Origin of the sequence: Flavihumibacter fluminis (assembly GCF_021491375.1) — a bacterium.
Classification (GTDB): Bacteria; Bacteroidota; Bacteroidia; order Chitinophagales; family Chitinophagaceae; genus Flavihumibacter; species Flavihumibacter fluminis.
Map to the genome: position 1 here is coordinate 634,386 of NZ_JAKEVY010000003.1, position 115,343 is coordinate 749,728.

Genomic DNA, 115,343 nt, shown 5'->3' on the forward strand with positions numbered 1-115,343 from the left:
CATTCTTTTCCATCTCACGTTTCACGTCTGACGTTTCACGTTTCACGTCTGACATCTGACGTCTCACGTCCTTACAGACTAATACCCAGAGACAAACTCCAAACCCTGTTTTTCAGTTTGTCATCCGCGCCGTTATCGCTGCCTGAATTTATTTTAGTGAGTCCATGTCCATAATTGATGGAGAGTAAGACATTTTTAAAAGCGAATCCGGCTGTGCCATTTACGCCAAAGTCAAAACGCTTCATGTAGCCTACTCCGGCACCTTCTTCGGTTCCTGTTGTAGTGGGATCATCATTGCTGAATTCAATTTTTTCCTCAGATTTGAATCCTACTCCAAAAACTTTTCCTTCTACTTTATTCTTCCCTCCGATGCCCATAGCTGCATAAGGACCAGCACCTACAAAGAATTTGGATTCCTTGTCAGCCAAAGGAAGGTTCACCACCAGGTTCATTGGGATTTCAATATACTGGGGGTTGGCCGTTGCTTTGAAATAGCTTGCATCGGTACTTTTTCCATTCTCTACTTTAGTACCCTTGCCAGTATAAAGAATGCCTGGCTGAAGGGAAAGCAATCCCGCTCCAATGGGAAGATCTACCATTAAACCGGCATGGAAACTGGAAAGCGCCCGTGCATCATCTACTGCGCCATCACCTGTTACAGTTACATTGGCGAGGTTGTAACCGCCTTTCAGATAGAGTTTATTGTCCTGTGCTTTCACTGCGGTTGTGATGGCTCCTACTGCCATCACCAAAATCATTTTCTTCATGATAGTGTTTGATTTATGGGTGTCAAAGTTAACGATTAGGCATAAACGCAGAAACCATGCCATTACCTGTTAAGACTATTCAAAACCGATTTGTTGATTTTTACCGGATAGGTCTTTTTCAGTTCCTGAATCCAGTTTTCTTCCAGTTGTAATTGATAATCGTTAAGTACATACCCCCTGGCATTTTCAAAGTCGCGGGGCAGATTGGCTGGTAATTTTTCTATGCAATAAACAAACCCGAACTGTTCCGAATCTTCAATTTGCTGCGGATTGGAAAGCCCACCGACTGCCAGTTTCACAGCATCCAGGTGAAAGGGTAGCTGATCGTACTCATAACGACCAGTGTCTGCGAGCACAGTATTTTTAAAGCGGGGTAGAATGGTATTCCATTGCTGTGGCTGCGATTTAATCTGATCATACAGGGTGGTTGCGGTGGCCTGATCGGAACAGGTAAATAGCACTCCCCGGAAGCTTTCCTTCCATTTGTAACGGGCTGAATGTTGTGTAAAATAAGTCTGCAACCCTTTTTCATCTGATGCGGCTTTATCCCAGATTTGCTGTTGCATCGCTTCAAATATCAGGGTGCCTTCACGAAACTCTTTTAATTGTGCGGCAAAGTCAGGGCGATACATCTCCAGGTTACGCAGGTATTCCTGCATGACCTGTTGCCTTATAAAATTCTCTCTTTGCATTTCCTCTGATGGCAGTTTTTGACCGGAAGAACCTAAGCCCGACTGGTCTTGCCGGTATAACTGAAACTCACCTTCGGTCAGTATCCGCTTGCCGATAGATGCAATAGGACTGGATGCATTTCGCGTGCCCTTTACCGGTAGCATCTTTAAGCCCGTCAACTTTCTTGCTTTCAGGTAAGCAGCTTCATTCGCTTTCTGATAGCGATCCGATGCAAGCACCCTGTTTCTGATATCTTCCTTGAATTCTTCATTTGTGCTTTCAGGGAGTGCTTCCCGGGATAAGAGTTTTATGATATGAAAGCCCTGGCTGCTTCGATAGGGGGCACTGATCGCACCGGGTTTATCCAGCTTCGACACAACCGCTTCGAATGCCGGGTCATAGGTTCCCGCCTGGAATGGTAACAGCTCTCCACCATTCTGATAACTTGCATTATCATTACTGAACTGATAGGCCATTTGCGCAAAATCAGCACCGGCTTTTAGTAGCTGGTAGAGCGAATCCGCTTTTTTTCGAATAACCTCTTCTGCGTTTTCCGGGATTTCCAAAAATATCTGCGCAATACTGGTTTTTCCGGTGGAAGGCCTGCTGTTCTGTACGTAAAACAGGTGAAAGGCGGAAGCAGAACGATAAACCGGACTTACCTGATTTAATGAAGTAGTATAGGCAAGGTTTTCCAGCTCATAAGGGAGTGTAAACACACTAATCCAGCCAATCAATCCTTTATTTTGTTGCACGGAAGGATCTTCACTGAATTGAAGCGCCACTTTTTCGAATGGTTCCCCCCTGGTTAAAGCTGCTTTCGCTGCATTGATTTTAGCTGCCGCAGCAGTTGAATCATTGCCGGCCGCAACATAGATATGTGAGATTAACCTTTCAGTGGCTGATCGTTTTAAAGCCTCATCAATCAATTCCTGTAAGGTGCTGTCGTCGGTCACGTACTGTCCGGCAACCTGGTTACGAAATCGTTCCCACTCCATCTGTATGGATGGTAGCGTATCCAATTGAGCCTGGTAGGCCCATTGAACTTTCAACCGGTACCGGATATAGAGTTCCAGGTATTCTTCCAATTCCAGGCGGCTCGCTTTTTTTTCTGGATTATTTTTCCTGAAAGCTTCCAGGAACTCCTGTTTGGAAACCTCGTTACCTCCAAAACTGAACAGCGTTTGTGCGTGCATGATAGCAGGCATCAGCAACAAAACAGTTGTTAGCAGCAAAAAACATTTTTTCCAACTCATTTGGATGCTTGCTTTTGTTGTTTCATCGAGATGACCTCATCCATCTGCTGGTAGGTGAGCTTTTTGGCAATAATTCGTTTCTGATCATCCAGCAGGTATAAAACCGGGGTCTGATATACATCGTACAACTGGCGGTAATTGGGCTTGCCTGCATCCTGTTCTTCTTTTCGCTGCTCAGGTGTCTGGTACACATGGATCCAGTCGTTCAGTTTGTGCTCTTTTATGAACTTAGTCCAGTTTTCTTTGCCCCCTTCTGTCATTACTCCATAGATTTTGATACCCTGGCTTTTCCATTTGGCCTGGTATATGGAATCGAGTTTGGGTACCAGCTCCTTGCAATGACCACAGGTAGGATCCCAGAAACAGATTACCGTATAACTTGCTTTTATTTCATATAGTGGTCTGAGTTTACCAGTGCTATCCACCAGTGGAAGGTCCCAGGCCGGGTTGCCGATCAGGTTGGCCATTAGTGAATAGGCCCGGTCGGTCATGTGCTTGCGGTATTTCTCCGTAAACCAGTCCACCTCCGGTTTTTCATTGATGTATTTTTCAAACAGATGGACATATACCGCATCCTGGCCCATGAATTCCGGTTGAATATACTTCTGAACAAAATGGGTCAGCAGAAACCGATACATGTCTTTACTGCTCCGGGCATACAGCAGCATATAATCAATTTCCTTTTTGATGGAATCCGGCTCAGGAGATACCAGGTTACGGAAATAGCGCTCCAGTCGGCCTTCAAAAAATGGTGTTCGAACCAGGCGCTCATCGCTGAAGCTTATATTGTCCCAGTAATGATCTTTAAAATACTGGTAGGCCCATGCCGTATCGTAAACTCCTTTCGGGTGCTGGGCTGCCGGGGGGATAACCGGTTCCTGGAGCGCCGCAAACAAAGCGCTTAAAAAACTCTCGGGCGACTTATTGATATAATTTGACCGATACTGTTGAATTGCCGTATTCAATTGTCCGATCTGTTGTTGTAACGCAAGAGAGTCCTTCTTGTTAGGAGCCGCAGCCAGCTGTTTTTGCAGAGCGAAGATTTCCTTTCCCCGGGTTTGGATAAAACCGGTATAAGCCAGGAACTCATTGTTGTCACTGCTTCCGGTAAATTTTATATCGTGCAATCGGGCAGTATCTGCCTGTACGGAAAACTTTTGTTCTTTGTCCACCAGCAGTTCAAAAAGAAATTCTTTTTTGGGAGATACCATGATGTATATACCACCAGGCAGCGGTTTGTTCCCTTTAAATACAGCGGTACCATTGGCCTGCACCTGGGCAGAATCCGCCAGGGCCTTGGTTTTACCATAATGATAGGCAAGGTAGAGGTATTGGTTCTGGTAGGCATTCAGGCTTACCCTGATTTCATAACCGGTAGAATTGCCTGATTGAGCAAGAACTTGTCCGCAAATTCCCAGACAGATGCACAGGATCCAGTTTTTCATTGGTTTCATTAACTGCTAATTTCACGAATTGGCCACAATAATATTGTGTTTACTTTTGCCGCATGCGTAAAAAGAACCTGCGACTGGAAAAATTAACAGTTGAAGACTATGCAGCCGGAGGTAAATCATTGAGCCGGGTGGAGGGAAAAGTGGTTTTTATTGAGGGGGCGGTGCCCGGTGACGTGGTGGATGTACGCCTGAGTAAAAACAAGAAAGACTGGGCTGAAGGTCGTGCTGAACATTTTCACAGCTTCTCTGCCGACCGGGTAGAGCCATTCTGTGAGCATTTTGGGATTTGTGGTGGATGTAAGTGGCAAATGTTGCCATATGAAAAGCAACTGCTATATAAGCAACAGGAAGTGGAACAGCAGTTACGGAGAATTGGAAAGGTAGTGATACCTGAAATTTCACCGATTCTGGGCTGTGATCAAACCCGGTATTACCGGAATAAACTGGAGTTTACTGCCAGCAACCGGCGCTATTTAAGTGCGGAGGAAATTCGCACCCGGGAAGAGATCCTGCCGGAAAATGCCCTGGGTTTTCATGTTCCAAGGCTTTTTGATAAGGTGATTGATATCAAAACCTGCCACCTGATGGCGGAACCCACGAATGCCATTAAGAATTGCATTCGCGACTATGCTGCTGCGCACCAGCTTGATTATTACGATATCCGGGAACATAAAGGGTTTCTGCGTACCCTCCTGATAAGAGTGCTTACGACCGGGGAAGTAATGGTAAATTTAGTATTCGGCCGGGAGGACAAAAAAAAGCGCGAAGCCCTGCTGAACCACCTGTTACAGCAGGTTCCGGGAATTACTACCCTGTTGTATACTATTAATACCAAATTCAACGATAGCTTACACGACCAGGAGCCAATTGTGTACGAAGGCAAGGGGTATGCGATGGAGCAACTGGAGGATTTTCAGTTTAAAATTAGTCCGAGGTCTTTTTTCCAGACCAATACCCGGCAGGGGGAACGCCTCTACCAGGTAACCCGGGATTTCGCCGAACTATCCGGGAAAGAAACTGTTTATGACCTGTATTGCGGTACCGGCAGTATCGGCATTTTTGTGAGCCGGAATGCCGCCAAAGTGATTGGTGTTGAGGTAATTGAGGATGCCATCGCGGATGCAAAAGAAAATGCCGCTCTCAATCAAATCCGCCATGCTGCCTTTTTTGCCGGTGATGTGGTGGATATTTGCAACGATGCTTTTTTTCAGGCACACGGTCAACCGGATGTGATCATCACGGATCCTCCCAGGGCAGGCATGCATGAAAAACTGGTACAGAAAATCCTGGAAATGGGAGCTCCAACAGTAGTATATGTGAGCTGTAATCCCGCCACCCAGGCACGTGATCTGAGTTTGCTAGATGAAGGATATATCGTAACAAAAGTGCAACCGGTGGATATGTTTCCGCATACCCATCACATTGAAAACGTAGTTCAGTTAAAAAGGAGAAACTAGTATGAGGCAATTATCACCCATCGTCAAGAATATCATCATAGCAAATGTACTGGTCTTTTTTGCCCAGTTTTTGTTTCAGGATAAGGGATTTCTGATTGAGCGTTACGGGGCCCTCTTCCCGTTAGGCTCGCCCTTTTTCAGGATCTGGCAGCTGGTAACCTATATGTTTCTGCATGGCGGATTGATGCATATCTTTTTCAACATGTTTTCACTGTTTATTTTCGGGCCGATCCTGGAAAATTTGTGGGGAGCGAAACGATTTTTTAATTTTTATATCATCTGTGGAATTGCTGCCGGCGTAGCGCAACTTTTTATTGATCCGAATTTTGATTTGGCTGTTGGTGCATCGGGTGCGATCATGGGAATTATGGCTGCATTCGCTTACCTGTTTCCCAATACAGAACTGATGCTTATGTTTATACCGGTTCCGATCAAGGCAAAATACCTGATTCCCGGGTTTATGGCATTGGACCTGTTTGGCGCATTTGCGCGGGTGGATGGTGATAATGTTGCACATTGGGCCCACCTGGGCGGGGCGCTGGCTGGTTTCATACTGGTGTTGATCTGGAACAAAACAAATCGTAATACGTTTTATTAAGAGGGGGTAACCTATGAATTTGCAGGAACAAAGAAGCGGCAGAAGAATTCTGCTGGGAGCAGATGGAAATGCACTGGTGAACCTGGTGGTGGTAAACGCAGTACTTTTTGTGCTGCTCAAATTTATTTATGTCATCTACCAGTTGAGCGGGATGAATATGAATTCTTTTGAACCAACCGTACTGGATTGGTTCAGGATGCCTGCTGCTGTTGAAAAACTGGCCACACGTCCCTGGACCCTGCTGACCTTCATGTTTACACATACGGATGTTTTCCATATACTGGCTAATATGCTCTGGTTATGGATGTTTGGCTACATTCTTCAGGATATGACCGGCAACCGGAAACTGGTTCCGGTATATCTGCTGGGTGGCTGGGTTGGAGGAATTGTTTTTGTAATCTCCCATTACCTTGTTCCACATCCCGCAGGACAAATGGCAGGAATCACATTAATGGGGGCCAATGCATCCATTCTCGCCGTTGCGGTTGCCACTACTTCAGTAGCTCCGGATTACCGGATCTTTCCCATGATTAACGGAGGTATTCCGCTTTGGATAATCACTGCAGTTTATATCATTGTAAACTTTGCAGGCATGCCCGTTTCCCGGCCAGAGATTTACCTGGCACAGATTGCAGGTGGGGCAACAGGTTTTATGTTTATCTACCAGATGCGGCGGGGCCGGGACTGGAGTTCCTGGATCAACCAGTTTTTCGATTGGTTTGAAAATCTCTTTAATCCGGAAAAACCTTCCCGCAAAACAAAAAAGAAAAAGGATAATTTCTTCTATAAAGTAAGCGGTCAGGCACCCTTTAAAAAATATCCTCATATCACACAACAAAGGATAGACCAGATACTGGATAAGATCAACCAGGAGGGCTATCATATGTTAACCGACGAAGAAAAAGATATTCTGAAAAGGGCGGCAAACGAAGAGGAATTGTAATTTCGGAAATGCCACTCCCATTGCGCAGAATTTCGAAAAAGCTGTTGGTAGCGCTGACTTTTGTAATATGCCTGCTTTATGGACTGGCCTGTGTCTCCTCATTTCTGCCTCCTTCGAAATACTGGTATATCGCACTGCTTGGGGTTGGCTATGCCTTCCTGCTGATCGTTTTACTTGGTATCCTGATTTTCTGGATTGTTGTTCGGAGCAAATGGTTTATCCTGCCCTTCCTTGTGCTGGTGGTTAGCTGGAAATCCATCAATGCTTTTTTTGCGTTTCACCTGATGGCGCCTTCAGTTATAACGAAACAGGAGGGCACCGTCCGGATTATGCAATGGAATGTGGAACGATTTGGTCAGATGAGACCCGGCACCAAACGCAACCGCACCCTTCGCAAACAGATTTTTGCCTATATCCGTATCCAGGATCCGGATATCCTCTGTATGCAGGAGTTTTTTGAGTCAAATGATCCTGAACGCTTCGCTGAAAACATCCCTTTTTTTCGCGATAGCCTGGGTTTCCGGTATTTCTATTACGCGATGGATCATCGCCGGCCGGATACTGCCTATGAACATGGAGTTGCGATCTTTTCCAAATTTCCCATTAAAAAGACCTTCCGGGGAAAGTTTGATGGGCCTAAAGAAAAGAAAGCGAATGAAAGTTATATCTATGCAGATTTGAATATACATGGCCAGATGGTCCGTGTAATGACCACTCACCTGCAATCCCTTCTCTTTACAGGCACAGAATTTCAAAGCCTGGAAGACATCAAAAAAGGTGATGACAGTACCCTCGTTAAATCAGTAGGTATATTCAGGAAATTCAGGCAGGCGTACGGTTTTAGACAGGATCAGGCAAATAAAGTGCGGAAGGAACTGGATAAGAGCCCCTATCCGGCTATTATTACGGGCGACTTTAACGACCTTCCACATTCCTATGTATACAATCGGGTAAAGGGAGATTATCAGGATGCATTTACTAAAAAAGGGTTTGGGGTAGGACGAACCTATTCTTCTATTTCTCCAACCCTCCGCATAGATTATACCCTGCTTGATCCGGCATTTGAAATTGTCCAGTGCCGCAATCCGCATCCCCAGCTTTCGGATCATTTTCCGCTGATTACGGATTTTCGTCTCCCGGATTCCACCCGGTTATCAAAGTGAAATAATTCCCAATATATAATCTTTTACCCCCTAAGAGCGTTATCCCTTTATTTTTGCAAGCAATCCATAAGATCATGGCTGAATTGAAAGTTTACAACTCCTACACAAGACAGAAAGAAGTATTTGAACCCATTGTACCGGGTTATGTCGGGATGTATGTCTGCGGTCCAACCGTAAGCGGTGAAAGTCATCTGGGCCATGCACGACCCTATATCACATTTGATGTATTGAACCGTTACCTGGTTCACCTGGGCTATAAAGTACGCTATGTAAGGAATATTACAGATGCCGGCCATTTTGAAGAAGAAGGCCGGGAAGCCGAGGATAAGATCTCTACCAAGGCCCAGATCGAGAAACTGGAACCGATGGAACTGGTGACCAAGTACACCAATCTCTTCCACTGGGCGATGAAACAGTTCAATACCCTGGATCCATCCATAGAACCAACTGCAACCGGGCATATCGTTGAGCAGATTGAAATGATTAAAAAGATTATGGCGGAAGGTTATGCCTATGAGCGGAATGGCTCCGTTTATTTTGATGTAAAAAAATATGCCGAGCATTATCCCTATGGCAAGCTAAGCGGGCGGGTAATGGAAGATCTCCTGGAAACCACCCGTGAACTGGAAGGCCAGGATGAAAAACAAAACAAACAGGATTTCGCTCTTTGGAAGGCTGCTCCGCCTGAGCATATCATGCGTTGGGCCAGTCCCTGGGGGGAAGGATTCCCTGGCTGGCATATCGAGTGCTCTGCCATGGCTACCAAATACCTGGGCAAAGAGTTTGATATCCATGGAGGTGGTATGGATTTGCAATTCCCGCATCATGAGAGTGAAATCGCTCAAAGTACGATCTGCAACAAACACGTTCCAGCCCGTTACTGGATGCACAATAACATGATCACCATTAATGGCCGGAAAATGGGGAAGAGCTATAACAACGTGATCAAACTAACCGAGCTTTTCAGCGGTACACATCCCCTGCTGGAACAGGCTTATCACCCGATGACGGTTCGTTTCTTTATCCTGCAGACCCATTACAGAAGTACACTTGATTTCGGAAATGAAGCCCTGCAGGCAGCTCAGAAAGGAATGCGCCGCTTATGGGATGCCTACCAGGTATTAAGTGGCTTTACTGCCGGAGGCTCTTCAGCAGCAGATGCGGAACTGGATGCAAAAGCCAATAAACTGGTGGATGAATTTGATGAATTCATGAACGATGATATCAACACTGCCAAGGTGCTGGCCAATATGTTTGAACTGGTACCTGTGATCAATGGCATGAAAGATAAACATATCCCGGCTGATGCACTCTCTAAAGCCACTGTCGAAAAAATGCAAAAGGCTTTTAAAGTGTACCTGGAAGATATTTTCGGATTGCAGGATGAACAGGCTGCAGCCGGACAGGATGGCAAACTGGATGGTGTGTTACAATTGCTGATCGATATCCGGAGAGAGGCCAAATCGAAAAAAGATTTCGCTACTTCTGATAAAATCCGAAACCAGTTACAGGAATTAGGTATATTACTGAAGGATGAGAAGGACGGTGGAGTAAGCATCAGTTATGCCTAATTAACCCGATATGTATAAATTTATCACACTGGTTTTTATAAGTGTTTTAATGAGCACTACCATACAGGCACAAACGAAACAACAGCATCACAGGCAACTTCGCCATGTGGTGCTGTTCTCTTTTAAGCCGGGCAGCAGCGCGGCCGATATTAAAAAAGTGGAAGACGCTTTTCGGGCCCTGCCTTCAAAAATACCGCAGATCAAAGGTTTTGAATGGGGTACGAATAATAGTCCCGAAGGCCTGGATCAGGGATTTACGCATTGTTTTTTCCTGACATTTAACTCTGAAAAAGACCGCGAAATCTACTTACCCCATCCCGATCATAAAGCATTTGGCGCAGTATTGAAACCTCACCTGGAGAAGGTGTTGGTAATTGATTACTGGGCTGAAAAATAGGAGCAGTCAGCACAGCTCAGGACGGTCAATCGCCGGTTTCCCTGTTACTTAGGCAAATTAATCAGCCAACGATTGTATATGATTGCCAGAATTTCAGGGAGTATCATACTACTCCTGCTTTGTACCTCCATTTTTTCACAGGTTGCGATTACGAATCTCAAGACAGAAAGCCTTACCAATCCGCTGGGTCTGGATCATCCGCAACCCCGCTTTAGCTGGCAATTAACCGGTACACAACGGGGAATCCGTCAAGCTGCCTATGAACTGGAAGTTCGGCAGGGTGCAATCAATGGTAAACAGGTTTGGCAATCGGCAAAACAATCTTCTGATAGTTCGGTACTGGTTTCCTATAAAGGAGCACCATTGAGTTCCGGTGAAACCTATTTCTGGAGAGTCAGGGTCTGGGATCAGCAAAATAAAGCATCCAAATGGAGCGATTGGGCCTACTGGCATACCGGCGCTTTTGATCCAGGCTTCTGGAAAGCTAAATGGATCGGTGTTGCGAAGGAAGAAGAGGGCAAGCCAAGCCCTGTTCTTCGGCGTTCCTTTAGTACAGCAAAGAAAAAAATCAGGTCCGCTCATTTATACATTACCTCCCTGGGTATGTATGAAGCACAACTAAATGGTAAACGCATTGGGGATGCTTATTTATCTCCCGGCTGGACCAGCTACGATAAACGCCTGCAGTACCAGGTATACGAAGTGAGTGGATTACTGCAACCCGGCGAAAATGTAACTGGTGTTAGTTTGGGTAGCGGCTGGTACAGAAGTTATATCGGTTTTGCCGGACAAAATAATTTCTATGGCAAAGAACTCGCCCTGCTCTACCAGTTGAAAATTACCTACAGTGATGGCAGTACTGACTGGATATTGTCCGATGAAAAATGGAAAAGCTCCTCTGCGGAAGTTCGTTCCTCGGAAATCTATCACGGTGAAACCATTGATAATAACAGAATGCTGAAAGGTTGGGCTGCTCCTGGTTTTGATGATCGCAACTGGGCGCCGGTAAAATTAATGCCCGCCTATACCAAAGCACTGGTTGCTACCCAGAATGAGCCGATCAGAAAAAGAGAAGTATTACAGCCGGTGAAATTTATCACCACTCCCAAAGGTGAGAAAGTGCTGGACTTTGGTCAGAACATGGTGGGCTGGGTGCGTGTGAAAGTTCGCGGTAACAAAGGTGACACTATCTCCATTTATCACGCTGAAGTGTTGGATAAAAAAGGAAATTTCTATACCGAGAATCTGCGTTCCGCCAAACAGTTAAATCAGTTTGTATTATCGGGTAATGGTTTGGAGGAATTTGAACCCAAGTTTACGTTTCAGGGCTTTCGTTATATAAAGATTGAAGGCTTGTCGAAGGATCCTGATCCGGCAGATTATACTGCCTATGTATTATACTCCGATATGCAAAAAACCGGGGAATTTGAAACTTCGAATCCGTTAATCAATCAGTTGCAGAAAAATATTCAATGGGGTCAGCGGGGGAATTTTCTGGATGTGCCTACTGATTGCCCGCAGCGGGATGAGCGACTTGGCTGGACGGGCGATGCACAGGCATTTTATCGCACTGCTACTTTCAACTTTGATGTACGTGCCTTCTTCTCCAAATGGCTGAAAGATCTTTCACTGGATCAGCTTTCCAATGGCGCGGTTCCCTTTGTGGTTCCCAATGTGCTGGGTGAAGGGGCTGTTGGCTCTGCAGGATGGGCAGATGCGGCAACCATCATTCCCTGGCAGCAATGGGTAGTGTATGGCGATCTGCGTACACTGGCTGAACAGTACGCAAGCATGCAGGCCTGGATTAAATTCATGAGCAGTAAGAGCAATAAAAATTTGTGGAATACAGGTTTCCATTTTGGCGACTGGCTGTTTTATCGTCCTGATGATGATACCGACGGCCGTGCAGCTATTACGGATAAATACCTGATTGCACAATGTTTCTACGCATACAGTACCCAGCTTACCATGCAGGCTGCTGAAGTGTTGGGAAAAACGGAGGATGCTGCCAACTACCGGTTACTATTAAACGAAATTAAAAGGGCTTTTCAACAGGAATATCTAACTCCCAACGGAAGGTTGGTTTCTTCCTCCCAAACTGCTTATGTGCTGGCTCTTCAGTTTGATATGTTACCCGAATCCATGCGGCAGCAAGCGGCCAACCGACTGGCAGAAAACGTGAAATCCTATAACAATCACCTTACTACCGGTTTTCTCGGCGCACCTTATCTGTGTAAAGTCTTGTCCCGTTTCGGGCATGAAGACCTTGCTTTCACCTTATTACTGCAGGAAACTTATCCTTCCTGGTTATACCCGGTAAAGATGGGTGCAACCACTATCTGGGAGCGTTGGGACGGCCAAAAGCCCGATAGCAGTTTTCAGAATGCGGGTATGAATTCCTTTAATCATTATGCCTATGGCGCAATTGGAGAATGGATGTATGAACACATAACCGGAATTCAGGCTGATCCCGCTCATCCGGGCTTTAAGCAGTTTTTTGTTCGGCCTCATACAGGTGGAAAGCTGACTTATGCCAAAGCGAGCTTGCATACTGCTTATGGCGAAATGGTTGCAGGATGGAAACTGGAAGATGACCGGTTGATTATGGAGATCGTTGTACCGCCCAATACGATTGCTACAGTTTTTTGTCCGGCTACTTCTGCAGCAGATATTTCGGAATCCGGAAAGCCTTTATTGGGCCGGACAGATCTTGAACCATTGGGAGCTGTTGAGGGCACTATCCCGGTGCGGATCGGATCCGGCAGGTATCGGTTCGAATGCAGAAATTGAATTCCAACTGACCATCAAACTTGAAGTATATTTAGGAGACAAAATCCCCGACAACTATGCAACGATTGATTGTTTTGCTGTTGATAATTGGATGTACTAACAGTATAGGTTATGCGCAGCAGGTAATTAAGTTATACAATGGTAAAGCACCCGGTTCTGAAAATTGGAACTGGACAGAGAAATACCTGGAGAATAGTTCCTGGCAGACTCCGGTGGTTTATAATGTTACCGAACCCAGTATCACGGTTTATCCGGCACCCGCGGGAAATAACACCAATACGGCGGTGATTATAGCTCCTGGTGGGGGCTTTCACGCACTCTCGATTAACAGTGAAGGTATTGATGTTGCCAAATGGTTAAATACAAAAGGAGTTACTGCCTTTGTATTGAAGTATAGATTGGTTAAAAGTCTTACGGATGAACCAACCATTGAAATGGGGAAAGCTATTTCAGGGAACGGCGCCGAGAAATACGATTATGCAACTGTGCTGCCAATGACCATGGAAGACGGACTAAAAGCAGTGGAATATGTTCGAGCGCATGCCGATGAGTTCAACATTGCAAAAAACCGGATTGGTTTTATGGGCTTCTCTGCAGGAGGTAATGTAACAATGTCGGTTGCGTATAATGCAGAAGAAAAAAACCGCCCGGACTTTATTGTTCCGGTTTATGCGTATACAGGAAGATTACCAGGTAAAACAACTGTACCATCTGTTCCAATGCCGGCATTTGTAATTGCAGCTTCGAATGACAATTTGGGACTGGCTCCGCATAGCGTGGATATCTACAACAAATGGCTTGCAGCAAAACAACCGGTGGAATTGCACATGTATGAAACTGGCGGACATGGATTCGGCATGCGCAAACAGAACCTGCATACCGATACATGGATGGAAAGGGTGGCCGACTGGATGGGAGAACATGGCTGGCTATGGCCTGTAAATCCAACCGGATGGAAAGCGAATACCGATTATAAGGGATGGAAAAAAGGTAGTATGGAACAGGAGCTTTTAAATAAAAATGATTGGGCTAATTTCCGCAGGTTTGCGAAAGACAATGAAGCAATCGGTGCACCTAAAGCTGGTGAGCAAAGGGTGGTGTTCATGGGAAATTCCATTACGGAAGGATGGAAAAACAGTCGCCCCGGTTTCTTTTCAGGTCGTCCTTACATCAACCGTGGTATAAGCGGACAAACCACTCCCCAGATGCTGCTGCGTTTCAAACCGGATGTTGTCAACCTAAAACCAAAAGTAGTAGTGATCCTGGCAGGGATAAATGATATTGCGGGTAATACCGGGCCTATGACAATTGAGCAGACCTTTGATAATATTGTTTCCATGGCAGAGATAGCGAAAGCAAATAATATCAAAGTGGTTCTTTGTTCAGTGCTGCCGGCCTATGATTTCCCCTGGAGCCCGGGCAAGGAGCCTGCGGGAAAAGTAGTTGCATTGAATGCACTGTTGAAAGAATATGCCAAAAAGCAGGGACTGGTATACGTAGATTATTTTGGTGCGATGGCGGATGAACGCAAGGGATTGCCGGCGAATTTGGCAAACGACGGCATTCATCCTACGGAAGCAGGATACAAAATCATGGAACCCCTGGTTGAAAAGGGTATTGCCGAAGCAATGAAGAAAAAATAATCAGAGCGATGGACGCAGAGTGAGTTTAAAGGGTACTTCAACTTCACTCAGTTGATTGTCGATAATCATTCTGGCAGTTGCTTCGCCCATTGCTTTGAAATCAGTAGAGATAGTAGTAATGCCGTTCAGAATAAAACGTTTAAGTGGTGTTTCATTGTAGGAGATGATACCTACATCCTGTCCGGGTTGCCATTGCATTTGCTGAATTTTATCCAATAATACCACGAGGTCTTCTTCCATCAGGTTGATATAAACCTCTCCTTTTGAAATGGTCTCCTCTTTGATGTTGGCGACCACTTTATACTGGAAGGCATATTCCCTGCAGAAATGAAGAAAGCCTTTTAGTATTTCATCTGGGAAATACGTGTAGGAAGGAAAAATAATTTTAATGGTATCATAACGCTGGAGAGCAGGCAGTGCTTCCCCGAGGGCGGAAAAAATATCGCGTTCAAAATTTTCATACACTGCGCCGAAAGGACGGTTAATACCCTGGATCTTTTTGTCGAGAAGGATAAGTTGAGCATTTTCTATCGCATTGATTTCCTGGTAAGCCAATTCGCCGCCTTCCAGGAAATGAGGTATGATCACACAATGCGTATAATCTGTTTTGAGATTGCGCAGGAGTTGTTTGAACAGACCGTAATCATTGTTGTAGATATAAAAATCAATTGCTGCTTTTTCACCCAGCATGGATACCATAGAATCGTAGATGATTTTTTTATGTGCGCTGAGTTTGTTGAATAAGAGGAAAACCTGGATGGTTTGGGAAATATCCGTTTTGATTATGAAGTAACCTTTTCCGGGTACGGAGCCGATAACGCCCATTTGCTTCAGATGCCGGTAGGCTTTTTCAGCGGTATCGCGGGAAATATCCAGCTCATAGCTTAATTCATTAATGGAAGGTAGGGGATAGTCGGTTGTAATGCCTCCTGATTCTACCGCTTTAAGCAGGGAACTAATAAGTTGCTGGTATTTGGGTGTTACAGAACGATCATCAATCTGGATATATCTGTAAATATTATCAGATGTCATAGTATAGCAAACAAGTTAAAAAAATAGATTTATTCAATTAGAAAGTATAAATAAATACTGTAGCAATTCGGTAGCTTTAACAAATTTAATTCAATAGCATGCAACGATTCTTCGCCGGAATCCTGGTTTTGGTAGTATCAGGTCTGATTTTTCTTCCCTCTTGTAATTCCCGTCCCGGTAAACCGAAAATTCTTGTTTTTAGTAAAACAGCCGGATTTTATCACAATTCCATTCCTGATGGAATGGCTGCCATTCAAAAATTGGGTGCAGAAAATGGTTTTGATGTGGATACCACAAGAGACGCAACTTATTTTAATGAAGACAGTCTGCGTAATTATTCTGCTGTAGTTTTTTTAAGCACTACAGGTGATGTATTAAACCATTACCAGGAAGCAGCCTTCGAGCGTTATATTCAGGCAGGAGGTGGTTATGCGGGTGTGCATGCTGCTGCAGATACTGAATATGATTGGGGTTGGTACGGCAGAATGGTTGGTGGATATTTTCTGGATCATCCCGGAATTACTGATACATTTCCCAATGTACAGGAAGGTGTATTAAAGGTAGTTGACAATACGCATGCAGCAACCAAACACCTGCCTGCCGACTGGAAACGTACCGATGAGTTCTATAGCTATAAAAAAATGAACAATGCTGTATCTGTGCTCATGAAAATTGATGAGAAGAGTTATAATGGTGGAAAAAACGGTGATGATCACCCGATGTCCTGGTATCATGAATACGATGGCGGTCGCGCTTTTTATACAGCTTTGGGTCATACCAAAGAATCATTTACAGAAGAGGCTTTTTTAAAACATTTGCTTGGTGGTATACAATATGCCATTGGAAAAAATAAAAAGCTCGATTATTCAAAAGCAAAAACAGCGATGGTGCCGGATGAAGATCGTTTCACCAAAACCATGCTGGTAAACGGCACTTTCTTCGAGCCTACCGAACTAACGGTGTTGCCTAACCTGGATATCCTGATTGCGCAAAGAAGGGGCGAGATTCTTTATTATAAGTCCGGCGATTCAACTGTTAAACAGGCACTCTTTCTGAATGCTTACTGGAAAACGGAAACACCGGGAGTAAACGCAGAGGAAGGAGTACTTGGATTACAGGCGGATCCTAATTTTGAAAAGAATAAGCAGGTGTTTATTTTTTACAGTCCGGCCGAAGCTTCCGTAAACCGGTTATCCCGCTTCACATTTGAAAAAGACACGCTGGTTAATGAAAAAGTAGTGCTGGAATTTCATTCCGATCGTAATATATGCTGCCATACAGGTGGTTCCATTGCGTTTGACAAAGACGGATTACTTTATGTTTCAACCGGTGATAATGCTACTCCTTTTGATGAACCCAAACAACCTTATGTAAGTCATGGTTATGCACCGCTGGATGACCGTCCCGGACATCAGCAATATGATGCACGTCGCACTTCCGGTAATGCAAATGATCTCCGGGGCAAAATTCTGCGTATCCGGGTAAAAGAGGATGGCAGTTATGAAATTCCGGATGGTAATCTCTATCCGAAAGGAACGCCCGGAACAAGACCTGAAATTTATGTGCAGGGTAACCGTAATCCCTATCGTATTTCAGTAGATCAGAAAACAGGTTATCTATACTGGGGTGAAGTGGGGCCGGATGCTGGGGTGGACAGTTTTGATACCCGTGGTCCAAGAGGATATGATGAAGTAAACCAGGCCAGGAAAGCCGGTCATTTCGGATGGCCTTTCTTTATTGCCGATAACAAACCCTATTATGAGTATGATTATGGTACGGGAACTACCGGTGCAAAGTTTGATGTAAATAAGCCGTTAAACAACTCCCGCAATAATACAGGTGTTAAAGAACTGCCGGTTCCTCAGTCGGCTTTTATCTGGTATCCCTATGGTCCATCTGCGGAGTTCCCGCAGGTGATGACAGGCGGAAGAAATGCAATGGCGGGTCCTGTATATTACACCGATCGTTTTCCTGCTGAAACCCGGTTGCCCGATTATTATAATGGTAAACTCATTATCTACGACTGGATCAGGGGTTGGGTAAAAGCGGTGACCATGTTGCCCAATGGCGATTTTGATAAGATGGAACCTTTTCTCTCCAATATCCGGTTCAACAGCATGATCGATATGGAAGTAGGTCCGGATGGCAAACTCTATTTCATTGAATATGGAAGTGGCTGGTTCAGCAAGAACCCGGATGCAGGTCTTGGCAGGATCGACTACAATGGTGGCAATCGCGCCCCCAAAGTGGGAACTGTTACACTTGATAAAACCTCTGGTAAACTTCCACTTACGGTAACGGCAAATGTGGAGGCAAAAGATCCAGAGAAAGATAAAATGAGTTATAAGTGGGATTTGGGCAATGGCGTAATCAAGGAAACAACAGAGCCTGCTATAACGCATACATATGAAAAAGCAGGCGACTATGAAATAACAGTAGAAGTGAGCGATCCTTCAAAAGCAAGCAGCAAATCTGCCGGTGCGGCCCTCTATGCGGGCAACATTGCACCTGAGGTAACAGTGATGCTTAAGGGAAATCAGCGCTTTTATTTTCCTGGTATTCCTGTGCAGTATGAAGTGCAGGTGAAAGATGCGGACGATCCGAATGCAGGTAAAGATCTAACAGACTTATACATATCTGCAGATTACGTGGAAGGTTTTGATAAGGCTGGCGCTAATCTTGGTCACCAGGTTGTTTCAGATGTAATCATTGGTAAGAGCCTGATTCAGTCGCTGGATTGTAAATCCTGTCACAAGGAAAATGAAAAGTCGATTGGTCCGGCTTATTTTGAAGTAGCTAAAAAATATGCTGGCCAGGCGGATGCCGCCAGTTACCTGATCAACAAGATGATCAAAGGTGGCGCAGGCGTATGGGGAGAGGTAGCAATGCCTGCGCATCCGGATCTGAAGCCCGGAGATGCGGCTAAAATTGTAAACTGGATTCAATCCCTGAATGCCGGAAACAAACAGAAATCCCTTCCGGTTTCCGGAAGCCTGCAGCCAACATTAGGAAAGCCGGTGAAGCCAAACGGAGCTTTGGTAATCTCTGCCACCTATTCAGATAAAGGCGGACCTGGTTTGCGTTCGCTTTCTTCCTCTGCACAGGCAGCACTCCGGCATCCAATCCTGAATTTTGCAGAAGCTGCTGATATGAAAGATTATTCGGTTATGAATTATAATGGAATGACATTAATGATAGTTCCGAATGGTGCTGGCCATTTTGCAATTCCTGATATTGATCTGACCGGAGTCAAAGGTATACAGCTTACAGCAGGCTGGCAGGAAGCACCGAAGCAGGCGATTGGTTTTGAAGTAAGGCTGGATGCACCGGATGGTAAATTACTGGGAACCATACAGCTTGGAACCACAGGTCATCCGGCTGTAAAACCAGGAAGTTTTGGCGGCACTATGCTTTCAGCAGCAATTGAACCAGTAACTGATGGAAAAATTCATAAACTTTACCTAGTGAGCAAGCCTTCCGGAGAAGGCAGCTTTACAACCCTGGCTTTACAAGGATTGACATTAACAGGTAATTAATTATTTGATCCGATACGATATGAAACGAGTTGGCTTTTTTATTTTATCCGCATTCCTATTAGTTGCTTCAATTGTTCAGGCTCAACAGTCTTTTACATTGAGCGGACGTATAACTGATATCAATAACCGAACTATTGCCAGGGCAACTGTTCGGTTATTGAATAGTGATGAAATACAAAGTACTGATGCCTCCGGCCAGTTTGAGTTCCGGCAATTAGCGCCAGGAAACTACCTGTTGGAAGTTACCGCTATTGGATATGCTATCGCAACCAAAGAAGTACAGATAAAACAAGCAGTTACAGACCTGACTATTCAGTTAACAGAATCGGTTGAGCAACTGGATGAAGTGATTGTGAGTGCTGAGAAAAAGGAACAGCGACTGACTACTATTCCGTATAGCATCAGCTCTTTATCTGCGAAAGAAATCAATCAGTACCGGTTATGGAATACGAGGGAGCTCACGGGTATTATACCCAATTATTTTGCGGGGCATTCCGGTGATGAAAGAAATGTAGTGGGCATACGTGGAATCACCACAACATCCTATGATCCTGCTGTAGCAGTGTACGTGGATGGCGTCAATCAGTTCAGCCTGGATACTTATATCCCCCAGCTCAATGACGTGGAGCGAATTGAAGTGTTGCGTGGGCCGCAGGGAACTTTGTACGGTCGAAATGCCATGGGCGGTGTGATCAATATTATTACCAAACAGCCTTCGAACAAAACAAGGGCTTTTGTAGAACTGACCAATGGCAATTATGATCAGTTCAGGTATACGGCAGGTGTTCAGACACCGGTTGTCAAAGATCGTTTGTATTTTGGAGCAACAGCTTTGATCCAGGGTAGGGATGGGTATTATACCAACGAGTTCAACAACAATAGTTTTGATGAACAGCAAACTATCAGCGGAAATTATTTTCTCAAATACCGCGTGAATCAGCATTGGTCTGTTACTGCGAATTTTAAACATCAGAATAACCGCAACTGGGGAGCTTTCCCCCTCGTAAACGGGGTGGAAACGGCATTGGAAGAACCTTATAAACTAAGCCAGAATGCGGTGGGTAAAATGATTGATAATACCCAGAATGCGAGCCTGGCTGTGCAACATCGTTCTGATAAACTGTTATTCAGTTCACAAACTGCCTTTCAGAAAAACTATCGGTACTATAATTCTCCGCTGGATGGTGATTTTTCTCCCCTGGATGCGGTTTCCATTATCAATGATTATGGCAAAGCATATAACAAGGTTAGCGTGTGGACCCAGGAGTTCAGGTTAACTAATACACCTGCTGCATCCCGATTGAACTGGACTGCTGGAGCCTACCTGTTTTCCCAGCAGGCGCCGGTAAAACAGGCTACTTATTTTGGAGAAGATGCCGGGCTGATCGGGGTGCCCATGACCAATTTCTCTTCCATAACTACATCCAAAGCAAGCAACCGCGGATTGGCATTTTTTGGGCAGCTGGAATATGCGATATCAGAAAAGTGGAATGTGCTGGCAGGATTGCGTTATGATTATGAATCCAAGAAGCTGAATGTACTGGGAGAGTTCCAGCCGGAAGGTGCTGATCCAATGGTGACCCGTCCGGACACATCTGCGAAGGCCGGCTTCTCTGCGGTTTCTCCCAAAGTGGGTATTAGTTATGAAGTGAATGAACAGGGAAGGCTTTTTGCCAACTTCACCCGTGGGTTCAGAACCGGTGGCTTAACCAGTCTGGGATCGGATCCCTCCCAGCCTCCCTTGTTTTCCTACAAACCTGAATACAGCTCGAACCTGGAATTGGGTTTCCGGCAGGAATTATGGAATCGCAAACTGCGCTTAGGTATTACAGTATTCTATACCGAATTAACGGATGCCCAGGTTCCAACCCTGGTGCTTCCTGATGCAATTACCATCACCCGGAATACCGGCAAACTGGTAAGTCGCGGTTTGGAATTCGAACTTTCTTCCAAGCCACTTAAAGGACTGCAAGTTGATTACAATTTCGGAACCACCCGTGCGAAATACAGCTCGCTCAAGGTTTCCAGCAATGGCGATGAAGTGGACCTGAGTGGCAGACGCCAGATCTTTACGCCGGCTGTTACTTCTATGCTGGCTGTTCAGTATGAGCGGATCGTATTTCCAAAAGCACATATGGGTATTCGGGTACGGGGAGAATGGACCTATCTCGGTGAACAATATTTTAATTTATCGAACAGCATCCGGCAATCGCCTTACCAGTTGCTGAATGCCCGGGCAGGGATTTATACACGTCGTTCGGAATTTTATTTCTGGAGCAGGAATATCACCGACCAGCAATATATTTCCTATGCCTATGATTTTGGTGCGGTTCATATTGCACCCCCTGCTACTTATGGGCTGACCTACCGGTATTCCATCAACTAATTGCCGGTCGGGTAACCGACGGGTAACTGCAGGACAGTTGAACAACAACTGTCCTGTATTTTTAAGGTATGCAAGCCATATTAGGAGTACTTTTTCACTTTATAGGAGGATTTGCCTCCGGCAGTTTTTATATACCATACAAAAAAGTTAAGGGTTGGTCCTGGGAAACCTACTGGCTGATCGGAGGATTGTTTTCCTGGCTGATCGTGCCGCCTTTGGCTGCCTGGATCACTATCCCGGGTTTTGCGACAATTATAGCAGAAACAAAGTTCTCCACGCTGGCACTCACCTATTTTTTTGGTCTGCTCTGGGGAATTGGCGGACTCACATACGGACTGGGTGTTCGCTATCTTGGCGTGTCTTTGGGTAGCAGCATAATCCTGGGTTTATGTATGGTATTCGGCGCCCTGATCCCCGCAATTTATTACCAGTTTAACCCGGGTGAAGGCAAGGATACTATCGGCATGCTCACTGGCACCTATTGGGGAGTTACTATTTTAGCAGGATTAGCTATTTGTATTCTCGGCATCATCTGGTGTGGCAAAGCCGGTACACAAAAGGAAAAATTTCTTCAATCCGGAACAACCGATACTACAGCAAACCAGGAATATAAATTTGGAATCGGATTACTGGTTTCGATCATCAGTGGCATCCTGAGTGCCTGCTTCAATTTCGGATTGGAAGCAGGAAAGCCCATGGCAAACACGGCGAATGAAATTTGGAAAGCAGCAAATACTGGTCAGGGTGAATTTCTTTTCCAGAATAATGTTACCTACGTTGTGGTCTTATGGGGTGGACTCACCACCAACCTGATTTGGTGCCTGATTTTAAATTATCGCAATAAGACCTTTGGCGATTATAGCAGCAAAACCGTTCCGCTTGCAAAAAATCTGCTATTCTGTGCACTGGCAGGCACAACCTGGTTCCTGCAGTTTTTCTTCTACGGAATGGGCGAAAGCAAATTGGGGAATGGTCCAAGTTCCTGGATTCTTCATATGGCTTTTATTATACTGGTGGCTAATGCATGGGGATTAATTCTCAATGAGTGGAAAGGCACTCCTGTTAAGGCACGCAGAAATGTTATCATCGGAATTCTGTTGATCATATTGTCTGTATTGGTAGTTGGTTATGGCAATTCCATTCGAAACTGATCATTTATTTGAAACTTATATATGACAACTGCGACGGATCAATTTAAATATGTCAATTATTTATGGGATGCAGATAAAGCAGCTTCCCTGGAGGGTGATGAAGTTGCGCTGCTCTTATACCGCTCCAATTTATTGGGTGCTGATTTACGGTTAACCAATTATGGTGGCGGTAATACATCCTGCAAACTTTTACAACCCGATCCTCTTACCGGCGAGCCGACCGAAGTGATGTGGGTGAAAGGGTCCGGTGGTGATATAGGTACATTGAAAAAATCCGGATTGGCAGCATTGTATCTGAACCGCCTGCATCAATTGGAAACTGTCTACAAAGGTATTGATATGGAAGACCAGATGGTGGAATTGTTTAATCATTGCATATATGATCTGAACAGCAAAGCACCTTCTATTGACACACCCCTTCATGCATTTCTGCCCTTTAAACACATTGATCACCTGCACCCGGATGCAGCCATCGCGATTGCGGCTGCTAAAAATGGCAGGAAGATAACAGAGGAATTATTCAATGGAAAAATCGGATGGGTGGATTGGCAACGACCTGGCTTTGATCTTGGATTGAAATTACGGCAATGCTTAAGCGAAAATCCCGGAATAAGAGGAATTATGCTGGGCTCACATGGTTTATTTACCTGGGGAGATACAGCTTATGAATGTTATATCAATACCCTTGAAGTGGTGGAACAGTGTGCTCAGTATATTGAACAAAAAGTGACGGCTAAAGTCCATCCATTCGGAGGCGAAAAAATCAAAGCTGCTTCAAAGGTCGATCGATATAAACAAGCGGCTGCATTGGCACCTGTACTTCGTGGATTTTGTAGCAGCCAGGTTTCCATGGTAGGGCATTTTACAGATGATGATCGTGTGCTACAGTTTATAAATTCGGTTAACCTTGACCGGTTGGCACCGATGGGTACCAGTTGTCCGGACCATTTTCTGAGAACAAAGATCAGTCCGCTCGTACTGGAAATTGCGCCGGATGCAGACTTGAGCAATACGGATTTGATTCGACAACGGTTAGCTCCTGCTTTTGAAGAATACCGTAACATGTATGCTGATTATTATACAGCATGTAAGCATCCTGATAGTCCGGCTATGCGAGACCCCAACCCTGTAGTGATTTTATATCCGGGAATCGGGATGTTCACTTTTGCTAAGGACAAACAGACAGCCCGGGTAGCAGCGGAATTTTATATCAATGCAATTAATGTGATGCGTGGCGCGGAAGCAATCAGTGAATACACTGCGTTACCAAGACAGGAAGCATTTAATATCGAATACTGGTTACTGGAAGAAGCCAAACTGCAGCGCATGCCGAAGCCTAAAGTACTGACAGGGAAAATTGCGCTGGTTACCGGAAGTGCGGGTGGTATCGGGAAAGCCATTGCAAAAAAATTCGCTGAAGAGGGAGCCTGTGTAGTGCTGAATGACCTGAATGAAGAACGATTGAAAAATGCTGAAACTGAATTTATTCACCAATTTGGAAAAGATCAGGTAAGATCGGTGCTTCTTGATGTAACGGATGGTACATCCATTCAATCCGCGTATGAAAATGTCGTTCTCCAATTTGGTGGAGTTGATATCATCGTCAACAATGCAGGGATCAGTATTTCCAAATCTATAGCTGAACATAGTTTGGAAGAATGGGATCGTTTGTATGATATCCTGGTAAAGGGGCAATTCATGGTATCAAAAGAAGGAATTACCATTCTTCGTAAACAGGGAATAGGAGGAGATATTGTGAACATTGTTTCAAAAAATGCAGTAGTGGCTGGCCCGAATAATCCGGGTTATGGATCCGCGAAAGCAGCACAGGCACATTTGACAAGATTAATGGCGGCTGAATTAGGTGCGGATAAAATAAGAGTGAATGCTGTTAACCCCGATGCCGTTATCGCCGACAGCAATATCTGGTCAGGTGGATGGGCAGAAGGAAGAGCTAAAGCTTATGGTATTTCTGTAGAGGATTTGCCAGCCTACTATGCAAAAAGAACCTTGCTGAATGAAATCATTATTCCCGAAGATATTGCCAATGCCTGTTTTGCATTTGTGGGTGGATTATTGAAAAAATCAACCGGTAATGCGCTTAATGTGGATGGTGGAGTAGGGATGGCGTTCCTTCGCTAGGGATTGTTTGAAAAGCGATAACTTACAAAAAACGATTGACTATGCTTTTGGAAGGCTCTATAATTGAAAAACATAATGAACAGCGACTTCGCCGACATAACCTTAAACTAGCTTCACTGCAGGATGAATTCCCAGAAACAGAGCAAATCATCCGGCAGATCGAAGCCTTTCAGGTGGCGATCCCCAGTTGGGCTTTAGGAACAGGTGGTACAAGATTTGGTCGTTTTTCAGGAGGTGGCGAACCCCGTTCACTGGAAGAAAAAATGGAAGATGTTGGATTGCTGCACCAACTCAATCGGGCCAGTGGAGCAATATCATTGCATATTCCCTGGGATGTTCCGCAAGATCCTGCTGCTATCAGAAAATTGGCTAAGGAATATGGGTTAACATTTGATGCGGTTAATTCGAATACCTTTCAGGATCAACCGCATCAGGCACTCAGTTATAAGTTCGGGTCATTACAACACGTAGATAAGGCTGTACGTAAACAGGCAATTGACCATAACATTGCAGTGATTAAACATGGTGTTGAACTTGGTTCCAAAGCTATTACGGTCTGGCTATCGGATGGATCCTGTTTTCCCGGTCAATTAAATTTCAGAGGAGCATTTGAACGCACATTGGAAAGTTTGCAGGAAATCTATCAGGCACTTCCCGCGGATTGGAAGGTCTTTATCGAATACAAAGCGTTCGAGCCAAATTTTTACAGCATGACAGTAGGGGATTGGGGACAATCCTTACTCTATGCATCAAAGCTGGGCCCCAAAGCCTATACCCTTGTGGATCTTGGCCATCATCTGCCCAACGCGAATATTGAACAGATAGTAGCCTTGCTTTTGATGGAAGGTAAACTGGCAGGGTTTCATTTCAACGATAGCAAATACGGTGATGATGATCTGACTGTAGGCAGTATCAATCCTTACCAGCTGTTTTTAATATTCAATGAACTGGTAGAGGGTATGAATGCAAGAAATATGAATCATGCCAAAGACCTGGGTTGGATGATTGACGCCTCACACAATGTGAAAGATCCGCTGGAAGATCTGATGCAATCTGTTGAAGCTATTCTGATTGCCTATGCGCAAGCCTTATTGATTGACACGGCTGCGCTAAAACAGGCGCAGGCTGCCAATGATGTGGTTCGTTGCCAGGAACTATTACAGGCTGCTTATCGTACAGATCTTCGACCACTCGTTGCGGAAGCACGATTTAGGAAGGGTGGTGCTTTGGAACCCCTTGAACTATTCCGGTCAGAAGCGTTACGAAACACATTGATTAAAAAAAGAGGAGAAAAAACGGTAGCAACCGGACTATAACCAGCGTGCATGATTCCTATAGCTGTAACTGCTATTTTTGATATTGGCAAAACCAATAAGAAACTGTTGTTGTTTGATGAACAACAGCGGGTAGTTGATCAGTATGCTGAACGCATTGAGGAATTAACCGATGAAGATGGTTTTCCCTGTGATGATATATTGGCGATTCGTCGCTTTATATTTTCTGCTCTCGATAGAATTATAGAAAACCCTGGCTGGAACCTTCAGGCAGTAAATTTCTCTGCCTATGGAGCAAGCCTGGTTTACCTGGATGAAAATGGTCAACCAATAACACCATTCTATAATTATTTAAAACCTTATCCTGACGAACTCTCAAAAGCATTGTTCGAGAAATATGGAGGACAGGAATCCTGGTCGCGGGAAACAGCGTCTCCATACCTCGGAAGTCTGAATTCCGGCTTACAGCTTTACCGGTTGAAAGTGGAACAACCGGAATTGTTCAAACGGCTGAATTTCGCCCTTCATTTACCGCAGTATTGCTCTTATTTGTTAACCGGACTTCACAGTTCGGATTCAACCAGCATTGGTTGTCATACGGGTTTATGGGATTATGAAAAAAATGACTATCATGAATGGGTCCAACAGGAAGGCTTAACCGAAAAATTGGCTCCACTGTTTCCTTCGGATTATAAAGAACGCGTTCGATACAAGGGGCAGGCTTTCTGGTGTGGGATTGGCATGCACGATAGTTCCGCCGCTCTTGTTCCCTATCTTCAGCAGGCGGATAAAAAATTTGCATTGCTTTCTACGGGCACCTGGTGTATTACATTGAATCCATTTAATGAAGATCCGCTTACCAGTCAGGAGTTGGAATTGGATTGTCTTTGTTTTCTGAGTTGCGAAGGCAAACCGGTTAAAGCAAGCCGGCTCTTTGGAGGGCATGAACATGAAATCCAGGTAAAACGTATAGCCGATCATTTTCAACTATCAGTTGAGCAGGTGTTATCGGTTACAGTTGATGAAAACTTTACTCCGATACCATCCTCCTTTACACCTGCACCCGGTTCCCTGATTGAAAAGCTCGCCTTCCGTGATCGTTCCTTACAGGAATTTGCTTCAGCTTCGGAAGCCTATCACCAACTAATGTTTGATCTGATTACCTTACAGGCAGTATCGATTCGTTTAGTTGTTACTGAAGATATTGGTATTCTCTTTTTGGAAGGTGGTTTTGCGAGAAATGAACTCTTCATTCACTTTCTTAAACTTGCATTTCCCAAACTGACTATACAGTTTGGTGAGAACGCACAGGGTGCTGCTCTTGGAGCACTGTTGGTGCTGAAAGATTCAGTTGCTTCTTCTCTTTAGCACCGTTTCAAACAGGTTAAATATTCGTTTGTATTCATCCGTCCAGCTGGAGGGTTCAACAAATCCATGATCCTCCATTGGGTACATGGCTACCTGCCAGTTTTCTTTTCCTAATTCGATAAGTCGTTGATTGAGTCGCACTACATCCTGAAAATGCACATTGACATCCACCATGCCATGGCAAATCAACAGATGATCCTGTAAGCCGGCTGCGAAATAGATGGGTGAACTTCTTCTGTAGGCAATGCTGTCTTCAGCAGGCGTGTTTAGAATATTGGAAGTATATCCATGGTTGTAATGTGCCCAGTCGGTAACAGGACGAAGCGCTGCTCCTGCTGCAAATGTTCCAGGAGAGGTAAACAAGCCCATCAGCGTGATGAAACCGCCATAGGATCCACCATAAATCCCAATCCGTTTGGCATCCACTCCATGTTCTTTTGCCAGCCATTTTGCTCCGTCGATATGATCAGTCAGATCCTTACCTCCCATGTGACGATAGATGGCAGTCCGCCAATCGCGGCCATATCCTGCACTTCCCCTGTAATCCATATCCAGCACATAGTATCCCTGGTCGGCCAGCATGTTATGAAACATATATTCTCTGAAATAACTGCTCCACCATTTGTGCGCATTCTGCAAATAGCCAGCTCCATGAACAAAAATTACGGCCGGCTTGGAAGGATCAGGATTTGCCGGGCGATAGAATCTGGCAGGAACCATCGCTCCATCTGCAGCCGGAACCTGTACCAGCTCCGGATCGCGCCAGGTATAAGAGGAAAACAATTCGGATTGGGCCTTATTGGTGATCTGTTGCGCTTTCGCTTTAGGATTATTATCCTGCAAATAGAGTTCCCAGGGTTTATTGGAATAGGAATATAAAATAGCCAGATGTTTTTCATCTGGAGATAGCACTACCTGGTTGGCTCCTGTAAGCTGTGTGATGCGTTCCGGTTTTCTACCGGTAACGGATAACCGATAAAAATGTTTTTCACCGGGATGAACTTCGTTTGTGGTAATGAAGAAATACTTTCCGTCTTTCGACACCTGTACGGATTGTACTTCATAACTACCTTGTGTAAGCGCTGTTTTATTGCCGGTTTGAATAGTATACTTGTAAAGATGTGAATACCCGGTTACTTCAGACTGGAACCAATATTCATGTTCATTAAGCCATCCGGCGGAAGCACTAAAACTCCCGATACCGGGGCCGCCAATCCAGGCTTCATCCCGTTGCCGGTCTGCGAGTTTCAATTTTCCTTCTGAGGGAATCAATTGCATGATCCATCTGTCCTTGTTATCCAGTGAATAGATTTCAACCATAGCATTGCTGCCGGAAGGTGACCAGCTCAGCCGGCCAACAGAAAGCAGGCGTTTGGTTTTTTTCGCAGCTGACAACCTGGTCGGATAATCTTTCAGATAGTCAGGAAGATCTTCAATACCCGGAATTGAATCCAGCGAAACAGCATGTAGACTGTCTTTTTCGCGATCATACACAAATAATTCACTGGTTCCCGAAGGGCTGCCTACTTTGGTTCTGGCCGGAATATCTTCCGTAAAACCTGTTTCAGTAACATAGTTGGGGACGATGGTTCGCTTGCCATTCTGATCCGGTTTGAAAAGTGTATAACTGATATAGCGACCATCTGAACTGATCTGTAGATTTCGCATCATTTTATCGCCGGTAAACAGTTGCCGAACCTGTTTTGGCTTTGGTAAAGATTTGGTAAAGGCTTCGGTGGCTTCTTTTTTTTCTTTACGTTCCCGGATAACTTCCATCCATTCCAACTGATCTTTTTTTAACCATTCCTCCTGTGAACCCGAACGCTGTTTGCTTTCTGCAGGGGCGGTTTTCTGAACGCTGATCAATTGTTGCAGCTGACCGGTTTCAGGATCCCAGGCATATAGGTCCTGCTGCTGTTGAAATACGATCCTCTTCTCATTGAAAGAAAAAACCGGATTCATTTCTGAGGCAACTGTTTGTGTTATCTGCCTGGTTTTTCCTGTTTTGGTATCCATTAGAAAAATATCACCGTCTTTTTGATAGAGGGCCTGACTGCGAGACAGGTTAAAAACCAGGTTACGATGGTAGAGAATTTCGTTCTTCCTTGAGCTAGCCAGTTTTTGTGGAGTACGATTTTCCTTTGTGATAAAATAAGTCGAATCGGCTGCTGCATTTTCCGGATTCCAATCGAAATACAGGATCGAACCATCAGCACTCCATTGCAGGTTGGATGGCGAACTTCCGATCCATTTGGGATCTGCCATAATTTTATCAATGGTCAGTTTTCCTGGTTGGTTTTGTGCATATAAACCAGTGGATAGGAAAAGCAAAACAGCAATAGCGATTTTTTTCATGCCCTTCGACTTTAACTGCTAAGATAGGGGATGAATACCTGTTATAACTTACCTTAGTAGAAATCAGTTTCTCCATGGAATTTTTTGTGGCAGAGAACTCCATTGTAAGGAAGATCTGGGGTAAGAGCGATACTATATTGTTCATATTTGCAGGCGCTGCGGCTGAGTTTGCACTCAATAAAGCGGTGGACTGGTTATACTATACGGGGAAACTTCCTGCAGATCCGATTGGCCGGCTGTTTTCCACTGTTGAGTATGCCCGAAGGATTGTATTTACACCAACTCAGCAAGCGCATAAAGCAATAGATACCATGGCTGCTATCCATGCAGGATTGGAGAAAAAAAGAGGCAGCCAGATCCCTGATTGGTCCTATCGTGATGTATTGTTCATGCTGATTTATTATTCAATCGCTGCTTACGAATTGCTGGAGCGGAAACTGACAGCGGACGAAAAGCAGGAGGTGTATGATGTTTTTTACCGTATGGGCTCACGCATGGGTTTAAAAACTCTTCCTGCAACTTATCAGGAATGGTTACCGGTGCGGGAAGCTCATTTAGAGCAGGATTTGGAGAAATCGCTTTATACCGAAGATCTTTTCAAGCAATATCGAAAGCACCTGGGCAATATGCGGTTCCGCGTATTAATTGAAGCCCAGAAACTGGTAGTGCCACATCAGGTAAAGGAATTATTACAGTTCAGTGATTTTTCATTGCTGACCCCTGTTGTTCCATTGTACAAAGTCAGCCGGCTTATGAAAATGGACTGGATGCTCAAAAAAATATTACTACCCGGCGCATACCAGGAGCAGATCCAGGGACTGGATATAGTTCCACCTGTCAGATAATTTACCTTTAGCATCGGATAAAAATTAAATAAAATCTGAAACAATATCTTCAGATTTTCGCTAAAATGTTTTCCATGTACACGGTTGGCTTATTTGTTCCCTGTTATATAGACCAGTTTTACCCACAGGTGGCCATTTCAAGCCTGCAACTGTTGGTGAAACTGGGCTGTAAAGTGGTGGTTCCCTTAAACCAAACCTGTTGCGGTCAGCCAATGGCCAACAGTGGTTTTGCCAGCCTGTCAAAAGGTTGTGATGCCAATTTCATTCAGAATTTTGGTGAACTGGATTATATTGTTTGTCCCTCCGGTAGCTGTACCCTTCATATAAAAGAACATCTCCACAGTGAACAGTTTCCTGAAAAAGCGACTCAAATTCAACAGCGCATCTATGAACTGACTGAATTCCTGACGGATGTTTTAAACCTGACCACCTTCAAAGGATCCTTTCGACATCGTGTCGGTTTACACAATTCCTGTCATGGTCAGCGTGGCCTTCACCTCTCTTCCATGTCTGAATTGGTAGCACCGGTTTTTTCAAAGCCGGCTGATTTGCTGAAGCGAATCAGCGGACTTGAATTAGTAGTACCGGAACGATCGGATGAGTGTTGTGGTTTTGGTGGTACGTTCTGTGTATTTGAAGAAGCGGTTAGTGTAAAAATGGGGAAGGACCGAATCACGGAACATGAACAAAACCAGGTGGAAATTCTGACCGGAGGTGATATGAGCTGTTTGATGCACCTGGAAGGTATTTTAAAACGCAAAAAAAGTCCGGTTAGAGTAATGCATATTGCTGAAATTTTAAACGCCGGATATGAGTAGCCGTCACGCGCAATTAGCCGAACAATTCAATGCTGATGAAGCACGCACCAACTGGCACGATCAAACGCTTTGGTGGGTTCGTCAGAAACGCGACCGTGCTGCCAATACCCTGCCTGAATGGGAACAGCTTCGGCAATGGGCATCCGATATAAAGGATCATACCTTGTCGAATCTGCATGCCTACCTGCTTGAGTTTGAAAAAAATGCACTGGCAAACGGAGTGTTTGTTCATTGGGCAAAAGATGCTCAAGAACACAACCGGATTATTTACGATATCCTGCAAAAGGCCGGTGTAGACCGCATCGTCAAGAGCAAGAGCATGCTCACGGAAGAATGTCACCTCAACCCTTACCTGCAGGATAAAGGCATAGATGTGGTAGATACCGATCTGGGTGAACGAATCGTACAGTTCAGGGAAGAAGCGCCCAGCCATATTGTTTTACCGGCTATTCATCTTAAGAAGGAAGATGTCAGTAATACATTTCATGAACACCTGGGAACAGAAAAAGGGAATAATGATCCGCAATACCTGACACATGCAGCCCGCCTGCATCTCAGGGAGAAATTTATCCAGTCGGATATTGCCATCACCGGCGTCAATTTCGCCATTGCCGAAACAGGCGGTATTGTAGTTTGTACTAATGAAGGCAATGCAGATATGGGGGCACATGCAGCCCGGATTCATATCGCCTGTATGGGATTTGAAAAAATCATTCCCAAAGCTGAACACCTGGGTGTGTTTACCCGATTGCTTGCAAGAAGTGCCACCGGGCAACCTATCACCACTTATACCAGTCATTTTCACCGGCCGGCACCAGGTAAGGAAATGCATATTGTGCTCGTTGATAATGGCAGATCAAGACAGTTAGGAAGGGAAGATTTTCGTAATTCGTTAAAATGTATCCGTTGTGCGGCCTGCTTTAATACCTGCCCGGTTTACAGACGAAGCGGGGGGCATAGTTATCATACCGCAGTTGCCGGACCGATCGGTTCCATCCTGAATCCCAACCTGGATATGAAAGCAAATGTAGATTTGCCATTTGCCTCCACGCTTTGCGGCTCCTGTTCGAATGTTTGTCCGGTTAAAATCAATATTCACGAACAACTCTGGAAGTGGCGACAGGTTATCAGCGCAGAAGGACTTACAGCACCCTCCAAAAAAATTGGTATGAAACTGATGGCCTGGGTACTGGCCCGACCAGGTGTTTATCGTTTTGCAGGAAAGACTGCCAGATGGGTGACTGCAAACCTTCCCTTCCTGGTAAAAAATAAAACCTGGAACCCCTGGTTCAAACAGAGAGAAATGCCGGAAGCGCCCAAACAGAGTTTCCAGGAATGGTATAAAAAACAACAACGTTCATGAGTAGCCGAAATCAAATACTGGAAGCCATTAAAAATGCACAACCGGCAATTAAACCATTGCCAGTATTGGATTATACGGCGGTAACACCAATCAAAGAGTTGATATCCTCTTTTGAACAATTTGTAAATGCTGTTGGTGGCAGGGTTCGGTTCGTTGATCAGTCTGCAGAGCTTACCCTGGAAATTGAAAATGCAAGACAGGAAGGCCGGTTAATTCTAAACAGGCTGAATGGATTTTCCAGCATGGATGAGATTTCACCAGACCTTAACGAGTTGGAGAAGCTCGATCGGGTTTATGTCCGGGGAAGCCTGGGAGTTGCAGAGAATGGTGCGATATGGGTGGAGGAAACGTCCATGGGTAACCGAATATTACCATTCATAGCACAGGAGCTTGTAATAGTATTACGCGAAGAGGAGCTGGTTCCCACCATGCATGACGCTTATCAACGTATCCGGATCAACCAGGAAGGTTTTGGTGTTTTTATTGCGGGGCCTTCTAAAACAGCAGATATCGAACAATCGCTGGTAATTGGCGCACATGGTCCCGTTGCACTTACTGTTTTGATCCTGAAATCCGGGTTGGCGGTGCCTGCTTAAATATTTTCTCGAGCATTTCGTACAACTTTGGATGCTTGGATTTCAATAATGCCGGGCGTTCGAAAAAGTATTCAGCGGCAACAGCGAAAAACTCTGTCTGGCTGGTTGCACCATAAGGATTGATATCTGACTCATCTTCCTTAATCTCCTGGATTTTCCGGTGAATCAGCTTCAGCCAGGGCAGGCTATATTGTTTGGAGAGCAGTGCCTCAGGAACTCCGTCAACAGCGCCATCCGCCTTGTCCAGCAGATGTACAAATTCATGAATGGCTGTGTTGTGTTTATCTGTTTTGTTGGAGAAACCTTCTCTTAAAGCCTGTTTACTGAGGATCATTTTATGATTCATAACGCCGGATCCGACCATGCCCAGTATATTCCGGTCGCGTGATTTGGTATCAAATTCCTGGTCAAAACTATCATTGTAAATCAGCACATCGGTAAGGTTGCTATAATGCCATTCCGGAAATCCGAAAATTGGAATAACAGCACTGGCTGCTACTAAAATACGGTCAGCATCCGTTATTTCGGTTCCTACGGGAGTAATACGCGTCTCACGCAGGAAATCTTCCACTTCAGTTATAAATCGTGGTCTATCGTTCTCAGGCAGAGAGCGATAATAGGCCACTTCCTGCTCCAGGATCCCGGGTATATTAGCTGGCAGGGGTGCAGCCGCCTGTTTTTTGCGATCTGACTGTTTCCACCAGATCACCGCAAGAATCAGCGCTCCAAAAAATACAAGTCCAAACATATGCAAATGTAACTACCGCTCGGGTAACCGACGGGTAGGGGAAGCAGAAAAGCAGTTCACGCCTGAAAATATACAATTCACTCCCCTGTTAAAATCTTAACAATTGTGCTAACTGTAATATCTCAAACTCTTTGTTATGCTAAACAAAACTATCTTACAATTTGCCCGTACATGGGCGCTGCCATTGCTTGCAGTTTTATTTCTTGCCAGTTGTCAGAAAATGGGTCCTGTTCCTCCACCATGGAAAAATCAGGCGAAGAAAAAAACAATCTGGGAAGTTGCTTCATCAGACGGACGTTTCAGTCTGCTTAAAGCGGCAGTAGCCCGTACCGGCCTGGTTCCTGCACTGAATGATAAAAAAGCGAACCTCACCGTATTTGCGCCTACAGATGATGCATTTAGAGCGGCTGGTTTCAGAACTGTATCTGACATCGCAAAAGCTCCCGTTGATGTGCTGAAAGCTATCTTATTGTATCATGTTGTTGGGGATGAAGTATTTGCTGCTGAAATTCCGCAGGCTAGCAATACCCCGGTTCCCAGTCTGAATGGTCAGCCTTTATATGTTACCCGCACAAGCGCCGGTAATGTATTTATAAATGGTGTTAAAGTGATCATCGCCGATATTGATTGCTCCAATGGAGTAATTCATGTAGTGGATCGCGTATTGATTCCTGCTCCGGGTAATATTGTTGCGCTGGCATCAGGAAATTCAAATCTCAGCTTCCTGGTTGCTGCAGTAATTCGCGCCGGTGCTACCGGTACGGATGTTGCTGCTATTCTCAGCAGTGATGGCCCGTTTACCGTATTCGCCCCCACCAACCAGGCATTTGCCGCAGCCGGATTAACTTCAGTTGAGGTTATTAACAATGCTGATCCGGCCTTCCTCTTAAATGTACTGGCCTATCATGTGATTGCAGGTGCCCGTGTATTCAGTTCTGATTTGGTTGATGGCGCTGATGTTCCCACTTTCCAGGGTAGCACGTTGGAAATCAGTCTGGGATCCGGTGCAAGAGTAAAGGGCAATGCAAATGCTACAGCGTCCAATATCACCATCACAGACCTGCTCGCTACTAATGGAGTGGTACATGTGATTGACCAGGTATTGCTCCCATAAAATAGCATTCCCAATAAATAATTTACAGTTCACTCCATTCATTCAACAACTCACTCCATTCTGTTCATCTTTTGCCTTTCGATTCTGTTACAAAAGGAAAATCTAGCATCATGAAAAAATTTATGACATCCCGCTTACTTCTGATCGCGGTGGCCTTATTCAGTGTATTTACATTCTCAGCTTGTTCTGATGATGATGATGACAATCAGCCAGCAGATCCAACTATTACAGATGTGGTTGCTACCAACCCTAACTTCTCACTGCTCCTGGCTGCGGTTTCCAAAGCAGGTTTAGCAGATGAGTTGGCTGCTCCCGGCAATCTGACCGTATTTGCACCTGATAATGAAGCTTTCGCGGCTGCCGGTATCAACCAGGCCTTTATCAACAGCGCAACTCCACAGGCATTGGCTGATATCCTGCTGTACCATGTAGTAGGTGCGAGAGTGGGTTCCGCAAACGTGCCTGCAAGTGACAGCGTGCGTACACTGGGACAAAAATTAATCTTTGCCTCCAGAAATGCAAATGGAGTGTTTGTGAATGGAGTGTCTGTAAAAAATGCGGATGTAGCTGCCAGCAATGGGGTAATTCATGTAATCAGCAATGTACTGATTCCACCAACCCAAACAATTGCAGGTATAGCAACAGGATCTTCTGATTTCTCCATACTGGTTTCTGCTGTTGTTAAAGCAGGATTGGTAGATGCAATCAGCAACCCTGGTAAGTATACCGTATTTGCACCTACAAACGCTGCCTTCCAGGCTGCCGGTGTAACTCAGGCAACTATTGATGCCCTATCTGTTGCTGAAGTAACTGCTATTGTCGGACAGCACGTAATTGGTACAAACGTTTACGCAAGTGATTTGATCAATAATGGAACTGCTCCTACGTTAAATCCAGCTGCAACACTTACCATTGGTACAAATCCTCCCAGCGTAAAAGTAACCGGCAGCAGTAGTACTGCGAGCAATGTAGTTACCACTACCCCTGGAGCCACATTTAATATCACTGCCACCAACGGTGTGGTTCATGTGATCGATCGCGTTATCCTGTAGAAAGATTGTAGTAGTTTTGATACTGCGGGGATGGCTAGATAGTTCCGGCTTTAACGCCGGAACTATCTTCTTACTTAACCTCTACCCATGTTTGCCCATAAATACAGACTCTGGTTCGCCCTGTTTCTTGGATGCTATTCTTACCTGAATACGCTCTATGCAGAGGTTTATACCTATTACCAGATTCAGGCTCCCTGGTACCTTAGCCTGCTCACCATTTTACTGGTAACGCTGGGAGTTTGGGAACTGAACCGTTTACTGGATAACAGGATTCAAAAACACTGGGCTGACAAAACACAACTCACCCGTATCGGAATTTCCTTCCTTGCCGGAACCATCGCCTCGGTTTTGATTGCGCTGGTTATCATTGTCATTACTGCAAGGGGCCTTGCAGGACTCAGAGGTTCTGCTGTTTCTCTTCCCATGAAGCTGACTACCATGTATGCTACCAGGATCAACCTGTTCTTGCATATTATTAATGCGTTGTTTGTTTTCATCGGCAACCTGCGGCAAAAAGAAGTGGAAGCGGAAGCGCTCAAGCGAAGCACAGCGCAGGCACAGCTTCAGATTATCCGTAACCAGATCAATCCGCATTTTCTTTTCAATAACCTGAATGTACTATCCGGACTGCTCGTTAAAGACAACCCGGAGGCTAACGAGTTTGTTGAGTCTTTCGCTGCAGTTTATCGCTATTTATTAAGCAATCAGGATAAGGAATTGGTATCGCTTCGATCTGAACTCGAATTTATTCAGCCTTATATCTTCCTGTTAACCAAACGATTTCCTGAAAGTTTATCCATCTCCCTATATGTTCAGGAAGGCGAAAAAGACAAGCGTATCGTACCTGGCGCTTTACAATTGTTGATCGAGAATGCCATCAAGCATAATATATTGTCTAAACAATTCCCACTGGTTATTGACATTTCAGTGAACGGAAATAACAGTTTGGTTGTTAGTAATAACCTGCAAATCAAAAGTCCAGTTGAACCGTCTACGCAAATAGGGCTTAATAATATCCGTCAGCGATATGAATTAAGTACTGGCCAGACGATCACTATTAAAAAGGACGACCGGATTTTCAGTGTTTATTTACCATTAATAACCTAATCTCGTTTATGCGAACGCTTATTGTTGAAGATGAGCCATTGGCTGCGGAACGTCTGACAGTACTCCTCCAACAATTGCGCCCGTCTGCAGTTGTAGCGGCTGTCACAGATAGTATTTCAGAAACCATTCAATGGTTGAATGAAAACCCATCACCTGACCTGATCCTCATGGATATTCAGCTCTCAGATGGACCCTCCTTCGAAATTTTCAGAACAATCAAATCAGAATGCCCCATCATTCTGACAACCGCATTTGATTCTTATGCGATGGATGCTTTCAAATTGATGAGTATTGATTATTTACTCAAACCTGTTACCAAATCTGCACTTAAACAGGCCCTCGATAAACTGGATTTGCTGTCAGGAAAAAATACAATCCTTCCCAAGACCTATAAATCACGCTTCCTGGCCCGGATTGGCAGTCGCAGTTTCTTTATAGATACCACTGATATCGCTTATTTCTCTGCCGACAATAAAATTGTATATTTAAACGCGCATGATGGTACTCGTTACATTGTAGACTATACACTGGAAAGTCTGGAACTGGTGCTGGATCCACGACAGTTTTTCAGGCTAAACAGAAGTATCATTGTACAGGCATCCGCTATTCAACACATTAAACCATATATCAACAGCCGACTCAAACTCAATGTGAAAGCTGGTTCCAACCTGGATGAACTGATCGTCAGCAGAGAACGGGTACCGGCATTCCGCGAATGGGCTGAGAGTTAACTTATTACTTATGAGAATTTCATTGCTCATTCTGTTTGTCTTGTTTTTTGTTGGTGCAGTGGCCCAGGGTAAAAAGGAAACTGTAGTATACCTGAAAAACGGATCTGTTATCCGTGGCCAGCTTGTTGGTTCTTCAGATCAGCAGACCCGCATCCTTACGCAGGATGGTTCTATATGGTCTTTCAATAAAGCTGAACTCGACTCTGTCCGAGCTGAAAAGCGCTTTCGGAATTTTGCCTATAAAACAAAAGGCTTTGCACATTTCAGTGAACTGGGTCCGCTGGTAGCCGGGAAAACAACAGTTGACGGAGTAACCACTGCCGCCTTTTCCTTTCAGACCGTTAACGGGTATAAATTCAACCAGTTTGCCATGCTGGGTTTTGGTACCGGTGTGGATCTGTATGCTACGCAAACCATTGTTCCGCTTTTTGCCAGTTTCCGGGGAGATATCGCTACCAATGGTACCGTGCTTCCGTTCTATTTTATCGATGCAGGATATGCTGCCAACATTACCCAGGATTCACAGGCCGGTGAAGATTTTAAAGGAGGGTTATTATATGCTGCGGGAATCGGTGTAAAAATCCCGTTCAATCGTTCTGCCGGCTTTCTGCTGAGCATTGGGTATCGTTACCAGGCAACCCAATCTATCCGCAACCAGGATCAGATCGATACGAAGTACCGCCGCCTTGCCATCCGCGCAGGCTTTTTCCTTTAAGTTGTCATGGGTTTAGTGGCTCGAACCATTTCTCTTTTGCCAGGCGGACCAGGAATTTTTTCAATGCTGAATCCCGCTGCCTGCATCGCTCTTCTTACTATGCCTTTACTGCAGTAGGTGACCAGTATGCCACCCGGGTTCATGTTAGCAAACAGTTTTTTGAATACGGATTCGGTCCATAATGCCGGTTGCGCCGTTGGTGCGAATGCATCAAAATAAACAATGTCATAACTGCCGGTGGGATGAAAAGCTTCGAGTGTACCTTCCCGCTTACACAAGTGAAACCCCGGAGTAACTTTCACCCACTCATTCCATGCTGCCAGATGTATGGCTTTAAAATAGTCAACGGCACCATCCTGTTTCAATAATGCTGCATAATTCAGCTGCATGGCCAATTCCACTGATACTGGATAAGCTTCCAGGCTTTCATACCAGATTTCCCGGCCTTCAGCTTCCAATAACGTGAGTAAGGCATTCAGTCCGGTTCCAAAACCCATTTCAAGAACCGACAGCGAATCATTGGTCGTCTTTAGTTTAAATCTCAATCCCGCTTCAATGAATACATGCATTGATTCCTGCACAGCGCCGTGTTTGGAATGATAGGTTACCTGCATTTCAGGTATCGAAATAGTATGACTGCCATCCGCAGTTGCCTCCAGGATTCTTTCCATGCTGCGAAGTTAATTACTACTTTCGGGTATGTCTTATTTTGATCACCTTTCACTGGATAAGAAGATGGCTTCCATCCTTGACGGAGAACCCTTCGTGCTTAAAAAACAACAGCGGCTGGATTTCTATCTGTGCAGTTCTATTATGAGTCAACAGTTATCTGTAAAGGTGGCTGCCGTAATCAAGCAGCGATTCTTATCACTGTATGAGGGTAATCTGCCTCATCCGCAACAGATCCTGGAGACGCCTTTTGAAACATTACGGGGAATCGGTTTGTCCAATGCCAAAGTAAACTATGTACAAAATGTGGCGCGTTTTGCCCTTGAAGAGGGGATGGATTACAAAAAACTCAACAAGCTTTCCAATGAAGAAGTAATCGCCTATCTCACACAGATCAAAGGTGTTGGCAGATGGACGGTAGAAATGTTACTCATGTTCGCCATGGCAAGAGAAGATGTGTTTGCTATTGATGACCTGGGTATTCAAATGGCGATGAAAAGACTCTATCGCCTCGATGATGCTGATCGAAAATTATTCAGGGAAAAAATGTTGAAGATCTCAAAGAAATGGGCTCCCTATCGGACCTATGCCTGCGTACATTTATGGAGATGGAAAGATAATGGGCCGGCTGTTTAATGCATCCTGGTTACCGTTACATAACTAATCTCATTCCGGATCACCTTGAATTTTTTTAACAGGATACGCTGAGGTTTTACCCATTCAAAAACCAGTTCGTCCGCACAGGAGGAAGGAATTTTATATACTTTATCAAAGCTGGAGCCAACCATCTTGTCTTCATGTACCAACTCGCCTTCCTGATCACGCACAAATAATGTGGTCTTTTCTTTTTTTGAAGTATTCAGTCGGGCTTTGAAAAACAGGTAACCGTCTTCCGCTTTTAGAAATTCGATTGAAGCTGCACTAGTAGCTGTTTGCCCGTTTACTGAAAGCAAACAAGCGAAAAAAAATCCCATTAGAAAAAGGATTCTTGCCCCTATGGTAGTACAATTTTTCATGCCTGAAAACTACCTTCTTAAAGTTACCAAAAAATTAATTCCCTGTTATCAAATCAAACTCTTTTAACAACGCGATTAGTCGGGGTTGGTTCACTAATCTGCGATCCATCTGGTTACGGACACTATCAGATATAAACCAGTTCATGGCATAGGGGCCTTTGGAAAGCGTATCACCCGGTACATCCGGATCATTGTACAAATGAATGGGGATGTATTCAAAAGACCTGAAAACTCCTTTTGTACCCTGTTGCTGCAGGTCCTGAATGTAGGTGATAAAGCGGCGATCATTCACGGTTGTCTGCATATCAAATGCACCGGTGATGGTGAGCAGCGGCGAGAGCAGATCGTTGACAAATGGACCGATCGGTTTTAATGGAACAGTCCCCTGTGGACTGTTGGTTATCTGAATTACCCGAATGTTCAGTTTTGCTGATCGTTTGCGGATTTCATCATCCGGACTGGCAGCTGCCAGTTTAAGAAGCGTCCGGATCATTTCCTGCACAGCACCGGCTCCTGAATTATCAAAATACCCTCCGTCTACGAAATAATGCGCCCTGGTAGTGTCTGTACCGTTGGGAGAGGAGGGAGTTTTGATCTGGTTGATGCGCCCTGCGGGACTGATATACGGAAACCTGGCTCCCAATATCGTGGCTGTGCTTAGACGGATGGTTTGATCTTTTGGCAAAAGTGCCGCAACATCTACCCTGCGGTTGAAAACATTCGGGGCGATATGAATGTTGGACACTACTCCGGGGCTTCCATCTTTAACCCGGGTGGTATTGATGAAAAGTACAGGCAGGGAATGCGGTACTCCGGTTTTGGTAAGGCACTGATCAAACCAGGTACTGTCGAAGCCCACCCGATAATAGGATGCATCAATACCTCTTTCAATGGCCTGCTCCAATGCTTCCGCACGATCTTCATTAGGCACAATCTTGTTAAGCAGCGGTATGTAGTTGAAGAAATCCGGTCCCAGCATCCTTGCCAGTGTGAAACTTAAAAAATCCTGGCGCAGGAACTCACGGCCCGATGCTTCAAATCCCTTTACCGGTTCTTTATTTTGCTGGTGTAGTAAGGTGGTGTAAAAATTGGCAATACCCAACCCTCCTCCGGAAGTACCTGATAAACAAAAAAGATGACGTGAAAAACGGCCACGGGGATCCTGTAATGAAGCATCTTCCAGTTTGCCTAAAACAGAAGCTACCCAATAGGCTGATCTGGATGCGCCGCCATTTGCCAATACCAGGTACATATCATACGAAGCTGCTGTATCAATTTCCGGTCTTGATTTTACCCAGTGATAAAAATATTCGGATAACTGCTGCCGCTTTTCATAGATCGCCGGATCCAGTTGCCGCTCCGATAAACTCCCTGTTCTTACAATATGGTGATCCGGTGTTGGAAGAAAAGCTGCAAACAGGAAAATGAAAAAATGAAAATTGACCTGGAATTTACAGGAGAGGGCGGATAGCATATTACCAAAGCCCTGGAGAACTGCGAAGGCAAGCAGGATAACTGCAAAAGGGCCTATTTGTACACTGGCTGCAAGAGAGTTAATCGCAAGGAGGTAAAAGCATAAACCGATTGCTGCCACCAGGTTAAAAACGGCGAAATAATTTTTCTCTTCGTTCGGCAGGTGTAAAAATTTCATTGACCGTTCCACCAGCCTTTCAAAAGCTTTGGCGGGATGAATGCCCGTTATCCGCCCTGCCTTCGATCCTTCTCTTATCATGTGTTGGCGACGTACATTGATGTACAGCATATAGAGAAAAAACAGGAGCAGTAGCAGCAGCAGAATATAGGGTATTCGACTGAACAGATCATACTTTACATATAAAACCGGCAGCAGTAATACCAGCCCGAATAAACCCCAGGCAATATTCCTTAACAAGGCGGATTTACCCGGCAATTGCACCAGCCGGATCAGCGTGCGATCAGCCAGCCAGGCAAGTAAGGTGGCTCCAATCAACACGAGGAAAGGCTGTTCCTGAGCCCAGCTATCGGGAAAAAGAAGCAGGCTCAGTACAATCATAACTACTAACAAACATCCATAACCGATAATTCGGGGAAACCGTTGCAGAAACCTCAATTCCATATCGTATAAGGATGCATAGGCCTGATCACTTAACACCGGATCTATAATCCGTACGGCCTCCCGGTGTTGCCAGCCTTTGATGTAAGCAACCATCCGGGATGAATACCAACTGACATAAACCCAGAAAAAAATCGCCACCAGGAAGATCATCTTGGCAGCCAGTACATGACCAAATGCGCCTGCAGTTTCAGTGAAAGAAATCAGGATATCCTGTCCCTGGCTAAGTTGAGAAAATGCCACCATGGCCAGGATGATGAATACCAGCGATGGGAAAAATAGCCAGCAACTCCGGAGCAGGTTCGACAGGAATCGTAAAAAGGGATATTTTCTGAGTCGGATCGATAAGAAAATACTTCCTGTACGCATATGAAAAGGTTTAGTCCACCGGTCGGTTGAGGATCTGCCAGAGCAGGTCTTTTAATTCCTTCAGTCCCTGTTGGGTTACAGAAGATATGAAAAGATGCGGATATTCGACAGGCAGCTCTTTACTGATGGCTGCTTTTAACTCATCATCCAGCATATCGCTTTTGCTTATTGCAATTACAATATCCTTTTCCAGTAATTCCGGGTTGTATTCTTCCAGTTCGTTGAGTAAGATCTCAAATTCCTTACGGTGATCCTTGCTGTCGGCAGGTATCAGGAACAGGAGTGCGGAGTTGCGTTCAATATGACGCAGGAACCGGTGCCCCAGTCCGCGTCCCTCGGCCGCCCCTTCAATAATTCCGGGCAGGTCAGCAATACAGAATGATTTTCCGTCCCGGTATTCCACCATTCCCAGTTGAGGGCTCAGTGTGGTAAAGGCATAATCCGCGATCTTGGGTTTGGCAGCGGTGATCACACTCAGCAGAGTGGATTTACCGGCATTCGGAAAACCTACCAGTCCCACATCTGCCAGCACTTTTAATTCCAGTATTTTATAACCCTCCGCTCCGGGTTCTCCGGGTTGGGCATGCTCAGGCGCCTGATTGGTGGGAGTGGCAAATCGGGCATTTCCAAGCCCGCCACGGCCTCCTTTCATCAGAATGACTTCCTGCCCGTCTTCCAGGATTTCGGCTTCTTTTTCGCCAGTTTCCTCGTCAAAGGCAATGGTTCCAAGAGGCACGTCAATGTAAATATCCTTTCCGCTACGTCCGGTGGAGTTATTGCCGCTTCCGCTCTCCCCGTTTTCGGCAAGGATGTTTTTGTGATAGCGCAGGTGCAGAAGAGTCCAGAGGTTTTTGTTACCACGCAGGATGATATGTGCACCCCGGCCGCCGTCGCCACCATCGGGACCGGCTTTCGGGTTGAACTTGGTTCGCATGAAATGTTTACTTCCGGCTCCGCCATGACCACTTCGGCAAAAAACGCGGATCTGATCAACAAAATTTGATTTCTCTGACACGATTATACGCTGTTAATGGGCGAAGGTAGTTCATTTGGACAACTGCCATGTTTCATACAGGATCTCCTGGCTGGGACGGTCGGCCGGAAGCTCCGTTAATGGTTCGCAAACCTGGCTATATTGCTGCATTTCTTTGGGCAGTGCCTGGTATAAGGCGGTGCCTTTGGTTTTCCAGGAAAGCATTTCGTCACTTACTTCCTTAATGATTTTTCCGGGGTTGCCCACTACCAGGCTTCGGGGAGGAATAATGGTTCCTTCTTTAATAAAACTTAATGCACCAACGATGGATTCATCACCCAATTCAACGCGATCCATGATCACCGAATTCATTCCTACCAGGCAATTGCGGCCGATCTGGGCGCCATGTACAATGGCACCGTGACCGATATGCGCACCCTGCTTAAGTAATACTGTATAACCTGGAAACATGTGAATGGTGCAGTTTTCCTGCACATTACAGCCGTCTTCCAGAATGATGCCACCCCAGTCGCCACGTAAAGCTGCACCCGGACCAATATAACAATCTTTCCCAATGATCACATTTCCGGTTATGCATGCCTGTGGGTGTACATAGGAACTAGGATGTACTACCGGAATAAATCCCTTGAATGAAATAAACATAATATGTCAAATATGCGTTTTCCCAGTTCGGAAACAAGTTCCTTTGAAAAGGGCTACCTGTTCATTACGCTGGTTGAATATGCCTATGGAATAAACTCCAGTACTCCGGCCATTGTGGATTTCCGTTGCCTCGGCAGTCAACGTATCACCGATCTGAACGGCCCTGGTAAATGAAATATTGGTATCAAGGGCGACCGATAAATTGTTGCGATTGTTGCAGGCAAATGCAAAGGCACTGTCCGCCAGAGAGAATGCAATACCTCCATGTGCAATGCCAAACCCGTTTACCATTTCCTTCCGGATGGTCATCCTGATGCGGCTGTACCCTTCCCTGATTTCCAGCAATTCGATACCCAGCCACTGGCTGAACGCATCCTGCTGCAGCATGTGGTCAACCACTTTTTCGTAGGATGATTTTTCCATCTTATTTTCCTTTAAATACAGGGGCTCGTTTCTCCAGAAAGGCCTGGACGCCTTCTTTGAAATCTTCGGTATTGGCTGCGCGTTGCTGCAGTTTGTCTTCATTTGCTAACTGTTCAATCAGTGCATGTGTGAACGACCATTGCAATGCTTTTTTGGTATAGGCCAGTCCAACTGTTGGCATGGTTGCAAGTTTCGCTGCAATGCTAAAAGCCTGCTCCATAAACTGGTCATCTTCATAAAATTGATAGATCATACCCAATCGTTCTGCTTCTTCCGCACTTACTTTTTCCCCTAATAACATCAGGGCACTGGCTTTCTGATGACCGATTAATCGCGGCAGGTAGAAAGTTCCTCCACTATCTGGAATCAATCCGATTTTAGAAAATGCCTGGATAAAACTGGCTGATTTCGCGGCTACCACAATATCGCAACCCAGCGCAATATTGGCTCCTGCTCCAGCTGCCACACCGTTTACTGCAGCTACAACAGGTTTTTTCAGATCGCGTATACCCATTACAATTGGATTGTAATGCTCCGATAAAATTCTTGCCATGCCAGGTCCTTCCGGATCTACCACTTCTGCCAGGTCCTGGCCCGCAGAGAATGCTTTGCCTGCGCCGGTGAGAAATACGGAACGGATTTCAGGAGCTTCACATTCTTTTAATACTGCCTGTAATTGGAGAGCCATTTCCCGGTTAAATGAATTCAGTTTATCCGGACGGTTTAAGGTAATTTTTCCTACCCCCTCTTCAATGCTAAAAAGTATGGATTCAGCCATAGATTGAGTTTCTGCCACAAACCTAAACAATTAGCGTGGCACAGTTAATGACATTTGAAATAATCAAAAGGCTCTTTGCAGTCCTCACACTGGTACAATGCCTTACAGGCAGTGCTGCCAAACTCACTGATCCTCCGGGTATGAAAGGATCGGCAATGCGGACATTGAACTGCTTCTTCCTGTTGAAAATAATCCGGTGTGCATACCTGCTGTTTGGGATTTGGCGGTGCGATACCATAGGCCAGTAACTTTTCTTTTCCTGCTTCGGTCATCCATTCGGTTGTCCATGCCGGTGAGAGTACTGTTCTGATGGTTACCGGTAAATAACCATGGCCTGCAAGTACCATTCTGATCTGCATCGCTATCACATCCATTGCCGGGCATCCGGAATAAGTGGGAGTGATGGAAATTTCCGCGCCGTTTTCAGTTTGCTTTACGTCGCGGATAATACCCAGATCTACTACCGATAAAACCGGTACTTCCGGATCCTTCACTTCTTCCAGCAATTTCCATATGGTCGATTCGGTTGACATATCTATTCATTACCCGTCTGTTAATGACGGTGGATTGTTTACCATTGCGCGCCGGGGTGACTGCGCTGCAGGTATTGCATTTCGGCCAGCAGGTACCCCAGGTGTTCCGTATGGATTCCCTGTTTGCCTCCTTTCTGGTACCAATTTGGTGCGGGAATCATTAATCCGGCCTGCTCAAATGCGGCACGCGTTTTTTCCAGCCAGGGCTCTCGATAATACTCCGGATTTTTTAGCAGTCCCGATGCTGCTGCCTCCAACTGAAAATCAGCTGGTATAAACAATTCTCCCACATAAGGCCAGAGCTGATCGATGGCTGTTTCCATGCGGTGATGACTTTCCTCCGTACCGTCACCAAGCCGAATCACCCACTCACCACTCCAGCGAACATGATAGTTCACTTCTTTCAATGATTTCTCTGCAATAGCAGCCAGCCTTTTATCAGCTGAATATTGGAGATCCGTATACAATAATTGCTGGTACAGGCTCATAAAAAATTGCCGGGTAATTGTTACTGCCCAATCCCCTTTATTCAATTCCACCAAAAGATGATTGCGAAATTCCATCGCATCCCGCAAGTAGGCAAGATCATCTTCGTCAATTGATCCGATTACCTGGAGAAAAGCCGGTGAACTTATAATATTCGTATATGCATCCTTGTTAGCATTATACAGTTCCGCTGCGTATTGATAAAAATTTCTTGCCTGTCCGATCTGGTCCAGCGCAATATTTGATATGGCGATATCCTGCTCCAGGTTCGGCCCATGTCCTGTCCATTCGCTGTTGCGGTGTCCTAGAATTAAGGCGTCATCGGCCAGGTGAAGAGTAAGATGAAACATTTGAATTAGGAAGTATGAAATGTGAAGTATGAATTAGGAAGTGAAATGTGAGACGTGAGATGTCAGAAGTGAGATTTTGGATTGGTGTCACGTCTCACATCTCACATCTGACGTCTCACATCTGTCGTCTCACATTGCTTTTAGTTCATCCGGTAAATCATAAAATGTCGGGTGCCGGTACACTTTATCATTGGCAGGGTCATAGAAGCTGGCAGCTTCATCCGGATTGGAGGCATGGATGTATTTGCTCTCCACCACCCAGATGCTAATCCCTTCCTGGCGACGCGTATATACATCCCTTGCGTTTTCAATCGCCATCTGGGCATCTGCTGCATGCAAACTCCCCACATGTTTGTGATCTAACCCCATCTTGCTGCGGATGAATACTTCCCACAATGGCCAGTCGGCCTGGTTTTGAGTTGCCCCTTCCGCTTTTACCGGTTCGCGATCACCATAATCGCCATATCGTTGTATCTGGATAACTATTTTCATGCTACTGCTGCGCTTTGTTTTTGAGCTCGTTTAGTTGCGAATGCGGTTGCTGCTTCCCGCACCCAGGCACCTTCTTCATGTGCTTTTACTCTGGCGGCAATCCGCTCCTTGTTACAAGGGCCGTTTCCACTGATCACCTGCCAGAATTCCTCCCAGTTGATTTTTCCAAAATCATAATGTCCTCTTTCGGCATTCCATTTCAACTCCGGATCCGGTAATTCCATGCCCAGGATTTTCACCTGATCAGCACAGATATCAACAAATTTTTGCCGCAGTTCATCGTTGGTAAAACGTTTGATCTTCCATTTCATGCTCTGCGCAGTATGAGGTGATGCGTCATCAGCAGGACCGAACATCATGATACTGGGCCACCACCAGCGGTTGATCGCGTCCTGGCACATAGCTTTTTGCGCTTCGGAACCTCTGCTCAGGGTCAGCAAAATCTCAAACCCCTGACGCTGGTGAAAACTTTCCTCCTTGCAAATCCGTACCATCGCACGGGCGTAAGGTCCATAGGAAGTGCGACAAAGTGGAACCTGGTTCATAATTGCAGCTCCATCTACCAGCCAGCCAATAGTGCCGATATCAGCCCATGTGAGCGTGGGATAATTGAAGATGCTGGAATATTTTGCTTTTCCGGTGTGTAGCTGGTCGATCATTTCAGCGCGACTGATACCCAGGGTTTCTGCAGCGCTGTAGAGATAGAGTCCATGACCCGCTTCGTCCTGCACTTTTGCAATCAATGTCGCCTTCCTGCGCAGTGATGGGGCTCGGGTTATCCAGTTGCCTTCCGGTAACATGCCTACAATTTCGCTGTGTGCATGCTGGGAAATCTGACGGATCAGAGTTTGACGATATTTATCCGGCATCCAGTCTTTTGGCTCAATGCGGATATCCTGATCAACACGGTCCTGGAACTGCTGCTCCAGGTTAATAGTTGCCTGCTTTTCCATAGCGTAAAAATAGCATTTTAGGCGTAAAAACTAACAACTGTTAGGGGATTGCTTATTTCTGGTCAAAATCGATCAACAGCTCTGTGCTTCTTGGGTGGCTTTGGCAGGTAAGGATAAAACCTGCTTCTAACTCATCGGGTTCCAGGGCATAATTGGTATCCATGGTTACTTCACCCGTCACCAGTTTGGCTCTGCAGGTACAACAAACCCCGCCCTTGCAGGCATAGGGCAAGTCGGCACCTGCCTGGAGGGCTGCATCCAGGATAGCCGGACCCTCGAAAGGAACCTGTAATTCAAGTGACCGGCCATCGGCTTTAATGGTCACTTTTGCGAGTTGTCCAGGTTCGGTGGAAGCAGTTGTTTGCCTGGTCTTGGTTGCGGAATCCTGACCGGGCGTGGTAAATAACTCAAAATGGATGCGATCAGCTGGCACTTTTTTTTCCTGCAGATAATCGCGCACTGAAAAGATCAGTTGTTCTGGTCCGCACAGAAAATAGTGATCCACCTGCTTCCATTCCAGTAGTTTATCTCCCAGTGCTTCACATTTGGCAGCATCGATGCGTCCATGCAATAGTGGGGCATCGGTTTTTTCCCGGCTCAGAATATAAATCAGCCGAAAGCGATCCATGTATTTATTTTTCAATGCTTCGAGTTGTTCCCGGAAGATGATGGATGCCCTGTTACGGTTTCCATACACCAGCGTGAACCGGCTCTTCGGTTCTGAAGCAAGAACAGTTTTAATGATCGAAATAATGGGCGTAATACCACTGCCTGCTGCAAATGCCATGTATTCTTTGGAAGCTGCTCTGTCAATAGGCGTATAGAATTTGCCGGTGGGTGGTAAGACGTCCAAACGATCGCCCTTTTTAAGTTGCGTATTGGCGTAATTGGAAAAACGTCCGTCTGCAATTGCTTTCACTGCTATACGCATTTCATCCTCCAGCGGTGAACTGCATACGGAGTAGGAACGTCTTACTTCTTCACCATTGATGGTGGCCCGCAGGGTGATATTCTGCCCTTCACGAAAACGATACTGCTCTTTAAGATCTTCGGGAATTTCGAATGCAATGGATACACATTCATTCGTTTCAGGTCGGATATCGCTGATGGTCAGCTTGTGGAAATGCATGGTCATGCTTTCAGTCCTTCAATCATGATCAACACCATATTTTCTTCGAGTTGTTTGGCAGAGATTTTTTCCCTGCTTCGATGCCAGCTTTCAATACCGTTTACGGCATGCAGCATGATCAATACAACAGTGGGAGCGTCAACTTGTTTGATCTCGCCGGTCTGGATTCCCTTCTCGATAATTCCTGCCAGGCGTTTGCGATATGTGCGGCGCTGGTTGTGAAAATTGGAAAGATAGGGGTCGGAGAGGTGTTTCCAGTCGCGATCTGCCACCAGTACCAGCTCGTAGTGTTCCAGCATCTGGCGGATATGAAAGCGCAATATTGCTTCCACTTTTCGGATCGCCGGCAGTTCACTGGATTCAATGGTATCCAGGTGCTGATTAAAGGTGTTGGCCACCTTGAAACAGATTTCCTGGAGTAATTCTTCCTTCGATTGAATATGATTGTAAAGGCTGGCTGCTTCTACACCTACAGCTTCCGCCAAATCGCGCATGGAAGCGGCTTTAAAGCCTTTTTCGCGGAACAACCGGGTAGCGGCTTCTACGATCACTTCCTTTTTAGTGCCGTTGTTTTTGCTCTTGATCTTCGCCATATGACCCCAAATATACATACGAACAAACGTTAGTGCATCCGGCTTCAAAATTTTCGGGTACTTTTGCGCGCGTTCACTTCATCCGCCATCCGCTCTGGGAGGAATGGAATCCCCGCTGGCGGAATGGTGGAGTAAAGCAAAAACACACAAATATGTCTTTAATCGTTGTAGGTACGATGGCTTTTGATGCCATTGAAACGCCCTTTGGAAAAAGCGGACAGATCATCGGAGGTTCCGCCACTTATGTTGCCTATGCTGCTTCCAATTTTGTGAAGCCCGTAAACCAGATCTCCGTAATCGGGTATGATTTTCCAGAAGAGGAACTGGAAGAATTGAAAGGGAGAGGGGTTCAGATGGATGGCGTGCAGGTGAAACAAGAGGAAAAATCCTTTTTCTGGGCCGGTAAGTACCACCTCGATATGAATACCCGCGATACCCTGGATACCCAACTCAATGTACTGGCCAGCTTTGAACCGAAAGTGCCGGATGCCTACCAGGGATCGGAATTCCTCATGCTCGGTAACCTGATGCCAAGTCTTCAACTGAGCGTTATCCGTCAATTGAAAAACCGTCCGAAATTGATCGTGATGGACACCATGAACTTCTGGATGGATACGGCCATGGCTGACCTGGAAATTGTGCTAAAAGAAGTGGATGTACTGATGGTGAATGATAGCGAGGCGCGCCAGTTAAGCGGTCAGTTCTCCCTGGTAAAAGCAGCCAAGGAAATCATGAAAATGGGACCGAAATTCCTGGTGATCAAAAAGGGCGAACATGGTGCCCTGCTCTTCCACGAGAATGAAGTTTTCTTTGCACCGGCATTGCCCCTCGAAGAAGTCTTCGACCCAACAGGCGCAGGTGATACATTCGCAGGCGGATTTGTAGGTCATCTTGCAGCCACCCAGGATATTTCCTTCAACAATATGAAAACGGCCATTATCAAAGGTTCCGCGCTGGCATCTTTTTGTGTTGAGAAATTTGGCACAACCCGGATGAAGGAAATCAATGCGGCTCAAATTGATGAACGCATTCAGCAATTTGTGGACCTGGTGAACTTCGAGATCAAACTCGCAGAATAAAGCTTGGCTCGGTTTAATATTTTTTACCCAACGTTACCGCCAGCCGGTAACGTTTTGTTTTTCCGGAAAGATGCCAGGCATCCACCACGATTATGTACAAACCATTAGCTACAAGATGATGTTTATCATTCCTTCCATCCCATTTAAAACTTCCTTTCATCGCACAAATGCCATTGTTAATAAACATTCGATGCGGATTTCCCAAGTGGTCAAAAATCCGGATGCTTACCTGGTATCCTGGTTGTGCAAACTCGTATTGTATTTCACAGTAATCCTGGTGGCCGTCACCATCTGGACTCACCACCTGTTCAGTTAAAAATACCCGGTCCGGATCATCAGGAATACCTGCTTGCGAATTTTCATAACCTGGCGTACCATAACCGGCATGCGCAGCCGCGGATGTCCAGTTCAAGGCTGACAGACTGGAAACTGCCGGATCCCTGCGCTCCAATGAAACATTCTCCGTGTTCCGAAGCATCTCATGGTGCCAGGCTGCATCGTATTGGACCTCATCTATCACTTGCTGCATCGCATCCAGGAGTACGACTGTTCCTTTGTCATTCGGAAAGGAAGGCAGGGAGGCCAATTCCACCAAACAGTTGGGATGTTTCACCAGGTATTGTCGCTGTATCCAGTTTGCATCCGTAGTTACAACCAGGAAATCTCCCGGATAGAGGAAACGAGGACCCGGAACCAAGGCCCTGAGGCCTGACAAATTTCCATTGCTGTTTCTACTGGCAATCTGCCATCCTTCGAGTTGAACCGGCGCCTTACCAAAATGAAAGAGTTCAATAAAATCACTACCTCCGTTTATTGGGTCTGCTAAAATCTCATTTATAACGATGGCTTTCTCCGTAGTATCCGCTAAACCAACTTTTAACTTTCTGAACCCTGCTCCCTGCTCAGGATCTTCATCACACCCTGGAATAGCGGCTACTTGCAGTGTATAAATTTTTCCTGGCTCAAGGGCGTTTCGCAAATGTAGCAGCATCTCCTGTTGGAAAGGTGCCAGCAGTTCCACTTTTTCCACTTCCGGTCCGGCCTCCAGCTTATACAACGCAGCCTGTTCGGCAACCAACTGGTGAATTCTATCGGTGAAGGCTATTCGAATCGTGTACTCATCCGGGCACCAGGCATGAATTGGATCCACAACGGGTAATGTAACAATTGAAGGTGAATGACTATTGGTTTTGCCCGGGCTTCCTCCCGATGTATCCAAACTGGCGCGCCAGTTGTTTATCTGTCTGCAGGTCTTTTCTTTGTTCACCATTTCGAGGGACCAGCCCCCATCTGCTTTCTCGTCTTTCAAAAGAGAAGGAAGATAGGCGGCTGCAAACACCAGTTCATCTTTTTCATTCAACAAGAACAGGGTATCGCCAGCATTGGAAATCGCAGGAAATGGGCTTAGACCGATGGTGCGCCCATAGGAAGTAAAGAGGTTAATCGCTCTGGCCGGACAAAGAATCAATATTTCACCGGGAGCCATGCGAACACTGTCTCCTAACCTTCCAATTGTTCTGCCATTGGAAAGTTTCCATCCACTCAAACTGATCTCAAGAGTACTAACATTGGTTAGTTCTACAAACTCTTCTGCAGGCAACCCAACGCTGGGTAAAGGATCCCCCATGATCTCTGTAATAACAACCGGAAATCCTTGTCCATAAAGGGTTTCAAAAGAAAATACAAGCACCGCAAACTGCATCCATTTCCACATGATCTAAAACTACTCAGTCTGCCAACTATTGTCAAGTCCAAATAATTATTTGGGTGAAAAAACCCTTCGCATTAATTTCGTGCACCATGATTACAATGAAACATACTACGAAGACCAAGAAACAGCTCCCACAAGTGGAAGGTGTGTGATCTCGTATATGTTCACTAAATAACACAGGCCTTCCCAAGTAGGGAAGGCTTTTTTTATAACCAAAATGCAAGCAAAAACGCAATGAAAGTCGCAGTTGTAGGGGCCACCGGACTGGTTGGAACCAAAATGTTACAAGTATTGGCTGAACGGAATTTTCCCGTTACCGAATTGATTCCAGTAGCTTCTGAAAAATCAGTGGGTAAGGAAGTGGAGTACCAGGGTAAAAAATACAAAGTGGTTAGCATGACAGATGCCATCGCAGCCAAACCCGCGGTGGCGCTCTTTTCTGCCGGCGGAAGCACCTCCCTTGAGTGGGCTCCCAAATTTGCAGCTGCGGGTATTACTGTTATCGATAACTCTTCTGCATGGCGCATGGACCCTGCCAAACCCCTGGTAGTGCCTGAACTGAATGCCGATATTCTTACTGCCACTGATAAAATCATTGCCAATCCGAATTGCTCAACCATTCAAATGGTAGTTGCATTGAATCCGCTGCATAAAAAATACGGTATCAAACGGTTGGTGGTATCCACTTACCAGAGTGTAACCGGTACCGGTGTAAAAGCGGTTGACCAATTGATGAATGAGCGTAAAGGTATTCAGGGTGAAATGGCCTATAAATATCCGATTGATCTTAATGTGATTCCACAAATCGATGTATTCCTTGACAATGGTTACACCAAGGAAGAAATGAAAATGGTGAATGAAACCAAAAAGATCATGCGGGATGAAACGATCCGTGTTACTGCCACTACGGTTCGGATTCCGGTAATGGGTGGGCACTCTGAAAGTGTGAATGTGGAATTTGCGCAGGACTTCGATCTGAACGAAATACGTTCTTTGCTTTCTTCTGCACCTGGTGTTGTACTGGTAGATGATCCTGCCAACGCACAATATCCGATGCCAAAGGATGCACACGAAAAGGACGAAGTTTTTGTTGGTCGTTTGCGTAGGGATGAATCTCAACCCAATACACTGAATATGTGGATCGTCAGCGATAACCTGCGCAAAGGTGCCGCCACCAATGCGGTTCAGATTGCTGAATATCTTCAGCAAAAAGGATTATTGTCCTGATAATATAAACAGCCGAACCTTTCTGCGCGGGTTCGGCTGTTCTTTACTTTTATTACTCCAAACTTCTCTTGATAAATGCCAGGAGTGGTTGGAGCGTTTCAAAGGACTTAAGTATTTTTTTACTGATGCCAGGGTCGGTTAATTCCTTATCTGTAAGCGGCATCATGGCTACATAACTTTTGTACACCAGGTAATCGGCTGCCGGAGAGTCTTTATCAAATCCCTGCGGCACACGGGAAAGTTTCATTCCCTCGCCATCCGATAATCCGCCAAAAGTTGAAACAAAGGCCTTCGATTTCAAAATTTTTTCAAACTCTTCCGCATTGTAATCAATTTCCTGCCGCACTTTTTTTAGTTCGGGTGGCATCGGCATGTAAATACCTCCACCAGCAAAACTATTACCCGGTTCTATGTGTATATAGTATCCCCCTGCAAGCGCTTTCTTTCCTCCCTCATTGATGCTGGCTCCGAAATTCGTTTTGTAAGGTGATTTGTCTTTACTGAAGCGCACATCCCTGTTAATACGGAACATACATTTTTTCGCCTCCAGTTCCGCGATGCCCGGATCTTTTTTCGCATGTGCATCAATGATAGATTGTACAAATTGCTCTACATCTTTTCGGGCTGCTTCATAAGCCGAACGGTTCTCGTCGAACCAGGATTTGTCGTTGTTTTTTTTCAATCCCTTCAGAAAGGATAAGGTGCGTTGTTGTATCATAGAATTATTTTAATGCGCCATACAAACTTCCCCCTTTATCGAATAGGCGTTCTACTTTTTTCTCTACCTCCGGATCGGTTACTACCGCAGGAGCATGATGCGGTTTAATACGGGCATCAATGATCAGTGGTCCGCGACACCCCCAGTGTTTATTTTCCGTAAATGCATCAATGCCATATATGTCATGTGAGGGATTGCTGCGGGTGAAACTTACCCAGAGCCAGTTCCGCAGATTGGCAGCCGTGAATGCTGCATCATCACACCAGATCATCAGCGGCAGTCCGTTTAATTCATCAATTGATGACCGTAAGTAAACATCCATTTCCTGGATGGTTTCTCTTGCGGCCCCCGCTCCCGAATAGGCAGAGGTTTGAAAAGCCACTACACCCGGCATTACCCATCGGGCATCTTTTACAAAAGGCAACCTGCCCATCACCTCCGGCACTGATTGGCAAAGTGTACGCACCGGCTCACCATAGGCTGCAAACACTACTTTACTGCCGGTATTCAGGCCGGTGCCAGAATAGTCAAGGGTATCAATGGTGGTATTGGTATGGAAATGAACATCGCGGTCGAGATGAATCCGCTCCAGCAGATATTCAAAAAAAGCCTGCTCATGATGGGTGCTCACCCGGTTCTGGTCGTCGGCTGTAATAAACAGAAACTTGGCCAAACTTAATTGCCCTGTGCCCAGCACATGATTGGCAATGGTGAGCAGTTCGGCCGGTTGTTTGGTTGGCAGGTAAGGAGTATATCGCTCGCTTCCAACGGCCAGCAATAAAGGGTGTACACCAGCTGCATCCACGGCATGCACTTCTTTTAATCCTGGGATCTCCTGAGGAATGGCGTCTCCGGTGATTTCATGAATCAATTGTCCAAAGCTGGTATCTTCCTGGGGAGGGCGACCTACCACAGTAAATGGCCAGATCGCATTTTGACGTGCGTACACTGCTTTTACCCGCATCAGCGGGAAATCATGTCGCAGGCTATAATATCCGAGGTGATCTCCAAAAGGTCCTTCCGGTTTATTCTCTTCCGGATACACTTCTCCGGTTATCACAAAGTCTGCATCGGTGCTGATACAAAACCCATCCCGATACGTATACCTGAAACGTCTACTGCCCAGCAAACCTGCAAATGTCATTTCACTCATGCCTTCCGGCAAGGGCATAACGGCCGAAACTGTGTGGGAGGGAGGTCCACCTGCAAATACAGATACTTTAAGCGGTTGACCCTTCCTGTTAGCCTTGGTCTGGTGTACGCCAATTCCCCTGTGCAATTGATAATGCAGCCCGATTTCTTTATCCTGCACGTACTCATTTCCGGATAACTGGATACGGTACATACCCAGGTTAGCTTTCATAATACCTGGTTGATCGATGTCTTCTGTATATACCTGTGGGAGTGTAACAAAAGCACCACCGTCCATTGGCCAGTGGTGTATCTGCGGTATTTCGCTTATGCGTATCTGTTGGTATAAAACCGGCTTGTTAAGTGGATTTTTTAATGGCAATGCTTTTAATGCCGCCCATCCTGCACCCGCATACTGAAAGGGATGCTTGAGCGCTTTCATGGGATCGTTTTTAAGCCGGATGAGTTGCTGTACCTGGTTCAGACTTTCCCTGAAAAGAAAGCGGCTTCGGTCCAGTGTTCCAAATATATTGGAAGCAGCCCGAAACCTGCTGCCCTTTACACGTTCAAAAAGAAGTGCCGGTCCGCCGGCTTCATATACCCGAAGGTGAATAGCCGCCATTTCCAGGTAAGGATCCACTTCCTCCCGAATCCGAACCAGTTGCCCGGTTCGCTCCAAATCCAATAGTGCTGCTTCCAGTGAAGAGTATGCCATGCGATTGATTGAATGTGCAAAGGTAAAACAGAATCGCAGGCATCTTGTTTACTTCACCTTGGACCAGTTTTCGCCACTTTTAATGCGATAGAGTGTCATTTCACTGACCCCATACTTTTCAGCCAGCTGGCGGATGGTCAGTTTACGGTTTTTGCTTTCCAGTGTTTTCTTGATGGAACGAACCTGGGTAGCATTCAGTTTTAATCCGTTGGAACGGTTGGCCTGGACTTTTTTATAAGCCACTTTAGCCGGACTGCTTTGCTGGTGTTCAATCATTTCTTCCAGGGTTGCCCATTTCAGATTCTTAACAGAATTATCAGTTTTGTTATGATTCAGGTGAATCACATACCGATGCTTCGGAGAAGGTTTCTTGAGGAAGAGGCGTGCAATTTCACGATGTACGTACAAGGTGCCATTATTTCCCGGACGGTGCAGGTTCAATGTTTTGTAACCGGTGGTCAGGGAACCATTCAACAGTTTACCATCTTCCAGCACATTTTCAGAATAGCTGGCAATGCGACCGTTAGAAGACAAGGCATACTGTTTGCGAAGGTGTTTCCATCCCGGAAACTGAAGTGGCTTCCATACTTCGCCAGATATTGATTTGATCATCGTACCCTTTTTTTTAAAGTTACGAAAAGATATGACCCAAATTCATTATGCGTTTATTCTTCCTCCATCATTTTTAAAAAATCTTCTTCCGAGAGGATCCTGATCTGGGGAATCTTCTTTGCTTTCTCCAGTTTTGAACCTGCATCTTCCCCAACAACGAGGTAATTCAGCTTACTGCTTACCCCGCTGAGCAGCTTTCCCCCACGGGCTTCCACCATCTCTTCGGCTTCTGATCGCTTTAATCGGTTAAGGGTACCCGTGAACAGGAAGGTTTGTCCGGATAATGATCCTCCTTCCACCGGACCCTTTTTCTCTGTTTGCATGGAAAGTCCGAGGCTTTCCAACTCCCGGATCAACTCCACATTCGAGGGGTTCTTAAAAAACTGGTAAATACTGTTGGCTACTTTCACCCCCACATCCTCCAGCGATTGCAGGTCTTCCAGGCTCATACGGCTCAGGTCATTCAGGTGCGTGATCGATTGTGCCAGGGTCTTTGCTGTAGTTTCACCCACATACCGGATCCCAAGGGCAAATATCAACCGGTGCAGGGGCTGTGATTTGGACTTCTCAATATTTGTTTGCAGGTTGGTGATGGATTTCTCCCCAAAACCTTCCAGCTTTCTCATTTCATTAAAGGGAAGGCGGTAAATTCCCGGGATATCTTTGAGCCAGCCCAGCTCATAAAACTTGCGCACATTCGCCTCTCCGAAACTCCGGATATCCATGGCATCCTTGGAAACAAAGTGTATGATGCGTTCTACTACCTGGGCCGGACAATCAATATTAATACAGCGCCAAACGGCCTCCCCTTCTTCACGGAAAAGGGGCGATTCACAACGCGGACAATTCCGCGGAAACAGAATCGGTTGTTCTTCCCCGTTACGCAGTTCTGCCATTGATTTTACAATGTATGGAATCACATCACCGGCACGCTCTACCAAAACGGTGTCACCGATCATCAGGTCCTTCTCCCTGATCACATCTTCATTAAACAGGGAAATCGATCCAACCGTAACACCTCCGATTGGAACCGGATCTATTTTAGCAACCGGTGTAATGGCTCCGGTTCTGCCTACCTGGAATTCAACTCCCCGTAATTTACTGGTGGCCTGCCGTGCTTTAAACTTATAGGCAATGGCCCATCGGGGGTGGTGGGTAGTCATGCCTAACCGGTCCTGCAATTCCGCACTGTTTACCTTGATTACCATACCATCAATTTCATAAGGCAAATCATCTCTGCCCGCCTCAAAATCCTGGCAATATTGTATCACGTCCTGAATTCCGTTGAAAACGCGTTTTTCTTTAGCCGGACTACGGAATCCCAGCTCCCAGAGCAAATCCAGCGCCCCACTATGGCTAAGCAAGGCTTCTGGTGGAAGATTGTTCTGATCTACATGATAACTTACATGGTATAAAAAAGCTTCCAGGTTTCGACGCCTTACTTCTTCCGGATCTTTAATGCGCAGGGAACCGGAAGCTGCATTCCGTGGATTGGCCAACGGAGGTAAATTCTGTTCCGCCAGTTTATCATTGAAAGCCTTGAAATGCTTTTTTGTAAGCAAGACCTCACCTCGTATTTCTATTTGAGTAATACCGTAATCCGAAAATTTTGCTGATAAGGGCACTGACCGTATCTGGCGAATATTGGTGGTGATATCATCTCCCTGTACACCATCACCCCTGGTAGCCCCGCGTACCAGGATATCATTTTCGTAAATCAATGAAATACTTGCTCCATCAAATTTGGGCTCTACGCAGTATTCAATGATATCCCTGCGCGCACCTTCCCGCACCCGGCGGTCCCAGTCGACCAGGTCATCCGCATTGTAAGAGTTATCCAATGACAACATGGGCACCAGGTGGGATACAGTTGGAAACGCACTGTTTAAACCACTTGCCACCCGTTGTGTAGGCGAATCAGGCCGAATCAGCTCCGGATGCGCTTTTTCAATTGCTTCGAGTGCCTTATACAATTGATCGTATTCGTAATCTGCTATCAGCGGTGTGTCCAGTACATAATACCGGTATTCATGAAAACGCAAGACATCTCTTAACACCTCCACTTTCGACTCCGCTATGGCGGGCAATTGTTTCAATAAGGTATTGGTCCTGTTTTGAAGATCAATGGTTTGTTGTTCCGTATACATGGGGGTAAAGTTTCAACAAAATTTGGTTAGAAAGTTTTAATGTGTATTTTTAACACATTATTGCTTTGCCATGAGAAAGACTGCTTATCTCTTTTTATTGCTGTTCCTGGTTTGCCGTGTTCAGGGCCAGATTTCGGTGAATCCTTTTTTTCCAACTGACGACAAAGGGGTAATCATTACCTATGATGCCTCTAAAGGCAACAGGGGGTTACTGAACCATACCGGCGATGTTTATATTCATACCGGAGTTATCACGGATAAAAGCACCAGTAATACCGACTGGAAATATGTAACCACCACCTGGAATACCAATGATGCTGCTGCCCGCATGATAAAAGGTTCGGGATCTACGTATCAATTCACCATTCCGAATATCCGGACTTATTACAACGTTCCAGCAGGCGAAACCATTCTGAAGATTGCGATGGTTTTCCGGTCGTATAATCCAACCGGAAACGCCCTGGAGGGAAAAGCATCTGATCTGGCTGTTGACCAGGGAAATATATACTGGGATGTATACCCGACCGGTAAAGCAGCCATCCGGTATACCAAACCTGAATTTGAGGCCAGGTACAAACCTTTCCTCGCACCGCTGAATCTGAGCATTGGTTCAACGATTGAAATTGAAGCGCGCAGTAACCAATACCAGAAACTTGTTTTGCAGCGAAACGGCAATACACTTGCAACCGTTAATAACGATACCATTATCCGGCACACGGCAACGATTCCTGCTGCCGGTGAGCATGTATTTATTGTAAGTAATCCCGATAATGCTACAGTTGCAGGCGATACCTTTCGGGTCTATGTTGCCCCTCCCACAACGGAGGCGCCACTTCCTGCAGGTGTAAAAGAGGGCATCAACTATGAAGCCGGAGGAACTGCTGCTACACTGGTTTTATTCGCGCCTGGAAAAAACCGGGTGAATCTGATTGGTGACTTTAACAACTGGCAGGAATCCCTTCCTTACCAGATGAATAAAACACCGGATGGAAATTATTTCTGGTTACGGATTACCGGGCTCACCCCCGGCACGGAATACGGCTATCAATACCTGGTAGATGGTACGCTTAAAATTGGTGATCCATATTGTGAAAAAATATTGGATCCCTGGAATGACTCCTTTATTGCTGCCAGTACCTATCCTGGCCTCAAAGCCTATCCAACGGGTAAAACTACCGGTATTGTGAGTGTTTTGCAATCCAATGCGCCCGCTTATAACTGGGAAGTGACCAATTTCCAACGGCCAGCCAAAGAGAAACTCGTGATCTATGAAGTGTTGCTGCGTGATTTTGTGGAAAAACACGACTGGAACACCCTGAAAGATTCGATTAACTATTTCAAATCGTTGGGCGTAAATGCCATTCACCTGATGCCGTTCAATGAATTTGAAGGGAATATCAGCTGGGGCTATAATCCATCTTATTATTTCGCACCGGATAAATATTATGGTCCTAAAAACACACTGAAAGCGTTTATAGATGCCTGTCATAAAAACGGGATAGCCGTAATCATGGACATGGTTTTAAATCACTCTTTTGGTCAGTCGCCCATGGTACAACTGTATTTTGATGGAGCGAATAACCGTCCGGCTGCCAATAATCCCTGGTTCAATCCCGTTGCTAAACATGCATTCAATGTTGGATATGATATGAACCATGAAGCCTCTGCCACCAAACGTTTCTTCAGCAATGTTTGTGCATTCTGGTTGCAGGAGTACAAACTGGACGGATTCCGATTTGACCTATCGAAGGGGTTTACGCAAACCAAAACCTGTGACGATAATGGCGGCAACTGTGATGTAAACGGATGGAGCGCCTACGATGCCAGTCGCGTTGCCATCTGGAAAGCCTATTACGATACGCTGCAACAAAAAGCTCCCGGATCCTATGTTATTCTTGAACACCTGGGTGTCAATAACGAGGAAAATGAATTGTCAAATTATGGTATGATGCTATGGGGAAATATGAATTACAACTTCACAGAAGCCGCGAAAGGTCAGATACCTAATTCCAATTTCAGTGGCGCTTTGCATACGGTTCGTAACTGGCAGAAACCCCACCTGATCAGTTATATGGAAAGCCACGATGAAGAACGCTCCATGGTAAAATGTAAAACGGAGGGTGTTAGCGTAAGCGGTTACAATATCCGTGACGAAGCCATCGCCCTCAAACGAAATGAACTGGCGGCAAGTTTCTTATTGGCTATGCCCGGACCAAAACTGATCTGGCAGTTTGGGGAACTGGGATATGATTTGTCGATTAATTATTGTCCGGATGGAACCGTAAACAACAATTGCCGTACAGATCCCAAACCAATTCGCTGGAATTATTACCAGAATGCAAACCGGGTTCAGTTGCGAAATGTGTACAAAGCCATGCTGGACCTGCGGAACAATCCGTATTTTGAAAAGCTGTTTATTGCCGGAGATGTGCAGCAAGACCTGGCAAATGCCACCAAATGGCTTCGTGTAACCAGCGATAGTTCCAAAATTGTGGTAGTGGGAAATTTCGGAACCAGCCAGGCTCCGGTGCAGATTTCCTTCCCGCAGGCGGGGATTTGGTATGAATTATTCACAGGTGAACCTTTTGCGGCTACCGGTGGTTCACAAAGCATAAATTTGCCGGCGGGTGGCTACAAAGTGTACCTTAACAGGAATCTCAATGGAACCACGCCCACACCCGTTCGGGATATTGAAACAACGGATATATTCCGCTTGCGGATGAGTCCGAACCCGGTTCAGTCGAGCTCCATTATCCGTTATGAATTGCCGGAAGCAGGAAGGGTTGAGTTTACCCTGATGGATTTGAATGGAAGAACGATTGGAACACTGCCGGTTGGCAACAGAGCGATGGGTTCCCACCAGGCCAGACTGGATCCGGCATGGATGGGAAGTTTGAGAAAAGGCGTGTACCTGTTACAGCTAACGGTAAACGACAAGCGAAAAATTATAAAACTGCTGGTGCAGTAACAACAACAACATGAAACAGATTTCGAGATTCAGTCACTTTGGTGAATTGAGCGACAAAGATTATTTCCGGATAGCCCTTTCTGTGGATTGCGTAATTTTTGGCTTCGAGGACGATGAATTAAAAGTACTGGTGATTAAATGTAATATCAAGGAATACAAAGGCATGTGGTCCTTGCTTGGAGACCTGGTAAGACCGGATGAAGACCTGGACTCCGCGTCCTATAGAATTTTGAAGGATAGAACCGGTTTGGATGATGTATACCTGGAGCAGGTTCAAACTTTTGGAAAGGTGAACCGGCACCCTGCCGGAAGGGTAATTACCACCGCTTATTTTTCGCTTGTGAACATCAAGGATCACCAGTTGAAACTTTCCGATAACGAACTGCACTGGCATCCGGTAAAGGAAATTGCCGAGATGGCCTTCGATCATAAGAATATCCTGGATACCTGTTTGGAGCGCCTGCGGGAAAAAATCCAGGATCACCCGGTAGTGTTCAATCTGCTTCCAAAGAAATTCTCCCTGAGGGAGCTTCAGAGTGTGTATGAAGCGGTACTCAATTGCGAACTGGATCGCCGTAATTTCCGAAAGAAATTTTTCATGATGGACTGGCTCATTGATCTCAATGAACTGGAGGAAGATGTACCGCACCGCCCGGGTAAACTCTACAAGTTTAATGCAGCCAAGTTTGCCAAAAAGACTAAAAAAGTTTCCTGATCGGCTGTAAAAAAATTTCTGTTTAACCTGATAAGCTGATTCTCACAGTCTTAATGGCGCTTGTTGAAAGCTCCTGTCCACAGGCCATTCTGGCCAAAAAAAAATCTTACACAAAAGTTAACAACAAGAAAAAATAATTATATGTTTGTGTACTTTGTACACATTTTAATATGTAAAAAGTACACAAAGTAAGATTAACGATTTCTTCATTATAAAAAACGCAACACGTACGATTATGTCATTGAAACGTCTGCTTACGATTGCCTTGCCGTTGTTGTTCCTAACACTTCTGCAGCAGGGCGTTTATGCACAAACAAAAACTATTTCCGGTAAGGTAACAGACAGTAAGGATGGCTCACCCATTGTTGGTGCCACGGTGCTGGTGAAAGGAACCAGTTCCGGTGTACAAACGGGTGCTGATGGATCCTTTACCATTACTGTTCCGGCATCCGCCAAAACGCTGGTTATTTCTTCGGTAGGCTTTGCCAGCCAGGAAATTTCCACTTCCGCAGCAAGTTTCGCAATTGCGCTTGGGCCTGATAACGCTGCCCTTGGGGAAGTGGTGGTAGTAGCTTACGGAACCCGGAAAAAATCCGATCTCACGGGTGCTGTTACCTCGGTTACTGCGAAGGAATTTCAAAAGGGTGTAATTAACTCTCCGGAGCAATTGCTCACCGGTAAAGTTGCCGGTTTGCAAATCACAACCGGAGGTGGTGCTGCTGGTGGTGGAAGCCGGATCCGGATTCGTGGAGGTGCCTCCCTTAACTCCAGTAATGATCCCCTGATTGTAATCGATGGAGTTCCTGTTGATGGTGGTGGTGTGGCAGGTTCTGCCAACATCCTGAATACGATCAACCCCAATGATATTGAATCGATGAACGTGTTGAAAGATGCAGCGGCTACGGCGCTGTATGGTTCACGTGCGTCAAACGGGGTATTGATTGTTACCACGAAGAAAGGCACAAGCGGTAAACCAAAATTCAATTTTAATTCTACGCTTTCGTTGGGACAGTTGACTGATAAAGTTGATGTGCTGTCTGCCGGTGAAATAAGAAGCCTCATTCGTGAAGAAGGAAATGAATCCTTTTTGCGTTTGCTTGGATCAGCCAATACCGACTGGCAGGATCAGATTTTCCAGGATGCCGTTGGATTCGATAACAACTTTAATGTAAGCGGTTCGCTTGGAAAAAAATTACCATACCGGTTGTCTGTAGGATACCTGAACCAGGAAGGAACGCTCAAAACCAACGAATTTGATCGTTTCTCTACTTCACTGAATCTGAATCCTAAATTTTTTGATGACCATTTAACACTAAACGTTGCGGTTAAAACAGCTACTACCGCGAATCGTTTTGCAGACGAAGGTGCCATCGGTGCAGCTGTTACTTTTGACCCGACTCAACCCGTATTCAGTGGTAAACAGGAATGGGGTGGCTATTATGAGTGGCTTCAAAGTGATGGACTGCCCATTAACCTGGCAACCCGTAACCCGGTTGGTTTATTAAACCTTCGTGACAACCGTTCCAATGTTTTCCGTTTTATCGGTAACGTACAGGCAGATTATAAACTGCATTTCTTCCCTGATCTGCATGTGTTGGTTAACCTGGGTGTTGAATACAATGAAGGAGAAGGACGTGATATTTTTGACCGCCGTTCTGCCACTAATTTCCGCACCAATGGACGTGTTTCTCAATATCGCCAGATGAAACGTAACCAACTGGCAGATGTTTCACTTTTTTACACAAAAGACCTTCCTTCCATCAATAGTAAACTGGATGTATTGGTAGGACATAGTTACCAGGATTTCCTGATTAAGAATTACAATTTTGCTGCCTTTGGACAGGATGGCAGACAGATTCCTGGAACAACTCCTAACTTTCCTTTTGATGAGCCGCGTTACAGGCTGGAGTCTTATCTGGGACGTTTGAACTACACCCTGGCCAATAAATATTTACTGACTGCTTCCATCCGTCGGGATGCGAGCTCCAAGTTCTCTCCTGATACCCGCGTAGGTTATTTCCCCGCGGTAGCTGTGGCCTGGAAAATCAACGAAGAGTTTTTCCGCAACAGTAATACCCTGAACGACTTGAAACTTCGTATGAGCTGGGGTGTTACCGGTCAGCAGGATATTGGTGATTTCTATTCCTACCTGCCCCGTTATACGGCCAGTAACCAGACTGCACAATACCAGTTTGGAAACAGTTTCTTTTCTTTCCTGCGTCCTGCCGGATATGATCCGAATATCAAATGGGAAACAACTGAAACCTATAACCTTGGTTTGGATTTCGGTTTCCTGAACAATCGTATCTCCGGTAGTGTGGATGTATACCAGAAAAAAACCAGGGACCTACTGAGTACTGTTCCGGTTGCTCCCGGTTCCAATTTTGTAAACCTGATTACCACCAACGTAGGTAACATTGATAATAAGGGTGTTGAATTTGTATTGAATACGGTGCCGGTTCGGACAAACAATCTGACCTGGGATTTTGGCTTCAATGTAACTTACCAGGACATCAAAATCACGAATCTGTTGAAACAGGAAGATCCTGCGTTTACCGGAATTGATGTGTTGGGTATTCAGGGTGGTACCGGAAATACCATCGCGAAACATGTAGTAGGATACAGACCCTATACATATTTCGTCTACAAGCAGGTGTATGATCCGGAAACCAATAAACCCATTGAAGGTTTGTACGAAGATCTGAACCGCGATGGTGTTATTAACCAATCGGATCGCTACCTGACTCAGCAGGGCGCACCAAACTTCCTGTTTGGTATTAATACACAGATTAACTACAAGCGTTTCATGTTTGGATTAGCAGGACATGGAACAACTGGTAACTACATTTACAATAACGTAAATTCTGAAAGAGCTGCATTCCGTAATGTTCAGAATCCGATCAATTTTGTTCAGAATACTACCCGTAGCTATTTCAATACCGGTTTCTTTAATAACCAGTATTTATCAGATCACTACATCGAGAATGCATCTTTCTTCCGTCTGGATAATATCAACCTCGGCTATACGGTTGGTAAGGTATTGCAGGGTAAGGCGAATATGCGCCTGGGTGTAAGTATTCAGAATGTGTTTGTTATAACCAAGTATTCAGGTCTTGATCCGGAATTGGCAAATGATGGTGTGGACAATACCATCTATCCCCGTCCCCGAATTTATTCACTGGGTATGAACCTTGATTTTTAATCAACAATTGTTTGCAGTATGAAAAAGATGATCTTATCAAAATTTACGATAGTGGCGTTGGGAGCAACATTGTTGGGCTCCTGTGCCAAAAAACTCGACCTCTTTCCAACAAATGATTTAACTCCTCAAACAACCTACGCAACTCCGGAAGGCTATAAAGCGGTACTGGCAAAAATTTACGGTGGCATGTCAACCACAGGTAATGCTGGTCCGGCTGGTGCCTCCGATATCCAGGGCCTTGATGAAGGTTCACAGGCGTCCTTTATCCGTGGATTTTTTAACTGCCAGGAACTGCCTACAGATGAAGCGGTGGTTGCCTGGAACGACCAGACGATTCAGGATTTTCATGCGCTTCGCTGGACAGCCGGTGATCCGTTTTTACTGGGTATGTATGCACGCCCTGTATATAATATCACCATCTCCAATGAATACTTACGTGAAGCCACAGACGAAAAAATTGCATCTCGTGGCATTACAGGTGCCGCGGCTACAGAAATTGCAAATACACGTTCAGAGGTTCGATTCCTGCGTGCCTTCAATTACTGGGTAATGCTGGATCTGTTTGGAAAATCAACCTTCGTAACTGAGGCAGATCAGATTGGTACGGCGCTTCCAAGAGAGATATCCCGGGAGGAATTATTTGCCTACATCGAAACCGAACTGAAAGCAATTGAAACAGAACTTCAGCCGGCAAGATCCATTGAATATGGGCGGGTAGACCAGGGTGCAGCCTGGGCATTGCTGGCTCGTTTGTACCTGAATGCAGAAGTATACACAGGAACTGGCCGTTATTCAGATGCGCTTACCTATGCAAAGAAAGTGATCGATGCAGGGTATGAATTACATCCGGATTATCGGGAGGTTTTCATGGCAGATAACGACAAGGCTGCCAATGAATTTATGTATGTAATCAATTGCGATGGACTGAGAACACAGAGTTACGGTAATACCACCTTCTTTATTCATGCTGCAGCAGGCGATAATTTTGCCGACTATGGAACCAATGGTGGCTGGTATGGATATCGTGCGACTTCTGCGTTGACTAACAAATTTGCCGATTTATCAGGTAATACCGACCAGCGTGCCATGTTCTCTAACCTGAGCAATGCTACCATCAATGCACTGAGCGATTTCAGCCAGGGAGTATGGGTTCGCAAGTACGTGAATATTCGTTCCGATGGCGGACAGGTAAGTGATGTTAACCGTGAGTTTTCAGATGTAGATTTCCCTGTTTTCCGTTTATCTGAAATGATCCTGATTTATGCTGAAGCACATTTACGCGGCGGCGGTGGCGACCTTGCAACAGCGCTGGCACAGTTAAACCGTATCCGTTTCCGTGCCTATGGACAGAGCTATGGTCCGAATGATGTGGGAAGAATCCTGAGTTCAGATCTGAACCTTCAATTTATTCTCGATGAAAGAGCGCGTGAATTATTCTGGGAGGGGCATCGTCGTACTGACCTGGTTCGCTACAATCAACTGACTACAGGAACTTATCTCTGGCCCTGGAAAGGTGGTGTTGCATCCGGAACTGCAGTGGATGATAAATTCAATCTTTTCCCGATTCCGGCAACCAATCGTACGGCAAATCCGAACCTTAGTCAGAATACTGGTTATTAATTCAAAAAAATTATCTGAGATATGAAACGCTTGTCAATTTTTTTACTTCTGGGTGTTTTGCTGACCAGCCTTTGGTCCTGCGAAAAAGAAGAGAATCGCGTTTATTTCGAAGGCGGTACTCCCCCTGCTTTAACTGTAAACAATGCTTCACCTGGTTTACGATTTGAAGACAGTGATAAAGAAGCTATTCGCTTTAACTGGACTAATCCTGATTTTAAATTCAATACCGGAATAAGTTCACAGGATGTCAACTACATCCTTGAAATGGATACCGCAGGTGCTAACTTCAGCCGGCCTACCAAAGCTTCGGTTAGTGTTAACCGTGAGTTGAGCCGCAGTTTCACTGTTTCCCAGTTCAATGATGTTCTACAGAATACCATGCTGCTGGCGGCCGGTAAAGAACACAATCTTGAAGTAAGGGTTCGTGCATCTATCGGAAATACGGCTACCGCTGTATTTTCCAATTCAATTTCCATAAAGGCAACTCCCTATGCGCTGCCCCCCAAAATAGCTCCACCAACTACAGGAGCCCTTTATATTGTGGGAAGTGCAACACCTGGCGGATGGAACAACCCGGTGCCTGTACCCAGTCAGCAGTTCACCAGGGTTAGTGAAACGCTGTATGAGATTACGCTTGATATGGTTGGTGGTGGAGCCTATCTGTTGATTCCAACAAATGGACAGTGGGCAAAATACAATGTGAATGATGATACCATTCCTGGTATCGCAGAGGGCGGCGATTTCTTCCGTGAAGGAAGCAAGGATATTCCTGGGCCAGCTGCTGCGGGTACTTACAAAATCACGGTTGATTTTCAGCGTGGCAAATTCACCGTAGTAAAACAGTAATTAACCAGAACTAAAAGTATTTTGCGATGAAGCATCTATTTAAAATTTTATTTAATTCCCTGCTGGCAGCGATAGTGCTGACAGCTTGTGAAAAAGCGGAAGACCTTCCGTTTTACGAAAATGGCACAGCTCCGGCAGTTACTGCATCTGCGAGTACGATTGCGCCGATTCCTGCTGATTCATTGGCAGCGGGACTGATACTCAACTGGACTAACCCGGCTTATGCGGCTGACTCCGCAACTTATAAATACATAGTAGAGATCGACCGGGCTGGAAATAACTTTGCTCAAGCTGCTCAACGTGTAATTACAGGTTCATTGAGTACAACTTACCTGAACAAGGAGTTGAACAATATCCTGATCGATAAGGGCCTGGAATTTGGTACTGCCTATGATATGGAAGTGCGGGTGATCTCATCTTATTCCAATAACAATGAGCGGCTTATTTCAAATGTGCTGCCCATTAAAATGACTCCATATAAAATTCCTCCGCGAGTGGAGCTTCCCTCTTCAGGTAAACTTTTTCTGGTAGGTAGTGCAACCGGTAGTGGGTGGAATAACCCTGTGCAGACTCCGGAGCAGGAGTTTACACGCCTGGATGAAACTACGTTTGCAGGTGTCTTTAATTTGAAGGGGGGTAATGAGTACCTCGTGCTGCCGGTGAATGGGCTTTGGGATCAGAAATATTCAGTGGCAAATAAAAATCTCCCAGGCCTGGCAGAGGGTGGGGATTTTGGTTTTGGTCTGAATGATAACATTCCAGGTCCTGCTGCTGATGGTATGTACAAAATTGTACTGGATTTCCAGGCAGGTAAGTTTATAGTAACACCCTATACGGAAAATAACCTGCCATCAGCGCTCTTCATGGTAGGTGACGCTACCCCAGGAGGATGGAATAATCCTGTTCCTACTCCTTCACAGCAATTTACCCGCCTTAATTCTTCGGAGTTCGAATTAACCCTAGAGTTAACGGGTGGCAAACAATATCTTTTCCTGCCAGTGAATGGTGATTGGAGTACAAAATATTCTGTTCAGGACAATACCCTTACAGGATTGGCTGAAGGTGGTAGTTTCGGTTACAACCTGCCCCAGAATTTCCCTGGTCCCGCAACTGACGGTACGTACAAAATCAATGTAAACTTTGCTACCAGCAAATTCTCAGTAGTCAAACAATAAATGTCCGAAGTATCAGGTACCTGTTTAGGCAGGTATCTGATACTTTAAAATAAAATCAATTACTTCCTCCAAACTAAGATTCGTACGCCCGATTGCATCATTGATTTCATCCCGGTTTACCTGGGCTGCGAAAGAGGGGGTCTTTAATTTCTTCAATACGGATTTCACATCCATTCCTTCATAACGGGTAGGCCGAATCAGTGCTGCGGCATGTATAAAACCCGACAATTCGTCAAATACATAAATCATTTTTTCCATCGTGCTTTCCGGTTCCACTCCAAAATGCCGGGGACCGTGGCAGGCGATTGTGCGGATTACAGTTGGATCAATCTGTCGCGTTTCAAGTTCTTGGATAATTCGCCGGCAATGTTCTTCCGGGTATTTCTCCCAGTCGGCATCATGTAGTACACCGGCCAGCCACCATTTATGAGCTTCTGATTCCGGTAGGTTTTCGCGTTCCAGGGCCCAGGTTTTCAGCAATGCACCTACCTGCCGCATATGCAGGCGGAGCCGCTCATTAGGTACCCAATCTTCCAATAATTGCAATGCTTCAGCTTCTGTTAAAACCCTCCCGCTGTTGGCAGGATCCCCAAATTGGGTCCTTCCGAGCTGTAAATTTGCCATCTATGAAAATTTATTGTAAAAATATTTATTGATTATCAATTGATTACAAAAGGTGCTACAAAAATTTCATCCCAAATAATTGGTGAAATGCAGTGCATCGGCCTACCTTTGCGCTCCGAATTATTTCATCATTCCCGTTACCGGGATGGCGGTAACGGACTAAATTAAGTTTAAATGAGCAAATTACATTTCACCACCAAGCATGCGAACGAGGCTACCGTACAGCGTAACTGGTACGTTGTAGATGGTACCAATCAAACCGTAGGACGCATGTGTGCCAAAATCGCGGCCGTACTTCGTGGTAAGAACAAAGCGTATTTCACTCCCCATGTAGATTGCGGAGATTTCATCATTGTTATCAATGCTGATAAAATTCAGTTTACCGGACAGAAGCTGGATCAGAAAGTGTATGAGAACTTCAGTGGCTATCCTGGTGGACGTAAGGAAGAGGTTGCGAAAGACTTGTTGAAGCGTCGTCCGGAAGTGATCATCGAGCGTGCTGTAAAAGGTATGTTGCCGAAAAATCGCCTGGGTCGCAAAATGTACAAGAAGCTTTTTGTTTATGCCGGAGACACGCATCCGCATGCAGCTCAGCAACCCAAAGAACTGAAATTCTAATCACCAATCATTATCTCAAATTCCAAATAGATGGAAAAGCAAAAAAATGGATTAGGCCGTCGTAAGGAAGCCGTGACCCGTGTATTCCTCAGTAAAGGCGAAGGCAAAATCACAGTAAACGACAAAGACTATAAAGTATATTTTCCACTGGTTTACCTGCAAAACCAGGTAGAAGCTCCGTTGAAGGCGATTGAAGCCCTTGACAAGTTTGATGTGATCATCAACGCTACCGGCGGTGGTGTGAAAGGTCAGGCGGAAGCTGCAAAGCTGGGTATTGCCCGTGCACTGCTGGAAGTGAATGCAGAATATCGTCCAACCCTGAAGGCTGCTGGTTTTCTGACCCGTGATCCCCGTGGTGTTGAACGTAAAAAACCAGGTCGTAAAAAAGCACGTAGAAGCTACCAGTTCAGCAAACGTTAATCTGTCTGCTTCAACCTTCAAACAAATTTTAATAAGACTACGATGGAAAATAATACATCCTTACAACAGCAACTTCTCGATGCAGGTGTTCACTTCGGTCACCTGAAGAAGAAGTGGAATCCTAAAATGTTGCCTTACATCTTCGCAGAGAAGAAAGGTATCCATATCATCGACCTGAACAAGACTACTGAAAGTTTGCAGGAAGCAGCAGCTGCTCTGAAGCAGATTGCCCGCAGCGGTAAGAAGATCATGTTCGTAGGTACGAAGAAACAAGCGAAAGAAATCGTTACTCAATGTGCTCAGCGCGTGAATATGCCTTATGTTACTGAGCGTTGGCTGGGTGGTATGCTCACCAACTTCAATACCGTTCGTAAGAGCGTAAAGAAGATGCAGAGCATCGAAAAAATGCTGGGTGACGGTACGCTTGATAACATCACCAAGAAAGAACGTCTGACCCTGACCCGCGATAAAGAGAAGATGGAAAAAGTGCTGGGTGGTATCGCTCAACTGGGTCGTGTACCTGCTGCTTTGTTCATCATCGATATCGGTCATGAGCACATCGCATTGGCTGAAGCAAAGCGTCTCGGTGTTAATACCTTCGGTATGGTAGATACCAACTGCGATCCGAACAAGGTTGACTTCCCGATTCCTGCGAACGATGATGCTACAAAGTCAATTGCTATTATCGTTGAATACATCACAGCAGCTATTGCTGAAGGTCTTGCTGAAAGACAAGAAGCAAAAGATTCTGATGTAGAAGAAAGCAGCGATGAGAACGAAAGACGTGCAGCTCGCCTGGAAGCAGAAGCGCAGGCTGAAGCCGCCCGTGGTGGCCGCACTCGTGGAACCAACGCTCCAAAGCGTCGTGTTCCCAATAGTCCGAAGCGCACCGGAGCGAGATAAGTAATTTCTAGTAAATGGTGAACAGTGAATGATTACCGGGCCTCTCGGCCTGAATACCATTCACTTTTCACTATCTATATCATTTACAATATAAAACCTCTATACAATGTCTACTGTAACAATTACAGCTGCGGATATCAATAAACTGCGCCAGGCAACCGGTGCAGGTATGATGGATTGTCGTAAGGCACTGACCGAAAACAATGGTGATTTTGAAGCAGCGATCGACTGGTTACGTAAGAAAGGTGCGAAAGTAGCTGCCTTGCGTAGCGATCGTGAAGCAAAAGAAGGTGTAGTATTGGCAAAAACTACTGCCGATAACAAAACCGGTATCGCTGTTTGCGTTAGTTGCGAAACTGACTTCGTTAGTAAGAATGCTGATTTCGTTGCCTTTGCTCAAAGCATCATGGATGCAGCGATCGAGAACAACGTTAAATCTGTAGAAGAACTGAATGAGGTAGCAATCAATGGTCAGAAAATTGCTGATCTCGTGAACGACAAACTGGCTTCTATTGGCGAAAAAATCGGTATCTCCAAGTTTGAGCGTGTGGATGCTCCATATGTTGCCTCCTATATCCATGGTGCTAACCGTATGGGTGTACTGGTAGGTTTGAATAAGGAAGCTGCTGAGGCTGGTAAGGATGTTGCCATGCAGATCGCGGCCATGAACCCAGTAGCCGTGGATGCTGATGCGGTTCCTGCTGATATCGTTGCCCGTGAGAAGGCAATCATTACTGAGCAGGTTGCTGCTGATCCCAAAATGGCTGGTAAGCCGGCAGAAATGATCGAAAAGATCGCTGCAGGTAAACTGGGAGCTTTCTTCAAGGAAAATACCCTCACTGCACAGGCCTTCGTTAAAGATGGTGGTATGAGTGTAGGTGATTATCTGAAAAAAGCAGGTGATGTAGTGGTGTCCGAATTCAAGCGCGTTGCGTTAGGTTAATCCAACTTCGGTTTATAAATACTAAGGGGCTGTATGGTTAATTCCATTCAGCCCCTTTTAATTTGTAGCAACTTCCGGCCATGAAATTCTGGCAATTCGCTGATAAACCAGCCATACCGCTACACCACTCAATACCACAGAAATCAGGACTACTATCGGAAATCCATAAACGAAGTAGTGCGCTACTCCGAAAGCTCCATTGAAAACAAGCATTAGTAAGCCACGTAAAAAATTCCCTGTTCCATCTGCTTTATTTGCGGGCAGAGAGGCTGGTAATTTTTTATAATTAATTAGTAATAGTAGTCCTGATATCAGCAAAATATTGGAGAACCCCAATAACAGATTGGGTACCACTACCCAGCCCTTCCAGGCAAATCCAAGTCCGCTGACCACTATTGCAAGCGGCAGAAAGAATTGCGCCAGTAAGGCTTTCAACATGCCAAGCAGGATCGGTCCGGGTGCTGAAACCGGCGCGCTGTAAAAGATCCAGGAGGCTTTGTACTCATCAGCCTGACTTATCTGTTGAATGGCACTGATAAAAATGAAACAACTCAGGTAAATAAGTCCGAGTAAACCTGCAGCACTCCCCTTCAAACCAGTTTCACCTGATTCTCCCAACTGAAAGACATTCCGGTAAATACTGATCACAAACCAAACCAGAATATATCCTATTGCGGGGTACACACGCATCCGGAATCCGCGATTTCGCAAAGCCCATTTCCAGGTAAATAAAAAGCCCGCACGCTCTACCGTTCCAGCTGTTAGAATTCCTGCGAGGCGTTTCACATAGCCAGTTTCGCTAGCCAATGATCCCGTGTTTTTTTTCTGCGATACCAAACTTTCTGAACTGCCTCCCAGCATCGCCAGTTTTTGGTTAAACCTTGGAGCCAGATAGCGTACTACAATCCAAACGCTCAGCAAACTTGCTATCGAACTAACCAGCAGCCACCACCAGGCATGCACAACCGAAGCTGCAAACCAGTAGGGTGGCAGGAACCGCACATAACTGTAATCCGATACCGTAAATTGCTGCAGGTTCTCCATTGCAGTGGCCCTGGGCATTACCTGGTAGGCTCCATATATCAGGATCATAAACCCGATCTGGAACCAGGCAATGATGGATTTAAATCGCTCTGGCGTGGTAACACGAATAATCAACAGATATAAAGCATTGATAAAAAAGATAGCCATCAGGCTGGCCAGTGCCGCTGAAATCAAAAACCTGATAACCACTGCTAAATTGTATTCAATTGCCAGGTAAACAATCGCAGGAAGCAGCATCGGCACAATCACCCTGAATAGATGTACCATGATGTGCAGGATCCGGGCCAGTAAGAAGGTTCGGTCATTTACCGGTTTGGGCAGCAATATCTGGGTGTCCCGCGGGTCAATCAATACCGAGGTGAAGTCACTGATAAGGGTTGCCGATAAAAGGAACAGGAAGAAGGAAAAGTAAATGGTAAAATAAGTGATATCATCCGCCCCCATGGCAAAAGCGATCAGGTTCAGCAGCCCCATAAACAGTGCAATCAGCATGGTGCCATAGGTGGCCCTGCTCACCCCTTCTTTCTTCCGGTTGACCTGTGTTTGCTGAAAGGTATTGGGCCGGCGATCATCCATAATCAGCTTGTAACGCAGGATCAGCGCCAGTTGTGACCGGTTGGCTCCCATCTGTTCATACAACTTTGCCGGCAACATCGCCAGCCAGAAAAATAAGGCACTGATCTTATTCATGCGCACCTCCCTCTTTACGAAAAGCACCTATCAGTTCAGAAGCAGTATCACTTAGGTTATCCGTTGCCGTTAGCTGGGAGAAAATCCGTTCCAGGCTGCCTGCTCCCATTTGTTCCTGCAGCGATTCAAAACTGCCATCCGCCAGTATGCTGCCCTGGTTGATGAGCACTATCCGGTCGCTCACTTTTTCCACCACATCCATCATATGGCTACAGTAGAAGATGGTTTTTCCTTCTTTTGCAAGCCGGCTGATCAGTTCTTTCACAATAATTACGCTGTTGGCATCCAATCCACTCAGTGGCTCATCTAATATGATAATCGATGGATCGTGTAGTATACCTGCAATGAGCAATACTTTCTGCCGCATGCCCTTGCTGAAAGTGTCCATCCGCTGCTGCATATTTGCTCCCAGTCCGAATGCCAGTAACATTTTCTCCATCCGCGGCCGGCTTATTGCAGGATCCAACTGGTACAGTCCTGCCATCAATTCCAGGAATTCCAATGGTGTCAATACTTCATATAACTCCGCGAGTTCGGGAACATATCCGATCATTTTTTTCACCGCCACAGGATCCTGCTGAATATTCACTCCATTTACCAGCACTTCGCCTTCAAAATCGGAAATGAGTCCGCATAAAATTTTAACCGTAGTACTTTTTCCCGCACCATTCGGGCCGATATAACCGATCACCTGTCCGGGGTAAATAGCTAAATCAATATTGTTCAATACCTGTTTGGCACCATACGACTTGCTCAACCCGCTGATCCTGATCACGGGGTTCACTGATTCATTACCTGTTTCCGTCATTTCGGAAAGATAAAAATTCCTTTCTTTGCACCACACTGTAAAAAGAGCGCACATGCAACCCAAGTACAAAAGAATCCTGTTGAAACTATCGGGCGAAGCCCTGATGGGGGAGGCCGGCACCAATGGTTACGAGCCCCTGAATTCAGCCATCATCGCCCAGTATGCCAAAGAAATCAAAGCGGTTGCAGCAGCCGGAGTAGAAGTAGCCCTGGTAATTGGAGGTGGTAATATCTATCGTGGTATGAATGAAGCGGAAACCGGCATTGAACGCGCCCATGGCGACTATATGGGCATGTTGGCTACCGTTATCAATGGGATGGCCCTGCAAGCCGGACTTGAAAAGGAAGGCCTTTTCACCCGTCTTCAAAGTGCTATTAAAATGGAACAGATCGCGGAACCCTATATCCGCAGACGCGCTATCCGCCACCTTGAAAAGCACCGGATCGTGATTTTTGGTGCCGGAACCGGTAACCCTTATTTCACCACCGACACGGCCGGCTCCCTAAGAGCCATTGAAATAAAGGCGGATGTGATCCTGAAAGGCACCCGCGTGGATGGCATTTATACAGCTGATCCTGAAAAAGACCCTACCGCTACCAAGTTTGACAGCATCACTTTTAAAGAGTGTATTAGTAAAAATCTTAAAGTGATGGACATGACGGCTTTTACTCTATGTATGGAGAACAACCTGCCAATCATCGTGTTCGATATGAACAAACCGGGGAACCTGATGCGGGTGGTAATGGGCGAGGGGGTAGGCACCCTGGTTAAGGGTTAATGCGTAGTTTTACTCGAAAGCCGCGTCCGGCTTGCATAATTCAAGGAAGCGTGCTATTTTGCATACTGAAAAACCACCTCTTGCAGGGTGGTTTTTTAATCCCTCGTCTAAAGATCCTCTGGAAGCCCACGAATTAGGATGTACTCCGAAAAACTCCGACCATTATGAGGACGTTATTGAATTTATTGGTAACCGACATTTCCGTGGGAATAGCTGAAATCATCATTTTCCAGCTGGGCGCTATTGCGCTTGGATTTGCTATTCATTTATTTATTACCTCACGCAGAAATACCAAACTTCAGATCGGTGAAACTGGCCCCGGGTCTGCCTTACAGGAGGCGGATGAATGGAAGCTGAAATATTTCAACGATACGGAAGAGCTGGAAAAGAGAATTCAAAAACAGCAACAGGATCTTGCCAGGTATCAGCATGAATTAAATAAGGTGAAGGAAAACGAGGAATTTCTTTCCATGGAAATCGAATCCCTTCGGGCTGAACGGGAAGAGTTGCTGGAAACACAGGCTACGCTTTCAAAGGCTGCTGCTCCAAAAGAAGAAAATCAGTTGGATTACCTTGGCCAGCTGCGCGAAACACAACAGCACGTGCAGCAGTACAATCAGCATATCACACAGTTACTCGGACAAATAGATCAGCTCAAGGCGATGGAACTCAAACACCAGGAGCTGACCCTGCAGAATGAAACACTCAACCGCCAGGTGAGTGAAATGCGCGTGAGTCTTGTAGAGAAAGAACAGGAGATTCGCGGACTGCGTCAGCAGAATCGCTTGGGTGAGGAAATGCAACAGCGACTGGAGAAAGTGTACGCAGATTATAACAGCCTGCTGGAAAAAATGCATAAACTGGAATCACATGTTTCTCATTCGCAGAAGGAGGGAACCAGTTATGCCGAGTTGCAGGATTCCTATTTTAAAGTGACCAAAGAACTGGATGAATTCAAATTGAAATACCTGCACCTGCTCGAAGAAAACCAGCGCCTCACACGCTCTGTTGCTGATCTGGAAGACAAACTGCGGGAAACCAATTTCCAGCGCCAGCAATTGCAGAAAAAAGCAACTTATCTCGAAGAGCTGAACCAGGATCTGCAGCAGGTTGCCGAGCAACACAACAAATTACACAGCCAGATGCGTCGAATCGCTGAAATCGAACAGCTGCTGGCCAAAGCCACGCAATTATCCGGATCCACTGACAGGGAAGATCCGGCTATCTGATAAACAGCTAAAATCAACATGGAATTTGGCAGCAGGTTGAATAACTTTGCTGCCAAATTTTTGTATGTCCCACCACTCCATTGCTTCCATCCGGAAAGATTACAAGCAACATCGTTTAACTGAAGCGGATGTTGCGAAAGATCCTATCACGCAATTCACCAACTGGTGGCAGGAAGCGCTGAAAAGTGAAATTGATGAAGTGAATGCAATGACCCTGGCTACAGCTTCAGCAGATGGGTTTCCTTCCGCGCGGATTGTATTGCTGAAGGGGTACGATAGCAATGGATTTGTTTTCTATACCAACTATCACAGTTTCAAAGGACAACAATTGGAAGAGAACCCCAGGGCCTGCATTGTATTTTTCTGGAAGGAATTGGAACGCCAGGTACGCATCACCGGTCTTATTCACAAAGTAAGCAGTGAAGAGAGTGATGAATACTTTCACAGCAGACCGGAAGGCAGCCGCATCGGGGCCTGGACATCACCTCAGAGCCAGGTGATCGAAAACCGGGAACAACTGGAAAAAAAGGAGAAAGAATTAAAAAAAGCCTTTGAAGGAAAGGAAATTCCAAGACCGCTGCATTGGGGTGGCTATTGCGTGAAGCCACTAATCGTGGAATTCTGGCAGGGCAGACCAAGTCGGTTGCACGACCGGATCCAATATACAATGGAAGATAATGGTGGATGGAAGATAGAACGCCTGGCACCATAACCATCCAACCATTCAACCTCTTTACGCTTTCTTCTCAGCAGCGGCTGCTTTTTTAGCCTGAGCTGGACGAGCCGGACGGCTTTTGCCAAAAGAACCTTTGAAGATTTTACCTTTCTTGGTTTTTTTATCTCCTCTACCCATAATAAAAAATTTAGACGGCGAAGGTACATAAAAAACAGAAAGGGAACAGGTAAAACCTATTCCCTTTCCCCGGAAAGCGGCATCTGCAGGAGATGCCTCCGATTATAATTTAGAAGACAGTTCTTTACCAGCCTTGAAGCGGGCAACTTTTTTAGCCTTAATCTTGATAACTGCCCCGGTCTGAGGGTTACGGCCATTACGTGCGGCTCTTTTGCTAACAGAGAAGGTACCGAAACCTACCAGAGTAACTTTACCACCACCTTTCAGCGTTTTGGTAACTGCCTCGATGAAAGAATCCAGGGCAGCATTCGCCTGTGTCTTGGTAATTTCTGCATCTTCAGCAAGTTTCGCAATTAATTCAGCTTTGTTCATAGTGTGAAATTTTAGAATTTTAAGCAGAACAAATATATACGGTTTTTACATCCAGCAAATCTTTTTTCAAATTTATTTATCCTCTTTTAGATCGCTGGAACCCGCATCTATGCTGCATTGTAGCGAAAGTCTAGGATTTGTTGGGGAAAACCTGCTGCATGACCGAACGAAATGCAATGAACTGATCACCCCAACGATCGAAACTTTTTTTTCTCAATGCTTCAGCATGATTACTGATATACCGATTATACATGGCTTTAGATGGCGACATATACTGTGCCGCATAAGTTGGACCATCTGTTTCATCCACTTCCACGAGTCGCAATAAACGACTGCTTTCAAAACAGCCGGTGGCCACAACTTCAGGCATATGTTCTGCTGTCATCCACCTGAGCCATTCTTCATGTATGCCCCAGGTTAGCTGGATGGTTACATTGTAGATAAACATAGTTAATAGTTGATTTTAAGATATACAGGACAGTGATCACTGTGTTTTACATCCGGATAGATTTCGGCATCGAGTAATTGTTTCTTCAACTCTTTGGTCACGTTAATGTAATCAATGCGCCAGCCTTTATTATTCAGGCGTACACTGGGGAAACGCTGACTCCACCAGCTATAACGATCTGGTTCGGGATGAAATTCGCGGAAACTGTCCACCCATCCGGCTTCAAAGAATTTATCCATCCAGGCACGTTCCTCGGGTAGAAATCCGGATGATTTTTTATTGCCTTTGGGATCATGTATGTCAATCTCTTTGTGTGCAATATTCCAGTCGCCACATACAATCAGCTTCGGCCTTTCTTTTCGTAACTGTTCTGTATAACCGAAAAACTCTTCCAGCCATTGATATTTATACAATTGTCTTTCATCACCGGATGTGCCGGAAGGGAAGTAGGCATTAATCAGGGTAACATCTCCGTAATCTGCACGGATCACACGACCTTCTGCGTCACTTTGCATGAAACCATTTCCCATTTGAACCAGGTCTGGTTTGATTTTGGAAAAGATCGCTACGCCACTGTACCCTTTCTTTTCGGCAGAGTACCAGTAATCATGATAGCCAAGCTCTGTGATAGCTGCATGATTTACATTATCCTTATGAGCTTTTGTTTCCTGGACACAGATAATATCAGCGGGATCTGTTTTCAGCCAGTCGACAAATCCCTTGTTCATGGCTGCTCTCAACCCGTTGACATTGTAAGATATAATTCGCATAACCCGTTTCATTTATTATATTGGTTTCAGATTGTTCAAATTTATTGAAATGGCGCCTCAACAACCGATAATTCCTCCAAAAGAACTTTTTTACCTCGATGGACCCAAGCCCCGTAGTTATGAATTGGGCTTCGCTTTTAAAGTTTTCAGGCAATTTATCAAAGGGTTCCGGACCCTGCACTTTGTAGGCCCCTGCATCACCGTATTTGGGTCTGCGCGTTTTCAGGAAGATCATCCCTATTATGAACTTGCAAGAGAATGCGGGCGAAGAATCGCGGGACTGGGTTTTACTACCATGACAGGCGGTGGACCAGGTATTATGGAAGCTGCCAACAGGGGAGCATTTGAAGTGGGTGGCTATTCAGTGGGTTGTAATATCCAGCTTCCTTTTGAACAAAAGGCGAATCCGTATCTGAATAAATCGATCACGTTCGAACATTTTTTTGTACGGAAAGTGTTGCTGGTGAAATACTCCTATGCCTTCATCATTATGCCGGGTGGCGTAGGAACCATGGACGAATTTTTTGAAACACTGACCCTGGTTCAAACCAAAACAATCATTCAGTTTCCAATCGTGCTGGTAGGCAAAGCATTTTATCAGCCATTGATGGATTACCTGGAGTTCATGAAAGAACAAAAGACCATTGGGGAACATGATCTTGATCTGGTGTTATTAACTGACGATATCGGTGAAGCAATGGATCATATCAACAAATACATTGGTACTAATTACCAAAAGAAACCCCGCAGGAGCTTGTGGTGGTTATTCGAAAAAAAATAACCGGATGGAAGTAGTAGATGCTGAATATGAATGCAGTTCCTGTGGTGCTGCTTTGCAACCAGAGGAAGTAATCTGTCACCAGTGCGGACAACCCACCATTCCTGTCGAAGAGTGGGATGGTGCCTATGAACGTTACCGTTTGATGGTGGTTATTTTTTTCAGTATCAATCTTTTTGTGTGCCTTTTGTTTAATTTCTGGCCGCCGGCAGGAGAAACCATAACTGGTTTGGTGCTGATTGATGGTTTTTTGTTGAGCTGCGGACTTTTTTTCGCTTACCTGTTATGGCCGGAAATTAAACCGCTTTTGAAGTGGAATCATTTTGCGTGGTGGCGACTCATACTTCTGGTAGTTATGGCAGTTGGGGCAGCATTGGTGGTTAACTATGGTGTGAAATGGATTAATGAAAAAATATTTGAACGCGAACTCTATTACTATTCTTCTTTCCGTCATCTGCCGTACCCTAAAACAACCATGTTCCTGCTGATTGCATTGGTTCCGGCATTTTCTGAAGAACTGGCGTATCGTGGAATTATCCAGGCAGGCTTATTAAAAATAATGCACGGCAGACAGGCAGTAGTGCTTACTGCGCTTCTGTTTGCCATCATTCATATGAGCCTGATCTCCTTTGTCTGGTTACTTCCTTTTGCCTTATTCCTCGGCTGGTTAAGACAACGAATGAATACACTCTGGTATGGTGTTGTTATTCACTTTTGTTTCAATGCAACTACCTGCCTGATGGAATTGTTGGAACTCGGCTTACTGTGAAGAAACGAATTTCAGTCCGATGATGGAAGCGATTAAGGTTGCCAGGAAAAACAATCTCCAGAACTCAGCCGGCTCCCGGAAATAAAAGATGCCAACCAACACAGTTCCCACAGCACCTATCCCAGTCCAAACGGCATAAGCTGTACCGATCGGCAGTGTTTGGGTAGCTTTATACAGGAGGAACATGCTGATGGATAGGCATACAAAGAAACCTATCATCCAGTAAGTGGAGGTGAGGCCGGTTGTTTCCTTTGCCTTCCCAAGGCAGGTTGCAAATCCCACTTCAAAAAATCCGGCAATGATCAGTAAGATCCAGTTCATGGTTGGCGAAGTTTTTCATGATTAATCTTCCAGGATCGGCCGCAGCCAACGGGTGATTTCTTCTACCGAAAGCCCCTTTCTTCTGGCATAATCTTCTAGCTGATCCTCCTTGATTTTTCCGACACCAAAATACTGACTTTGCGGATGAGCGAAATACCAGCCGCATACAGAAGCAGCAGGATACATTGCCAGTGATTCCGTAAGTGTAATTCCGGTAGTCTGCTCTCCGCCCAATAAATGGAATAGCTTGTATTTCTCCGTATGATCCGGACAAGCAGGATAACCTGGAGCCGGACGAATACCTACATATTTCTCTTTGATCAATTCTTCGTTGGTGAGTTGTTCATCTTTTGCATAACCCCACCAGTCGGTCCGCACTTTGGCATGCAGCCATTCCGCAAGTGCTTCTGCCAGTCGGTCTGCCAGTGCCTGGAGCATGATTTTATTATAATCATCGTGCTGTTCAATGAAGTGCTGCAGATGCGGTTCAATACCTTCAATCGTTACAGAGAAGGCTCCGATATAATCTTCTTTACCGGCAGTTTCAGGGGCAATAAAATCAGCCAGGGAGAAATTCGGTTGTCCGGGTGCTTTTTTAATCTGCTGCCGCAAACACTCCAGGTTATAATAACTTTCATCCGTGTGAAGGCGGATGCTGTTACCAGTTGAAACAGCCGGCCAGAAACCAGCCACTGCTCTTGCATTCAACCATTTTTCATCCACTATTTTCTTCAGCAGGGCCTGCGCATCATTGTAAAGTTTAGTGGCTTCCTTACCAATCACTTCATCTTCCAGCAGTTGCGGGAAGCGGCCACCCAGTTCCCAGGCAATGAAAAAGGGCGCCCAGTCTATGTATGGTACAAGTTCGTTTAAGGGTACCTGTTGTAATACTCTTGTTCCGGTGAATTGAGGTTTCACAGGTTCGTAAGACGACCAGTCAATGGCTGTTTTATTAGCCGAAGCTTTTTCGAAATCCAGGTAGGTTTTGATGGTTTTTTTCTTCTCAAAATCAATTCTGAGCTGTTGGTATTCTGCAACGGTGTCGTTCAATAGTTTATCCCGCTGTTCATTGCTTAACAGAGAACTTGCCACTGTAACACTTCTTGAAGCATCCAGTACATGAATTACCCCATTGTCGTATTGCGGTGCGATTTTAACGGCAGTATGCATGCGGCTGGTAGTAGCGCCACCAATCAACAAGGGTTGCTTCATGCCTCTGCGTTTCATTTCATGCGCTACGTGCACCATTTCATCCAATGATGGTGTGATCAATCCGCTTAATCCGATAATATCAACATTTTCCTTCACTGCTGTGTCCAGGATTTTATCTGCGGGCACCATTACACCCAGGTCAATGATATCATAACCATTACATCCCAGCACTACACCCACAATATTTTTACCGATATCGTGTACATCACCTTTTACAGTGGCGAGTAATACTTTCGCAACGGACCCCTGCTGGGCAGCCGGATTGTTTTTCTTTTCTTCTTCAATAAAGGGAGTGAGCCAGGCCACACTTTTTTTCATCACGCGGGCGCTTTTTACTACCTGGGGGAGGAACATTTTACCGGCGCCAAAGAGGTCTCCCACTACATTCATGCCATCCATCAGGGGGCCTTCAATTACATCCAGTGGCCTGGGGTATTTCTGTCTTGCTTCTTCTGTATCAATTTCAATATAATCGGTAATGCCATTGATGAGAGAGTGGGTAAGCCTTGTTTCCACGGGTTCTTTTCTCCAGGCTTCGTCCTTCACGGTTACCTTCCCCTTGGCTTTTACTGACTCAGCAAAAGCGATCAGTTTTTCTGTAGCCTCGTTATTATCGTTATTCCGATTCAGGATAACGTCTTCGCACAACCGACGTAGCTCTGGTTCGATCTCATCATATACCACCAGCTGACCTGCGTTCACAATTCCCATGTCCATGCCTGCTTTGATAGCATGAAACAAAAACACACTGTGCATGGCTTCACGCACATGGTCATTCCCGCGGAAAGAGAAAGAGAGGTTACTCACTCCTCCACTCACTTTGGTGAGGGGCATTTTCTGTTTGATGATGCGGGTTGCTTCAATAAAATCAACTGCATAGTTATTGTGCTCTTCCAACCCGGTAGCAACCGCGAAAATATTAGGATCAAAAATGATATCCTGCGGATCAAATCCCACTTCCTTCACCAATATATCATAGGCGCGGGAGCAAATATCCACCCGTCGTTGCAACGTATCTGCCTGTCCCTGTTCATCAAAAGCCATCACCACTACCGCGGCTCCGAATAGTTTACAGATAATAGCTTCCCGTTTGAATTTTTCAACTCCTTCTTTCATAGAGATGGAGTTCACGATGCATTTACCCTGCACGCATTTTAAGCCCGCTTCTATGATCTCGAATTTGGAAGAGTCAATCATGATGGGGATGCGGGCGATATCTGGTTCGCTTTGCAGGAGGTTCAGGAATTTCGTCATGGCCTGCACACCATCCAGCAATGCATCATCCATGTTTACATCCAGAATCTGTGCACCGTTTTCCACTTGCTGGCGGGCAACAGAGAGTGCTTCTTCGTATTGATTCTCGCGAATTAGACGCGCAAATTTTTTAGATCCGGTTACGTTGGTGCGCTCTCCAATATTTACAAAATTTGTTTCCGGACGAACAACCAGTGGTTCTAAACCGGCGAGGCGCAGAAAGGGATAAATCGTACTCATGCTTCAGTTTCAGTTGCGATGACAGGTAAGGAACGAGGTTTGAATTTTTTTACATGCTCCGCGATATGGCGGATGTGATCGGGTGTAGTACCACAGCATCCACCCACGATGTTGACAAAACCTTCACGGGCCCAATCTTCCAGGAAATGCGCAGTTTGTTCAGGTTGCTCATCGTATTCACCCATGGCGTTGGGCAAACCTGCATTCGGATAGGCGGAAGTATAACAGGCCGCGATCTGGCTCAACTCTTCAATATGACTGCGCATATCAGCTGCACCCAGCGCACAGTTCAAGCCAACACTCAGCGGATGTGCATGCATAACCGAAATATAAAAAGCTTCCAGTGTTTGTCCGGATAAAGTGCGACCAGAAGCATCTGTAATCGTACCACTGATCATGATGGGTAATTCGGGTTGTCCCGGATGATCCTGGAAATATTTTTTCACTGCGAAGATGGCAGCTTTGGCATTGAGGGTATCAAAGATGGTTTCAATCAGTAAGATGTCAACACCACCTTTTACCAGTCCGTCGATTTGTTCGTAATACGCTTCCACTGCTTCATCCCATAGGAGCCCGCGGTAACCAGGATTGTTAACATCCGGGGAGAGGCTGAGTGTTTTATTCAGAGGGCCAATCGCGCCAGCAACAAAACGAGGTTTGGAAGGATCCTTCGCAGTATAATCATCTGCCGCTTTCCGCGCAATGCGGGCTGCTGCTACATTGATCTCATGTGCCAGTGCCTGCATGTTATAATCTGCGAGGCTCACCTGTTGTGAGTTGAAGGTATTGGTTTCAATAATATCGGCACCGGCGTCCAGGTATTCGCGGTGGATGCCTTCGATGATTGTGGGCTGTGTGAGGCAGAGCAGGTCGTTATTGCCCTTCAGATCGGAGGGCCAGTCCTTGAAACGTTCACCTCGGTAATCTGCTTCGGTTAGGCGATGCCGTTGGATCATGGTACCCATGGCGCCATCAATGATCAGGATGCGTTGCTCCAGTGCTTTTCGAATATCTTTCATAATCTCTTAATCAACAGTTGTTATAACCAACAGTTGGCATGCACTATAAACGCGGGGGAAACAGAAAGAGGGAGTTTCGGGAGGCGTTTATTAGTTCAGTTAAGCGCTGTTGGCGTTGCCAGGTCGAACAATAAACAAATCCCCCTGGCGGAGCAAAGATAGGGAAAACGGGGAGAATGGAAGATGGAGGAAAGGAAGATGGCTGTTCCCTCCTCCATCTTCCTTTTCTCCTTTCCTCCTATACTTTTAGATTCTCCACTGGCATCCTGTGCTGCAGGCTGCGGGCGAGGGTCATTTCATCGGCGTATTCAAGTTCACCACCAAATGCGATGCCGCGGGCTATGGTGGTTACCTTCACCGTGGAGGGTTGTATTTTCTTTTGAATGTAGTAGATAGTAGTATCGCCCTGGATGGTTGGGTTTAATGCGAAAATTAGTTCCTGTATCCCATCTTCCTGTACGCGTTTAACAAGTGGCTCAATGTAGAGCTGATCAGGACCCACCCCATCCAGCGGAGAGATGATGCCTCCAAGTACATGATAGGTTCCGTTGTATTGCTGGGTGCTTTCAATTGCAATCACATCGCGGATGGATTCCACTACACATATGAGTTCCTGCTTACGCATCGGGTTGGAGCAGATGGAACAAAGCAGGCTGTCGGAGATATTGTAGCAACGCTGGCAGATATGGGTATCCTTTCGCATACGTAACAGCGCAGCACCAAACGCCTCCACTTTCTCCGGTTCCTGTTTCAGCAGGTGCAATACCAATCGAAGGGCGGTTTTCTTTCCGATTCCGGGTAATTTGCTGAACTCGTTCACCGCTTGTTCCAATAAGGCAGAGGGTAATTGCATCCTGCAAAATTAAGCATCTACAGGGTGATATCGATCTCGTTATCCCAGTTGCCTTTGATGGTTATTTTCTTACCAACGGCCTTCACTTTTTCGGGCTGTCTTTTTTCACCGAAGAAACTGCCATAATCCCATTTGCCATTCTGGTTTTCATCAAAGAGAATGCGGATTTCAAATTCAGCCGGACGGAATCGCGCAATGCGTAATTCCTTACCAGGGATGGGATAGCTGAAAGCGACTTTATCATTCTGCACCAGTTGTAATACCGGGTGTAAACTGGTATCAATATTCGGGAAGCGGAACCGGATGCTGCCATAATCACTGTCCTTCATTGTGCGGAATGAAATGGTATCGGTTTTTAAGATCGATTTGCCCAGGCTGTCTTCTGCCATCCCTTCCTGTGCTATCAGTTTGAAACCCTGGTCGATTGGCCAGTTGTAAAACAGAGAGTAAAGTTTACCAGTGCTATCCACTTCCAGGCGGTAGGCCAGGGGCTTGAATTGTTCATCCGTAAGGATCAGTTTGGAACTGTCGAAGCTTTTTAGGGAATCCGGGAAATTCAACACCAGGGTTTTAAGTACATCGAAGGTGCTGTTTTCCAGGTTGAGACCAAATCTCAACCGGCGATCCTGCTCTTCTTCTTTTTCTTTTCTTTTGTTGGCGGGTGCAGCAGGTTTCTTAGGTTTCTGTGGTGGTGCGGGTTCCGCGTACGCATAGAGCTGGATGGGTTCCCGCTTCTGTTCATTCAATACCAGGGTTTGTCCATAAAAGGCAAACAACTGTGTGGGATCACTGTACTGGGGCACGCCTTCATTCTTCAATGCAAACAGATTATAAGATCCAGGTGCCAGGTTGTGGAAATGGAAATTACCGGAGCTGTCAACTTTGGTATAATACCTCGGACGTTCTTTTACCACCGCGGAATCATCCAGGTTACGATGCAGCAACACAATCATGGTAGAATCGTGCTTGCCGGTTTGCGCCAGGATTACATTCCCTGTAAGCTCCAGGGAATCAATAAAATTTCCGGTTGAGAAGGTATAGGTGAAATTGGTCAGCGGATTGTTTTCATTGACATCGCGGATCGCTTTTCCAAAATTGAGGGTATAAGTAGTATTGGGCTCCAGGGTATCACGCAGGCGAACGCTTACTGTGCGCAGGCGAGACTCCACTGTAGGGTTGATTTTGGGAGTCGGACTCACCAGCAGGTTTTGCTGGATCTGGTCGAGGTTCACATATTCATTGAAGGTGAACACGATCCTGTTCCCTTTGAAATTCAGGGTGGAATCCTTGGGCTGTAGCAAAACGGGAATCGGGGGAATAGTGTCTTTGGGGCCGCCCAGCGGTGGAATAATATTCGCGCAGCTTTCTGCCAGGGTAATCAGGAAAAGCAGGGCCAGGAACAGCATGAGGCTGCCGGTGGCCTTTTGTGGAATCTTTTTAGGTGATCGGGTGAAATTCGCTTCCATTGAAGGTGCAAACTTAACCGATTTGCGCGCATCCTGAACCATTTTCCTGTAATGGGGTTGTTAAAGCAGCAATTTCAAATCATGGCTGTATACTCTTTAAAAACCGTTCAGGTACTTCCCGTCACCCTGGAGAAGGCCTGGGACTTTTTTTCAAGTCCGGCTAACCTGGCTACCATCACGCCCCCACACATGGGCTTCAATATTATTTCCAAACATCATGGAGCTAAGATGTACCCCGGACAAATAATTGAATACACAGTGAAACCCTTGCTGGGGATTCCCCTGTATTGGATGACGGAAATCACGCATGTGGAGGAGGGGAAGTATTTTGTAGATGAGCAGCGATTTGGTCCCTATAGCCTCTGGCATCACCAGCACCATTTCCGCGAGGTACCGGGTGGGGTGGAGATGACGGATATCGTGCATTACAAAATACCCCTGTGGATTCTGGGAGATATCGCGAATGCGCTCTTTGTGCGCAAGCAGCTGAAAGGCATATTTGATTACCGGTATAAAAAGGTGGAAGAGTTGTTTCGCTAAGGAATTTTAGCCAGGCATCCTTGCGATATACTTCTCAATCTGCTTGATCTGATCCGCGATCTGCGGAGTGGTAGGTTTCAGCGCTTTTGCCTTGCGGAAGAAATCCTTGGCAGCGCGGAACTCTCTTTTGGTCATCATGATGGAGCACAACTGCAGGTAGGCTGCGGCTTCGTTTTCCTTATCTGGCAGGCCTTTGCGCAGGGCGGACCGGATATAACTTTCACCGGTTTTCATGTCGTTTTTCTGTAATGCGATCATGCCCATTTGCAGGAGGGAAGCGCCCTCGGCTTCTTTCATCGGCATACCGAGATCGAGGCCTTTTTTCATCATTTTTTCAGCCCCGTCATAATCCTGTTTCATCATCGCGATATTACCCTTGAGGGTATAATACACGGAGCGGATGGGCTTATAAAGCAGGTTAGGGTATTTGATCTGGTTGAGGATACGCTCGGCACCATCCATATCACCTGTTTCCATATATTCCTGAATCAGGCGCATGGGACCGAAGAAGAAATGCCCGAAAATCAGCACAGCGCCCACCAGGTAGGCGATAAAGGCAGGCCAGAAACCTGCGTAAATATTGGTAACGATAGCGATAGCCAGGAAAAGAAAACCCAGCAACAATCTATAGCGAATAACAAAATTGTAAAACTTCATAGTTCAGAAATGGACCGCAAAGTTAAGGAAATCAAGTTGGACGTCCGGTCGGGTTTTCCCGCCCGGTAAGTTAGCAGGTTAAAAATCATCATTGATTTCAATCCAATACCCATCCGGATCTTTCAGATAGATCTGCCGGATGCCATCCACTCTTTTTGTAACCGTAAAGGCTTTACCTGGCCAGTCTTCATAGTGGATGCCTTTGGCTTTGAGTTTTTCAAGCAGTTCATCCATTTTGCCGGTGGAGAAGCAGAGATGGGTGTTTTTCTCCGCCTCGGGAGGGTTAGCGCGGCCCGAGATCAGGTGCAGGTGGGCGTTTTCGCTAACACTGAACCAGGTGTGTCGGCCATCATGAAAAGGTTCGGGAATGGTATCAAGGCCAATCACATCCCTGTAAAAATTGGTGCTGGTTTCGAGATTGGTAACATAGAGGGCGATGTGATTGATGCGAATCTGCATAGCGGAGTTGGTTTTGGAAGGCTTACGGTTTTTTTGTGCCTGCGTTTTGTTGGTCAGGCTCAAACATAGAAATCCTATCGCCAGAGCGATCAGCATCCTGCTGATGCAGGCAGTTGGAGGGTTGGTTGTTGATGGTTTCATATGCCGGTTTTCAACCCGAAAGCTAGCCAATAAATCAGTTGTTCAACCGGTCAAAACCATTATTTTTGCCAGCCCGGAATAAAAAAGTTCCGCTGGTCCCGTAGTTCAATGGATAGAATAGGAGTTTCCTAAACTCTAGATACAGGTTCGATTCCTGTCGGGACTACCATTGGAAGTTAGAAGTGAGAAGTATGAATTAGCCCTTTTTGGAGGGTGTTTTTATTTAATAGGTTTGATTTTGAGTTATTTTTTTACGGACTCGTTTACGCTTTTGATTTACAAATGTCTTGAAGGGAAGGAATCAGGGAGTGTTTGTGGAGCTTTTGAGGAGCAATGTGGAACCTTTGACACCATGTGTTAGCTTTGTACAATGGCTTTTAATGACGAATACATAAATGTTTTCTACTCCTTATTTAGGGGCCGGGAAAATGTATTTGCTATTCGTTGGGAAAAAGATGGTAAAAGCGGTTACATACCCGCCTATGATCTGAATTGGGATGAGTTTAGAATACATAAAGCCAAAGGAGGTACTTTAAAAGACTTTCAAAACAAAAGGTATAGTCCACTTACTAAAGAAAGAATTTTAAACCATTTTGAGGGGAAAGAAGTTGTTGGCATCTATCCGCTATTAGCTGATAATACATCTTGGTTCATAGCCGCCGACTTTGACGAATCACTTTCAAGTAAAAAAACCTGGATAGAAGAATGCAGGATTTTTCTGAAAAAATGTGAGGACAATAATATCCCTTCTTATTTAGAAAGATCAAGAAGCGGTAAAGGAGGCCATGTCTGGATTTTCTTTGATAAGCCTTATCCTGCTCATAAAAGCAGGAAACTTATTCTGCATCTTCTTGAGCAATCCGGAATTATTTCTCCGTTTGATAAGAACTCCAATTACGACCGCCTGTTCCCCAATCAGGACTATCACTCCGGAAAGGGACTGGGTAATTTAATTGCTGTGCCTTTTCAGAAGGCAGCACTTGAAAAAGATAACTCCTGCTTTATTGATCCTGAAAATCTACAGCCATTTCCTAATCAATGGGAATATATGAAAGCTATTGAACGTGTATCCACCAGTCATCTGGATGAAATATATGCCCGGATAAATAACATTTCTGTCCCACTACAGAATTTAAAAACTGATTCAACTTCAACTGATGGAACACTTCAGATTAGCCTTGCAAACAGTATTGAGTTAAACAGAAATGAGATCGGAACGGGACTGATAAATTTTTTAAGAGAGAGCTTGAACTTTGTTAACTCAGAATACATTATCAAAAAGAAGCTTGGTAAAAACACTTATGGAACAGAGTCTTATTTCAAGGCTCTTACAGAAAAAGAAGATAAGTTAATTATACCACGAGGATTTGTCGGAAAATTATTGAGGTATTGCAAAGAACAAAAAATTCAATACCAATTACAGGACAATCGAAAAAAACTGACATCAATTCAGTTCAATTTCCGGCCATCATTGTATGAACATCAGGAACAGGCTGTTGCCGCTGTTGAAAAGAAGGAGATGGGTATTATTGTAGCGCCTCCAGGTTCGGGTAAAACAGTCATTGGTTTGGCAATAGCAGCTCAAAAGAAGCAACCAGTTCTCATCATAGTACATCGCCAACAACTTTTTGACCAATGGATTGAGCGAATACAATCCTTCATGGGGATTGCGGCAGCACATATAGGCAAAATTGCACAAGGCAAACAAAAGATCGGAACTCACATAACCGTTGCCATGATTCAATCTTTAGCGGTTGTTAAACCAGACAACCCACTGTTTTCTTCTTTCGGCACTATTATAGTTGATGAATGCCATCATGTGCCTGCCAAGACATTCCGAGAGGTAATCAGTCAACTATCTTCTTATTATTTATTCGGGCTTACGGCTACTCCCATCAGAAAAGGAAATGATGAAAGATTAATCTTTGTTCATATTGGAGACATCATACACGAAATAAAAATTAATTCACAGCAGAGCCGGAAATTATCAGTTATTATTCGGGAAACTGATTTAATGATTCCTTTTGATTATAAAACTGACCAAACAGAAACACTGTATAAGGCGCTAATTCACGGCACCAGCCGAAACCAACTTATTTCAGAAGATATACAGGCAGAAGTAGCAGGCGGAAATAAAGTATTGGTTCTCACTGAAAGAAAAGAACATATTGAGGCGTTGCAGCAATTTTTGAAAAGTAAATGTGAGGTACTAACTGTTTCCGGCGACGATTCTGCTGCTATGCAGAAAATAAAGATGAAGCAAGTTGCAGACAGTCAGTTTCAGGTATTGATTACCACCGGACAATTTTTAGGGGAGGGTACTGATATTACAAATATTGATAGCCTTGTTTTGGCTTTCCCATTTTCTTTTGAAGGCAAGCTTATTCAATATATCGGCAGGGTACAGCGATCCGAAAATATTCCCTTTATCTATGATTACCGGGATAAGCATATCGAGTTCCTGGAGAATCAATTCAGGCATAGAAACAAGTATTATAGAAAACTCCTGAATTCCGGAAATCTCAAAAAATTTGATCAGCTACTCCTGCTATTTGATGGAGATATTGTCATGATAAATTCAGCAGATTGCCTTTTGCCAATAAGCTGCCTGGATATTGAAACACCTATTGAAAGATTTAAAGAAGGGGTTGCCTGGTTAGTACAAGTACTAAACTACAACGAGGATACCGGTGAATTAATGACGGAGATTATCAATTACAACGCTCATCCCGAACCTGGCAGTTCCGTACAGGTGGAATTTCAATTTTTACCTATCGAGAAAATTAAGTTTCGTACCATTAACACCTCCCATTTACTGCATTCCGTTCATCTAAGGCAATTTCCTGTTAGCACCCAAAATGCAGGTCAGTTTAATGAGCCTGTATTGCAGATAGTACCGCAAAATGTAATGAAAAAATCGGCTTGCTATACGCTTAAAAAAACAATGAAAGTGCCTTTTGTGAAACTTCAGTTTCAGCAAGCTTTCGTTTCTTTTTCAATCTATATAGAAGAATTGAAACAAGATGTTTTCTTTGAAGTCGAGAACCCAGATATAAGACCGGAATTTGAAGTAGTCAAAGAGTATTTTTCAAAAGTACTTAAGAAAAAGCTGATAACTACTGAGCTTGAAATAAGATATAATGAGAAAGAGATACTTTCAGTCTCTGCTCGCTCAGAAGATATTGATCAGATTAATCATAGTATTATTGATAGTGTACGATTTGAGTTTGTAAAACGTGGAGTAATTGGGTTTAACGGCAAAACTGATAACACGCTGCATACAATCGATACGCTCCTTCAAAACCCTGTGGGAACAGGAAAACTGTTTGAATCTGATCAAAAACTGGTGGATGATATTCTGGCCGTTAAAAACTCAAAACATTTCCATCAGCTTAAGTATTTATCATCTCAACATCTTTCCCAGGTTTTGAAACTCAGGTTTATCTTAAATCCCTTTTCCTTCCTGTTTTTATTAACCGGAGAATCAAAATACCACCTGGTGTGGGAAACCCTGAACAGTGAAGAAGCAACTTATATCTGGCATTTTGATAAAAACACCGAAGCACTCCGGCTGGGGTTGAAAGAAGTAGATGCCATATTAAAAGAAATCAGGGAGACCGGAAAACAGGATTATCTGAAGAAAGATCATGCAAATTTCAGTCGTGTTATGCATGATTATACCGATGCTAAGAGCGGCTTTGTGAGCTGGAAGGGTATCTTGGAAGCACAGCTAGTTTAAAACTTTTTGTTGATGGCCTCATAGTACCTCGGCAAGTAAAAAATGTGAGTTATTTTTTGCAAAAAGTAGTGAAAAATGCTACCTTTCGCAAAAAATAACTCTTTTGGGGATAGTTAAGCCAAATACAAGTTTGGAGGATTGGGTTAGCGACCTGGCTGCTAGAGGCAAATTCTCTTTTTCCCTTGAGATGCTTCGTGATGCATTCCCGGAACAGACCACTGTAGCTGCTAAATATTCTTTGATGCGTTTAGCGGCAAAGGGCAGTATTTTATCCATTCATAAAGGCTATTACCTCATTATACCTCCGCAGTATAAATCCAAAGGTGTACTGCCGCCAGCATTGTATCTCGATGCTTTTATGAAAGAATTGAATCGTCCCTATTATCTGGCGCTGCTAAATGCAGCAGTCTATCATGGAGCTTCGCATCAGCAACCACAGGAATTTTTTGTGGTAACAAACTTTCCTGTGCTGAGGCCTACTGCAAAAAAAGGATTGAAAGTAAATTATATCAGCAAAAAGGAAATACCGGAAGAATTGCTTGAAAAACGCAAAACAGAAGCAGGCTATCTCAACATATCCAATCCCGTTCTTACAGCAACTGATTTGGTACAATATGCTAAAAGAGTTGGCGGCATTACAAGGGTGGCAGAAGTACTGATTGAACTGGTTGACGTAATAAAGCCTGAAGCTTTTAATACTGAATTAGTTGATTATGTTCCTGCGGCCATCTTACAGCGTTTGGGTTATTTACTGGAAAAAGTATTGCAAAACTTTTCACTTGCAGATGCTTTAGAAAAAGCCATTCAGAAAAATGAAATTACAATGTTTCGTACCCCGCTTAAAGTAGCAGCGGAAACAAAAGGGTTTCCGGTAAATGAACGCTGGAAAGTAATTGTAAATACTCAGGTTGAACTAAACGAATGATACCACAGGCATATATTACCGAATGGGCCAATTATGTACCATGGCAAACCACCGAGCAGGTGGAGCAGGATCTAGTTATTTGCCGGGCTTTGGTGGAAATATTTTCTGATGAATGGCTGGCAAGCCGTCTGGCTTTCCGGGGTGGTACTGCGTTGCACAAACTGTACATTCAGCCGCAACCAAGGTATTCAGAAGATATAGACCTGGTACAAATTACAGCCGAGCCTTTTGGCCCGATAGCAGACAGGCTGAAAGAGCGGTTGACATTTTTAGGAGAGCCGCAGCGAAAGCAGAAAGAAAACAATTTCACACTGCTCTATCGTTTTGAATCCGAACTTCCTCCGGTTGTAAACCTCCGGTTAAAAATTGAAACCAATTGCCGGGAGCATTTTACCGTGATGGGTTATCAGCAATTTCCATTTGAAGTAAAATCTGCCTGGTTCACCGGCTCCTGCAGCATTACGACCTATCAAATAGAAGAACTGCTGGGAACAAAGCTTCGGGCTTTATACCAGCGCCGGAAAGGACGTGATTTATTTGATCTGTATAAGGCCATTTCTGTTATAAATAGGCTGGATATAAATGCCCTGCTGAATTGCTATAACAGGTATATGGATTTTGTGGTGGAGCATCCGCCCACGCAAAAGCTATTTGTGCAGAATATGGAACTGAAACTGAAAGATGATGCGTTTTTTGGCGATATAAAAGCGTTGATACGGCCAGAGGAGCAATATGAGCAGGAAAAGGCGTATGAAAGGGTAAAAGTAGAAATATTGGAAATGATGAAGTAAACTATATGTTAAGTACAAAAATATAAATGTAAAGTCACCCAAAATTGAATTTGTAAATTGCTACTTGTAAAGGAAAGAATCAGATGTCGGAAAATAACGGAATACATACAGACTTAACATTCTTCACGAATGAGCCTGGCCAAACATTACTGGATAGGTTTAAAGCCACACTAAGTGATACTCAATACTTTGATGTGTTAGTAGGCTATTTCCGTTCTAGTGGTTTTTTTCAATTGTCAGAAACTATCGAACCAATAGATAAGGTGAGAATATTAGTTGGCTTGGGAATAGATGAAGATGCTTTTAATACCATTAACGAATATCAAAATCAAACCACATTTGACTTTGAATCGCATCACAATGCCAAAAAGGAATTTCAAAAAAACCTTAACTCTATTTTGTCACATTCGTAAATACAGAGAATTTCTTACCAAACGCTTGTCTGGCGGTTGTTTCGATAGGATGTAATCTAATAAATCTTCGATGGTCCTTTTTACAAAATGAAGCGACGATTTGATGGTTTGTAAAACATCTTGTGTTGTCAGCCATAATTTTTCTTTTTCATAGTGAACTATTTTTTCCTGGTTTAAGAATAATTGTGCCAGCATAATCATGGCCATATGTTTTAGCCAGCTTTCTTCACTTCTTGTCTGATATTCGTTCAACCCCAGTTCTTTTTTTCCTTCCCGGAAGGCCTTTTCTATAAAGTAACGTTTGCATTGCCGGTAAGCTAATTCCTGTAACGAGCATCCCGGGGAATGACAAAAGCTATATTTTATGGTTCCGTCTTTGTCTTCCCTGATCAATAGCGTTACCAGTTGCTTACGATTGGTCAATGGATTTAAAATATAGATGTCTCTGGAATGGAACCAGGCCTGTAATTTTTTACCACCGCTTTGATGACGCACGGTAATAAATTTCCATTGTGTTGGTAACAAACTCGCGGCATATGCCTTAATGGAGACGGAAGGTCGGTTTGGTTTTGCAAGCTTCGATTTGCGACCTCTAGCACCCGGCTGCTGAACTGGAATGCGCATTTGAAAAGCCTCGAGCCAGATTTGAAGGTTATCCTGAACATCCGCTACGAACTCAATGTCATTTTTAATCAAATCCGCCAGCAGTGCAGCATCCCGGCCATAAAAAGCGTCAAAGCAAATCCAGCGAACAGGTAGTTTCAGTTCCTTCATTACATGCCGGATGATGCTTTTAGCTTGTTCAATCTTACTACCATTGGTGGCTGTTCCAAATAAAGAGGCTTGCACCAGATTCACTAGCGAACCAGCACACAAAGCACCAAAAACACCTACCTGACAATTCTCGATTTTACCTACCTGACCACAATATTGACGTTTTACACCCGCCGAATGACGTCCTTTTTTAGGATTTCCGGCTTCATCGATAATAAGACAACTGTCTTCTGTAAGCCCCAGTGATTCGATAAGTTTCCAAAACTGCAGGGTTACTACATCCATGACCTGGCGGACGTTCCATTTAGACTGTGCGATAAAATGATGTAAGCGTTGTTGATTCGACTCCTGAAGTTCCATGGCCATCTGCTGACAATTGCGGCGACGGCAAAGGAGCAGACCCTTTAAATAAACCAGGGCATTGCCCGATACCTTACGGGTAAGTGTGAAAAAAAGAAATTCAAAACGGAGAAGAAAATTCAATAACCGACTCTCTACGAGTCGGAAATTATATATTTTCGTCCCATAGTTTTTTTTATTTACACCCCGTGAGTTTCTACTCGTGGGGTGTGTCTTTTTTCTGACCGCTAAAGTACGTGAATTCCGCGTCCGGCGTGCGTTTCGTCCCTAAAAAATTCAAAGAACTAAATTTGACAAAGTAGAGCTAATTCGTTTCGTTCATCCGAATCTGAATGATCGAATCTATGCTGAAGGTTATATTGTTTTCTTCTGCTGCTTTGAAGAGATTGTTTAATTCATCCCGATTCTGTTTTAATTCATCAATCCTGCTCTGGGATCCATATTCAGGTTTTCCAAATCTTTCCATCAAACTGAAGTTTTTCATTTGATGGAAATTGATTTTATTGTTTAACAGCGTGATTAAAATATCCTTTGCTTCTTCAGCGGAAAAATTTCCTTTTATCAGGGTAATATTCTTTGTTGTTTCTGACATGGTTATGCAATTTCAATGTTTGATTGTATAGCTATTCTGTTACTTTGCTGATTGAATTCCTCCCGTAGTTTGGCCAAATCCATTTGAAGCTGACGAATCCTTCCTTCCCTTCTTTCAATGTCCTCTTCATTTTCAGAACGACCGATTTTGTTTTCATGGTAACGAATTTTTACCTGAACGAGTTCGGTGATAAGATCCAGTGCATCTTCCTTTTCAAAGCTGCCCTGGATGAGCTGTAATGGATTCATGATTTTTAGTTTTACTGGTTTATTGGCCCTGTCCCAGGGAATATCCCTGTTTGCCGTTGAAATTGTAGAGATTTTCAGTTTTGATACTGTCGATTCCCTGTTCTTCTGCGCGACTCAGCAATTGTATGATATGCTGTTTGCTGATTGGATGACCGTTTACCGGTTTGAAGCGACATCTCCAGTGGTCTGTACAAAATGTTTCTTCAAATCCATCCGGCCATACTTTAATACCGCGATTGGTAATCATGCTTAGTGTTACCTCGTTGTCCCCAATTTTTTTAACTTGTTCCGCCAGTTCATTAGGATTAGTACCTGACCAGTGTACAAAAACATCCACTCCTACCAGTTCTTTATTTGCTGGCTCCTTACGTTTGTACGTGGGCAGGTTCATCGTTGACCCCTTGGGGAATTGAACCGGTTTTAAAGTTGCCGGTTGTTGTCCGAGGTTGGCGATTACCGCTTTGGCAAATTCCTTTGTACCTACCAGTTGTTTACTGGTACCTTCTTTATAGATGTCATAAGTGTGTATGCCATCTTCCATCGTCTTAAGCCAGGCGTTTTGTACTTTCTCCGCCACTTCAGATTGGCCGATATGATTCAGCATCAGGATAGCTCCCTGCAGAAGTCCGGATGGATTGGCCACATTTTGTCCGGCTCTTCTGGGTGCTGATCCATGGATCGCTTCAAACATGGCACAAGTTTCGCCGATGTTGGAAGAGCCCGCCAGTCCTACTGAACCGGTAATCTGGGCTGCTACGTCTGACAGTACATCTCCGTAAAGATTCGGCATTACAATCACATCAAAGGCTTCCGGGGTATCGGCCATTTTTGCAGCACCTATGTCGATGATCCAATGTTCATTTTCTATCTCCGGGTATTCGGCCGCTATCTCGTTAAATACCTGGTGAAACAAGCCATCGGTTTGTTTCATGATATTGTCTTTGGTAAAGCAGGTTACTTTTTTCCGACCGTATTGTTTTGCGTATTCAAAGGCATATCGTACAATTTTTTCACATCCGGGCCGGCTGATCAGCTTTAAGCACTGAACTACTTCATCGGTTTGCTGGTGTTCGATACCTGCGTAGAGATCCTCCTCATTTTCCCGGATGATTACGATATCCATAGTAGGGTGCTTGGTCTTCACATAGGGGTGAAGGCTGAAACAAGGTCTTACATTGGCATAGAGTCCCAGGAATTTACGGGTTGTTACATTCAGGCTTTTGTAGCCGCCACCCTGGGGGGTAGTGATGGGAGCTTTCAGGAAGATTTTGTTTTTACGGATGCTGTCCCAGGCTTCCGGGGCAATACCTGCTGAATTTCCAGCCAGGTATACTTTTTCACCGACTTCTATTTCTTCGATTTCCAGTTGCGCACCTGCGGCTAAGATGATCTCAAGAGTGGCATCCATGATCTCCGGACCGATACCATCTCCTTTTGCTACTGTAATTTTTGTCATGGTTCAACTTTGTTTGTTGGCTGCAAAGTTGATACCTTAGATACATATAGTTATATTTATAGTTGGTATAGTAAATATAAAAATAGTTTATATGCTAATCTTCTTTTCCATACTTGCCATTCTGCTGATTGCCGGACTGTTTTATTTGCAGCAGCCGATTTTTGGCAAAGCACCCGAAGGTAAACGTCTGGAGCGCATCCGGCAGTCGCCAAATTTCCGGGAGGGGAAATTTCAGAACCTCAGCTATACCCCAAATCTTACAAAAGGGTATTCCTTTGCGGGCGTGCTGTATGATTTTTTCTTTAAAAAAGTGCCGGATAAAATGCCAGCCGGAACGCTTCCTTCTGTCAAAACTGATTTGCATGAATTACCAGCAGATAGCGACCTGCTGGTTTGGTTTGGTCATTCTTCCTATTACTTGCAGGTAAATGGCTTAAGAATATTGGTGGATCCGGTCTTCAGTGGCAATGCCTCACCTATTCCGGGAACTACCAGGGCTTTTGCGGGCTCCAATGAATACCAGGTGAAGGATATTCCGGAGCTGGATTATCTGCTGATCAGTCATGATCACTACGATCATCTGGATTATTCTACTGTAGTAGCACTTCAGCCGAAAGTGAAAAAAGTGATTACGGGCTTAGGAATTGGAGCCCATCTGGAATACTGGGGGTATGCACCTGAACAGCTTATTGAAATGGATTGGGAGGATTCCATTAGACTTTCCAATGGCAGCCTTCTGCATGCTTTGCCAGCCCGCCATTTCAGTGGCAGAACCTTTACCCGAAACAATACACTCTGGCTAGCGTTTCTGCTGGAGGCGGGATCAAAGAAATTATACCTGGGCGGTGATAGTGGATATGACAGTCACTTTGCTGCTATTGGAAAGCGTTTTGGCTCCATAGATCTTGCCATTCTTGAGAATGGTCAGTACAACCTTGCCTGGCAGGCCATTCACTGTTTACCAGAGGAAGTGCTGAAAGCAGCAAAGGACCTGAATGCGAAAAAAGTGCTGCCGGTTCATAGCTCCAAATTTTCGCTGGCGCTTCACAGTTGGGATGAGCCATTGAAAGAATTGCATCGCCTAAATGAAACCTACCAGGTCAATCTCCTAACTCCAAGAATTGGTGAACTGGTGAATCTTAACATTGAGGAACATGCTTTCACAAATTGGTGGAGTGAATGATTACCGTATAGGATGAATAAAATAAAATGTCTCTGGCATATTAGTCAGGATAGCCAGACAGGTTGCATTTTCACAATTATAGGTGGGAGGGTTTTTTGAAATCAGTACTTTAAAAGAACTGGGTTCAAAGTTTCCATCATTGTTTGGATATAGATTGGTATTTGCAAATTCTGAGCAAAGTAACTGGCTTGAAAACACGCCATTGTATTTCTTTCCTTTGTACGTAAAATTCTGTTCTCCGTACTTTTTAAGGGAGTCTTCCTGGATTTCAAAGATAACGGAGCCGCATAGGGCATCAATAGCTTTTACAGTAACAATTGCTTCTCCTGTTAGTTCCTGCTGTTGATTTACTTTCTGGCAGGCGGTAAAAAATAGCGTAGTTGTTAATAAGGCAAGACAAAGCTTTCGCATATATATTAAATTTTGGTTCTCATGTAAAGGTTTGACAAAAGCTTTCCTGATTGCGTTGCATCCCTACCGTATTTATAGTAGTTTTAAGCCATGGCAACTGTTTCGCTTAAGGATATTGCTGAAAAGGCCGGAGTTTCGGTTACCCTGGTTTCCTACGTGCTAAACAATCAGCATGAAAACAGGATTAAAAAGGAAACTGCGGATAAGATTCGGAAAGTAGCTAAATCGCTTAATTACCAGAAAAACATTGTCGCGCGGAGTCTGAAAACCAATAAAACCCAGAGTATTGGGCTGATTGTTTCGGATATCGCTAATCCTTTTTTTGCGCAGCTGGCACGTTGTATTGAAGATGAAGCCGATCGCCACGGTTATGCTGTCATTTTTGGCAGTTCGGATGAAGATCCGGCTAAATTTAAACGGGTACTTGATTTTATGTCCACCCGGCAGGTGGATGGCCTGATCATTGCGGCACCTGCGGGAAGTGAGACATCCATCCGCAGTTTAAAAAAATCAAAGGTTCCATTCATTTTAATCGATCGCTATTTCCCGGGTATTTCCTGTGATTATGTGGGACTGAATAATTTTGATGCCGCGCAACTGGCAATCCGGCAATTGCTGTCGCAAAAGAAAACCCGGATTGGTATGCTTGCCTTCAGTAATCCATTGCATACACTTCAGGAGCGAACTCGGGGGTATGAAGAAGCGTTGCGATCAGCAGGCATACGGTTGGAAAAATCCAGGGTTAAGCAGTTGGGTACTTCTGTTAGTTATGCTGAGGTAAAAGCAGCCATGGATGCCTTACTCGACCAACCTAAACCGATCGATGCCATCTTTTGCGCATCCAATCTAATGTCGGGGTATTGTCTGCAATACATTCATGCGAAGCGAATAAAAGTGCCGGAACGTATTGCCCTGGTAGGGTTTGATAGCCTGGATGATTTTGAATTGTTTGATGCGCCGTATGCGTATATACGTCAGCCTATACAACAGATGGGCTCATTGGCCATTCAGCGCCTGCTTTCCAAATTGAATGGTGAAACCAAATCCGCTTTTCTGGAATTGCAGGCAGAGCTCATTGTAAAGCAACCGGCAAGAAATCCTGAATAAACTGCTTAATGGGCAGGCAGATAAGCCGCCGGGGAACTTTCTTCTGTCTTGTATTTCAGGATGAAAACTACGCTTAATGCCAATCCGCCTAAAGCCATAATAGCACCAGCCAGTGAAGGATAATTAAATCCTAATCCATACGCAAGCGGGAGTCCGCCAAAATAAGCACCCAGAGAATTGGCCACATTAAATGCTGCCTGCATGAAAGCGGCACCCATTCGGGCTGAATCTTTTGCTGTGGTAATCATCAGCATGTTAATGGGAGAGGAAACAGCCATTGCCAGTAATCCGCAGAGAAAGGTCAGTATCAGGGAAAAGTATTGATTATCGGAAAAGAAGAACACTGCCAGCAGCGTGATAACCTGCAGCAGGAAAAGCAGTATGGCAGCTTTATCTGCCCGCATTTTATCTGCGAGTATGCCACCCAGGATATTTCCGATGACCATTCCAATTCCGGCGAGTAGCATGATATAAGGAACAAAAGAAGGAGAGAAGCGGGATACATGGATAGACAAAGGAGCTACATAACTGAACCAGGCAAAGAGTCCACCGAAGCCGATGGCAGTAATGAGCAGAATCAACCAGGCTTTGCCGGTTTTGAAAAACTGCAATTCTGATTTTACAGAACTGGAGGAATCTGCCTGTTGATCTGGTAACCATTTATGGATAAAGAATACGGTAACAGCACCAATCAATGCTACAAACAGGAAGGCGAATCTCCAGCTGAGTGCTTGTCCCACCAGTGTAACCAGTGGTACCATTGCCAGGTTGGCAACTGTCAAACCTAAAAACATCATGGCAATGGACTGAGCCTGTTTCCCTTCTTTTGCCATTTGGGAGGCAACCACAGCTCCGATACCAAAAAACGCGCCGTGAGGCAATCCGGATAAAAAACGCAACAGGATCAGTGAATTGAAGTCAGGTGCGAGTCCGGATAATCCATTGAATAAGGTGAACATTGCCATTAAGACCAGCAATGTTTTTTTAGGATTGTGTTTGGTAGACATTCCAACCAGTAAGGGAGCACCAACTACAACGCCCAAAGCATAAGCAGAAATGAGGTAACCTGCAGTAGGAATGCTAACACCCATAGCGGCTGCCACTTCTGGCAGCAGGCCCATGATCACGAATTCGGTGGTACCGATACCAAGTCCGCCGAGTGTCAGTGGGAATATATACTTGTTCATTTGCCTGCCTGTTTAATATGCGTAATGTTGAAACGTTTCAACAAATTTACAACAGATTGTGTAAAATGTACACAAACGGAGTTGAAAAAAATGTTAATCGAAAGAGAATGGGCAGGAATGACTTCCACTTTTGAGCCTGTGAAGCATTGATTTACAACCGATAGTAATTTGTTTTAGCAAACCTGTCTAGCTGCAAAAAAAATTGGAAAAGAAGTCGGAAGTTCTATATTTGCAATAATGTTGCAAAAAATTAGATTTCAAATATTGTTGCTTCAGCTCTTATTAGGAAACTGGCCAATCACTGCTCAAGTGAGTTCAAATCCATATGGACTCCCAATTCAAACCAGCCTGCAAGAGCTGCGTCAATCGATTCATGCTGACTCCAATAAAGCAATGGTGAAGCTGAGTGCTATTATTCCAGGCATACAGCTGGATATCAAGTATGCCGGAACTGCAAATATCTTTTATGAACAATTGTACGCCCGGCCGCATGCTTATGTACGATTACCCGTGGCCAAAGCATTGGCAGCGGTTCAGCAGGAACTTCGGGAAATGGGACTTGCCCTGAAAATTTATGATGCATACAGACCCTACTCAGTTACCTGCCGTATGTTTGAGCGCCTACCGGATACCATTTACATGGGGCTTCCACGAACCGGGAGTAAGCACAACCGGGGAATAGCGCTGGACCTTACATTAATCAATCTGAAAACGGGCAAAGAACTCGAAATGCCAACTCCTTTTGATGCACTAGTGTATGCCTCTCATCCTAACTTTCAACAACTACCCGAGCAGGTTATTCGAAACAGGGAAACACTTAAAAGTATCATGCAGAAACACGGCTTTGAAGTGGATCCTGTAGAATGGTGGCATTATAATTATAGCGCAGGCAAGAACTATGAATTGATGGATATAGATCCCGATCTTTTTGAACAACTACGATAAATGGTAATTCCAGTTAAAGTTTGAAATTTTACCTACGATATAAAAAGCTTGTGGCAGGTGTATTGCTACTGCTTTATGGCTTTATTTCATTACCTGTAATACTGTGGCACGACCATGCTTATTCCGAAACCCAACAGGACTTTAAGCAAAACAATACAGAATCATTATCCAAACTAAACGAGGGTACCTCTAACTCCTGTTCAATTTGTGCTCATGAATATGCAGCATATACAGATGAACATGGCTTCCGATTTATTTCAGCAGCAATATATTGGGAAACTACCTCAGCAACAACGATTCATCAGCTAATGTGTTATGAGCTGGCAAATAGGTCGTATCGGGGGCCTCCTGCTCTTTAAGTTCCTATTCCTGTCTCAACTCTAACGGAGTTTTCTTTTTCATTCAAAAAATAATGTCATGCCAGTTCTTGAAATGGTCGGACTGTGCAAGCACTATAATGATGTGCCTGCCCTCAACGACCTTACCCTCCGTATTGAGGAGGGCGAAGTTTATTGCCTGCTTGGTCAGAATGGAGCAGGTAAAACCACTACCATTCATCTTATTTTAGGCTTTCTGGAAGCCAGTTCCGGATCTTGTTCAATTAACGGGATTCCTGTTCAGGTAAACCGCACCGAGAGCCGTAAGGAAGTAGCTTATATTCCTGAAATTGTTCAGTTATACGGACAATTATCAGGCCTCGAAAATCTTGATTTTTTTAGCCGGCTTGCGGGCTTGAAATACCCGCAGGCAGAATTGAGTGCTTTTCTTTCCAAAGCAGGGTTACAAAAAGATGCCCATACAAAACGGTTAGCCACCTATTCAAAAGGGATGCGTCAGAAAGTAGGTATTGCAATCGCCCTCGCGAAAAATGCAAAATTGATTGTAATGGATGAACCTACCAGTGGACTGGATCCCAAAGCAACTGCTGAATTCACTGAGTTGTGTAAAAAGTTATCAGCTGAAGGCACCACCATATTTATGGCAACCCATGATATTTTCAATGCAGTCAGTTTAGGTACCCGAATAGGAATTATGAAGGAAGGAAAACTGGTTCATGAACTTTCTACCAAAACCATCAATGCGGAAGCCCTCCAACAGCTTTATCTGGAAACTATTTAAGCTTAATCAAATGAAATATATAGTTCTCATTACGTCATACATGCTTTTTGTTTTTCCTTGCCTTGCTCAATTTTCAATTTCAGGTAAAGTTGAATCCGAATCAAAAGAACCTCTATCAGGAGCTACCATAGAACTTCGATCAAAGAAAAACAGCTATTCAGCCATAAGTAATGATCAGGGAATATTTTCGCTGTCATCTCTTGCTGGTGGCCGTTATATGGTAAAGGTTTCATCAATTGGATATGAAGAATATATTGAAACAATAGTACTAGATGAAAAAAAGGTATTGGATGATCTGAAAATTCGTTTAATTCAGTCCCATTCCTTCTTGCAGTCGGTGGAAGTTACCGGAAGAGCATCCAGAAAATATACCAGTGATTATTCATTCGGAGCTACCAAAACAGCAATGCTCAACAAAGATATTCCGCTTGGAATTGCTACTATCACAAAAGAATTAATACAGGACCGACAGGCTTTTCAATTAGCAGATGCGGTCAAAATAGCCAGCGGAGTAATTCCATCGAGTTATTACAATCAATATGCTATTCGCGGTATCAGCCAGAATGAAGAAGGTCAGATTATCAATGGCATGCGTACCCGACAGTTTTATTTTCTTCAACCACTTACTACCAATATCGAACGGGTAGAAGTAATTAAAGGTCCGGCCAGTGCAAGTTTCTCCAGCGTGGATCCGGGTGGCAGTATTAATCTGGTAACCAAAAAGCCTCTGGATGTTTCCAGAAAGAACATTAGTATCAGTGCTGGTAGCTTTAGTACCATACGTGGTACTCTTGATTTTACTGGTCCGCTTAATGAATCAAAAACATTACTGTACAGATTGAATGCCGCCTATCAGGAAGCCAAAAGTTTTCGTGATCTGATCGGCCAGAAAAATTTATTACTCTCTCCTTCTTTCAGCTATATCCCAAATAAAAAGACATCTGTAAATGTTGAGTTGATTTATTCGAACAATGATGGGAAGCTGGATCGTGGTCAACCTATTTTCGGTGCAATTGCTGGCCAGACCAGATTAAACAGCACCCCCATTGAATTGAATTTAGGTGCACCCAATGATTATTTTAAATCGAAAGAGCTCATTGTCATGGGAAACCTGTCTCATGAATTGACAAAAGGTGTCAGCATTATTGCTTCCTACATGAAGCAAACCTGGAATGAGGATTTGCTTGAACACCGAACCACGAATGCTTTTGCAATTGATTTGCAAAATCAGCCTGTTACCACCCTGGCAGCCATGCAACTGGTACAGCGGCAACAAAACTGGAATATTGACAATTACAACAGCTATTTGAAGTTTGATTTTTCTACAGGCGCTGTCAGACATACGTTGCTGGCTGGCTATGACCTCCACAGCTGGCAAAAACTAAAGGGAGGCGGACAGAATGCAGCCCGCGGTTTTTACCTGAAAGATGGAACGGTAACCAATAGCTTTAATCCGGCTAATGCTGATAATTATCAAACCATCTTAGTGCGGGGCATTACACTGCCAAGGCCCAATGTGCCACATTTTGATTTGGAAAATCCAGTATATACCATCCGTAATATCAGCGATTATCAATTCTCCCGAACACAATTGCCACCCGCACTGACAACAACCAATTCAGTATTTATTCAGGAACAACTGCAATGGAGAAAGTTTACCTTATTGGCAAGTCTTCGTAATGAGTGGTTCAGGGATTTAACCAATTATAAAAATGCTAATGAAATAACTGTCAGGCAGTCCCGCCTGCTTCCAAGAATCGGCTTAACCTATTCCATTCTTCCTGCATTGAATATATATGCCACCTATTTACAGGGATTTCAGCCGCAGGCAAACACCGTTACGCTTATGCCGGTAGCAGCACCTTCCGGAAGTAGTTTTGCGCCCCTGGAAAGCGATTTGAAGGAAATGGGAATGAAGGCAACGCTACTTAAAGGGAAACTCTTTTTAAATGCGGCGATTTATGAAATCAATCAGCGAAATATTTTAATGAATGCCAACGACACGACCAATCCCGATTTACTGGTTACCAGGGGAGCTGAACGAAGCAGGGGATTTGAAATGGATGCAGCAGGTTACCTCTTGCCCAATTGGCAAATCAATATTTCTTACAGTTATATTGATGCCATTATTGTAAATGATAGGGAAGAATCATTAAAAGGAGCGAGAAAGCAGAATACTCCCTATAACAGCGGCAATCTCTGGACCCGTTACAATTTTGCCAGGGGAACTTTGCTGAAGGATTTGGGAGTGGGAATTGGACTGCAATACAATGGGGATCGCATACCATGGTTCAACCGGTCCTTTAAAGTTCCTGCTTACACCTTACTGGATATGGCAGTTTACTATAACCCATCGGGCAGTAATATGCAATTGTCCTTACAAGTCAATAATCTCCTGGATGAAACGTACTGGATTGGTGCACAAAACTATTTGCGCCTGTTTCCTGGCGCACCCAGAAATCTGATGTTAACTATTTCTTACTCATTTTAAAAGTTATTGTATGTTGAGAAGATCAGTTTGCTGGATGCTGGCAAGGCATACTTTTTTTTTATCCGCAATTAGCAATCGACCGGTTCAGTTCCTGATAGGACTTATATTGTTATTGTTGTTGTATGCAAACATAAGCTCCTCTACCCAGTATCGGCAGCAGATTACAACCCAAAACTATTACCGCGAACTGGTTCGCAATCATTGGGAAGAAATGCCGGATAAACATCCGCATCGGATGGCACACTATGGATACATTGCCTTTCGTTCGATTGATCCCCTGAGTTTGTTTGACAGAGGCATAGATAATTATGCTGGCAACGCCATTTTTTTGGAAGCGCATAAACAGAACACTGTCAATTTTTCAGAAGCAGGACTTAGTACCGGTTTACTTCGGTTTGGAGAAATCACGCAATCGATGGTATTACAATTACTGGTTCCCTTGTTGATGTTTTTTATTGGGTTTGGTGCCATTGCTGCAGATCGGGAAAACGGTACCCTGAAAATACTTTTTAGTCAGGGTACAAGCTGGAAAGAATTGCTGCTAGGAAAAAGTTTGGGACTCTGGCTAATTGGAATATTGTTCTTACTGGTTGGTATGTTATTGCTGGTTGGTACATCCCTTTTTATTCCGGAATTGGAAATGAATTCCGATTGGTGGGTTCGTGTTCTGGTGTTACTGCTTCTATACAGTATCTATTTTTGGATTATAGCTGCCATTACAAGTTGGGTTTCTGCTAGTTCAAAATCGGCAAAGCTTGCGCTGGTTTCATTGATTGGTATTTGGTTGTTGATGGGAATTATTTTGCCTCGTGCCATACAATCGGGTGCATCCTGGGTATTCCCAGCACCTTCTAAAATACATTTTGATTCAATGGTTGAACAGGAGCTCATTAAAAAAGGCGATAGCCACGATCCTAATGATCCTTATTACAAAGCTCTGAAAGATTCCGTATTACGTGCGCACAATGTTAGCACAATAGAAGAGTTGCCTTTTAATTATAGTGGTTTTCAGATGAAAGAAGGGGAACGTATCAGCACTGAACTGTACAACAAACAGATGGCTGTTCTCATGGGTATTTATAAAAAACAGAATAACCTAAGCAGTTTGACTGGTTGGGTGAATCCATTTGTCCCAATCCGGTTGTGCTCTATGTCATTTGCCGGCACTGATTTTTCATCTTATACAAGGTTTCAGGAAGAAGCAGAGAGCTATCGCTACCGGTTGGCCCAACAGATGAATGACTGGCAGATTCAGTATATCTCAAATAAAAAACCAACACCTGGAGAAAAGGGTCCGGCTATTAGTCGCGATTTCTGGAAAGTATTTCCTGAATTCACGTATCCCTCTACCAGCTGGAAACAGGGGCTTAATGAAGCTGGCTATTCGGTGCTGATGCTGCTAGCCTGGTTCCTTTTTTCCCTTTGGTTGCTGATTTTCCGTTCACAAAAATTAAATGCCCTCTAAACGATGTGGAAGCTTTGTATAAAAAACTTTGTTCGGACCTCCGTCGCCCAGGTAGGTATATCCGCCGTTTTAATTGCTGGTATCATCAGTTTGCTGATTGGAAGACAGCACCTGGTTAAACAACAGGAAGCAGTTAAGCAAACAATGGTTGCTCAAAACGAGCACATTAATCGAAATAAAGAGTTTTTTTCCGCTGAACTTGGATTGCTGTTTTATTATCTGAAGTTCAGTCTTGTCAATGAGTTGGATCCCATAAATGGCCTGAGCATTGGGCAGCGGGATGTAAATCCTTCTATCCAAAGTGTTACAATCCGGAACCTGGAGAACCAGCGTTATGATACTGACCTGTACAATCCGAATGTATTGCATGCGGGGAATCTTGATCTGAGTTTTGTTTTACTCTACTTATTCCCATTATTAATCATAGCATCCTGTTATTCTGTTTTGTCGGCAGACCAGGAAGCCGGTACCTGGAATATGACCCGGGTGCAAGCCCGAAAACCTGCTGCTTTACTTTGGAAAAGCATCGTAATCCGTATGGGCTTTATGTTCTCCTTATTTTTTGTTTTGATCGGCCTTGCTTTTGTTTTATTACCCTTATCCATTAATTACAGGATTTTGCTGTTTGTAGGAACAGGGATGGCTTATTTGTTATTTTGGTTTGGCCTTTGTGCATTCATTATTTCATTGAATAAAAATTCCAGTACGAATGCAATGCTTTTATTGAGCTGCTGGATTTTGTTAGCCATCATTTTACCTGCAGCGGTTAACAACTACCTGACCTCCCGCTATCCGGTACCTGAAGCATTATCCACGATGGTAGAACAACGGGAAGCCTATCACGAAAAATGGGATATGGAAAAGACGCCCACATTGAAGGCTTTTTACAAGGTTTATCCGGAATATGAAAAATACGGATATCCGCAGGAAAACTTCAGCTGGCTTTGGTATTATGCAATGCAACATTTAGGTGATGAGGAGTCTAAAGAGCAAAGCGCATCCTTCATGAACAAATTGGCTAAACGGGAAGCTGCTGCCCGATCCATTTCTTTCTTTATACCAACCCTTCATACACAACATCAGTTTAATTCATTGGCTAAAGCCGGATTGGAAAATCATTTGTTGTTTCTGAAGCAAACTGCAAATTTTCATGAGTCTTTAAGAAAACAGGTTTACCCGCTGATCTTCGAAAACAGGCAGGTCGATGAAGTGAATTGGAAAGCGTTATCGGTTCAGAAATTTGAGGAAAATCAACATAATGATTGGGTGCCGGTCTTCCTTCCCTTCCTGGTTTTCATCCTGGGATTATTTGGAATCAGTTGGAAAAGATTGCATTCAATGGTATAAGTATAAAAATCTAATTATGAATAAAAAATTACCGGTAACCGTGTTAAGTGGATTCCTGGGTGCAGGAAAAACTACGTTATTGAATCATGTTCTCAAAAATAAAGAAGGACTTAAAGTTGCTGTTATTGTAAATGACATGAGCGAAGTGAATATTGACGCGCAATGGGTAAAGAATGAAGAGACACTTCATAAAACAGAAGAAAAGCTGGTCGAAATGAGTAATGGTTGTATTTGTTGCACGTTGAGGGAAGACTTACTGATTGAAGTTGAGAAGCTGGCTACGGAAAATCGTTTTGACTACCTGTTAATTGAAAGCACAGGCATAAGTGAACCTTTACCGGTTGCTCAAACCTTCAGTTACCAGGATGAACAAAGTGGAATTGATCTGGGTCGCATTGCCCGGCTGGATACCCTGGTAACCGTAGTAGATGCCTTTAATTTTATACGGGATTATTCTACCATGGAAAGCCTGCATGACCGAAAGCTGACAGAGATGGCAGAAGATCAACGGACCATAGTAGATCTGCTTACCGATCAGGTTGAATTTGCTAATGTTATTATTCTTAATAAGACAGATCTTGTATCAGCAGACCAGGTAGGTGTCCTGCGTACTGTTTTGAAAAAATTAAATCCAGGCGCCCGGGTTATTGAATCCAGTTTTGGTATTATCCCACTTAAAGAAATCTTAAATACCGGTTTGTTTGATTTCGAAAAAGCAAGTGAAATGGAAAGCTGGAAAGAAGAAAGAGAAAAGGAACATACTCCCGAAACGGAAGAGTATGGAATCAGTTCTTTTGTATTCACAGCAAAAGCACCTTTTCATCCCGAACGTTTCTGGGCGTTCCTGAACGACCAATGGCCAATCAATATTATTCGGAGTAAAGGCGTATTCTGGATTGCAAGTCGCCCAGATGAAGCACTGAACTGGAACCAGGCTGGTGGAAGTTTACGGGTGGATAAAGCCGGGTCCTGGTGGTGTTCCATGCCCTATGGGGAACGAATCCGGTATGCTGCTTTTGTTGACAATCAGGCTGCCATTGAGCGTCGATGGGACAAAGCATTTGGGGACCGGTTCAATGAACTGGTAATAATAGGGCAGGAGCTGGACAGGCAGGTAGTGGAAGTACAATTACAATCCTGCTTATGTACTGAAAAAGAAATAGCAGCAATGAAAAACGGACAACGGTTTAAAGACCGGTTTCCGGTATAAATGGAACTTAAAACATTTTATCATCGTAAGAATAGAATATGAATAAAGCAATTGAAGTTGTAATAATAGGGGGATCCTATGCGGGTATGTCAGCAGCCATGGCACTCGGACGTTCATTAAGAGAAGTATTGGTTATCGATAATGGTCAGCCATGTAACAGGCAGACCCCGCATTCTCATAATTTCCTGACCAGGGATGGCGCCACCCCCGCATTTATCGCATCAGTTGCAAAAGAGCAGGTGCTGGAGTACCCAACTGTTCATTGGTTGGATGAAACCGTAAGCAGGGTAGAAGAAACCGATGATGGACTCCTGGTATATACCTCGGATGGTTTGCAATTTCATACCAAAAAACTCCTTCTGGCAACCGGAGTAAAGGATGAACTGTTATCCATTCCGGGTTTTGCAGTCTGTTGGGGCATCTCAGTTTTACACTGCCCATACTGTCATGGGTATGAGGTCAGAAATGAAACATTGGCTGTGTTATCCAATGGAGAAATGGCAATGGAATTTGTACAGCTGATCCGGCAATGGTCATCCAGGATTCAATTGCTTACCAATGGAAATCCTATGCTTACACAACAGCAACTGGCTCAATTGGAAAAAGCCTGTATTCCGGTAAAGTCTTCACCCGTTAAGGAAATCTTACATAAGGATGGCTATCTCTATCAGGTTCAATTCGAAGACGGATCACTTATCCCTTTAAAAGCGCTCTTTTCAAGGGTTCCGTTTAGTCAAAGTCCATTGGTTCAGCAACTGGGACTTTCATTGAACGATCATGGCTATATTACCGTTACTCCTTTTCAGCAAACATCCCTCACAAATGTTTTTGCTGCAGGCGATTGTACAACTCCAATGCGTTCCGTTTCAACGGCAGTGGCTCAGGGAACCATGGCGGGTGCGGCTATCAACAAATTTCTTTTAGAGTGGTAATTGTTATAAAACAAAATAAAGAACTACCAGGAAAACCAGCAGTACAATCAGAATACTTTTTGTAGGATATCCATCCTTTTCTTTTTCTTCTGACGGTTCATTTATTGGAATATTCATCTGATACAAGTTTAGTTAATGGTATTAGCCCTAGTGAAACCATCCCAGCTTGAAATAGGCAATCCAGGAAAAGGCTACCAACAGACCGAAGACCAGTACGACCAGCAAAAAGTCTTTTAAAGTCGGGGGTTTATATTTGTAAGTTTGTTTTTTCATGGTAGTGACTAGTTAAAGAGAGCTTTACATACAAAGGCAAAAACTATCAGTGTGAGGTAAATGACATAAAGGATATGAATCGGGCGTACCTTGCGATTCAGGATTCGAAAATTCGTTTTCATATATTCATTGTTTGAATACACTTATCCAAACCGGATACCGGATTGATGAATATTATAAGAACTTGATTATAGATTTGATTATCAATAGTTTATTTATTCTGATAACAGTTGTAAAAGAGTTACCCAGAAATAGATCCCTTTCAAAATGACATTGCAATATGCCATTTTGAAAACCTGGTCCGGCTAGTAAGTGATTAATTTGATTTGAATGGTAAGGTGAATCCAAACGTACTCCCTTCTCCCATGTTACTTTTTACCCAAATGGTACCACCCATTGCCTCTACCATTTCTTTGCAGATGGCCAGCCCGATTCCTGATCCTTTTTTACTGGATTGTCCGGGTACCTGGTAAAATCGTTCGAAAATCCGTGCCTGTAAGGAAGCTTCAATTCCAGGGCCGTGGTCTTTCACGGAAAACTCTATGGCAGCCGGAGTTTGTACAACCTGTAACAAAATGGTATCATCAGGCGGACTAAATTTTATCGCATTTGTAAGCAGGTTGTTAAGTATCCAAACTATTTTATCCGGATCACCTTCCATTTCCGGAAGTGTGGTGGGAATGCTCTTTTCAATTTGAACTGTTTTCTCTTTTGCCGCCGCAGCCACTGCAGTTACTGATTCTTCTACTACTTTTGTAATAGTTACAGGCTGTTTCTTCAATTGAATCCTTCCTGTTTCAATCTGTGCCAGATTCAGTAATTCACTTAATATCCGAACCATTCTCTGGTTATCTGCACTCAGATTGTTTATTAACTCTTTCTGCTCAGGGGTTAATTTCCCAATTCGTTCATCGTTTAATAATTTAAGACTGAAATCAGATGCTGCCAACGGAGTTTTTAATTCATGTGAAATGGTTGCAATAAAGTTTGTTTTGGCTACATCCAATTCTTTGAACGAGGTTATGTTTTTAAGTACAATCAGTTTTGCACTTGTGCTTTCCTGTTCTATTTCGATGGTTTCTTTTAAGAAGTAATTTTCCCGGTTCTCAATGATCACTTTAAACGGGTTATTGGTCTTTTCTTCCAATAGAAACCGAAATAAATCATTCCGGCTGGCAAGAATAGCTGATTTTACCCCAACTACCTCTTTTGCAGCTACGCCAAGTAACTGTAAGGCCTGCTCATTGGCAAATAATATGGTATCATTTTTATCAATTCCTATACTCGCATCTTTGAGACTGTTGATAACCGCCTCTGCTCTTGATTTTTCAAATATGAGTTTGGCAACATTGCTGCTTTCAAAATATTCCAGTCGTTCTGCCATCTCATTAAAGGAGTTGGCTAATTGGCCAAATTCATCCTTTGACTGAATATAGATTCGGTGGTGGTAATTTTTTTGACTTATTTCATTGATTGCTTCTGTTAATTTGGTAATGGGATCAGTTAGAACAGATGGAAAGTTTACTGAAAAAGTAAAACCTATGAGTAAAATTATAGCTACCGAAGTAATGATAATGGTTACCGCCTTTTCAGATGCAGCTTCGGAGTTTTCTGATTTTTGTTGAATAGCCTGCATATTGAGGGAAAGGATCTTTTGCAGTTGCTGCCGAAATAATCCTGCATCACTATTGTCGCCATTTTGTAGTTGTACAAAAGCATTTCGTAATAATGCGGTCG

The 115,343-nt window shown here is 44.6% G+C and carries 100 protein-coding genes and 1 tRNA gene (1 of these 101 only partly in view); 56 read left to right on the plus strand and 45 right to left on the minus strand.

Annotated features, from left to right (window positions below; all coding sequences use genetic code 11):
• Positions 1-71 precede the first annotated feature (71 nt).
• From L0U88_RS13970 to L0U88_RS13980, 3 genes are all read right to left on the minus strand, one after another.
• On the minus strand, positions 72-767 hold the full coding sequence (locus L0U88_RS13970) for a porin family protein (protein ID WP_234866690.1): 696 nt from the start codon (positions 765-767) through the stop codon (positions 72-74).
• 62 nt (positions 768-829) lie between these two features.
• On the minus strand, positions 830-2,695 hold the full coding sequence (locus L0U88_RS13975) for a peptidylprolyl isomerase (protein WP_234866691.1): 1,866 nt from the start codon (positions 2,693-2,695) through the stop codon (positions 830-832).
• Entirely contained in the window at positions 2,692-4,149 is a 1,458-nt protein-coding gene (locus L0U88_RS13980; protein WP_234866692.1) for a TlpA family protein disulfide reductase, read from the minus strand. Before L0U88_RS13980 ends, L0U88_RS13975 begins: the two co-directional genes overlap by 4 nt.
• 53 nt (positions 4,150-4,202) lie before the next feature.
• Here L0U88_RS13980 and rlmD point away from each other — a divergent pair, with 53 nt between their 5' ends.
• The 8 genes from rlmD (at position 4,203) to L0U88_RS14020 (ending at position 14,711) form a co-directional block, all read left to right on the plus strand.
• Positions 4,203-5,606: a 23S rRNA (uracil(1939)-C(5))-methyltransferase RlmD gene (gene rlmD, locus L0U88_RS13985; protein ID WP_234866693.1), complete on the plus strand. Its 1,404-nt coding sequence runs from the start codon at positions 4,203-4,205 to the stop codon at positions 5,604-5,606.
• A gap of 1 nt (position 5,607) precedes the next feature.
• Positions 5,608-6,204, plus strand: coding sequence for a rhomboid family intramembrane serine protease (locus tag L0U88_RS13990; RefSeq protein ID WP_234866694.1), 597 nt, complete (start codon positions 5,608-5,610; stop codon positions 6,202-6,204).
• Between the two features lie 19 nt (positions 6,205-6,223).
• Positions 6,224-7,147: a rhomboid family intramembrane serine protease gene (locus L0U88_RS13995; protein ID WP_234866695.1), complete on the plus strand. Its 924-nt coding sequence runs from the start codon at positions 6,224-6,226 to the stop codon at positions 7,145-7,147.
• A gap of 8 nt (positions 7,148-7,155) precedes the next feature.
• Positions 7,156-8,310 (plus strand): endonuclease/exonuclease/phosphatase family protein, encoded by a 1,155-nt coding sequence (locus L0U88_RS14000; protein WP_234866696.1) that lies wholly within the window; start codon positions 7,156-7,158, stop codon positions 8,308-8,310.
• A 74-nt stretch (positions 8,311-8,384) separates the two neighbouring features.
• Positions 8,385-9,881: a cysteine--tRNA ligase gene (cysS, locus tag L0U88_RS14005; protein WP_234866697.1), complete on the plus strand. Its 1,497-nt coding sequence runs from the start codon at positions 8,385-8,387 to the stop codon at positions 9,879-9,881.
• A 10-nt stretch (positions 9,882-9,891) separates the two neighbouring features.
• Positions 9,892-10,278, plus strand: coding sequence for a Dabb family protein (locus tag L0U88_RS14010; protein WP_234866698.1), 387 nt, complete (start codon positions 9,892-9,894; stop codon positions 10,276-10,278).
• Positions 10,279-10,356: 78 nt separating this feature from the next.
• Entirely contained in the window at positions 10,357-13,068 is a 2,712-nt protein-coding gene (locus L0U88_RS14015) for an alpha-L-rhamnosidase (protein WP_234866699.1), read from the plus strand.
• A gap of 56 nt (positions 13,069-13,124) precedes the next feature.
• Positions 13,125-14,711: a GDSL-type esterase/lipase family protein gene (locus L0U88_RS14020; protein ID WP_234866700.1), complete on the plus strand. Its 1,587-nt coding sequence runs from the start codon at positions 13,125-13,127 to the stop codon at positions 14,709-14,711.
• Here the strand turns inward: L0U88_RS14020 and L0U88_RS14025 are convergent, their stop codons facing one another.
• Positions 14,712-15,743, minus strand: a complete 1,032-nt coding sequence (locus L0U88_RS14025; RefSeq protein WP_234866701.1) for a winged helix-turn-helix domain-containing protein — start codon at positions 15,741-15,743, stop codon at positions 14,712-14,714.
• Positions 15,744-15,841: 98 nt separating this feature from the next.
• Between L0U88_RS14025 and L0U88_RS14030 the strand changes: the two genes are divergently transcribed.
• The 6 genes from L0U88_RS14030 to L0U88_RS14055 all read left to right on the plus strand — a co-directional run bounded on the left by L0U88_RS14030 (position 15,842) and on the right by L0U88_RS14055 (position 27,600).
• Positions 15,842-19,279, plus strand: a complete 3,438-nt coding sequence (locus tag L0U88_RS14030) for a ThuA domain-containing protein (protein WP_234866702.1) — start codon at positions 15,842-15,844, stop codon at positions 19,277-19,279.
• Positions 19,280-19,298: 19 nt separating this feature from the next.
• The gene (locus L0U88_RS14035; protein WP_234866703.1) at positions 19,299-21,665 is read left to right on the plus strand and encodes a TonB-dependent receptor; all 2,367 of its coding nucleotides are present in this window, start codon (positions 19,299-19,301) and stop codon (positions 21,663-21,665) included.
• Positions 21,666-21,733: 68 nt separating this feature from the next.
• A complete protein-coding gene (rhaT, locus tag L0U88_RS14040) occupies positions 21,734-22,816 on the plus strand; it encodes an L-rhamnose/proton symporter RhaT (protein WP_234866704.1) in 1,083 nt (360 codons plus the stop codon).
• A gap of 21 nt (positions 22,817-22,837) precedes the next feature.
• Complete coding sequence (locus tag L0U88_RS14045) at positions 22,838-24,958, plus strand: bifunctional aldolase/short-chain dehydrogenase (protein ID WP_234866705.1); 2,121 nt, start codon at positions 22,838-22,840, stop codon at positions 24,956-24,958.
• A 41-nt stretch (positions 24,959-24,999) separates the two neighbouring features.
• Positions 25,000-26,274: a sugar isomerase gene (locus tag L0U88_RS14050; protein ID WP_234866706.1), complete on the plus strand. Its 1,275-nt coding sequence runs from the start codon at positions 25,000-25,002 to the stop codon at positions 26,272-26,274.
• 9 nt (positions 26,275-26,283) lie between these two features.
• The gene (locus tag L0U88_RS14055) at positions 26,284-27,600 is read left to right on the plus strand and encodes an FGGY-family carbohydrate kinase (RefSeq protein WP_234866707.1); all 1,317 of its coding nucleotides are present in this window, start codon (positions 26,284-26,286) and stop codon (positions 27,598-27,600) included.
• Here the strand turns inward: L0U88_RS14055 and L0U88_RS14060 are convergent.
• Entirely contained in the window at positions 27,580-29,955 is a 2,376-nt protein-coding gene (locus L0U88_RS14060; protein ID WP_234866708.1) for a prolyl oligopeptidase family serine peptidase, read from the minus strand. The genes L0U88_RS14055 and L0U88_RS14060 overlap by 21 nt on opposite strands.
• A gap of 74 nt (positions 29,956-30,029) precedes the next feature.
• On the opposite strand from L0U88_RS14060, the gene L0U88_RS14065 reads away from it, so the two are divergent.
• The 4 genes from L0U88_RS14065 (at position 30,030) to L0U88_RS14080 (ending at position 33,577) form a co-directional block, all read left to right on the plus strand.
• Positions 30,030-30,800 carry an oxygenase MpaB family protein gene (locus L0U88_RS14065; RefSeq protein ID WP_234866709.1) on the plus strand — a complete coding sequence of 257 codons (771 nt, stop codon included), beginning with the start codon at positions 30,030-30,032 and terminating at the stop codon, positions 30,798-30,800.
• Between the two features lie 74 nt (positions 30,801-30,874).
• Positions 30,875-31,618 (plus strand): (Fe-S)-binding protein, encoded by a 744-nt coding sequence (locus L0U88_RS14070; RefSeq protein ID WP_234866710.1) that lies wholly within the window; start codon positions 30,875-30,877, stop codon positions 31,616-31,618.
• Positions 31,611-32,981 carry a lactate utilization protein B gene (locus L0U88_RS14075; RefSeq protein WP_234866711.1) on the plus strand — a complete coding sequence of 457 codons (1,371 nt, stop codon included), beginning with the start codon at positions 31,611-31,613 and terminating at the stop codon, positions 32,979-32,981. Before L0U88_RS14070 ends, L0U88_RS14075 begins: the two co-directional genes overlap by 8 nt.
• Positions 32,978-33,577, plus strand: a complete 600-nt coding sequence (locus L0U88_RS14080; protein WP_234866712.1) for a LutC/YkgG family protein — start codon at positions 32,978-32,980, stop codon at positions 33,575-33,577. Before L0U88_RS14075 ends, L0U88_RS14080 begins: the two co-directional genes overlap by 4 nt.
• On the opposite strand, the gene L0U88_RS14085 is transcribed toward L0U88_RS14080, so the two are convergent.
• Positions 33,534-34,325, minus strand: coding sequence for a M90 family metallopeptidase (locus L0U88_RS14085; RefSeq protein ID WP_234866713.1), 792 nt, complete (start codon positions 34,323-34,325; stop codon positions 33,534-33,536). The two genes, L0U88_RS14080 and L0U88_RS14085, sit on opposite strands and share 44 nt — an antisense overlap.
• 136 nt (positions 34,326-34,461) lie before the next feature.
• Here L0U88_RS14085 and L0U88_RS14090 point away from each other — a divergent pair, with 136 nt between their 5' ends.
• The 5 genes from L0U88_RS14090 (at position 34,462) to L0U88_RS14110 (ending at position 39,044) form a co-directional block, all read left to right on the plus strand.
• Positions 34,462-35,439: a fasciclin domain-containing protein gene (locus tag L0U88_RS14090; protein WP_234866714.1), complete on the plus strand. Its 978-nt coding sequence runs from the start codon at positions 34,462-34,464 to the stop codon at positions 35,437-35,439.
• 110 nt (positions 35,440-35,549) lie between these two features.
• Positions 35,550-36,491, plus strand: a complete 942-nt coding sequence (locus L0U88_RS14095; RefSeq protein ID WP_234866715.1) for a fasciclin domain-containing protein — start codon at positions 35,550-35,552, stop codon at positions 36,489-36,491.
• A gap of 87 nt (positions 36,492-36,578) precedes the next feature.
• Positions 36,579-37,598: a sensor histidine kinase gene (locus L0U88_RS14100; protein ID WP_234866716.1), complete on the plus strand. Its 1,020-nt coding sequence runs from the start codon at positions 36,579-36,581 to the stop codon at positions 37,596-37,598.
• Positions 37,599-37,606: 8 nt separating this feature from the next.
• Positions 37,607-38,329, plus strand: a complete 723-nt coding sequence (locus L0U88_RS14105) for a LytR/AlgR family response regulator transcription factor (protein WP_234866717.1) — start codon at positions 37,607-37,609, stop codon at positions 38,327-38,329.
• A 10-nt stretch (positions 38,330-38,339) separates the two neighbouring features.
• The gene (locus L0U88_RS14110) at positions 38,340-39,044 is read left to right on the plus strand and encodes a hypothetical protein (RefSeq protein WP_234866718.1); all 705 of its coding nucleotides are present in this window, start codon (positions 38,340-38,342) and stop codon (positions 39,042-39,044) included.
• On the opposite strand, the gene mnmC2 is transcribed toward L0U88_RS14110, so the two are convergent.
• A complete protein-coding gene (gene mnmC2, locus L0U88_RS14115) occupies positions 39,041-39,715 on the minus strand; it encodes a tRNA (5-methylaminomethyl-2-thiouridine)(34)-methyltransferase MnmC2 (protein ID WP_234866719.1) in 675 nt (224 codons plus the stop codon). The genes L0U88_RS14110 and mnmC2 overlap by 4 nt on opposite strands.
• Positions 39,716-39,743: 28 nt before the next feature.
• Here mnmC2 and L0U88_RS14120 point away from each other — a divergent pair, with 28 nt between their 5' ends.
• Complete coding sequence (locus L0U88_RS14120) at positions 39,744-40,349, plus strand: DNA-3-methyladenine glycosylase family protein (protein ID WP_234866720.1); 606 nt, start codon at positions 39,744-39,746, stop codon at positions 40,347-40,349.
• Here the strand turns inward: L0U88_RS14120 and L0U88_RS14125 are convergent.
• The 12 genes from L0U88_RS14125 to L0U88_RS14180 all read right to left on the minus strand — a co-directional run bounded on the left by L0U88_RS14125 (position 40,346) and on the right by L0U88_RS14180 (position 50,563).
• Positions 40,346-40,687: a hypothetical protein gene (locus L0U88_RS14125; RefSeq protein ID WP_234866721.1), complete on the minus strand. Its 342-nt coding sequence runs from the start codon at positions 40,685-40,687 to the stop codon at positions 40,346-40,348. The two genes, L0U88_RS14120 and L0U88_RS14125, sit on opposite strands and share 4 nt — an antisense overlap.
• A gap of 76 nt (positions 40,688-40,763) precedes the next feature.
• Complete coding sequence (locus tag L0U88_RS14130; RefSeq protein WP_234866722.1) at positions 40,764-43,190, minus strand: hypothetical protein; 2,427 nt, start codon at positions 43,188-43,190, stop codon at positions 40,764-40,766.
• A 10-nt stretch (positions 43,191-43,200) separates the two neighbouring features.
• Positions 43,201-44,205: a GTPase ObgE gene (gene obgE, locus L0U88_RS14135; RefSeq protein ID WP_234866723.1), complete on the minus strand. Its 1,005-nt coding sequence runs from the start codon at positions 44,203-44,205 to the stop codon at positions 43,201-43,203.
• 30 nt (positions 44,206-44,235) lie between these two features.
• The gene (locus L0U88_RS14140) at positions 44,236-44,826 is read right to left on the minus strand and encodes an acyltransferase (RefSeq protein ID WP_234866724.1); all 591 of its coding nucleotides are present in this window, start codon (positions 44,824-44,826) and stop codon (positions 44,236-44,238) included.
• A 6-nt stretch (positions 44,827-44,832) separates the two neighbouring features.
• Entirely contained in the window at positions 44,833-45,249 is a 417-nt protein-coding gene (gene paaI, locus L0U88_RS14145; RefSeq protein WP_234866725.1) for a hydroxyphenylacetyl-CoA thioesterase PaaI, read from the minus strand.
• Between the two features lies 1 nt (position 45,250).
• Positions 45,251-46,027: an enoyl-CoA hydratase-related protein gene (locus tag L0U88_RS14150; RefSeq protein WP_234866726.1), complete on the minus strand. Its 777-nt coding sequence runs from the start codon at positions 46,025-46,027 to the stop codon at positions 45,251-45,253.
• Positions 46,028-46,071: 44 nt separating this feature from the next.
• Complete coding sequence (paaD, locus tag L0U88_RS14155) at positions 46,072-46,560, minus strand: 1,2-phenylacetyl-CoA epoxidase subunit PaaD (RefSeq protein WP_234866727.1); 489 nt, start codon at positions 46,558-46,560, stop codon at positions 46,072-46,074.
• Between the two features lie 38 nt (positions 46,561-46,598).
• On the minus strand, positions 46,599-47,396 hold the full coding sequence (gene paaC / locus L0U88_RS14160; protein WP_234866728.1) for a 1,2-phenylacetyl-CoA epoxidase subunit PaaC: 798 nt from the start codon (positions 47,394-47,396) through the stop codon (positions 46,599-46,601).
• A 129-nt stretch (positions 47,397-47,525) separates the two neighbouring features.
• Positions 47,526-47,888: a 1,2-phenylacetyl-CoA epoxidase subunit PaaB gene (gene paaB, locus L0U88_RS14165; RefSeq protein ID WP_353620662.1), complete on the minus strand. Its 363-nt coding sequence runs from the start codon at positions 47,886-47,888 to the stop codon at positions 47,526-47,528.
• On the minus strand, positions 47,885-48,841 hold the full coding sequence (gene paaA, locus L0U88_RS14170; RefSeq protein WP_234866729.1) for a 1,2-phenylacetyl-CoA epoxidase subunit PaaA: 957 nt from the start codon (positions 48,839-48,841) through the stop codon (positions 47,885-47,887). Before paaA ends, paaB begins: the two co-directional genes overlap by 4 nt.
• A 52-nt stretch (positions 48,842-48,893) precedes the next feature.
• Complete coding sequence (gene paaE / locus L0U88_RS14175; protein ID WP_234866730.1) at positions 48,894-49,976, minus strand: 1,2-phenylacetyl-CoA epoxidase subunit PaaE; 1,083 nt, start codon at positions 49,974-49,976, stop codon at positions 48,894-48,896.
• Entirely contained in the window at positions 49,973-50,563 is a 591-nt protein-coding gene (locus L0U88_RS14180; protein WP_234866731.1) for a TetR/AcrR family transcriptional regulator, read from the minus strand. Before L0U88_RS14180 ends, paaE begins: the two co-directional genes overlap by 4 nt.
• A gap of 152 nt (positions 50,564-50,715) precedes the next feature.
• Here L0U88_RS14180 and L0U88_RS14185 point away from each other — a divergent pair, with 152 nt between their 5' ends.
• Complete coding sequence (locus L0U88_RS14185) at positions 50,716-51,642, plus strand: PfkB family carbohydrate kinase (protein WP_234866732.1); 927 nt, start codon at positions 50,716-50,718, stop codon at positions 51,640-51,642.
• A 13-nt stretch (positions 51,643-51,655) separates the two neighbouring features.
• Here L0U88_RS14185 and L0U88_RS14190 read toward each other — a convergent pair whose 3' ends face one another.
• On the minus strand, positions 51,656-53,356 hold the full coding sequence (locus L0U88_RS14190) for a lamin tail domain-containing protein (protein ID WP_234866733.1): 1,701 nt from the start codon (positions 53,354-53,356) through the stop codon (positions 51,656-51,658).
• Between the two features lie 231 nt (positions 53,357-53,587).
• Here L0U88_RS14190 and L0U88_RS14195 point away from each other — a divergent pair, with 231 nt between their 5' ends.
• Positions 53,588-54,580 carry an aspartate-semialdehyde dehydrogenase gene (locus L0U88_RS14195; protein WP_234866734.1) on the plus strand — a complete coding sequence of 331 codons (993 nt, stop codon included), beginning with the start codon at positions 53,588-53,590 and terminating at the stop codon, positions 54,578-54,580.
• A gap of 52 nt (positions 54,581-54,632) precedes the next feature.
• Here the strand turns inward: L0U88_RS14195 and L0U88_RS14200 are convergent, their stop codons facing one another.
• The 4 genes from L0U88_RS14200 to ligA are packed head-to-tail and all read right to left on the minus strand — an operon-like array spanning position 54,633 to position 59,903.
• Positions 54,633-55,298 carry a DUF2461 domain-containing protein gene (locus L0U88_RS14200; protein ID WP_234866735.1) on the minus strand — a complete coding sequence of 222 codons (666 nt, stop codon included), beginning with the start codon at positions 55,296-55,298 and terminating at the stop codon, positions 54,633-54,635.
• A gap of 4 nt (positions 55,299-55,302) precedes the next feature.
• The gene (locus L0U88_RS14205; protein ID WP_234866736.1) at positions 55,303-57,144 is read right to left on the minus strand and encodes a UbiD family decarboxylase; all 1,842 of its coding nucleotides are present in this window, start codon (positions 57,142-57,144) and stop codon (positions 55,303-55,305) included.
• Positions 57,145-57,192: 48 nt separating this feature from the next.
• On the minus strand, positions 57,193-57,756 hold the full coding sequence (locus L0U88_RS14210; RefSeq protein ID WP_234866737.1) for an NUMOD4 domain-containing protein: 564 nt from the start codon (positions 57,754-57,756) through the stop codon (positions 57,193-57,195).
• Between the two features lie 53 nt (positions 57,757-57,809).
• Entirely contained in the window at positions 57,810-59,903 is a 2,094-nt protein-coding gene (gene ligA, locus L0U88_RS14215; RefSeq protein ID WP_234866738.1) for an NAD-dependent DNA ligase LigA, read from the minus strand.
• Between the two features lie 70 nt (positions 59,904-59,973).
• Here ligA and L0U88_RS14220 point away from each other — a divergent pair, with 70 nt between their 5' ends.
• The 6 genes from L0U88_RS14220 to L0U88_RS14245 all read left to right on the plus strand — a co-directional run bounded on the left by L0U88_RS14220 (position 59,974) and on the right by L0U88_RS14245 (position 70,429).
• Positions 59,974-62,871, plus strand: coding sequence for an alpha-amylase family glycosyl hydrolase (locus L0U88_RS14220; RefSeq protein ID WP_234866739.1), 2,898 nt, complete (start codon positions 59,974-59,976; stop codon positions 62,869-62,871).
• A gap of 10 nt (positions 62,872-62,881) precedes the next feature.
• Entirely contained in the window at positions 62,882-63,586 is a 705-nt protein-coding gene (locus tag L0U88_RS14225) for an NUDIX hydrolase (protein WP_234866740.1), read from the plus strand.
• 235 nt (positions 63,587-63,821) lie between these two features.
• Entirely contained in the window at positions 63,822-66,788 is a 2,967-nt protein-coding gene (locus L0U88_RS14230) for a SusC/RagA family TonB-linked outer membrane protein (RefSeq protein ID WP_234866741.1), read from the plus strand.
• Between the two features lie 18 nt (positions 66,789-66,806).
• Positions 66,807-68,408: a RagB/SusD family nutrient uptake outer membrane protein gene (locus tag L0U88_RS14235; protein ID WP_234866742.1), complete on the plus strand. Its 1,602-nt coding sequence runs from the start codon at positions 66,807-66,809 to the stop codon at positions 68,406-68,408.
• Between the two features lie 21 nt (positions 68,409-68,429).
• Complete coding sequence (locus L0U88_RS14240; protein ID WP_234866743.1) at positions 68,430-69,254, plus strand: SusE domain-containing protein; 825 nt, start codon at positions 68,430-68,432, stop codon at positions 69,252-69,254.
• A 26-nt stretch (positions 69,255-69,280) separates the two neighbouring features.
• Positions 69,281-70,429 (plus strand): SusE domain-containing protein, encoded by a 1,149-nt coding sequence (locus tag L0U88_RS14245; protein ID WP_234866744.1) that lies wholly within the window; start codon positions 69,281-69,283, stop codon positions 70,427-70,429.
• A gap of 24 nt (positions 70,430-70,453) precedes the next feature.
• On the opposite strand, the gene L0U88_RS14250 is transcribed toward L0U88_RS14245, so the two are convergent.
• A complete protein-coding gene (locus L0U88_RS14250) occupies positions 70,454-71,053 on the minus strand; it encodes a hydrolase (protein ID WP_234866745.1) in 600 nt (199 codons plus the stop codon).
• Between the two features lie 174 nt (positions 71,054-71,227).
• On the opposite strand from L0U88_RS14250, the gene rplM reads away from it, so the two are divergent.
• The 4 genes from rplM (at position 71,228) to tsf (ending at position 73,937) form a co-directional block, all read left to right on the plus strand.
• Positions 71,228-71,671, plus strand: a complete 444-nt coding sequence (gene rplM, locus L0U88_RS14255; protein ID WP_234866746.1) for a 50S ribosomal protein L13 — start codon at positions 71,228-71,230, stop codon at positions 71,669-71,671.
• A 30-nt stretch (positions 71,672-71,701) separates the two neighbouring features.
• Entirely contained in the window at positions 71,702-72,091 is a 390-nt protein-coding gene (gene rpsI, locus L0U88_RS14260) for a 30S ribosomal protein S9 (RefSeq protein WP_234866747.1), read from the plus strand.
• A 42-nt stretch (positions 72,092-72,133) separates the two neighbouring features.
• Positions 72,134-72,994: a 30S ribosomal protein S2 gene (rpsB, locus tag L0U88_RS14265; protein WP_234866748.1), complete on the plus strand. Its 861-nt coding sequence runs from the start codon at positions 72,134-72,136 to the stop codon at positions 72,992-72,994.
• Positions 72,995-73,100: 106 nt separating this feature from the next.
• Positions 73,101-73,937, plus strand: a complete 837-nt coding sequence (tsf, locus tag L0U88_RS14270) for a translation elongation factor Ts (protein ID WP_234866749.1) — start codon at positions 73,101-73,103, stop codon at positions 73,935-73,937.
• A gap of 57 nt (positions 73,938-73,994) precedes the next feature.
• Here the strand turns inward: tsf and L0U88_RS14275 are convergent, their stop codons facing one another.
• Positions 73,995-75,671: a hypothetical protein gene (locus L0U88_RS14275; RefSeq protein ID WP_234866750.1), complete on the minus strand. Its 1,677-nt coding sequence runs from the start codon at positions 75,669-75,671 to the stop codon at positions 73,995-73,997.
• Entirely contained in the window at positions 75,664-76,479 is an 816-nt protein-coding gene (locus L0U88_RS14280) for an ABC transporter ATP-binding protein (protein WP_234866751.1), read from the minus strand. Before L0U88_RS14280 ends, L0U88_RS14275 begins: the two co-directional genes overlap by 8 nt.
• Before the next feature lie 52 nt (positions 76,480-76,531).
• Between L0U88_RS14280 and pyrH the strand changes: the two genes are divergently transcribed.
• From pyrH to pdxH, 3 genes are all read left to right on the plus strand, one after another.
• Positions 76,532-77,257 (plus strand): UMP kinase, encoded by a 726-nt coding sequence (gene pyrH / locus L0U88_RS14285; RefSeq protein WP_234866752.1) that lies wholly within the window; start codon positions 76,532-76,534, stop codon positions 77,255-77,257.
• 164 nt (positions 77,258-77,421) lie between these two features.
• Positions 77,422-78,486 carry a coiled-coil domain-containing protein gene (locus L0U88_RS14290; RefSeq protein ID WP_234866753.1) on the plus strand — a complete coding sequence of 355 codons (1,065 nt, stop codon included), beginning with the start codon at positions 77,422-77,424 and terminating at the stop codon, positions 78,484-78,486.
• A gap of 64 nt (positions 78,487-78,550) precedes the next feature.
• Positions 78,551-79,198 (plus strand): pyridoxamine 5'-phosphate oxidase, encoded by a 648-nt coding sequence (gene pdxH, locus L0U88_RS14295; RefSeq protein WP_234866754.1) that lies wholly within the window; start codon positions 78,551-78,553, stop codon positions 79,196-79,198.
• Between the two features lie 21 nt (positions 79,199-79,219).
• On the opposite strand, the gene L0U88_RS14300 is transcribed toward pdxH, so the two are convergent.
• The 4 genes from L0U88_RS14300 to L0U88_RS14315 form a co-directional block, all read right to left on the minus strand.
• On the minus strand, positions 79,220-79,339 hold the full coding sequence (locus L0U88_RS14300) for a 30S ribosomal protein THX (protein ID WP_234866755.1): 120 nt from the start codon (positions 79,337-79,339) through the stop codon (positions 79,220-79,222).
• 102 nt (positions 79,340-79,441) lie between these two features.
• On the minus strand, positions 79,442-79,747 hold the full coding sequence (locus L0U88_RS14305; RefSeq protein ID WP_434801963.1) for an HU family DNA-binding protein: 306 nt from the start codon (positions 79,745-79,747) through the stop codon (positions 79,442-79,444).
• A 94-nt stretch (positions 79,748-79,841) separates the two neighbouring features.
• Positions 79,842-80,159 (minus strand): DUF4286 family protein, encoded by a 318-nt coding sequence (locus L0U88_RS14310; protein ID WP_234866757.1) that lies wholly within the window; start codon positions 80,157-80,159, stop codon positions 79,842-79,844.
• Positions 80,160-80,161: 2 nt separating this feature from the next.
• Positions 80,162-80,929: an exodeoxyribonuclease III gene (locus L0U88_RS14315; RefSeq protein ID WP_234866758.1), complete on the minus strand. Its 768-nt coding sequence runs from the start codon at positions 80,927-80,929 to the stop codon at positions 80,162-80,164.
• 49 nt (positions 80,930-80,978) lie between these two features.
• Here L0U88_RS14315 and L0U88_RS14320 point away from each other — a divergent pair, with 49 nt between their 5' ends.
• A complete protein-coding gene (locus L0U88_RS14320) occupies positions 80,979-81,710 on the plus strand; it encodes an LOG family protein (protein ID WP_234866759.1) in 732 nt (243 codons plus the stop codon).
• A 4-nt stretch (positions 81,711-81,714) separates the two neighbouring features.
• Positions 81,715-82,476 carry a CPBP family intramembrane glutamic endopeptidase gene (locus tag L0U88_RS14325; RefSeq protein ID WP_234866760.1) on the plus strand — a complete coding sequence of 254 codons (762 nt, stop codon included), beginning with the start codon at positions 81,715-81,717 and terminating at the stop codon, positions 82,474-82,476.
• Here L0U88_RS14325 and L0U88_RS14330 read toward each other — a convergent pair.
• The 5 genes from L0U88_RS14330 to L0U88_RS14350 form a co-directional block, all read right to left on the minus strand.
• Positions 82,468-82,797, minus strand: coding sequence for a DMT family transporter (locus L0U88_RS14330; protein ID WP_234866761.1), 330 nt, complete (start codon positions 82,795-82,797; stop codon positions 82,468-82,470). The genes L0U88_RS14325 and L0U88_RS14330 overlap by 9 nt on opposite strands.
• Before the next feature lie 21 nt (positions 82,798-82,818).
• Positions 82,819-85,503, minus strand: coding sequence for a methionine synthase (metH, locus tag L0U88_RS14335; RefSeq protein WP_234866762.1), 2,685 nt, complete (start codon positions 85,501-85,503; stop codon positions 82,819-82,821).
• Complete coding sequence (locus L0U88_RS21215; protein WP_234866763.1) at positions 85,500-86,522, minus strand: homocysteine S-methyltransferase family protein; 1,023 nt, start codon at positions 86,520-86,522, stop codon at positions 85,500-85,502. Before L0U88_RS21215 ends, metH begins: the two co-directional genes overlap by 4 nt.
• Positions 86,523-86,760: 238 nt before the next feature.
• Entirely contained in the window at positions 86,761-87,375 is a 615-nt protein-coding gene (gene recR / locus L0U88_RS14345; protein ID WP_234866764.1) for a recombination mediator RecR, read from the minus strand.
• Positions 87,376-87,392: 17 nt separating this feature from the next.
• Positions 87,393-88,883 (minus strand): Ig-like domain-containing domain, encoded by a 1,491-nt coding sequence (locus tag L0U88_RS14350; protein WP_234866765.1) that lies wholly within the window; start codon positions 88,881-88,883, stop codon positions 87,393-87,395.
• A gap of 39 nt (positions 88,884-88,922) precedes the next feature.
• Between L0U88_RS14350 and L0U88_RS14355 the strand changes: the two genes are divergently transcribed.
• A complete protein-coding gene (locus L0U88_RS14355; protein ID WP_234866766.1) occupies positions 88,923-89,381 on the plus strand; it encodes an SRPBCC family protein in 459 nt (152 codons plus the stop codon).
• Positions 89,382-89,387: 6 nt separating this feature from the next.
• Here L0U88_RS14355 and L0U88_RS14360 read toward each other — a convergent pair whose 3' ends face one another.
• Positions 89,388-90,038, minus strand: a complete 651-nt coding sequence (locus L0U88_RS14360) for a tetratricopeptide repeat protein (protein WP_234866767.1) — start codon at positions 90,036-90,038, stop codon at positions 89,388-89,390.
• 78 nt (positions 90,039-90,116) lie between these two features.
• Positions 90,117-90,638: a VOC family protein gene (locus tag L0U88_RS14365; RefSeq protein ID WP_234866768.1), complete on the minus strand. Its 522-nt coding sequence runs from the start codon at positions 90,636-90,638 to the stop codon at positions 90,117-90,119.
• A 94-nt stretch (positions 90,639-90,732) separates the two neighbouring features.
• Between L0U88_RS14365 and L0U88_RS14370 the strand changes: the two genes are divergently transcribed.
• From L0U88_RS14370 to L0U88_RS14390, 5 genes are all read left to right on the plus strand, one after another.
• Positions 90,733-90,807: transfer RNA gene (locus L0U88_RS14370), tRNA-Arg, on the plus strand.
• 201 nt (positions 90,808-91,008) lie between these two features.
• The gene (locus L0U88_RS14375; protein WP_234866769.1) at positions 91,009-94,377 is read left to right on the plus strand and encodes a DEAD/DEAH box helicase; all 3,369 of its coding nucleotides are present in this window, start codon (positions 91,009-91,011) and stop codon (positions 94,375-94,377) included.
• A gap of 241 nt (positions 94,378-94,618) precedes the next feature.
• Entirely contained in the window at positions 94,619-95,302 is a 684-nt protein-coding gene (locus tag L0U88_RS14380; RefSeq protein ID WP_234866770.1) for a type IV toxin-antitoxin system AbiEi family antitoxin domain-containing protein, read from the plus strand.
• A complete protein-coding gene (locus L0U88_RS14385; RefSeq protein WP_234866771.1) occupies positions 95,299-96,093 on the plus strand; it encodes a nucleotidyl transferase AbiEii/AbiGii toxin family protein in 795 nt (264 codons plus the stop codon). Before L0U88_RS14380 ends, L0U88_RS14385 begins: the two co-directional genes overlap by 4 nt.
• Positions 96,094-96,176: 83 nt before the next feature.
• Entirely contained in the window at positions 96,177-96,506 is a 330-nt protein-coding gene (locus L0U88_RS14390) for a phospholipase D-like domain-containing protein (protein ID WP_234866772.1), read from the plus strand.
• Here L0U88_RS14390 and L0U88_RS14395 read toward each other — a convergent pair.
• The 4 genes from L0U88_RS14395 to L0U88_RS14410 all read right to left on the minus strand — a co-directional run bounded on the left by L0U88_RS14395 (position 96,495) and on the right by L0U88_RS14410 (position 99,936).
• Positions 96,495-97,763 (minus strand): IS701 family transposase, encoded by a 1,269-nt coding sequence (locus L0U88_RS14395; RefSeq protein ID WP_255723131.1) that lies wholly within the window; start codon positions 97,761-97,763, stop codon positions 96,495-96,497. The genes L0U88_RS14390 and L0U88_RS14395 overlap by 12 nt on opposite strands.
• Before the next feature lie 181 nt (positions 97,764-97,944).
• Positions 97,945-98,232 (minus strand): hypothetical protein, encoded by a 288-nt coding sequence (locus tag L0U88_RS14400; protein WP_234866774.1) that lies wholly within the window; start codon positions 98,230-98,232, stop codon positions 97,945-97,947.
• A 2-nt stretch (positions 98,233-98,234) separates the two neighbouring features.
• Positions 98,235-98,480 (minus strand): hypothetical protein, encoded by a 246-nt coding sequence (locus L0U88_RS14405; protein WP_234866775.1) that lies wholly within the window; start codon positions 98,478-98,480, stop codon positions 98,235-98,237.
• A gap of 19 nt (positions 98,481-98,499) precedes the next feature.
• Positions 98,500-99,936 carry an NADP-dependent isocitrate dehydrogenase gene (locus L0U88_RS14410; protein ID WP_234866776.1) on the minus strand — a complete coding sequence of 479 codons (1,437 nt, stop codon included), beginning with the start codon at positions 99,934-99,936 and terminating at the stop codon, positions 98,500-98,502.
• A gap of 91 nt (positions 99,937-100,027) precedes the next feature.
• Here L0U88_RS14410 and L0U88_RS14415 point away from each other — a divergent pair, with 91 nt between their 5' ends.
• Entirely contained in the window at positions 100,028-101,119 is a 1,092-nt protein-coding gene (locus L0U88_RS14415) for an MBL fold metallo-hydrolase (RefSeq protein ID WP_234866777.1), read from the plus strand.
• Here the strand turns inward: L0U88_RS14415 and L0U88_RS14420 are convergent, their stop codons facing one another.
• Positions 101,120-101,530 carry a hypothetical protein gene (locus L0U88_RS14420; protein ID WP_234866778.1) on the minus strand — a complete coding sequence of 137 codons (411 nt, stop codon included), beginning with the start codon at positions 101,528-101,530 and terminating at the stop codon, positions 101,120-101,122.
• 90 nt (positions 101,531-101,620) lie between these two features.
• On the opposite strand from L0U88_RS14420, the gene L0U88_RS14425 reads away from it, so the two are divergent.
• Positions 101,621-102,637 (plus strand): LacI family DNA-binding transcriptional regulator, encoded by a 1,017-nt coding sequence (locus L0U88_RS14425; protein WP_234866779.1) that lies wholly within the window; start codon positions 101,621-101,623, stop codon positions 102,635-102,637.
• A 5-nt stretch (positions 102,638-102,642) separates the two neighbouring features.
• On the opposite strand, the gene L0U88_RS14430 is transcribed toward L0U88_RS14425, so the two are convergent.
• Positions 102,643-103,824, minus strand: coding sequence for an MFS transporter (locus tag L0U88_RS14430; RefSeq protein WP_234866780.1), 1,182 nt, complete (start codon positions 103,822-103,824; stop codon positions 102,643-102,645).
• Positions 103,825-104,133: 309 nt separating this feature from the next.
• On the opposite strand from L0U88_RS14430, the gene L0U88_RS14435 reads away from it, so the two are divergent.
• From L0U88_RS14435 to L0U88_RS14465, 7 genes are all read left to right on the plus strand, one after another.
• Positions 104,134-104,769, plus strand: coding sequence for a M15 family metallopeptidase (locus L0U88_RS14435; RefSeq protein ID WP_234866781.1), 636 nt, complete (start codon positions 104,134-104,136; stop codon positions 104,767-104,769).
• Positions 104,770-105,186: 417 nt separating this feature from the next.
• A complete protein-coding gene (locus L0U88_RS14440; RefSeq protein WP_234866782.1) occupies positions 105,187-105,888 on the plus strand; it encodes an ABC transporter ATP-binding protein in 702 nt (233 codons plus the stop codon).
• Positions 105,889-105,898: 10 nt separating this feature from the next.
• The gene (locus L0U88_RS14445) at positions 105,899-108,379 is read left to right on the plus strand and encodes a TonB-dependent receptor (RefSeq protein WP_234866783.1); all 2,481 of its coding nucleotides are present in this window, start codon (positions 105,899-105,901) and stop codon (positions 108,377-108,379) included.
• A gap of 10 nt (positions 108,380-108,389) precedes the next feature.
• Positions 108,390-109,844, plus strand: coding sequence for an ABC transporter permease (locus L0U88_RS14450; RefSeq protein ID WP_234866784.1), 1,455 nt, complete (start codon positions 108,390-108,392; stop codon positions 109,842-109,844).
• Positions 109,845-109,847: 3 nt separating this feature from the next.
• Complete coding sequence (locus L0U88_RS14455; protein WP_234866785.1) at positions 109,848-111,191, plus strand: DUF3526 domain-containing protein; 1,344 nt, start codon at positions 109,848-109,850, stop codon at positions 111,189-111,191.
• Positions 111,192-111,207: 16 nt separating this feature from the next.
• Positions 111,208-112,401 (plus strand): GTP-binding protein, encoded by a 1,194-nt coding sequence (locus tag L0U88_RS14460; RefSeq protein WP_234866786.1) that lies wholly within the window; start codon positions 111,208-111,210, stop codon positions 112,399-112,401.
• 38 nt (positions 112,402-112,439) lie between these two features.
• Entirely contained in the window at positions 112,440-113,333 is an 894-nt protein-coding gene (locus L0U88_RS14465; protein WP_234866787.1) for an NAD(P)/FAD-dependent oxidoreductase, read from the plus strand.
• A 589-nt stretch (positions 113,334-113,922) separates the two neighbouring features.
• Here L0U88_RS14465 and L0U88_RS14470 read toward each other — a convergent pair.
• On the minus strand, positions 113,923-115,343 hold the 3' portion of the coding sequence (locus tag L0U88_RS14470) for a sensor histidine kinase (RefSeq protein WP_234866788.1). It continues 274 nt past the right edge of the window; the window shows 1,421 of its 1,695 coding nt (coding positions 275-1,695); its start codon lies off the right edge, out of view — the gene reads right to left on this strand; it ends in the stop codon at positions 113,923-113,925.

Excerpts from the sequence above, each read along its gene's own strand:
- L0U88_RS13980 (WP_234866692.1), bottom strand. The coding sequence starts at position 4,149 with ATGAAACCAATGAAAAACTGGATCCTGTGCATCTGTCTGGGAATTTGC.
- L0U88_RS14110 (WP_234866718.1), top strand. The coding sequence starts at position 38,340 with ATGAGAATTTCATTGCTCATTCTGTTTGTCTTGTTTTTTGTTGGTGCA.
- paaD (WP_234866727.1), bottom strand. The coding sequence starts at position 46,560 with ATGTCAACCGAATCGACCATATGGAAATTGCTGGAAGAAGTGAAGGAT.
- L0U88_RS14190 (WP_234866733.1), bottom strand. The coding sequence starts at position 53,356 with ATGTGGAAATGGATGCAGTTTGCGGTGCTTGTATTTTCTTTTGAAACC.
- L0U88_RS14380 (WP_234866770.1), top strand. The coding sequence starts at position 94,619 with ATGCGTTTAGCGGCAAAGGGCAGTATTTTATCCATTCATAAAGGCTAT.
- rhaT (WP_234866704.1), top strand. The coding sequence starts at position 21,734 with ATGCAAGCCATATTAGGAGTACTTTTTCACTTTATAGGAGGATTTGCC.
- L0U88_RS14405 (WP_234866775.1), bottom strand. The coding sequence starts at position 98,480 with ATGAATCCATTACAGCTCATCCAGGGCAGCTTTGAAAAGGAAGATGCA.
- pyrH (WP_234866752.1), top strand. The coding sequence starts at position 76,532 with ATGCAACCCAAGTACAAAAGAATCCTGTTGAAACTATCGGGCGAAGCC.
- L0U88_RS14090 (WP_234866714.1), top strand. The coding sequence starts at position 34,462 with ATGCTAAACAAAACTATCTTACAATTTGCCCGTACATGGGCGCTGCCA.
- L0U88_RS14205 (WP_234866736.1), bottom strand. The coding sequence starts at position 57,144 with ATGGCATACTCTTCACTGGAAGCAGCACTATTGGATTTGGAGCGAACC.
- L0U88_RS14390 (WP_234866772.1), top strand. The coding sequence starts at position 96,177 with ATGTCGGAAAATAACGGAATACATACAGACTTAACATTCTTCACGAAT.
- L0U88_RS14330 (WP_234866761.1), bottom strand. The coding sequence starts at position 82,797 with ATGAACTGGATCTTACTGATCATTGCCGGATTTTTTGAAGTGGGATTT.
- L0U88_RS14200 (WP_234866735.1), bottom strand. The coding sequence starts at position 55,298 with ATGATACAACAACGCACCTTATCCTTTCTGAAGGGATTGAAAAAAAAC.
- L0U88_RS14180 (WP_234866731.1), bottom strand. The coding sequence starts at position 50,563 with ATGGCGAAGATCAAGAGCAAAAACAACGGCACTAAAAAGGAAGTGATC.
- L0U88_RS14015 (WP_234866699.1), top strand. The coding sequence starts at position 10,357 with ATGATTGCCAGAATTTCAGGGAGTATCATACTACTCCTGCTTTGTACC.
- L0U88_RS14320 (WP_234866759.1), top strand. The coding sequence starts at position 80,979 with ATGGCGCCTCAACAACCGATAATTCCTCCAAAAGAACTTTTTTACCTC.
- L0U88_RS14465 (WP_234866787.1), top strand. The coding sequence starts at position 112,440 with ATGAATAAAGCAATTGAAGTTGTAATAATAGGGGGATCCTATGCGGGT.
- L0U88_RS14365 (WP_234866768.1), bottom strand. The coding sequence starts at position 90,638 with ATGAAACCATCAACAACCAACCCTCCAACTGCCTGCATCAGCAGGATG.
- L0U88_RS14290 (WP_234866753.1), top strand. The coding sequence starts at position 77,422 with ATGAGGACGTTATTGAATTTATTGGTAACCGACATTTCCGTGGGAATA.
- L0U88_RS14120 (WP_234866720.1), top strand. The coding sequence starts at position 39,744 with ATGTCTTATTTTGATCACCTTTCACTGGATAAGAAGATGGCTTCCATC.
- L0U88_RS14035 (WP_234866703.1), top strand. The coding sequence starts at position 19,299 with ATGAAACGAGTTGGCTTTTTTATTTTATCCGCATTCCTATTAGTTGCT.
- L0U88_RS14425 (WP_234866779.1), top strand. The coding sequence starts at position 101,621 with ATGGCAACTGTTTCGCTTAAGGATATTGCTGAAAAGGCCGGAGTTTCG.
- L0U88_RS14410 (WP_234866776.1), bottom strand. The coding sequence starts at position 99,936 with ATGACAAAAATTACAGTAGCAAAAGGAGATGGTATCGGTCCGGAGATC.
- L0U88_RS14450 (WP_234866784.1), top strand. The coding sequence starts at position 108,390 with ATGTTGAGAAGATCAGTTTGCTGGATGCTGGCAAGGCATACTTTTTTT.
- L0U88_RS14045 (WP_234866705.1), top strand. The coding sequence starts at position 22,838 with ATGACAACTGCGACGGATCAATTTAAATATGTCAATTATTTATGGGAT.
- L0U88_RS14250 (WP_234866745.1), bottom strand. The coding sequence starts at position 71,053 with ATGGCAAATTTACAGCTCGGAAGGACCCAATTTGGGGATCCTGCCAAC.
- L0U88_RS14275 (WP_234866750.1), bottom strand. The coding sequence starts at position 75,671 with ATGAATAAGATCAGTGCCTTATTTTTCTGGCTGGCGATGTTGCCGGCA.
- mnmC2 (WP_234866719.1), bottom strand. The coding sequence starts at position 39,715 with ATGGAAAGAATCCTGGAGGCAACTGCGGATGGCAGTCATACTATTTCG.
- L0U88_RS14210 (WP_234866737.1), bottom strand. The coding sequence starts at position 57,756 with ATGATCAAATCAATATCTGGCGAAGTATGGAAGCCACTTCAGTTTCCG.
- recR (WP_234866764.1), bottom strand. The coding sequence starts at position 87,375 with ATGCAATTACCCTCTGCCTTATTGGAACAAGCGGTGAACGAGTTCAGC.
- L0U88_RS14000 (WP_234866696.1), top strand. The coding sequence starts at position 7,156 with ATGCCACTCCCATTGCGCAGAATTTCGAAAAAGCTGTTGGTAGCGCTG.
- rplM (WP_234866746.1), top strand. The coding sequence starts at position 71,228 with ATGAGCAAATTACATTTCACCACCAAGCATGCGAACGAGGCTACCGTA.
- L0U88_RS14130 (WP_234866722.1), bottom strand. The coding sequence starts at position 43,190 with ATGCGTACAGGAAGTATTTTCTTATCGATCCGACTCAGAAAATATCCC.
- L0U88_RS14460 (WP_234866786.1), top strand. The coding sequence starts at position 111,208 with ATGAATAAAAAATTACCGGTAACCGTGTTAAGTGGATTCCTGGGTGCA.
- L0U88_RS14445 (WP_234866783.1), top strand. The coding sequence starts at position 105,899 with ATGAAATATATAGTTCTCATTACGTCATACATGCTTTTTGTTTTTCCT.
- L0U88_RS14125 (WP_234866721.1), bottom strand. The coding sequence starts at position 40,687 with ATGGGATTTTTTTTCGCTTGTTTGCTTTCAGTAAACGGGCAAACAGCT.
- L0U88_RS14150 (WP_234866726.1), bottom strand. The coding sequence starts at position 46,027 with ATGGCTGAATCCATACTTTTTAGCATTGAAGAGGGGGTAGGAAAAATT.
- metH (WP_234866762.1), bottom strand. The coding sequence starts at position 85,503 with ATGAGTACGATTTATCCCTTTCTGCGCCTCGCCGGTTTAGAACCACTG.
- L0U88_RS14325 (WP_234866760.1), top strand. The coding sequence starts at position 81,715 with ATGGAAGTAGTAGATGCTGAATATGAATGCAGTTCCTGTGGTGCTGCT.
- L0U88_RS14310 (WP_234866757.1), bottom strand. The coding sequence starts at position 80,159 with ATGTTTATCTACAATGTAACCATCCAGCTAACCTGGGGCATACATGAA.
- L0U88_RS14350 (WP_234866765.1), bottom strand. The coding sequence starts at position 88,883 with ATGGTTCAGGATGCGCGCAAATCGGTTAAGTTTGCACCTTCAATGGAA.
- L0U88_RS14235 (WP_234866742.1), top strand. The coding sequence starts at position 66,807 with ATGAAAAAGATGATCTTATCAAAATTTACGATAGTGGCGTTGGGAGCA.
- L0U88_RS14195 (WP_234866734.1), top strand. The coding sequence starts at position 53,588 with ATGAAAGTCGCAGTTGTAGGGGCCACCGGACTGGTTGGAACCAAAATG.
- L0U88_RS14375 (WP_234866769.1), top strand. The coding sequence starts at position 91,009 with ATGGCTTTTAATGACGAATACATAAATGTTTTCTACTCCTTATTTAGG.
- L0U88_RS14415 (WP_234866777.1), top strand. The coding sequence starts at position 100,028 with ATGCTAATCTTCTTTTCCATACTTGCCATTCTGCTGATTGCCGGACTG.
- L0U88_RS14225 (WP_234866740.1), top strand. The coding sequence starts at position 62,882 with ATGAAACAGATTTCGAGATTCAGTCACTTTGGTGAATTGAGCGACAAA.
- L0U88_RS14420 (WP_234866778.1), bottom strand. The coding sequence starts at position 101,530 with ATGCGAAAGCTTTGTCTTGCCTTATTAACAACTACGCTATTTTTTACC.
- L0U88_RS14070 (WP_234866710.1), top strand. The coding sequence starts at position 30,875 with ATGTACACGGTTGGCTTATTTGTTCCCTGTTATATAGACCAGTTTTAC.
- L0U88_RS14240 (WP_234866743.1), top strand. The coding sequence starts at position 68,430 with ATGAAACGCTTGTCAATTTTTTTACTTCTGGGTGTTTTGCTGACCAGC.
- L0U88_RS14385 (WP_234866771.1), top strand. The coding sequence starts at position 95,299 with ATGATACCACAGGCATATATTACCGAATGGGCCAATTATGTACCATGG.
- L0U88_RS14060 (WP_234866708.1), bottom strand. The coding sequence starts at position 29,955 with ATGAAAAAAATCGCTATTGCTGTTTTGCTTTTCCTATCCACTGGTTTA.
- pdxH (WP_234866754.1), top strand. The coding sequence starts at position 78,551 with ATGTCCCACCACTCCATTGCTTCCATCCGGAAAGATTACAAGCAACAT.
- L0U88_RS14430 (WP_234866780.1), bottom strand. The coding sequence starts at position 103,824 with ATGAACAAGTATATATTCCCACTGACACTCGGCGGACTTGGTATCGGT.
- L0U88_RS14075 (WP_234866711.1), top strand. The coding sequence starts at position 31,611 with ATGAGTAGCCGTCACGCGCAATTAGCCGAACAATTCAATGCTGATGAA.
- rpsI (WP_234866747.1), top strand. The coding sequence starts at position 71,702 with ATGGAAAAGCAAAAAAATGGATTAGGCCGTCGTAAGGAAGCCGTGACC.
- L0U88_RS14230 (WP_234866741.1), top strand. The coding sequence starts at position 63,822 with ATGTCATTGAAACGTCTGCTTACGATTGCCTTGCCGTTGTTGTTCCTA.
- L0U88_RS14030 (WP_234866702.1), top strand. The coding sequence starts at position 15,842 with ATGCAACGATTCTTCGCCGGAATCCTGGTTTTGGTAGTATCAGGTCTG.
- L0U88_RS14245 (WP_234866744.1), top strand. The coding sequence starts at position 69,281 with ATGAAGCATCTATTTAAAATTTTATTTAATTCCCTGCTGGCAGCGATA.
- L0U88_RS14400 (WP_234866774.1), bottom strand. The coding sequence starts at position 98,232 with ATGTCAGAAACAACAAAGAATATTACCCTGATAAAAGGAAATTTTTCC.
- L0U88_RS14085 (WP_234866713.1), bottom strand. The coding sequence starts at position 34,325 with ATGTTTGGACTTGTATTTTTTGGAGCGCTGATTCTTGCGGTGATCTGG.
- L0U88_RS14065 (WP_234866709.1), top strand. The coding sequence starts at position 30,030 with ATGGAATTTTTTGTGGCAGAGAACTCCATTGTAAGGAAGATCTGGGGT.
- L0U88_RS13970 (WP_234866690.1), bottom strand. The coding sequence starts at position 767 with ATGAAGAAAATGATTTTGGTGATGGCAGTAGGAGCCATCACAACCGCA.
- L0U88_RS14355 (WP_234866766.1), top strand. The coding sequence starts at position 88,923 with ATGGCTGTATACTCTTTAAAAACCGTTCAGGTACTTCCCGTCACCCTG.
- ligA (WP_234866738.1), bottom strand. The coding sequence starts at position 59,903 with ATGTATACGGAACAACAAACCATTGATCTTCAAAACAGGACCAATACC.
- L0U88_RS14095 (WP_234866715.1), top strand. The coding sequence starts at position 35,550 with ATGAAAAAATTTATGACATCCCGCTTACTTCTGATCGCGGTGGCCTTA.
- L0U88_RS14220 (WP_234866739.1), top strand. The coding sequence starts at position 59,974 with ATGAGAAAGACTGCTTATCTCTTTTTATTGCTGTTCCTGGTTTGCCGT.
- L0U88_RS14020 (WP_234866700.1), top strand. The coding sequence starts at position 13,125 with ATGCAACGATTGATTGTTTTGCTGTTGATAATTGGATGTACTAACAGT.
- tsf (WP_234866749.1), top strand. The coding sequence starts at position 73,101 with ATGTCTACTGTAACAATTACAGCTGCGGATATCAATAAACTGCGCCAG.
- L0U88_RS13975 (WP_234866691.1), bottom strand. The coding sequence starts at position 2,695 with ATGAGTTGGAAAAAATGTTTTTTGCTGCTAACAACTGTTTTGTTGCTG.
- L0U88_RS14300 (WP_234866755.1), bottom strand. The coding sequence starts at position 79,339 with ATGGGTAGAGGAGATAAAAAAACCAAGAAAGGTAAAATCTTCAAAGGT.
- L0U88_RS14100 (WP_234866716.1), top strand. The coding sequence starts at position 36,579 with ATGTTTGCCCATAAATACAGACTCTGGTTCGCCCTGTTTCTTGGATGC.
- L0U88_RS14440 (WP_234866782.1), top strand. The coding sequence starts at position 105,187 with ATGCCAGTTCTTGAAATGGTCGGACTGTGCAAGCACTATAATGATGTG.
- L0U88_RS14105 (WP_234866717.1), top strand. The coding sequence starts at position 37,607 with ATGCGAACGCTTATTGTTGAAGATGAGCCATTGGCTGCGGAACGTCTG.
- L0U88_RS14080 (WP_234866712.1), top strand. The coding sequence starts at position 32,978 with ATGAGTAGCCGAAATCAAATACTGGAAGCCATTAAAAATGCACAACCG.
- paaI (WP_234866725.1), bottom strand. The coding sequence starts at position 45,249 with ATGGAAAAATCATCCTACGAAAAAGTGGTTGACCACATGCTGCAGCAG.
- L0U88_RS21215 (WP_234866763.1), bottom strand. The coding sequence starts at position 86,522 with ATGAAAGATATTCGAAAAGCACTGGAGCAACGCATCCTGATCATTGAT.
- L0U88_RS14455 (WP_234866785.1), top strand. The coding sequence starts at position 109,848 with ATGTGGAAGCTTTGTATAAAAAACTTTGTTCGGACCTCCGTCGCCCAG.
- L0U88_RS14185 (WP_234866732.1), top strand. The coding sequence starts at position 50,716 with ATGTCTTTAATCGTTGTAGGTACGATGGCTTTTGATGCCATTGAAACG.
- L0U88_RS14055 (WP_234866707.1), top strand. The coding sequence starts at position 26,284 with ATGATTCCTATAGCTGTAACTGCTATTTTTGATATTGGCAAAACCAAT.
- L0U88_RS14025 (WP_234866701.1), bottom strand. The coding sequence starts at position 15,743 with ATGACATCTGATAATATTTACAGATATATCCAGATTGATGATCGTTCT.
- paaE (WP_234866730.1), bottom strand. The coding sequence starts at position 49,976 with ATGACCATGCATTTCCACAAGCTGACCATCAGCGATATCCGACCTGAA.
- rpsB (WP_234866748.1), top strand. The coding sequence starts at position 72,134 with ATGGAAAATAATACATCCTTACAACAGCAACTTCTCGATGCAGGTGTT.
- L0U88_RS14140 (WP_234866724.1), bottom strand. The coding sequence starts at position 44,826 with ATGTTTATTTCATTCAAGGGATTTATTCCGGTAGTACATCCTAGTTCC.
- L0U88_RS14050 (WP_234866706.1), top strand. The coding sequence starts at position 25,000 with ATGCTTTTGGAAGGCTCTATAATTGAAAAACATAATGAACAGCGACTT.
- L0U88_RS14010 (WP_234866698.1), top strand. The coding sequence starts at position 9,892 with ATGTATAAATTTATCACACTGGTTTTTATAAGTGTTTTAATGAGCACT.
- rlmD (WP_234866693.1), top strand. The coding sequence starts at position 4,203 with ATGCGTAAAAAGAACCTGCGACTGGAAAAATTAACAGTTGAAGACTAT.
- L0U88_RS14280 (WP_234866751.1), bottom strand. The coding sequence starts at position 76,479 with ATGACGGAAACAGGTAATGAATCAGTGAACCCCGTGATCAGGATCAGC.
- paaA (WP_234866729.1), bottom strand. The coding sequence starts at position 48,841 with ATGGAAAAGCAGGCAACTATTAACCTGGAGCAGCAGTTCCAGGACCGT.
- L0U88_RS14360 (WP_234866767.1), bottom strand. The coding sequence starts at position 90,038 with ATGAAGTTTTACAATTTTGTTATTCGCTATAGATTGTTGCTGGGTTTT.
- paaB (WP_353620662.1), bottom strand. The coding sequence starts at position 47,888 with ATGAAAATAGTTATCCAGATACAACGATATGGCGATTATGGTGATCGC.
- L0U88_RS14315 (WP_234866758.1), bottom strand. The coding sequence starts at position 80,929 with ATGCGAATTATATCTTACAATGTCAACGGGTTGAGAGCAGCCATGAAC.
- L0U88_RS13990 (WP_234866694.1), top strand. The coding sequence starts at position 5,608 with ATGAGGCAATTATCACCCATCGTCAAGAATATCATCATAGCAAATGTA.
- paaC (WP_234866728.1), bottom strand. The coding sequence starts at position 47,396 with ATGTTTCATCTTACTCTTCACCTGGCCGATGACGCCTTAATTCTAGGA.
- cysS (WP_234866697.1), top strand. The coding sequence starts at position 8,385 with ATGGCTGAATTGAAAGTTTACAACTCCTACACAAGACAGAAAGAAGTA.